This window comes from Micrococcus sp. EYE_212 (assembly GCF_023147585.1).
In the GTDB taxonomy this organism is placed as follows: domain Bacteria; phylum Actinomycetota; class Actinomycetes; order Actinomycetales; family Micrococcaceae; genus Micrococcus.
Genome location: NZ_JAHXOZ010000001.1, coordinates 1 through 113,507, shown reverse-complemented (window position 1 = coordinate 113,507; position 113,507 = coordinate 1). Strand labels below are relative to the sequence as shown.

103 protein-coding genes, 6 tRNA genes, 1 other RNA gene and 2 pseudogenes (1 of these 112 running past the window's edge) are annotated in these 113,507 nt (G+C 73.3%); 74 read left to right on the top strand and 38 right to left on the bottom strand.

Annotated features, from left to right (window positions below):
• Positions 1–1,395 carry the 3' portion of a glycosyltransferase family 4 protein gene (locus tag KZX60_RS00560; RefSeq protein ID WP_248115081.1) on the top strand. Its footprint begins 198 nt before the window's first position, so the window shows 1,395 of its 1,593 coding nt (coding positions 199–1,593); its start codon lies beyond the left edge, outside the window; the stop codon is at positions 1,393–1,395.
• The gene (locus KZX60_RS00555; RefSeq protein ID WP_248115080.1) at positions 1,392–3,524 is read left to right on the top strand and encodes a hypothetical protein; all 2,133 of its coding nucleotides are present in this window, start codon (positions 1,392–1,394) and stop codon (positions 3,522–3,524) included. The genes KZX60_RS00560 and KZX60_RS00555 overlap by 4 nt, the downstream gene beginning before the upstream one ends.
• Positions 3,525–3,535: 11 nt before the next feature.
• Here KZX60_RS00555 and KZX60_RS00550 read toward each other — a convergent pair whose 3' ends face one another.
• From KZX60_RS00550 to KZX60_RS00535, 4 genes are read right to left on the bottom strand one after another with little or no spacing between them, the layout of a single operon-like run.
• Positions 3,536–6,094: a glycosyltransferase gene (locus KZX60_RS00550; RefSeq protein ID WP_248115079.1), complete on the bottom strand. Its 2,559-nt coding sequence runs from the start codon at positions 6,092–6,094 to the stop codon at positions 3,536–3,538.
• Positions 6,095–6,112: 18 nt separating this feature from the next.
• Positions 6,113–8,002: a hypothetical protein gene (locus KZX60_RS00545; RefSeq protein WP_248115078.1), complete on the bottom strand. Its 1,890-nt coding sequence runs from the start codon at positions 8,000–8,002 to the stop codon at positions 6,113–6,115.
• A complete protein-coding gene (locus tag KZX60_RS00540; protein ID WP_248115077.1) occupies positions 7,999–8,877 on the bottom strand; it encodes an ABC transporter ATP-binding protein in 879 nt (292 codons plus the stop codon). Before KZX60_RS00540 ends, KZX60_RS00545 begins: the two co-directional genes overlap by 4 nt.
• Positions 8,874–9,758: an ABC transporter permease gene (locus KZX60_RS00535; RefSeq protein ID WP_248115076.1), complete on the bottom strand. Its 885-nt coding sequence runs from the start codon at positions 9,756–9,758 to the stop codon at positions 8,874–8,876. The genes KZX60_RS00540 and KZX60_RS00535 overlap by 4 nt, the downstream gene beginning before the upstream one ends.
• A 191-nt stretch (positions 9,759–9,949) precedes the next feature.
• Between KZX60_RS00535 and wecB the strand changes: the two genes are divergently transcribed.
• Positions 9,950–11,095 carry a UDP-N-acetylglucosamine 2-epimerase (non-hydrolyzing) gene (gene wecB, locus KZX60_RS00530; RefSeq protein ID WP_248115075.1) on the top strand — a complete coding sequence of 382 codons (1,146 nt, stop codon included), beginning with the start codon at positions 9,950–9,952 and terminating at the stop codon, positions 11,093–11,095.
• Positions 11,096–11,137: 42 nt separating this feature from the next.
• Here the strand turns inward: wecB and KZX60_RS00525 are convergent, their stop codons facing one another.
• Positions 11,138–12,445 carry an MFS transporter gene (locus tag KZX60_RS00525; RefSeq protein WP_248115074.1) on the bottom strand — a complete coding sequence of 436 codons (1,308 nt, stop codon included), beginning with the start codon at positions 12,443–12,445 and terminating at the stop codon, positions 11,138–11,140.
• 39 nt (positions 12,446–12,484) lie between these two features.
• On the opposite strand from KZX60_RS00525, the gene ftsY reads away from it, so the two are divergent.
• From ftsY to KZX60_RS00500, 5 genes are all read left to right on the top strand, one after another.
• Positions 12,485–13,723, top strand: a complete 1,239-nt coding sequence (ftsY, locus tag KZX60_RS00520; RefSeq protein ID WP_248115072.1) for a signal recognition particle-docking protein FtsY — start codon at positions 12,485–12,487, stop codon at positions 13,721–13,723.
• A gap of 235 nt (positions 13,724–13,958) precedes the next feature.
• Complete coding sequence (locus KZX60_RS00515) at positions 13,959–15,248, top strand: ammonium transporter (protein WP_248115071.1); 1,290 nt, start codon at positions 13,959–13,961, stop codon at positions 15,246–15,248.
• A 107-nt stretch (positions 15,249–15,355) separates the two neighbouring features.
• Positions 15,356–16,942 carry a signal recognition particle protein gene (gene ffh, locus KZX60_RS00510; protein ID WP_248115070.1) on the top strand — a complete coding sequence of 529 codons (1,587 nt, stop codon included), beginning with the start codon at positions 15,356–15,358 and terminating at the stop codon, positions 16,940–16,942.
• A 229-nt stretch (positions 16,943–17,171) separates the two neighbouring features.
• The gene (rpsP, locus tag KZX60_RS00505; RefSeq protein WP_248115069.1) at positions 17,172–17,615 is read left to right on the top strand and encodes a 30S ribosomal protein S16; all 444 of its coding nucleotides are present in this window, start codon (positions 17,172–17,174) and stop codon (positions 17,613–17,615) included.
• A 2-nt stretch (positions 17,616–17,617) separates the two neighbouring features.
• Positions 17,618–17,857 carry an RNA-binding protein gene (locus KZX60_RS00500; protein WP_248115313.1) on the top strand — a complete coding sequence of 80 codons (240 nt, stop codon included), beginning with the start codon at positions 17,618–17,620 and terminating at the stop codon, positions 17,855–17,857.
• 88 nt (positions 17,858–17,945) lie between these two features.
• Here the strand turns inward: KZX60_RS00500 and KZX60_RS00495 are convergent, their stop codons facing one another.
• Together KZX60_RS00495 and KZX60_RS00490 are read right to left on the bottom strand one after the other, a co-directional pair.
• Entirely contained in the window at positions 17,946–18,632 is a 687-nt protein-coding gene (locus KZX60_RS00495; RefSeq protein ID WP_248115067.1) for a response regulator transcription factor, read from the bottom strand.
• Positions 18,629–19,360, bottom strand: a complete 732-nt coding sequence (locus KZX60_RS00490; protein ID WP_248115066.1) for a HAMP domain-containing sensor histidine kinase — start codon at positions 19,358–19,360, stop codon at positions 18,629–18,631. The genes KZX60_RS00495 and KZX60_RS00490 overlap by 4 nt, the downstream gene beginning before the upstream one ends.
• A gap of 12 nt (positions 19,361–19,372) precedes the next feature.
• On the opposite strand from KZX60_RS00490, the gene KZX60_RS00485 reads away from it, so the two are divergent.
• The 15 genes from KZX60_RS00485 to KZX60_RS00415 all read left to right on the top strand — a co-directional run bounded on the left by KZX60_RS00485 (position 19,373) and on the right by KZX60_RS00415 (position 31,752).
• The gene (locus KZX60_RS00485; RefSeq protein ID WP_248115064.1) at positions 19,373–20,284 is read left to right on the top strand and encodes a HAMP domain-containing sensor histidine kinase; all 912 of its coding nucleotides are present in this window, start codon (positions 19,373–19,375) and stop codon (positions 20,282–20,284) included.
• A gap of 92 nt (positions 20,285–20,376) precedes the next feature.
• Entirely contained in the window at positions 20,377–21,039 is a 663-nt protein-coding gene (locus KZX60_RS00480) for a hypothetical protein (RefSeq protein ID WP_248115063.1), read from the top strand.
• Complete coding sequence (locus KZX60_RS00475; RefSeq protein WP_248115062.1) at positions 21,036–21,929, top strand: hypothetical protein; 894 nt, start codon at positions 21,036–21,038, stop codon at positions 21,927–21,929. Before KZX60_RS00480 ends, KZX60_RS00475 begins: the two co-directional genes overlap by 4 nt.
• 34 nt (positions 21,930–21,963) lie before the next feature.
• Positions 21,964–22,548, top strand: coding sequence for a ribosome maturation factor RimM (gene rimM, locus KZX60_RS00470; protein ID WP_248115060.1), 585 nt, complete (start codon positions 21,964–21,966; stop codon positions 22,546–22,548).
• A 7-nt stretch (positions 22,549–22,555) separates the two neighbouring features.
• Positions 22,556–23,293: a tRNA (guanosine(37)-N1)-methyltransferase TrmD gene (gene trmD, locus KZX60_RS00465; protein WP_248115059.1), complete on the top strand. Its 738-nt coding sequence runs from the start codon at positions 22,556–22,558 to the stop codon at positions 23,291–23,293.
• Between the two features lie 209 nt (positions 23,294–23,502).
• Complete coding sequence (rplS, locus tag KZX60_RS00460; protein WP_248115058.1) at positions 23,503–23,856, top strand: 50S ribosomal protein L19; 354 nt, start codon at positions 23,503–23,505, stop codon at positions 23,854–23,856.
• A 37-nt stretch (positions 23,857–23,893) separates the two neighbouring features.
• Positions 23,894–24,655 carry a signal peptidase I gene (gene lepB / locus KZX60_RS00455; protein WP_248115057.1) on the top strand — a complete coding sequence of 254 codons (762 nt, stop codon included), beginning with the start codon at positions 23,894–23,896 and terminating at the stop codon, positions 24,653–24,655.
• Positions 24,648–25,421 (top strand): signal peptidase I, encoded by a 774-nt coding sequence (lepB, locus tag KZX60_RS00450; RefSeq protein WP_248115056.1) that lies wholly within the window; start codon positions 24,648–24,650, stop codon positions 25,419–25,421. The genes lepB (KZX60_RS00455) and lepB (KZX60_RS00450) overlap by 8 nt, the downstream gene beginning before the upstream one ends.
• A complete protein-coding gene (locus KZX60_RS00445) occupies positions 25,418–26,176 on the top strand; it encodes a ribonuclease HII (RefSeq protein WP_248115055.1) in 759 nt (252 codons plus the stop codon). The genes lepB (KZX60_RS00450) and KZX60_RS00445 overlap by 4 nt, the downstream gene beginning before the upstream one ends.
• A 129-nt stretch (positions 26,177–26,305) precedes the next feature.
• Positions 26,306–26,629: a DUF2469 domain-containing protein gene (locus KZX60_RS00440; RefSeq protein ID WP_248115054.1), complete on the top strand. Its 324-nt coding sequence runs from the start codon at positions 26,306–26,308 to the stop codon at positions 26,627–26,629.
• Positions 26,630–26,747: 118 nt separating this feature from the next.
• Entirely contained in the window at positions 26,748–27,167 is a 420-nt protein-coding gene (locus tag KZX60_RS00435) for a YraN family protein (RefSeq protein WP_248115053.1), read from the top strand.
• Positions 27,164–28,780, top strand: a complete 1,617-nt coding sequence (locus KZX60_RS00430) for an ATP-binding protein (RefSeq protein ID WP_248115052.1) — start codon at positions 27,164–27,166, stop codon at positions 28,778–28,780. Before KZX60_RS00435 ends, KZX60_RS00430 begins: the two co-directional genes overlap by 4 nt.
• The gene (locus tag KZX60_RS00425) at positions 28,777–30,132 is read left to right on the top strand and encodes a DNA-processing protein DprA (protein WP_248115051.1); all 1,356 of its coding nucleotides are present in this window, start codon (positions 28,777–28,779) and stop codon (positions 30,130–30,132) included. Before KZX60_RS00430 ends, KZX60_RS00425 begins: the two co-directional genes overlap by 4 nt.
• Complete coding sequence (locus KZX60_RS00420) at positions 30,129–31,121, top strand: tyrosine recombinase XerC (protein WP_248115050.1); 993 nt, start codon at positions 30,129–30,131, stop codon at positions 31,119–31,121. Before KZX60_RS00425 ends, KZX60_RS00420 begins: the two co-directional genes overlap by 4 nt.
• 127 nt (positions 31,122–31,248) lie before the next feature.
• Positions 31,249–31,752: a DUF3145 domain-containing protein gene (locus tag KZX60_RS00415; RefSeq protein WP_248115049.1), complete on the top strand. Its 504-nt coding sequence runs from the start codon at positions 31,249–31,251 to the stop codon at positions 31,750–31,752.
• 79 nt (positions 31,753–31,831) lie between these two features.
• On the opposite strand, the gene fabF is transcribed toward KZX60_RS00415, so the two are convergent.
• The 6 genes from fabF to aceE all read right to left on the bottom strand — a co-directional run bounded on the left by fabF (position 31,832) and on the right by aceE (position 39,709).
• On the bottom strand, positions 31,832–33,076 hold the full coding sequence (fabF, locus tag KZX60_RS00410; protein ID WP_248115048.1) for a beta-ketoacyl-ACP synthase II: 1,245 nt from the start codon (positions 33,074–33,076) through the stop codon (positions 31,832–31,834).
• Between the two features lie 143 nt (positions 33,077–33,219).
• Positions 33,220–33,465 (bottom strand): acyl carrier protein, encoded by a 246-nt coding sequence (locus tag KZX60_RS00405; protein ID WP_248115047.1) that lies wholly within the window; start codon positions 33,463–33,465, stop codon positions 33,220–33,222.
• A 61-nt stretch (positions 33,466–33,526) separates the two neighbouring features.
• On the bottom strand, positions 33,527–34,579 hold the full coding sequence (locus tag KZX60_RS00400; protein ID WP_248115046.1) for a beta-ketoacyl-ACP synthase III: 1,053 nt from the start codon (positions 34,577–34,579) through the stop codon (positions 33,527–33,529).
• A 52-nt stretch (positions 34,580–34,631) separates the two neighbouring features.
• On the bottom strand, positions 34,632–35,549 hold the full coding sequence (locus KZX60_RS00395; RefSeq protein ID WP_248115045.1) for an ACP S-malonyltransferase: 918 nt from the start codon (positions 35,547–35,549) through the stop codon (positions 34,632–34,634).
• Between the two features lie 79 nt (positions 35,550–35,628).
• Positions 35,629–36,819 (bottom strand): helix-turn-helix domain-containing protein, encoded by a 1,191-nt coding sequence (locus KZX60_RS00390; RefSeq protein ID WP_248115044.1) that lies wholly within the window; start codon positions 36,817–36,819, stop codon positions 35,629–35,631.
• A gap of 139 nt (positions 36,820–36,958) precedes the next feature.
• Positions 36,959–39,709 carry a pyruvate dehydrogenase (acetyl-transferring), homodimeric type gene (gene aceE / locus KZX60_RS00385; protein ID WP_248115043.1) on the bottom strand — a complete coding sequence of 917 codons (2,751 nt, stop codon included), beginning with the start codon at positions 39,707–39,709 and terminating at the stop codon, positions 36,959–36,961.
• Positions 39,710–39,977: 268 nt separating this feature from the next.
• On the opposite strand from aceE, the gene KZX60_RS00380 reads away from it, so the two are divergent.
• From KZX60_RS00380 to KZX60_RS00370, 3 genes are all read left to right on the top strand, one after another.
• Positions 39,978–40,409 (top strand): DUF3052 domain-containing protein, encoded by a 432-nt coding sequence (locus tag KZX60_RS00380; protein ID WP_248115042.1) that lies wholly within the window; start codon positions 39,978–39,980, stop codon positions 40,407–40,409.
• Positions 40,402–40,971 (top strand): redoxin domain-containing protein, encoded by a 570-nt coding sequence (locus KZX60_RS00375; RefSeq protein ID WP_248115041.1) that lies wholly within the window; start codon positions 40,402–40,404, stop codon positions 40,969–40,971. The genes KZX60_RS00380 and KZX60_RS00375 overlap by 8 nt, the downstream gene beginning before the upstream one ends.
• A tRNA-Val gene (locus tag KZX60_RS00370) sits at positions 40,962–41,035 on the top strand. Before KZX60_RS00375 ends, KZX60_RS00370 begins: the two co-directional genes overlap by 10 nt.
• 69 nt (positions 41,036–41,104) lie before the next feature.
• On the opposite strand, the gene KZX60_RS12050 is transcribed toward KZX60_RS00370, so the two are convergent.
• On the bottom strand, positions 41,105–42,229 hold the full coding sequence (locus tag KZX60_RS12050) for a C40 family peptidase (protein ID WP_248115040.1): 1,125 nt from the start codon (positions 42,227–42,229) through the stop codon (positions 41,105–41,107).
• A gap of 280 nt (positions 42,230–42,509) precedes the next feature.
• On the opposite strand from KZX60_RS12050, the gene KZX60_RS00360 reads away from it, so the two are divergent.
• The gene (locus tag KZX60_RS00360) at positions 42,510–43,343 is read left to right on the top strand and encodes an AzlC family ABC transporter permease (protein WP_248115039.1); all 834 of its coding nucleotides are present in this window, start codon (positions 42,510–42,512) and stop codon (positions 43,341–43,343) included.
• Positions 43,340–43,699: an AzlD domain-containing protein gene (locus tag KZX60_RS00355; protein ID WP_248115038.1), complete on the top strand. Its 360-nt coding sequence runs from the start codon at positions 43,340–43,342 to the stop codon at positions 43,697–43,699. Before KZX60_RS00360 ends, KZX60_RS00355 begins: the two co-directional genes overlap by 4 nt.
• Before the next feature lie 91 nt (positions 43,700–43,790).
• Here the strand turns inward: KZX60_RS00355 and KZX60_RS00350 are convergent, their stop codons facing one another.
• Positions 43,791–45,179 (bottom strand): YncE family protein, encoded by a 1,389-nt coding sequence (locus KZX60_RS00350; RefSeq protein WP_248115037.1) that lies wholly within the window; start codon positions 45,177–45,179, stop codon positions 43,791–43,793.
• Positions 45,180–45,466: 287 nt separating this feature from the next.
• Between KZX60_RS00350 and KZX60_RS00345 the strand changes: the two genes are divergently transcribed.
• The 3 genes from KZX60_RS00345 to gndA all read left to right on the top strand — a co-directional run bounded on the left by KZX60_RS00345 (position 45,467) and on the right by gndA (position 48,725).
• Entirely contained in the window at positions 45,467–45,970 is a 504-nt protein-coding gene (locus KZX60_RS00345) for a hypothetical protein (RefSeq protein ID WP_248115036.1), read from the top strand.
• Positions 45,971–46,173: 203 nt separating this feature from the next.
• Positions 46,174–47,088 (top strand): polyphosphate kinase 2, encoded by a 915-nt coding sequence (gene ppk2 / locus KZX60_RS00340; protein ID WP_248115035.1) that lies wholly within the window; start codon positions 46,174–46,176, stop codon positions 47,086–47,088.
• A gap of 80 nt (positions 47,089–47,168) precedes the next feature.
• Positions 47,169–48,725, top strand: coding sequence for an NADP-dependent phosphogluconate dehydrogenase (gene gndA, locus KZX60_RS00335; protein WP_248115034.1), 1,557 nt, complete (start codon positions 47,169–47,171; stop codon positions 48,723–48,725).
• A 72-nt stretch (positions 48,726–48,797) separates the two neighbouring features.
• Here gndA and epsC read toward each other — a convergent pair whose 3' ends face one another.
• The 3 genes from epsC to msrA form a co-directional block, all read right to left on the bottom strand.
• Positions 48,798–49,385, bottom strand: a complete 588-nt coding sequence (epsC, locus tag KZX60_RS00330) for a serine O-acetyltransferase EpsC (RefSeq protein ID WP_248115032.1) — start codon at positions 49,383–49,385, stop codon at positions 48,798–48,800.
• Between the two features lie 61 nt (positions 49,386–49,446).
• Complete coding sequence (cysK, locus tag KZX60_RS00325; protein WP_248115030.1) at positions 49,447–50,382, bottom strand: cysteine synthase A; 936 nt, start codon at positions 50,380–50,382, stop codon at positions 49,447–49,449.
• A gap of 79 nt (positions 50,383–50,461) precedes the next feature.
• The gene (msrA, locus tag KZX60_RS00320; RefSeq protein WP_248115028.1) at positions 50,462–51,040 is read right to left on the bottom strand and encodes a peptide-methionine (S)-S-oxide reductase MsrA; all 579 of its coding nucleotides are present in this window, start codon (positions 51,038–51,040) and stop codon (positions 50,462–50,464) included.
• 103 nt (positions 51,041–51,143) lie between these two features.
• Between msrA and KZX60_RS00315 the strand changes: the two genes are divergently transcribed.
• The 3 genes from KZX60_RS00315 to KZX60_RS00305 all read left to right on the top strand — a co-directional run bounded on the left by KZX60_RS00315 (position 51,144) and on the right by KZX60_RS00305 (position 53,891).
• Complete coding sequence (locus KZX60_RS00315; RefSeq protein WP_248115026.1) at positions 51,144–52,085, top strand: Nif3-like dinuclear metal center hexameric protein; 942 nt, start codon at positions 51,144–51,146, stop codon at positions 52,083–52,085.
• Positions 52,082–52,816 (top strand): DNA-binding protein, encoded by a 735-nt coding sequence (locus KZX60_RS00310; protein ID WP_248115024.1) that lies wholly within the window; start codon positions 52,082–52,084, stop codon positions 52,814–52,816. The genes KZX60_RS00315 and KZX60_RS00310 overlap by 4 nt, the downstream gene beginning before the upstream one ends.
• Positions 52,817–52,943: 127 nt before the next feature.
• Positions 52,944–53,891: a reverse transcriptase-like protein gene (locus KZX60_RS00305; RefSeq protein WP_248115021.1), complete on the top strand. Its 948-nt coding sequence runs from the start codon at positions 52,944–52,946 to the stop codon at positions 53,889–53,891.
• A gap of 7 nt (positions 53,892–53,898) precedes the next feature.
• On the opposite strand, the gene KZX60_RS00300 is transcribed toward KZX60_RS00305, so the two are convergent.
• Positions 53,899–54,705, bottom strand: coding sequence for a peroxide stress protein YaaA (locus tag KZX60_RS00300; protein WP_248115019.1), 807 nt, complete (start codon positions 54,703–54,705; stop codon positions 53,899–53,901).
• Positions 54,706–54,857: 152 nt separating this feature from the next.
• Here KZX60_RS00300 and KZX60_RS00295 point away from each other — a divergent pair, with 152 nt between their 5' ends.
• Positions 54,858–55,172, top strand: a complete 315-nt coding sequence (locus KZX60_RS00295) for a hypothetical protein (RefSeq protein ID WP_248115017.1) — start codon at positions 54,858–54,860, stop codon at positions 55,170–55,172.
• A gap of 162 nt (positions 55,173–55,334) precedes the next feature.
• On the opposite strand, the gene rnpB is transcribed toward KZX60_RS00295, so the two are convergent.
• An RNA gene (gene rnpB / locus KZX60_RS00290) (RNase P RNA component class A) lies at positions 55,335–55,718 on the bottom strand.
• A gap of 144 nt (positions 55,719–55,862) precedes the next feature.
• On the opposite strand from rnpB, the gene KZX60_RS00285 reads away from it, so the two are divergent.
• Positions 55,863–57,308, top strand: coding sequence for a glyceraldehyde-3-phosphate dehydrogenase (locus KZX60_RS00285; RefSeq protein ID WP_248115015.1), 1,446 nt, complete (start codon positions 55,863–55,865; stop codon positions 57,306–57,308).
• Between the two features lie 90 nt (positions 57,309–57,398).
• On the opposite strand, the gene def is transcribed toward KZX60_RS00285, so the two are convergent.
• Both def and KZX60_RS00275 read right to left on the bottom strand, forming a co-directional pair.
• A complete protein-coding gene (gene def / locus KZX60_RS00280) occupies positions 57,399–58,034 on the bottom strand; it encodes a peptide deformylase (RefSeq protein ID WP_248115012.1) in 636 nt (211 codons plus the stop codon).
• A gap of 93 nt (positions 58,035–58,127) precedes the next feature.
• On the bottom strand, positions 58,128–58,829 hold the full coding sequence (locus KZX60_RS00275) for a Crp/Fnr family transcriptional regulator (protein WP_248115010.1): 702 nt from the start codon (positions 58,827–58,829) through the stop codon (positions 58,128–58,130).
• Positions 58,830–58,992: 163 nt separating this feature from the next.
• Between KZX60_RS00275 and KZX60_RS00270 the strand changes: the two genes are divergently transcribed.
• Both KZX60_RS00270 and KZX60_RS00265 read left to right on the top strand, forming a co-directional pair.
• On the top strand, positions 58,993–59,220 hold the full coding sequence (locus KZX60_RS00270) for a heavy metal-associated domain-containing protein (RefSeq protein ID WP_248115007.1): 228 nt from the start codon (positions 58,993–58,995) through the stop codon (positions 59,218–59,220).
• 107 nt (positions 59,221–59,327) lie between these two features.
• On the top strand, positions 59,328–61,247 hold the full coding sequence (locus tag KZX60_RS00265; protein ID WP_248115312.1) for a cation-translocating P-type ATPase: 1,920 nt from the start codon (positions 59,328–59,330) through the stop codon (positions 61,245–61,247).
• Here KZX60_RS00265 and KZX60_RS00260 read toward each other — a convergent pair.
• From KZX60_RS00260 to orn, 3 genes are all read right to left on the bottom strand, one after another.
• Positions 61,163–61,468 carry an antibiotic biosynthesis monooxygenase gene (locus tag KZX60_RS00260; RefSeq protein WP_126860527.1) on the bottom strand — a complete coding sequence of 102 codons (306 nt, stop codon included), beginning with the start codon at positions 61,466–61,468 and terminating at the stop codon, positions 61,163–61,165. The genes KZX60_RS00265 and KZX60_RS00260 overlap by 85 nt on opposite strands.
• A gap of 141 nt (positions 61,469–61,609) precedes the next feature.
• Positions 61,610–61,685 (bottom strand) — tRNA-His (locus KZX60_RS00255).
• 44 nt (positions 61,686–61,729) lie between these two features.
• Positions 61,730–62,377: an oligoribonuclease gene (orn, locus tag KZX60_RS00250; RefSeq protein ID WP_248115005.1), complete on the bottom strand. Its 648-nt coding sequence runs from the start codon at positions 62,375–62,377 to the stop codon at positions 61,730–61,732.
• A 90-nt stretch (positions 62,378–62,467) separates the two neighbouring features.
• On the opposite strand from orn, the gene mptB (KZX60_RS00245) reads away from it, so the two are divergent.
• From mptB (KZX60_RS00245) to KZX60_RS00235, 3 genes are read left to right on the top strand one after another with little or no spacing between them, the layout of a single operon-like run.
• Entirely contained in the window at positions 62,468–64,111 is a 1,644-nt protein-coding gene (gene mptB / locus KZX60_RS00245) for a polyprenol phosphomannose-dependent alpha 1,6 mannosyltransferase MptB (RefSeq protein WP_248115003.1), read from the top strand.
• On the top strand, positions 64,108–65,691 hold the full coding sequence (mptB, locus tag KZX60_RS00240; protein ID WP_248115001.1) for a polyprenol phosphomannose-dependent alpha 1,6 mannosyltransferase MptB: 1,584 nt from the start codon (positions 64,108–64,110) through the stop codon (positions 65,689–65,691). Before mptB (KZX60_RS00245) ends, mptB (KZX60_RS00240) begins: the two co-directional genes overlap by 4 nt.
• Positions 65,688–67,037 carry a glycosyltransferase 87 family protein gene (locus tag KZX60_RS00235; RefSeq protein WP_248115000.1) on the top strand — a complete coding sequence of 450 codons (1,350 nt, stop codon included), beginning with the start codon at positions 65,688–65,690 and terminating at the stop codon, positions 67,035–67,037. Before mptB (KZX60_RS00240) ends, KZX60_RS00235 begins: the two co-directional genes overlap by 4 nt.
• Here KZX60_RS00235 and KZX60_RS00230 read toward each other — a convergent pair.
• The gene (locus KZX60_RS00230; protein WP_248114998.1) at positions 67,019–68,500 is read right to left on the bottom strand and encodes a DUF2079 domain-containing protein; all 1,482 of its coding nucleotides are present in this window, start codon (positions 68,498–68,500) and stop codon (positions 67,019–67,021) included. The genes KZX60_RS00235 and KZX60_RS00230 overlap by 19 nt on opposite strands.
• 64 nt (positions 68,501–68,564) lie before the next feature.
• Positions 68,565–68,638 (bottom strand) — tRNA-Arg (locus KZX60_RS00225).
• Between the two features lie 194 nt (positions 68,639–68,832).
• Here KZX60_RS00225 and KZX60_RS00220 point away from each other — a divergent pair.
• Both KZX60_RS00220 and ettA read left to right on the top strand, forming a co-directional pair.
• Positions 68,833–69,390, top strand: coding sequence for a single-stranded DNA-binding protein (locus KZX60_RS00220; RefSeq protein WP_248114996.1), 558 nt, complete (start codon positions 68,833–68,835; stop codon positions 69,388–69,390).
• Between the two features lie 60 nt (positions 69,391–69,450).
• Positions 69,451–71,133 (top strand): energy-dependent translational throttle protein EttA, encoded by a 1,683-nt coding sequence (ettA, locus tag KZX60_RS00215; RefSeq protein WP_248114994.1) that lies wholly within the window; start codon positions 69,451–69,453, stop codon positions 71,131–71,133.
• 90 nt (positions 71,134–71,223) lie between these two features.
• On the opposite strand, the gene KZX60_RS00210 is transcribed toward ettA, so the two are convergent.
• Positions 71,224–72,216 (bottom strand): acyl-CoA thioesterase II, encoded by a 993-nt coding sequence (locus tag KZX60_RS00210; protein ID WP_248114992.1) that lies wholly within the window; start codon positions 72,214–72,216, stop codon positions 71,224–71,226.
• A gap of 96 nt (positions 72,217–72,312) precedes the next feature.
• On the opposite strand from KZX60_RS00210, the gene KZX60_RS00205 reads away from it, so the two are divergent.
• Positions 72,313–73,050 carry a hypothetical protein gene (locus tag KZX60_RS00205; RefSeq protein ID WP_248114990.1) on the top strand — a complete coding sequence of 246 codons (738 nt, stop codon included), beginning with the start codon at positions 72,313–72,315 and terminating at the stop codon, positions 73,048–73,050.
• A 5-nt stretch (positions 73,051–73,055) separates the two neighbouring features.
• Here KZX60_RS00205 and KZX60_RS00200 read toward each other — a convergent pair whose 3' ends face one another.
• The 3 genes and pseudogenes from KZX60_RS00200 to pepN all read right to left on the bottom strand — a co-directional run bounded on the left by KZX60_RS00200 (position 73,056) and on the right by pepN (position 76,851).
• Complete coding sequence (locus tag KZX60_RS00200; RefSeq protein ID WP_248115311.1) at positions 73,056–73,427, bottom strand: globin; 372 nt, start codon at positions 73,425–73,427, stop codon at positions 73,056–73,058.
• 270 nt (positions 73,428–73,697) lie between these two features.
• Positions 73,698–74,129: pseudogene (locus KZX60_RS00195) on the bottom strand (OsmC family protein); the annotation flags it as partial.
• An 82-nt stretch (positions 74,130–74,211) separates the two neighbouring features.
• Entirely contained in the window at positions 74,212–76,851 is a 2,640-nt protein-coding gene (gene pepN, locus KZX60_RS00190) for an aminopeptidase N (RefSeq protein WP_248114989.1), read from the bottom strand.
• Positions 76,852–77,059: 208 nt separating this feature from the next.
• On the opposite strand from pepN, the gene KZX60_RS00185 reads away from it, so the two are divergent.
• Positions 77,060–77,533 carry a ribose-5-phosphate isomerase gene (locus KZX60_RS00185; RefSeq protein ID WP_248114986.1) on the top strand — a complete coding sequence of 158 codons (474 nt, stop codon included), beginning with the start codon at positions 77,060–77,062 and terminating at the stop codon, positions 77,531–77,533.
• A complete protein-coding gene (locus KZX60_RS00180) occupies positions 77,534–78,439 on the top strand; it encodes a DNA glycosylase (protein WP_248114983.1) in 906 nt (301 codons plus the stop codon). It abuts the gene before it with no gap.
• A gap of 54 nt (positions 78,440–78,493) precedes the next feature.
• On the opposite strand, the gene KZX60_RS00175 is transcribed toward KZX60_RS00180, so the two are convergent.
• Positions 78,494–79,825 (bottom strand): alkaline phosphatase D family protein, encoded by a 1,332-nt coding sequence (locus KZX60_RS00175; protein ID WP_248114981.1) that lies wholly within the window; start codon positions 79,823–79,825, stop codon positions 78,494–78,496.
• A 225-nt stretch (positions 79,826–80,050) separates the two neighbouring features.
• Here KZX60_RS00175 and KZX60_RS00170 point away from each other — a divergent pair, with 225 nt between their 5' ends.
• Complete coding sequence (locus KZX60_RS00170) at positions 80,051–80,659, top strand: hypothetical protein (RefSeq protein ID WP_248114979.1); 609 nt, start codon at positions 80,051–80,053, stop codon at positions 80,657–80,659.
• A 115-nt stretch (positions 80,660–80,774) separates the two neighbouring features.
• On the opposite strand, the gene KZX60_RS00165 is transcribed toward KZX60_RS00170, so the two are convergent.
• Together KZX60_RS00165 and KZX60_RS00160 are read right to left on the bottom strand one after the other, a co-directional pair.
• A complete protein-coding gene (locus KZX60_RS00165) occupies positions 80,775–81,986 on the bottom strand; it encodes a glycosyltransferase 87 family protein (RefSeq protein ID WP_248114977.1) in 1,212 nt (403 codons plus the stop codon).
• Between the two features lie 106 nt (positions 81,987–82,092).
• Positions 82,093–82,163 (bottom strand) — tRNA-Gly (locus KZX60_RS00160).
• 54 nt (positions 82,164–82,217) lie between these two features.
• On the opposite strand from KZX60_RS00160, the gene KZX60_RS00155 reads away from it, so the two are divergent.
• The 7 genes from KZX60_RS00155 to KZX60_RS00125 all read left to right on the top strand — a co-directional run bounded on the left by KZX60_RS00155 (position 82,218) and on the right by KZX60_RS00125 (position 88,521).
• Positions 82,218–83,135 (top strand): SDR family oxidoreductase, encoded by a 918-nt coding sequence (locus KZX60_RS00155; protein WP_248114975.1) that lies wholly within the window; start codon positions 82,218–82,220, stop codon positions 83,133–83,135.
• 83 nt (positions 83,136–83,218) lie between these two features.
• A tRNA-Pro gene (locus tag KZX60_RS00150) sits at positions 83,219–83,292 on the top strand.
• A gap of 46 nt (positions 83,293–83,338) precedes the next feature.
• Positions 83,339–84,808, top strand: coding sequence for a trigger factor (gene tig, locus KZX60_RS00145; protein WP_248114973.1), 1,470 nt, complete (start codon positions 83,339–83,341; stop codon positions 84,806–84,808).
• 260 nt (positions 84,809–85,068) lie between these two features.
• Positions 85,069–85,662, top strand: a complete 594-nt coding sequence (locus tag KZX60_RS00140; protein ID WP_248115310.1) for an ATP-dependent Clp protease proteolytic subunit — start codon at positions 85,069–85,071, stop codon at positions 85,660–85,662.
• A gap of 47 nt (positions 85,663–85,709) precedes the next feature.
• Entirely contained in the window at positions 85,710–86,375 is a 666-nt protein-coding gene (locus KZX60_RS00135) for an ATP-dependent Clp protease proteolytic subunit (protein ID WP_248114972.1), read from the top strand.
• Between the two features lie 171 nt (positions 86,376–86,546).
• Entirely contained in the window at positions 86,547–87,845 is a 1,299-nt protein-coding gene (gene clpX / locus KZX60_RS00130) for an ATP-dependent Clp protease ATP-binding subunit ClpX (protein ID WP_248114971.1), read from the top strand.
• 58 nt (positions 87,846–87,903) lie between these two features.
• The gene (locus KZX60_RS00125) at positions 87,904–88,521 is read left to right on the top strand and encodes a DsbA family protein (RefSeq protein ID WP_248114970.1); all 618 of its coding nucleotides are present in this window, start codon (positions 87,904–87,906) and stop codon (positions 88,519–88,521) included.
• 94 nt (positions 88,522–88,615) lie between these two features.
• On the opposite strand, the gene KZX60_RS00120 is transcribed toward KZX60_RS00125, so the two are convergent.
• The 3 genes from KZX60_RS00120 to valS form a co-directional block, all read right to left on the bottom strand.
• On the bottom strand, positions 88,616–88,933 hold the full coding sequence (locus KZX60_RS00120) for a hypothetical protein (protein ID WP_248115309.1): 318 nt from the start codon (positions 88,931–88,933) through the stop codon (positions 88,616–88,618).
• A 140-nt stretch (positions 88,934–89,073) separates the two neighbouring features.
• Positions 89,074–89,541, bottom strand: a complete 468-nt coding sequence (locus KZX60_RS00115; RefSeq protein ID WP_248114969.1) for a DUF2231 domain-containing protein — start codon at positions 89,539–89,541, stop codon at positions 89,074–89,076.
• A gap of 165 nt (positions 89,542–89,706) precedes the next feature.
• Positions 89,707–92,376, bottom strand: coding sequence for a valine--tRNA ligase (valS, locus tag KZX60_RS00110; protein ID WP_248114968.1), 2,670 nt, complete (start codon positions 92,374–92,376; stop codon positions 89,707–89,709).
• A 177-nt stretch (positions 92,377–92,553) separates the two neighbouring features.
• Here valS and KZX60_RS00105 point away from each other — a divergent pair, with 177 nt between their 5' ends.
• From KZX60_RS00105 to ndk, 7 genes are all read left to right on the top strand, one after another.
• A complete protein-coding gene (locus KZX60_RS00105; protein WP_248115308.1) occupies positions 92,554–93,336 on the top strand; it encodes an SDR family oxidoreductase in 783 nt (260 codons plus the stop codon).
• Positions 93,333–93,863, top strand: a complete 531-nt coding sequence (locus tag KZX60_RS00100) for a hypothetical protein (RefSeq protein ID WP_248114967.1) — start codon at positions 93,333–93,335, stop codon at positions 93,861–93,863. Before KZX60_RS00105 ends, KZX60_RS00100 begins: the two co-directional genes overlap by 4 nt.
• 10 nt (positions 93,864–93,873) lie before the next feature.
• Positions 93,874–94,506, top strand: coding sequence for a TIGR03085 family metal-binding protein (locus KZX60_RS00095; RefSeq protein ID WP_248114965.1), 633 nt, complete (start codon positions 93,874–93,876; stop codon positions 94,504–94,506).
• A gap of 297 nt (positions 94,507–94,803) precedes the next feature.
• Complete coding sequence (ileS, locus tag KZX60_RS00090) at positions 94,804–98,220, top strand: isoleucine--tRNA ligase (protein WP_248114963.1); 3,417 nt, start codon at positions 94,804–94,806, stop codon at positions 98,218–98,220.
• A complete protein-coding gene (locus KZX60_RS00085; RefSeq protein ID WP_248114961.1) occupies positions 98,217–99,755 on the top strand; it encodes a Mur ligase family protein in 1,539 nt (512 codons plus the stop codon). Before ileS ends, KZX60_RS00085 begins: the two co-directional genes overlap by 4 nt.
• Positions 99,752–100,276: a DUF4233 domain-containing protein gene (locus KZX60_RS00080; RefSeq protein ID WP_248114959.1), complete on the top strand. Its 525-nt coding sequence runs from the start codon at positions 99,752–99,754 to the stop codon at positions 100,274–100,276. Before KZX60_RS00085 ends, KZX60_RS00080 begins: the two co-directional genes overlap by 4 nt.
• Before the next feature lie 60 nt (positions 100,277–100,336).
• A complete protein-coding gene (gene ndk, locus KZX60_RS00075) occupies positions 100,337–100,759 on the top strand; it encodes a nucleoside-diphosphate kinase (protein WP_248114957.1) in 423 nt (140 codons plus the stop codon).
• 223 nt (positions 100,760–100,982) lie between these two features.
• On the opposite strand, the gene KZX60_RS00070 is transcribed toward ndk, so the two are convergent.
• Positions 100,983–101,651: a vitamin K epoxide reductase family protein gene (locus KZX60_RS00070; protein ID WP_248114956.1), complete on the bottom strand. Its 669-nt coding sequence runs from the start codon at positions 101,649–101,651 to the stop codon at positions 100,983–100,985.
• 398 nt (positions 101,652–102,049) lie between these two features.
• Here KZX60_RS00070 and KZX60_RS00065 point away from each other — a divergent pair, with 398 nt between their 5' ends.
• The 13 genes and pseudogenes from KZX60_RS00065 to KZX60_RS00005 all read left to right on the top strand — a co-directional run.
• On the top strand, positions 102,050–105,106 hold the full coding sequence (locus KZX60_RS00065) for an Rne/Rng family ribonuclease (RefSeq protein ID WP_348983726.1): 3,057 nt from the start codon (positions 102,050–102,052) through the stop codon (positions 105,104–105,106).
• Positions 105,107–105,333: 227 nt separating this feature from the next.
• On the top strand, positions 105,334–105,639 hold the full coding sequence (gene rplU, locus KZX60_RS00060) for a 50S ribosomal protein L21 (protein WP_248114951.1): 306 nt from the start codon (positions 105,334–105,336) through the stop codon (positions 105,637–105,639).
• Between the two features lie 51 nt (positions 105,640–105,690).
• Entirely contained in the window at positions 105,691–105,948 is a 258-nt protein-coding gene (rpmA, locus tag KZX60_RS00055) for a 50S ribosomal protein L27 (protein ID WP_248114948.1), read from the top strand.
• A 149-nt stretch (positions 105,949–106,097) separates the two neighbouring features.
• A complete protein-coding gene (gene obgE / locus KZX60_RS00050; RefSeq protein WP_248114947.1) occupies positions 106,098–107,657 on the top strand; it encodes a GTPase ObgE in 1,560 nt (519 codons plus the stop codon).
• A gap of 3 nt (positions 107,658–107,660) precedes the next feature.
• Entirely contained in the window at positions 107,661–108,875 is a 1,215-nt protein-coding gene (gene proB, locus KZX60_RS00045; protein WP_248114946.1) for a glutamate 5-kinase, read from the top strand.
• Positions 108,876–108,926: 51 nt separating this feature from the next.
• Complete coding sequence (locus tag KZX60_RS00040; RefSeq protein WP_248114944.1) at positions 108,927–110,246, top strand: glutamate-5-semialdehyde dehydrogenase; 1,320 nt, start codon at positions 108,927–108,929, stop codon at positions 110,244–110,246.
• Positions 110,247–110,324: 78 nt separating this feature from the next.
• A complete protein-coding gene (locus KZX60_RS00035; RefSeq protein ID WP_248114942.1) occupies positions 110,325–110,552 on the top strand; it encodes a hypothetical protein in 228 nt (75 codons plus the stop codon).
• Positions 110,553–110,554: 2 nt separating this feature from the next.
• On the top strand, positions 110,555–111,208 hold the full coding sequence (gene nadD, locus KZX60_RS00030; RefSeq protein WP_298713443.1) for a nicotinate-nucleotide adenylyltransferase: 654 nt from the start codon (positions 110,555–110,557) through the stop codon (positions 111,206–111,208).
• A complete protein-coding gene (gene rsfS, locus KZX60_RS00025) occupies positions 111,205–111,624 on the top strand; it encodes a ribosome silencing factor (protein ID WP_248114941.1) in 420 nt (139 codons plus the stop codon). Before nadD ends, rsfS begins: the two co-directional genes overlap by 4 nt.
• A 7-nt stretch (positions 111,625–111,631) precedes the next feature.
• Positions 111,632–112,357 (top strand): histidine phosphatase family protein, encoded by a 726-nt coding sequence (locus KZX60_RS00020; RefSeq protein ID WP_248114940.1) that lies wholly within the window; start codon positions 111,632–111,634, stop codon positions 112,355–112,357.
• Between the two features lie 120 nt (positions 112,358–112,477).
• A tRNA-Ala gene (locus KZX60_RS00015) sits at positions 112,478–112,553 on the top strand.
• A gap of 223 nt (positions 112,554–112,776) precedes the next feature.
• Complete coding sequence (locus KZX60_RS00010; protein ID WP_248114939.1) at positions 112,777–113,241, top strand: hypothetical protein; 465 nt, start codon at positions 112,777–112,779, stop codon at positions 113,239–113,241.
• Between the two features lie 111 nt (positions 113,242–113,352).
• Positions 113,353–113,507: pseudogene (locus tag KZX60_RS00005) on the top strand (IS3 family transposase); the annotation flags it as partial.

The window sequence follows — 113,507 nt, the reverse complement described above, 5'->3', positions numbered from 1 at the left end:
CCGTCCCATGGCTACGGGGGGTTCCTTCACCTCGCGGACGCCGGCGACACCTACACGCCGCAGGAGGCGGCCACGTTCCTCCAGCTCGAGAACGCCGTCCTCAAGCGCCGCCTGTTCGCCGAACCGCTTCCGCCGCTGCCGCCGACCGGGTACGAGGATGAGGACCGCGCGGCAGCACCGGCTCGCGTCGCCGAGTACCTCGATCTCGCCGGGCACGGCTCCGATCGGGACGCGCCGCTCCACCTCATCCTCCTGGCGGTCTATCCCACGGAGGAGAACCGCTACGGCAACGGCTTCGTGCACCGCCGCGTGAAGTACTTCCAGTCTGCCGGCGTCCGCGTCCACATCGCCGTCATCGACCGGGCCTCCGAGCCGCATGCGTACGAGTACGACGGCGTGCCCGTGATCGTCGGGCGCGGCGAGGAGGCGGCCGAGCTGCTGCGCACGCGGCCGTATGACTCCGTGGCCGCCCACTTCCTCGGCCGCGCCCTGTGGGAGCCGGTCAAGGATGCCCTCGCCGGGCACCGCTTCTTCGCGTTCATGCACGGCTTCGAGTCCCGACGCTGGATCCGCACGGTGCGGAACCACCGCACCCAGGAGCAGCTCGACGGCGCCATCCAGGACACCCTCGAGCGTCAACGATTCTGGCGCGAGGTGCTGGCCCATCCGAACGGCCCCGAGCGCTTCGTGTTCGTCTCCCGCTGGTGGCGCCGCGCCGCGCAGGAGGACATGGAGCTCGTGTTCCCGGGCCAGCGATCGGCGATCGTGCACAACGTGATCGACACCGACCTCTACCGCTACGTCCCGAAGGACCCCGAGCAGCGCTTCCGTGTCCTGTGGGTGCGCTCGGCGGCGAATCTCAACTATGGTCCGGACCTCGCCGTGCGCGCGCTCGAGCGGCTGCGAGAGACCCCTCTGTGGGGGAAGGTCTCCGTGCGCGTCATCGGTGACGGCAAGCACTTCGGCCTGTTCGAGGAGGCCTTCGCGGACGACGAGAACGTCGTCGTGGAGCGCCGCTTCGCAGGCCAGGAGGAGATTGCCGTGCTGCACCGGGAGCACGGGATCTTCCTCGTGCCCTCGCGTGCGGACTCCCAGGGGGTCTCCCGTGACGAGGCCATGTCCTCCGGCCTCGTGCCGGTGACCAACGACGCCGGCGCGATCACCGAGTTCGTCGACGAGACCTGCGCGGTGGTCGCCGGCTTCGAGGACGTCGACGGGCTCGCCGCCGGTCTGCGCCGTCTCATGGAGGACCCGGACCTCTTCCTGCGGATGTCGGCGGCCGCGGCGCGCCGCGTACGCGCGCAGACCTCCCCGGAGCACACCGTGGAACGGGAGATGACCCTGATGGGCCTGCGCCCCGGAGCGCAGCACCAGACCCGGGAGGCGGGAGCATGAGGGCACTGATCCTGAGCACCGGAGTCGGACCCGCCGAAGGGCTGGTGGTCCTCAACGCGACCGCGGCCGGCCACGAGGTCGACGTCCTCGACGTCGCCGCACACTCGTGGCTCCGGCGGACCCGCAGGAACCTCCCGAGGCTCTTCCCCTGGACGGGAACCTGGGCGCTCCGCGAGTCCGGGTCCCAGATCGCGCGCAGCATGCGCGCGATCATCGCGACGGGCGACTACGACATGGTCGTGACGTCCGGCCTCGGCGCAGGGGCGTTCGCATCCCGCCACGTGGAGGAGGAGTTCGTCCCGCTGCTGTGGCGCGGCGACCTGGACTTCTCAGCCGCGCGCAAGCACGCCGCCGAGGACACCGCGCGCCTCACGACGGCCGTGGACCGCCTGTTCCTCGAGGACGAGTGGGAGTTCGACAAGGCGTTGTCCAAGGGCTCACGCAGCGCCCACCTGCGACACCTGATCCCGGCCGTGCCGGCCACGGCGCTCGCCCCGCTCGAGTCCGCGCCGGTGCCCCCGCACGTCGTCGCGCTGCACCCCGAGCGCAAGGACGACGAACGCCTCGAGAACCAGCTCGCGGCGCTCGGTTCAGCCATCGCCGAGGTCCCCGGGTCGAGCCTGAGGCCCCTGTCGGCGTCGGCCCTCTATCGCCGCCGGGACATGGAGCGGAATCGGGGGTTCGACGCCGTGACGCGGGCCCGCCTCGACGGCGCGACCCACGTCGTCCTCGTCGGCTCCTCGCGTGACCACGCCGCGGTCGGTGACCTGCTGCTCGCCACGGGATTCCGAGGACGCCTCCTCGTGGAGGACACGATCGGCACGGGCGCGTGGGCCGAGAGTCGGGGCGGCGTGCGATCCGGTCGCGGGCTGCGCCTGGTCGCGGAGCTGTCCGCCATGCTCGAGGCGCCGGAGGCGCAGGAGAGTGCGTCGGAGACCCGTGGCGTCCCGGTGCGGCACGAGGATCTGCTGGCGGCGTACCGCGCGGCCATGGCGGGCCGCGTCGACCGCGACTTCGAGGACCTCGAGGCCCTGCGGCACGCCGGGCCGCTGGACGTCTTCTTCTCCACGTCGCCCCTCGAGGACCGGACCGACGGTGCCCGCCCCCAGCGGGTGCGGAACATGGCGGACGCACTCGACGACGGCGGCGCGGCGGTGCGGATGTCCTCCGTGCCCGGCGTCTTCGACCGACGGGTGCGTGCGGTGCGTGCCGCGATCACGGCCGGCCGCCCCCTCGGACTCTTCTACGGGGAGAACTCGACCTCGCCCATCCCCGTTCCCCGCGTCACCGAGGAGCTCGCCGACGTCATGCGCGAGTTCTCGCGCGCGGGCGGCCAGACTGTGTGGTTCGTGCGCGACCTCCACTGGCTGGACGACATCGAGGGCTACCTCGAGGACGCCGACGCCCGACGGGACACGCAGGCGCGGGGGCTCCTGGAGCTCGAGACGCTCGCGGCCGCGGCGGACCGCCTGGCGGCGCCGTCGATCGAGTCGGGCCGCGGGTTCGACGCCCTGCTCGCCCGGCACGGTCGCGCCGGTCACGACTGGGTGCCGCTGCCGCCGGCCGTGGCGCCGGCGAACACCGTGCCCCCAGGGCTCCGTGCGCCGGGGGACGAGGGGCTCACGCTGCTCTACGCGGGCGGCGTGAGCGGGATCTACGGCCTCGGCCAGTACCTCGACGCCGCCGCGCGGCTGGACGAGGCGATCCGACTGGACTTCGTCGTCCGGCCCGGTGAGAGGGACGCCCTCGACGCTCTCCTCGAGGACCACGGGCTGGCGGACCGGCCCGGGGTCCGCGTCACCACCGTGCCCTTCGAGTGGTACGTCCCCGGGACGGCGGACGTGGTGGGTGTGGTCCTCCTCGGCGGGGAGTACGCGCGCTTCAGCTTCCCGTACAAGACGATGAGCCTGGTCGAGCGCGGCTACCCCATCCTTTGCTTCGCGGACATGGCCATCGCCGCCTTCCTCGAGGAGAACCGGCTGGGCCTCGGCGTGGACCGCGACGCGGACGCGATCCGCGCGGGCCTCGAACGGCTCGCCGAGCTGGGGGCTCCGGGCGTAGGCGAGGCGCAGCGCTCCCAGACCTGGGGGGCCCGGCTGAACGCGGCGAGGGCCGCGTCTGTCCGCTGACGTGGACCCCGTCAGCGGTCGAATGACGCCGCAAGCAGCCGTTCGAGCCGCTCGCTGACGGCAGCGGGGGAATGGACGCGGGTGTGGTATCCGCGTCCCGCCTCCGCCCGATGCGCCCGGGCCGAGGCATCTTCCCCGAGGAGCCTCAGCACCGTGCCCACCAGGGTGGCATCGTCGGCCTTCTCGCAGGGTGGTGCCTCGGTGCCGTCCGGCACCTGGACGGGACCCGTGACCACCGACGACCCAAGGGCCAGTGCCCGTGCCACCGGAGCGCCGTCCTCGCCCGTGTGCAGGGGTGCGAGGACCACCTGGCCCAGGAACGCGCTCGGCCGGCGCCGGTAGCGCGCCGCGGACGGCGACTCGACGGCCACGCCGCGCTCCTCGAGGACTCGGACGAGCTCTGCGACCGCGGCCGCCTCCGCAGCCGTCCGATCGCCCGGCAGGACGAGCACCGAGGGCGCGGCCTGCTCCGGCCCAGGAACGGCGCCGGGCTCGACGGCGACGGGCTCTGGGAGCCACGAGACCCCCGGGAGGAGGGCGGCCTCCACGCGGCGGTGGCTGAAGACGGGCAGACCAGCGTCCACGGCCTCGGCGAACGGCTTCGCCGCGCGACGGATCCGGCGCTCCAGCCGGGCGCGCAGATCCCCGACGACTTCCATCCACGGATGGCCGGGCACGGTGGTGGCGATCTCGTCGGGTTCGAGCAGAGCCAGGTCCCCGGCGAGGAAAGCGACACGGTGTCCACGGTCCCGCAGCGCGAGCAGCTCCGCCGCCGCGGTTCCCCCGGCGCGCCCGTACAGCGGGCCCTCGCCCGTGGAGACGACGGCGCCGTACCGTCGATCCTCCCGGACTGAGCGGGAGAGCATCTCCCACGAAGCCGCGGGACCGTCCGCGACCAGCCCCGGGCCGTCACCGGCCGGTTGAGGATCCCGGCGCCGTGCCGGTCCGCGTTCCGCCGGCCATGCGTCGGCGAGCGCGAGGGCGGTGGGGCCGGTGCCGACCACGAGCAGGCCGGTCTCAGGTGCCCGCTCCCCGGGGTCTGGGGCCGTCTCCACGGGCAGCGCCTCGTCCGAGCCAGGGAGCAGGGATCGCCAGACCGCGTGGAGCTGCCGCTCCGCGCCCTCCCATTGGTGGGCGTCCTGCACCTCGGCCGACGCGACCACGTCCCGGTAGCGCTCGAGGTCGGCGAGCAGCTCCTTCACGGCCCGCGCCAGGTCGCGACCGTCGCCAGGCGCCGCCACGGTGCCGACCCCCTGCTCCCGGACGAACCGTGCCTGCTCCCGGAGGTCGGAGACCACGAGCGGCAGACCGGCCTGCAGGTACTCGCGCAGCTTCGTGGCCACCGCGCTCTCATGGGCGGGTGTGGGGAGCAGGGGGCTGAGTCCGGCCGTGGCCGAGGACACGTACCACGTGACGGACGCCGACGGGACGTAGTCGACGATATGGACCCGCCCTGCCACATCGAGCGCGGCGGCCCGATCGCGCAGCGCCTCCCGCGGGCTGACATCGGCGGAGCCGACGAAGGCGAGGTGGACGCCCGGCAGGTGCGGCAGCGCATCCACGGCCGTCAGGATGCCGCGCACTTCGGCGAGCTTCCCCATGTACACGAGCAACGGCACGTCGGGGCCAAGTCCGCACTCCTCTCGGAGAGGTCGACGGTCCAGGGGATCCATGGGCGCGCGGGTGCTCCACGGCGCGTTGACCACCGTCCCCGGCAGGCTGGGCAGCCGGTGGTAGGCCTGCATCCGCGTGGCAAGCTCGTCCGAGACGGTCATCACGGCATCGGCGGCGTGGATCAGCTCGGCCTCCGCCGCCTTCCAGCCGATCCGCTGGTCCACCGGGCCCGGCATCATCTGCCCCGGGAGCCACTCATGGGCGTCGTACACCCAGGGGGCGTGGGGCAGGCCGCGGGCCGCCCGAAGGCGGGAGTAGGCCGCCGCTGCCGGGAGGGGATGGCGGTCGTGCACATGAATGATGTCCGGCTCGAGGTCGATCAGGACCCGGAGGAAGCCCTCCTCGTAGTCGGACGTCAGGGGCCAGACGTGGCGCCAGCCGCCGGCCAGCCCGGCACGGGCCGTGGTCGCCGCGCGGCGCGCCCGCGCCGCCCAGGGCGCGGACGCGTCCGGCGTCACCCGGGCGAGGATGTCGGCGTCGACGCGCCGTGCGAGCGCGCCGACGCGTCCGCGGACGCCGTCCGGCAGGGCGTGGGGGGCGAGTCCGCGCGCCGCGGCCTGGGCGAGGCCGGGGTCACGCCGGGCGTCGGCGCGGACCATGGCGGTGGCCTCGTCCGGCGCGAGGACCGCGGCCCAGTCGGTGGCATCGTGCGGACCCGCGTGGAGGGTCACCCATGCGGCGTGGCGGCGGAAGGGGACGGGCACACGCAGGATCGGCACCGAGCCGTAGCGGTCGAGGGCGTGGCGTGTGCGGTGGCGGACGCCGATCACCACGACCTCGTAGCCGGCCCGCACCGCCGAGGCGGCGGACTTCTCGACCCTGGAGTCTCCGGACACGTGGTTGCCCACGAGCATGGCCATGCGGAGACGGTCGGAGGTGGAGCGGGGGAGTGGCATGATCTCCTCGGGCCGAGGTCAGGTGGTCCGTCCGCCGACCACCTCTCTCGTGAGCGCCGTGACGACGGTCTCCTCAGCATACGCACAGGCCACGAAGCCGTGGGCGTCCTCCCGGGCCGAGCGCCAGGCCTCCGGCGTCGCCGTCGCCGCGCGGATCGATGCGGAGAGGGAGGCCTCGTCGGGGCACAGCCACGAGCCCGGGTAGAGGGCGTCTGCCCCGGCCCACGCGAGGGAGCGTGGCACGCACCCCTGCGCCGCGCCGTCCGGCAGGGTGAAGTGGAACGACTCGAAGTCGGAGGTGGACAGGGCCACTCCCACTGAGCCGTACCACGCAGGCATGTCCGGTCCGTGAGGGTCCCAGTTCACCGCGCCCGTCAGCCGCGGGTCTTCGGCGATGCGGCGCAGCTGGCGATCGTAGTAGCCGTGCTCGTCCGCGCGCGCGGTCATCCAGGCGACATCCCGCGGATGGTGTCCGCGCACGCGCAGCCGGTAGCGGGGGTCGTCCGCACGCAGGTCGGCGAGCACGTCCAGGGCGCGGTGCAGGCCCTTGCGGCGTGGCAGCACGCCCACGAGCCCGAGGACGAAGCGCCGCTCGTTCTCGGCCGCTCTGGCGGCCGGGTCCACGGCGTCCGGGATCCGGACGGCGTTCGGGATCCAGGGCGCGCGCCGAGCTGGGAAGCCCGTGTCCCTCAGCACCTGGGACCGCACGTGCGGCGCGACGAACACCCAGGAGTCCAGAGCGTCGTGGGCGACGCGGCGGGGGAAGTCAGTGGCCGCCTCCTGGAGGTGGAGGCGGCTGGTCAGGCGCACCCCCTTCGGCAGGTGCCGCGAGTACCACGCCAGGTTGCCGAGGCTCCACTCGCAGTGCACGACATCGGCCCACGCGGCGAGACTCCGGCTCTTCTCGACGTCGTGGCGTGCGTGCCCGGTCCACTGGTCGATGCGCACCTCGTGCCCGTCCGCGCGGAGGCGGTCGACCAGAGGATCGGCGAACTTCAGGTCGTGCCCGGCCACCACGACGCGCCGGGGTTCGCGCCCGACGTCGGCGCGTGGCGCGGCATCGCCGCGCGAGACGAGGGCGCCGTCGCGTTCCACCCGCCACGCGCCCGGGCGGGCCCCCTCGGATGTCCGGGACATCGCCCATGCGCACCGCGCGGCACGTCCGAGATCCACAAGCGGCTCCCACGTGGAGCCTGCCAGCTCGGGGCCGACGAGGGCGCGGCCTCGCGCGGCGGCCGCGTCCAGCAGAGAGGCGCACGCTCGTGCCGGGTCGGGCACGAGGACGGCGTCCACGAGCCCGAGGGCCGCGGCAAGAAGATCGCCCGCGTCGCCGGGACCGGCCTCGGTGACGAGGACCGCCCGACGCTCCCGGGCGGTCAGGGAGTGTACGACGTCGCCGCGTCGGCCGGGGGCGGTCACCACCACCGTGTGAGGAGTGGCTGCGCGCGGGGCGGAGCCGGAGGGGGTGGCTGCCCCGAGGAGGGCGGCCCGGGTCCGGAGGAGCTCCAGCACCGCCCCGGTGTCGGGCGACCCCGGGTCTCCGAGGCCCACGGGCACGAGCAGCCGGCCGGCCTCGCCTGGCTCGCGGGGACCGAGCGGAGCGTAGGCGTCGAGGGAGGGCTTGCGGGCCGGGGTCAGCGCCCGCACCAGGGAGCGTGCAGCGGGCAGCGGGAACGGACCGTCTTGCAGGCTCTCCGCGGACGCGTCCGCGAGGGGGTCGGAGGCGTTGCGCCACGCCACGCGCGGGACGTCGTTGCCCACGACACGGCGGGCCTGACTCAACGCCCTCCGTCCGGCGTCGTCCAACCCGTCCAGCGTGCGGCGGGCGAGGACCTCGCCCCGCGTCCGCCACCGGTCTGCCCAGCGGTGGGCTCGGACGGCGGCGTCCTCCACCGCGGTCCGGCTCACGCCGCCGTCGTCCCGGAGGGCGGCTCGCCGCCGACCCAGGTGATCTGCGGTTGCCGGACGATCTCCCGTTCGGCGTCCAGGATCCTCCGCGCTTCGGCGGGGTCGCGCATGAGCGTCTTCACATAGCGGGCGTAAGCGCGGGCCACGAGGCGGGGCTCGCTGTCCATGGTGAGGACGCCCTTCTCGATCCAGATGGTGCGGGTGCACATCTCCTGGATGGTGCCGAGGGAGTGGCTCACCAGGAACACGCAGCCGGCCTGCTCCCGGAGGCGGTCGAGGCGCACGCGGGTGCGGTCCCGGAACTGCGCGTCTCCTGTGTTGAGCGCCTCGTCGATGACGAGGATGTCGGGGTCGACGGAGGTCGCGATCGCGAACTGGAGCCGGGCGGACATGCCCGAGGAGTAGGCCTTGAGCGGCAGCTGCAGCGTTGCCTCGTCCAGTCCTGACAGTTCCACGACGGCGGCGCGCTTCTCCCGGGCCTCGTCCCGGCTCATCCCCATGGCAAGGCAGCCGAGGAGGATGTTGTCCGAGCCGGACACCTGACTGACGAGGGCGGCGTTGACGCCGAGCATCACGGGGGTGCTGGTCGCGTAGATGCGGCCCGTGGTGGGGCGCATCTGTCCCGTGATGAGCTTCATGAGCGTCGACTTGCCGGAGCCGTTGGTGCCGATCACACCCACGGACTCACCGCGCTCCACGATGAGCGAGAGCGGCTTCAGTGCCTCGACGCTGCTGGTGCGGACGCCGCGCGTCCCCTTCAGCCGGGAGAGCAAGCCCGCCTCCCTGTGCACGGCGTCGGCGGAGCGCACGGTGTAGGTCATCCCCGCCTGGTCGACGACCACGGACGGGGTGACGGTCTCTGCGGTCTCGGTCATCGGTCCTCTCCGTACTGCTCCTCGGCGTTCCAGAACACGACGAGGCCGACGAGGAGGACCACCGCCGTCCAGGCGCCCAGGACGATCCACCGCAGGGGGTCGGCGTCCCGGGCGTAGATGAGGCTGTCGCGGGCGATGTCCAGGACGCAGAACATGGGGTTCAGGTGCATGACGGCCGCCAGGGGAGGGGCGTTCTCGAACCGGCTGGCGCTGAAGAAGACCGCCGAGAAGTACAGCCAGATGCGCGTGCCGAAGGCGATCAGGTTGGCGAAGTCCGCCCAGCGGGCGACGACTCGCGCGAACAGGAGCGAGACGCCCACGTTGAAGAGCGTCTGCAGGGCCAGGAGGGGGATGAGCAGGAGCCACCGCCACGTGATCTCCTCTGCCGGTGGGATGAGAAGGATCAGGACGATCATGACGATCAGCGTCGGCAGGAACAGGAGAAGTTCACGAAGGTTCGTCGCGATCGTCAATGTCGCCCGGGGGAACTGGAACGCACGCACGATCGAGAGGTTGCCGGAGATCGACCGTGAGCCCGCCGTGATGGCCTGGGACGTGTACCGGAACATGAACACGCCGATGATCAGGTATCCGATGAAGTTCGGAATGCTCCGGCCCGTCCCCAGGAGGACGCCGAAGATCACGAAGTAGGCGGCCCCATCGAGGATGGGGTTCAGCACCATCCACAGTCGGCCGAGGGCGTTGACCGACGCGGCGCCTGCGATGCGGGACCGTGAGTCGAACAGGATGAAGGATCGGTAGTCCCACAGCGAGGCGATGTAGCGCGCCAGCCCTGGCCGGGCGCCCACCCTGCGGAGTTCGGACGCGTCCACGTTCACGGTGGCGATGCCTCCGTCACGGTGTCCACCGGGTGCGGCCATGCCGGGGCGTCCTCTCTGCCTGAGTGCGGGGCAGGGCCCCACGTGGGCCCGCTGCATCCGTCGGATCCTACCAAGGCGGACCAGGGCGCGAGCCGTCAGTAGACTCGTAGCTCTGGACCCTTGCCACCCGTGGGCTGCCGCCTGTGCGGCCCGCCGCGGCGCTCCGCTCCCACGCAACCAGAGGATCCCCCGTGCCCATCGTCATGCCCATCTACGGAACCCGACCGGAGGCCATCAAGGTGGCGCCCATCGTGAAGGCGCTCCAGGCGGACGACCGCTTCGACTGCGTCGTCACGGTCACGGGACAGCACCGCGAGATGCTGGACCAGGTCAATGAGCTCTTCGGGATCGTCCCCGACCATGACCTCAACATCATCCAGCCGCGCCAGACCCTCAACGGCGTCTTCGCCCGCACCCTCGCCGGCCTCGACGCCGTGCTGGAGGAGGTCGGCCCTGACGCCGTCCTCGTGCAGGGGGACACCACCACCTCGACGGCGGCCGCCGTCGCCGCGTTCAACCGCCAGATCCCCGTGGTCCACGCCGAGGCGGGCCTGCGAAGCTTCGACATCATGTCCCCGTTCCCGGAGGAGGCGAACCGGAAGATCACCAGCCAGATCGCCGCGCTGCACCTGCCGCCCACCTCGGTCAGTCGGGACAACCTGCTGCGCGAGGCTGTCGCGGAGGAGGACGTCTACGTCACCGGGAACACCGTGATCGACGCCCTCCTGGAGGCCGTGCGGGCCCAGGTGCCGTTCGAGGACGAGCGCCTCGCCGCCCTCGAGTCGTCCGGGCGCCGCATCGTGCTCGTCACCACGCACCGCCGCGAGAACCAGGGTGATGCGATGCGCGGGGTCGGTCGAGCACTGGCCCGGCTCGCGGCCCGCTTCCCGGACGTGTCGTTCGTCCTGCCGGCGCACCGCAACCCCGTGGTGCGCGAGGCGATCCTGCCCCACCTCGAGGGCCTGGAGAACGTGCTCGTCACCGAGCCGCTGGCGTACGGCGAGTTCACCCACCTGCTCTCGGCGGCCACCGTGGTGCTCACCGACTCGGGCGGGGTGCAGGAGGAGGCGCCCTCGCTGGGCAAGCCCGTCCTCGTGATGCGGGAGAACACCGAACGCCCCGAGGCCGTGAGCGCCGGGACCGTCCGGCTGATCGGCACGGACGAGGAGCTCGTGGTCTCCGAGGTCTCCCGCCTCCTCGAGGACCCCCAGGCCTACACCGCCATGAGCACGGCGGTGAATCCCTACGGCGACGGCCGCGCGGCCGAGAGGACGGTGTCCGGGATCGCGCAGCTGCTGGGTGTGGGGGAGCGGCTGCCCGCCTTCGACGGCGCCTGAGCCCCGGCGGTCTGCCGCCCGACGCCGACGGCGTCTGGGCGGTCAGACGTGGTCGCGCGGCGCCGGAGTCACGTCCGGCGGGATGATCGTGGGCAGCGAGCCCGTGCGCGGTCCGCCCGGGGCGACCGGCACGTTGGTCTCGGGGGCGCGGGTCCAGGCCAGCGCACCGAGCAGGATCACACCGCCGGTGAGCACGAACGCCCAGCCGTAGCCGGCGTGGTCCACCACGAGGCCGGCCAGCAGTGGACCGGCGATCGCACCGAGGTCCGCGGACATCTGCGCCGCGGACATCACCGGCCCGGCCTTGCGGCCCTGGCCCACCATGTCCGCGATGGCGGCCTGCTGCGGGGCGTTGAGCACGCCGGTGCCGGCTCCGGAGAGCAGGCACGCGACCAGGAACAGCAGGGGCGACTGCATCCACCCGATCACGCCGGTGGTGGCGGCCATGGTGAGCAGGCCGGTGAGGATCAGCGGCTTGCGGCCGTGCACGTCGGAGAGTCGAGAGGAGAAGGTCACGGCGACCACGTTGCCCAGCGCGAACACGGAGAGGGCGAGGCCGGCCATGAAGGCCCCGTCCACCGGCCACCCCAGCAGCGCCGTGCCCGCGAACGCGGTGCCGGCGAACAGCGGCATCACCGAGTTGCGCACGCCGAACGTGGCCCAGCCGTTCGCGAAGAACGAGGCGAGCGCCGCGCGGTAGGACGGCAGGCCGAACGCCTCCTTCAGGGGCATCGTCGGGCGGGGATCGCCGGTGCCGCGGTCCGCGCGCCGCGTGTCCCGCAGCAGGACGAACACCATCCCCGCGGCGATCACCAGAGACGTGCCGTAGATCAGGAACGGCGCACGGAAGCCGAAGACCGCCAGGGCGGAGCCCACGATCGGCCCCACGATGTTGCCGATCAGGAAGGCGGAGGCGTACGCACCGGAGACGCGCCCGCGCATCGTCGGCGGTGACTTCGCCGCCAGGAACGCCATGGCGGACACCGTGAACAGCGTGGAGCCGACGCCGCCGAGGGCGCGGAAGAGCAGCAGCTGCTCGAACGTCTGCGCGAAGGCGATGAGGAACATGGACGCGGCCACGATCAGCACACCGGTCATGTACACGGGCGTCTCGCCGAGGCGGTTCGTCAGGCGCCCGGAGAGCGGGGCGAACAGGAGCCGCGTCAGCCCGAACGCGGAGACGACGGCGGCCACGGCCGTCGCGGACGCGTTGAAGGAGCTCGCGTACTGCGGCAGGAGCGGGGCGATGATGCCGAACCCGATGGCGATCACGAACGCCGCCGCGACCAGCACCTTGACGTCCCGGGGGAGCGGTGGTCGGGACGGTCGGCGGTCACGGGAGGGCGGCATGCCCGTCATCATCCCACGCCGCTGTGACAGACTGGCCTCGTGGAAATCGCCCTCATCATCTCAGTCGTGATCGCCCTGCTGGTGGGCACCGTCCTCGTCGGATTCCTCGATCGTCGCCCCGCGCCGCCGAAGGGCGCCTACCCGGGCCTGCGTGATGCGGACGACCCCGCGCCGGGAGTCCAGGCCTCGGGGTCCACCGCCGTGCTCGATGCCCCCGTGGCGGAGCCGGAGCTCGCCGAGCCCGGGGTCCAGGCCCCGAGGCACGCCGCGCCTCCGGTCGTCGAGGCCGCCCCGGTTGAGACCGCGCCGGTCGAGGTCGAGCCGGAGACCACGCGCCAGCTCGAGCGCCCCGAGGCCGCCGGCACGCGCCTGGCCCGCCTGCGGGCGCGCCTGCTGAAGTCCAACAACGTCTTCGGCAAGTCCCTCCTCGCCCTGCTGTCCCAGGACCGCATCGACGACGACGTGTGGGACGAGATCGAGGAGACGCTGCTCATGGCGGACCTCGGCACGGACGCCACCATGGAGCTCGTGGACCGTCTCAAGGCCCGCGTGACCGTGGCCGGCACCCGTGACCCGCAGGAGCTGCGCGGCCTGCTGCGCGAGGAGCTCGTGGCCATGCTCGATCCCTCGCTGGACCGCCGCATCGCCGCCACCCGCAAGAACGACCTCCCGGCCGTGACCATGGTCGTGGGCGTCAACGGTGTCGGCAAGACCACCACCGTGGGCAAGCTGGCCCGCGTGCTCGTGGCCGAGGACCGCACCGTGGTGCTCGGCGCGGCCGACACCTTCCGCGCCGCCGCCGCCGAGCAGCTCGCCACGTGGGGCGCCCGCGTGGGCGTGGAGACCGTCAAGTCCGACGTCGAGGGCGCGGACCCCGCCTCCGTCGCCTTCGAGGCCGTGAAGACGGGCATCGAGCAGGAGGTGGACTGCGTCCTGGTGGACACCGCGGGCCGCCTGCAGAACAAGGCCAACCTCATGGACGAGCTCGGCAAGATCAAGCGCGTCATCGAGAAGCAGGCCGCCGTGGACGAGGTCCTCCTCGTCCTGGACGCCACCACGGGCCAGAACGGCCTCACCCAGGCGAAGGTGTTCGCCGAGGTCGTGGACGTCACCGGCATCGTGCTCACCAAGCTGGACGGCACCGCCAAGGGCGGCATCGTCGTGGCGATCCAGCGCACGCTCGGCGTGCCGGTCAAGCTCATCGGCCTGGGTGAGGGCGCGGACGACCTCGCGCCCTTCACCGCCGAAGGCTTCGTGGACGCGCTGCTCGCCGACTGAGCAGCGCCGCCCGAGGACGGGGCCCGGACCGCACGCGCGGTCCGGGCCCCGTCGCCGTTCGGCCGGGCATGCGTGGCGTCACAGAGGCGTGTGTGGCGTCACAAAACGGCAGGGTCGGGCAGTGCGCCGCCCCTGCGCCTAGGATCACGGCATCGGCCCGACAGGGCCGGGCGACGACGCCTCCGGGCATCGGTCGCCGCACTGCCGTCCGGGGGCCCGACCGGAAGGTGCAGCGATGAACGACCCGACCACCCTGGATGCCGGAACGGTATGGACCGTCACGAGCGCGGGCCTCGTCCTCTTGATGACGCCGGGTCTGGCGCTCTTCTACGGCGGCATGACGCGCGCGAAGTCCGCCCTCAACATGATGATGATGTCCTTCGTCTCGATGGGGCTCATCGGCGTCGTCTGGGTCCTGTGGGGCTACGGCATGACCCATGAGCCGGGCTGGCTGGGACTCGTGGGCAACCCCCTCTCCGACCTCGGCCTGAGCGATGCGATGGCCGAGGGGAACCTGATCCCCGCGGCCTACGCGGCCACCTTCGCCGTCATCGCGGTGGCCCTCATCTCCGGCGCCGTGGCCGACCGGGCGCGCTTCGCCACGTGGTGCGTGTTCGTGCCCGTGTGGGTCAGCCTCGTCTATGCGCCGCTCGCCTACATGGTGTGGGGCGGCGGGCTGCTCTCCGAGGAGGGCGCGATCGGCTCTCGCCTCGGGGAGGCCCTCGACTTCGCCGGTGGCCTCGTGGTGCACATCAGCGCCGGCGTGGCCGCGCTCGTGCTGGCGCTGTTCATGGGCAAGCGGAAGGGCTTCGGCGTGGACCCGGCGCACCGCCCGCACAACGTGCCCTTCGTGATGCTGGGCGCCGCAATCCTGTGGTTCGGCTGGTTCGGCTTCAACGGCGGCGCCGCCCAGGGCGAGCACCAGCTCGGGCTCGTGTGGATCACCACCCTGGCCGCCGGCTCGGCCGGCATGCTCGGGTGGATCGTCGTCGAGTGGCTGCGCCGCGGCCGCCCGACCTCGATCGGCACGGCCTCCGGCATCGTGTCCGGGCTCGTGGCCATCACCCCGGCCTGCGCGTACGTGAGCCCCGTCGGCGCGATCGTGATCGGCCTCGTCTCCGGCGCGGCGTCCGCGCTCGCCGTCAACCTCAAGTACCGGCTCGGCTTCGACGACTCGCTCGACGTGGTCGGCGTCCACCTCACCGCGGGCATCCTCGGCACCGTGCTGATCGGCTTCTTCGCCCTGCCCTCCGAAGGACCCGCGGGCCTTTTCTACGGGGGTGACGCGTCCCTGCTGCTCACCCAGGCGGTCGCCGTCGTGGTGGCCGTGGTGTTCACGGCGGTCGTGACCGCCGTGATCGCCCTCGCGCTGCGGGCCACCCTCGGCCTGCGCGTGAGCGCCGAGGACGAGGAGCGGGGCGTGGACGTCACGCTGCACTCCGAGACCGCCTACGACGTGGGCTTCGGCGCCGTGCCCGTCCCGGCCGACGCGCTCGCCCACGCCGGGGAGCGGTCAGCGGGCTGAGCGGCCACGGTTGCTAGGCTTGCCGGGCGACGTCGTCGGATGACGGCGTCGCCCGGCGGTCTTCACGACGCCGACACCCCTGACGCCTGCGAAGGATCCCACCCGCCGTGTTCACCTCCCTGTCCGACCGCCTCTCCGCCACGTTCCGCAACCTCAAGGGCAAGGGGCGGCTGACCGAGGCGGACATCGACGCCACCGCGCGCGAGATCCGGCGCGCCCTCCTGGACGCCGACGTCGCCGTCCCCGTGGTGCGCCAGTTCATCTCCCAGGTGAAGGAGCGCGCCCTCGGCTCCGAGGTGGCCCAGGCGCTGAACCCGGGCCAGCAGATCGTGAAGATCGTCAACGAGGAGCTCGTGACCATCCTGGGCGGGGAGACCCGCCGCATCCGGCACGCCAAGACCGGCACCACCGTGATCATGCTCGTGGGCCTGCAGGGCGCCGGCAAGACCACCCTCGCGGGCAAGCTCGCGCATCTGCTCAAGTCCCAGGGCCACACCCCGCTCCTCGTGGCGTGCGACCTGCAGCGCCCCAACGCGGTGAAGCAGCTCCAGGTGGGCGGCCAGCGCGCCGGCGTGCCCGTGTACGCCCCGCACCCGGGCGTCTCCTCCGAGTTCGAGGCCGCCACGGGCGACCCCGTGCAGGTGGCCCGGGAGGGCGTGGCCGAGGCCAACGCCAAGTACCACGACGTGGTCATCATCGACACCGCCGGCCGCCTCGGCGTGGACGCCGAGCTCATGCGCCAGGCCGCGGACATCCGCGCCGCCGTGCAGCCGGACGAGGTCCTCTTCGTCATCGACGCGATGATCGGCCAGGACGCCGTGGCCACCGCACAGGCCTTCAACGAGGGCGTCGGCTTCACCGGCGTGGTCCTCACCAAGCTCGACGGCGATGCCCGCGGCGGCGCCGCGCTGTCGGTCCGCCAGGTGACCGGTCAGCCCATCATGTTCGCCTCCACGGGCGAGGGGCTGAAGGACTTCGAGGTCTTCCACCCGGACCGCATGGCCTCCCGCATCCTCGACATGGGCGACGTCATGTCGCTCATCGAGCAGGCCGAGCAGAACTGGGACCGCGCCGAGGCCGAGAAGATGGCCAAGAAGTTCGCGGACCAGGAGGACTTCACCCTCGACGACTTCCTGCAGCAGATGCAGCAGCTCAAGAAGATGGGCTCGCTGAAGAAGATGCTCATGATGATGCCGGGTGCCCAGGGCATGCGGCAGCAGCTCGAGCAGTTCGACGAGTCCTCCATCGGCCGCGTGGAGGCGATCATCCACTCGATGACCCCGCACGAGCGCGTGGCCCCGAAGATCATCAACGGCTCGCGCCGCGCGCGCATCGCCCGCGGCTCCGGATCCCAGGTCTCCGAGGTGAACGCCCTCCTGGAGCGCTTCGCCGAGGCGCAGAAGATGATGAAGAAGATGGCCTCGGGCGGCGGCCTGCCGGGCATGCCCGGCATGGGCCACGGCGGCACCTCTCGGAAGGCCAAGGGCAAGAACGCCAAGAACAGGGTGAAGTCCGGCAACCCGGCCAAGGCCGCGGCCGAGCGCAAGGCCCTCGAGGAGCGCCAGGCGCGTTCCGCGCAGGCCGGCGCGGGCTCCATGTTCGGCCAGGGCGCCGGCGGCATGGACCTCGAGAACTTCGACCCGTCGAGCCTGAACCTGCCCGCCGGCTTCGAGAAGTACCTCAAGGACCGCTGAGCCCCGGGTCGACGACGACGGCGCCCGGCGCGGCCGTCGTCGTCTTCCTCGCGCGTCGAGGTGCGCGAGCCGGGGGAGTCTGGCAGAATGGCCCGGTACTGAGCGTGAGCCCGGACGACCCTCTATCCTCCGCGCGCTCCGTTCCGTTTAGCCCGGTCGCATGCCCCGCTGCCCCCACGCGGAGAACCGATCGCGGCCCCCTGATCTCTACCAAGGAGTGACCACACACGTGGCTGTCAAGATTCGTCTGAAGCGGTTCGGCAAGATCCGCGCCCCGTACTATCGCATCGTCGTCGCCGACTCCCGCACCCGCCGTGACGGCCGTGCGATCGAGGAGATCGGCAAGTACCACCCCACCGAGGAGCCCTCGTTCATCGAGGTCGACTCGGAGCGCGCGCAGTACTGGCTCTCCGTGGGCGCACAGCCCACCGAGCAGGTCGCCGCCCTCCTGAAGATCACCGGTGACTGGCAGAAGTTCAAGGGCGAGGCCGGCGCCGAGGGCACCCTGCGGACCAAGGCTGAGAAGGAGGCCTTCGTGGCCCCCTCCAAGGGCTCGGTCATCATCCCCGAGGAGCCCAAGAAGGAGGAGGCCCCGGCCGAGGCTGAGACCCCGGCCGAGGCTCCTGCCGCGGAGGCCGAGGCCCCGGCCGAGGACGCCGAGAAGTCCGAGTGACCATGCTGACCGAGGCCCTCGAACACCTGGTGCGAGGCATCGTGGACACGCCGGACGCCGTCCGGGTGGACGCGCGTGCCCAGCGCCGCGGTGACATGCTGGAGGTCCGTGTGGCCCCGGAGGACCTCGGTCGCGTGATCGGCCGTCAGGGCCGCACCGCCACCGCGCTGCGCACCGTGCTGGATGGCCTGGCCGGACACCCGGTCCGGGTGGACGTCGTGGAGACGGACCGCGCCCGCTGACCACTCCGCCGGGTCCACCCGGCACCACGATCCCCGCAGACCCTGACGTGCAGGAGCTGCGGGGATCGTCGCGTCCGGGGCCGTCGTGTCAGCCGGCTGACTCCTGCACGGTGGCGAGGCGGTAGCCGAGGCCGCGCACCGTGAGGATCCGGGACGCCCCGATCTTGGTCCGCAGGTACCGCACGTACACGTCCACGACGTTCGATCCGGACTCGAAGTCAGCTCCCCACACGCCGTCGAGGAGCTGCTCCCGGCTGAGCACCTGGCCCGGATGGCGCAGGAACTCCTCGGCCAGGGCGAACTCCCGGGCCGAGAGGTTCACCGGCTCCCCGCTCAGGGTGAGCAGGTGGGCGGCCGGGTCCAGCTCCAGGTCGCCGTGCCGGAGCACGGCGTCCACGGGCGCGGGAGCGGGAGTGCCGGGACGCAGGCGCAGGCGCACGCGGGCGAGGAGCTCGGCGAACCGGAAGGGCTTGGGCATGTAGTCGTCCGCCCCGGAGCTGAGTCCCTCCACGGTGTCCTCCGCCGAGGAGCGCGCCGTGAGGATGATGACCGGCAGCTCCCCGTCCTGGGCGCGGATCCGGGACAGGACCTCGAAGCCGTCGACGTCGGGGAGCCCCAGGTCGAGGATCACGAGGTCGAACGCGCCCGTCATGGCCAGGGCGATGCCCTCGGCGCCGGTGCCCGCCGTCGTCACGGCGTACCCCTCCGCGGCGAAGCCCTTGGTGACGAAGCCGGCGATCCGCTCCTCGTCCTCGATCAGCAGCAGGGGGATCATGGGCGGTCCTCTCGGTCGTCGATGCCGCCCGCCGGTCTCGGCGGGGGCGTGCCCTCCAGGGGCAGGCTCATGGTGAAGACGGACCCCCGGCGGGGCGCGGGGTCCACGGTGATCCGGCCGCCGTGGCCCTCCACGATCGTGCGGACGATCGCGAGGCCCAGGCCGGATCCCTCCGTCCGCCGGCCGTGGGCGCCGCGGCCGAATCGCTCGAAGATCACGTCGCGGTCCTCGGGGCGCACGCCCACGCCCGCGTCCTGCACCCACAGCCGCAGCATGCCTGCCCGCACCGCGGAGCCGATGCCCACGGGCGTCCCTGGCTCCGAGTAGCGCACGGCGTTCGCGGCCAGCTGCAGCCACGCCTGCGTCAGACGCTGTCCGTCCACCTGCGCGCTCACGGGGGCGGCGGCGTCCAGGCTCCACTGCCGGTCACCGAGGGCGCGGGCCCGTTCGAGCACCGCCTCGGTCAGCTCGGCCACGTCCGTGGGCGCGGGACGCAGGAAGCCCGGGCGCTCCGCCTTGGCGAGGGTGAGCAGGTCGTCGACGAGCCGGCCCATGAGCGCGAGCTCGTCCAGAGTCAGGCGCGTGCTCTCCCGTACGTCGTCGGGGTCCACGGGGTCCATGACCTCGAGGTGGCCCTGCACGATGGTGAGCGGTGTGCGCATCTCGTGCCCGACGTCGTCGAGGAGGCGCCGCTGGGACGCGAAGGAGTCTTCGAGACGGTCCAGCATCGCGTTGAAGCTGTGTCCCAGGTCCGCCACGTCGTCGTGGCCGAGCACCGTGACCCGGCGGTGCGCCGTGCGGCACGGGGACGCGGGGTGCCCCGCCTCCCGGAGGAGGGCTCGGACGAGTACGCGGCGCTGGCGAAGGGCGCCAACCGGCTGCTGCGCCGGGCCGATCGCGCCCTCGCGCGGGAACGCTCCTTCGCGCAGGACATCACCCTGACACTGCGGACCTCCTCCGCGATGCTCGAGGCGGGCCTGCGCAGTCCCGGGGGCACCGCGGCGCAGTGGCGGACGACGGCGGACGAGCTGGCGGCCGAGGCCACACGGGCCCGGGAGCTGCTCGACGACCTCGCTCTGCTCACGCGCCTCGGCAGTGCCGACCTGGCCGTCGACCCCGTGGCCGTGGATCCCGCCGACATCGTCGCGGTCGCCGCCCGAGGCTGGCGGGAGGGCGCGGACCAGGACGGCAGCGGCGTCGAGGTGCGCGTGGAGGCCGACCCCTCCGTGCCGGCCGCACGGGCCGAGCCGGCACGCCTGGTGCAGGTCCTCCAGGAGGTCCTCGACAACGCCCGCGACGCAGTGCTCTTCCCGGCGGATGGGCCGGGCGGCGTCGACGTCTCCTCCCTCCACCCCACGGATCGGACGATCCTCGTGCGGGTCCACGCCCTCGCCACGCAGGAGGGCGAGCGGGTGGCGATCGACGTCACGGACCGGGGGCGGGGCGTGCCCGAGGAGGAGCGCGCCGGCCTGACGGCGCGCCTCGCGGTCGCCTCGAACGACCCCGCGCCGGGCAACGGCCTGGGGCTCGCCGTCGCGCTCGGGCTCATGGGCGCCATGGGCGGGGAGCTGCGCATCCTCGGGGGGGACGAGGTGGAGGCGGAGGGCACGACCGTGCGCCTGCTGCTGGAGCCGGCCCCGGCCTCATCCTGATCTCATCGCGCTCGCCCACGCTGGAGGTGCGGGCCGGCCGCCCCGACCCGCCCGCACCGAGCAGCACCGCCCGCATCGACAGGAGCCACCCCGTGTCCCGACCGCATCCCTTCGCCCCCGCCGCCCGGCCGCCTCTGCGCGTGCGCGAGCCGGCCCCCGCCCCGACGGCCCGGGACGCCTGGGGGATCGCGGCGGGGGCGGCCGGCGTCGCGGTGCTCCTGTGGCCCCTGCGCGCCTACGCGGGGCCGCAGGTCTCCGGCAACGACGCGCCGAAGTTCCGCCTGGACTCCTTCCCGCTCTCCACCTACCCGATGTTCTCCGAGCACCGCGGCCGCTCCACCTACGTGCCGCACGTGATCGGCCTCACCGAGGGGGGCGAGCGCGTCATCCCGGGCACGCGCCACTTCGGCGGCGGCGGGCTGAACCAGGTCCGCAAGCAGGTCTCCCGGGCCATCCGGCGCGGCGACGCGGCGCTGGTGGCGCAGACGTACGCCGACTCCCTCGCGGAGCAGCGGGCCGCCCTCGGAGACCGGCTTCCGAGCGGCAGCGGTCAGGGGGCAGCGCGGCGCCGCCGTGAGGCGGCCGTCCAGCGGGTGGAGGTGGTGCGCTCGCGCTTCCGATTCGACGACTACTACAGCGGGCACCGCCTCCCGCATCGGGAGACGGTGCTGGCCCGCTGTGAGCTGGGCGGGACCGCCGTCGCGGTGCGCGAGGAGCGCACGGCGGACGAGATCGCGAACGGGGTGGCCCGGTGAACGGCGCGCGGATCCGGCAGTGGGCGGTGGACACGCTGCGTCCCGCGGCCACCCCGGCGCGCCCCGCGGTGCTGCGGATCGGCGTGGGCCTGTTCGCGGCACGCCACCACGCGCGCCGCCGCGCCCTCCTGCGCGGCGTGCACGCCCAGGATCCCCGACGCTTCGCGCCCGTCGGCGTGGTCCGCGTCCTGCGGCGTCCGCTGCGCCCGGAGGTGGCCGACCGGATCCACGACGCCGCGCAGGCCGTCAACGTGCTGGCCACGCTGGGGGTCGCCCACCGCGTCACCGGGCCGCTCAACGCGGCCCTGCAGCTGTGGACCCTCACCTACCGCAACTCGTGGGGCATGATCTACCACAACGACAACATGCTCGTGCTCCACCAGATGGTGCTGGGCACGAGCCCGAGCGCGGACGCCCTCAGCGTGGACGCCCTCGTGATGCGGCGGCGCCTGGCGCCCGCGGTCTTCGAGCGCCGCTACGGCGCGGTGCCCGTGATGCTCAACGCGGTCACCAGCGCGGTGTACTTCATCTCCGGCGTGGCCAAGGTGCGCAGCACGGTGGGATTCGGCTGGGCCTCCGGGGACGTCCTGCGCGGGCAGATCGCGATCGACGGCCTGCGCAAGGACCTGTTCGGCTCGCAGAAGCCCGCTGCGGGCACGGCGCTGTACCACCGGGAACGGCTGTTCACCCTGACGGCGGTCGTCTCCCTCGCGGTGGAGCTGGGCGCGCCGCTGAGCCTGGTGGACCGACGGCTCGGCCTGGCCTTCGCCGCGGCCGCCTGGGGCATGCACACCGGCATCCGTGAAATCATGGGGATCTCGTTCCCGTACAACATCAGCGGCGTCAGCTACCTGGCCCACCTCCCGGTGGGCCCACAGCTGCCTCGCTGAGCGGCCGACGCCGCGCCACCGCGAAGGACACCGCATGAGCCCCACCCCCGTCACGCCCGCCGAGGACGCCCTGGTCCGCGTCGCCCGGATCGGCAAGCCCCACGGCATCCGCGGCGAGGTGACGGTCCAGGTCTTCACGGACGACCCGGACGCCCGCTTCGCCCCCGGCGAGGTCCTCGAGGTGCGCGGCGCCGGCGCCGGCATGCCCGCGCATCTCACGGTGGTCAGGGCCCGGTGGAACAAGCAGATCCTCGTCGTCGCCTTCGAGGAGTGCCCGGACCGGAACACGGCCGAGGCGTGGCGCGGCCTCCAGCTCTTCGCCGCGCCCCTGGAGGCCGAGCGGTCGGACGAGTGGTACGAGGACGACCTCGTGGACCTCGCCGTGCTCGTGGACGGCGCCCGCGTGGGCGTGGTGACGGGACTGATCACCGGAGACGCGCAGGACCTGCTCCAGGTGGCCCTTGACGACGCGGACGCCGAGGCGCTCGTGCCCTTCGTCGAGGAGATCGTCCCCGAGGTCGACCTCGAGGCCGGCACCCTCACGCTCACCCCGCCGCCCGGGCTCCTCGAGCTCGCGCTGGGCGACGATGCCGCGGCCGCCGCGGACGAGGAGCGCTGAGCCGCCCGTGCGCTTCGACGTCGTCACGATCTTCCCCGAGTACCTGGCCGTCCTGGACGTCTCCCTCCTGGGGAAGGCGCGCCGCGAGGGCCTCGTGGACGTGCACGTCCACCACCTGCGCGACTTCACGTTCGACCGGCACCGCACGGTGGACGACACCCCCTACGGAGGCGGTGCCGGCATGGTGATGAAGGCCGAGCCGTGGGCGCTGGCCCTCGAGCACGTGGCCGCGGCGAGCCCCGCACCCGCGGTGGGGGAGCGGCCCGTCCTCGTCGTCCCCACCCCGTCCGGCCGCCCGTTCACGCAGGCCACCGCCCGCGAGCTCGCCCGGCGGGAGCACGTGTCCTTCGCGTGCGGGCGCTACGAGGGCATCGACGAGCGGGTGTTCGGCTGGGCCGAGGAGCGCTTCGAGGTCCGCCTGGTCTCTCTGGGCGACTACGTCCTCAACGGCGGAGAGGTGGCCGCGCTGGCCATGATCGAGGCCATCGGGCGGCTCGTGCCGGGCGTGGTGGGCAACCCGGAGTCCCTCGTCGAGGAGTCCCATGAGGACGGGCTGCTCGAGTATCCCGTGTACACGAAGCCCTCGGTGTGGCGGGACCGTGAGGTGCCCCCCGTGCTGCTCTCGGGCGACCACGGCAAGGTGGCCGCGTGGCGCCGCTCCCAGCAGGAGGAGCGGACGCGGGACCGCCGCCCGGACCTGTGGGGCGCGTTCACGGCGCCGGGCCCGGACGGTTCCGAGCGCTGAGCCCGGCTGTGGCATAATCGACTGTCGGTCCACCGGACGCCCGACCTGCCACAGGGGGCGGACGTCGACGGCAGGACCACCGGGAGCCCAACAGGCGCGCCCGGACCAGGCTCACGGGATCCGGCATCCCGACCGCGCGACGCGCGGCGGACAGCCGCAGACCCGAGTACCACGTGGATGACCTGTGGCGTCCACCAGGAGAGATGAACATGCACATCCTTGATTCCTTCGACAAGTCCACGCTGCGCACCGACATCCCGGAGTTCGGCCCCGGCGACACCGTCAAGGTCCACGTCAACATCATCGAGGGCAAGACCGCCCGCGTGCAGGTCTTCCAGGGCTACGTCATGGGCCGCCAGGGCGACGGCGTCCGCGAGACCTTCCGCGTCCGCAAGGTGACCTTCGGCGTCGGCGTGGAGCGCGTCTTCCCGGTGCACTCCCCGGTCATCGACAAGATCGAGCTCGTCACCAAGGGCGACGTGCGCCGCGCGAAGCTCTACTACATGCGCGACCGCCACGGCAAGGCCGCCCGCATCCGCGAGAAGCGCGCCGACGTCAAGTGATCCGCTTCGGCCGCGTTCGCGCGGCCTGAGCACACCCATGTCGCATCCGGAGCCCCGTGACCCGTCTCGGTCGCGGGGCTCCCGCGCGTCCGGATCCGGCGCGCCGGCCGCCCGGGATGCCCGGTCCGCGGACGCCGCCGGGGCGGCCGGCTGGTGGCCCTGGGTCGCGCTCACCGTGGTGGCCGGGGTCGTGCTGGCCGCCGTGCTGCGCGCCGTGACCGGTGCCGTGCTGCTCATTCCGTCCGCCTCGATGGAGCCGTCCCTGCTGCCGGGCGACCGGGTGCGGATCGACGCGTCCGCGGCCGGCGGGGCGGGCCTGGAGCGCGGGGACGTGGTGGTGTTCGACGGCGGCGGCAGCCTGGCGCCGTACCGCTCCCGCGGCTCGCTCGAGGCCGGCCTCGAGGACGTGGCCCAGTGGTGGGGCACGGCCGCGAGGGAGGACGTGTTCGTCAAGCGCGTCGCCGGCCTGCCCGGGGACACGGTGCAGTGCTGCGCCGCCGACGGCCGCCTCACGGTGAACGGCACTCCGCTCGACGAGCCCTACCTCGGGCGTGCCGTCACCGCCGCCGAGCCGGCCTCGGAGCGTCCGTGGCGCTTCGAGGTGCCGGCGGGCCGGATGGTCGTGCTCGGCGACAACCGCGCGGACTCCCGCGACTCCCGTGCGCTCCTCGGCGCCCCCGGCGGGGGGCTCATCCCCCTCGACTCGGTGCTCGGCACGGCCGAGGAGGTCGTGTGGCCGCTGGACCGCCGCGGCCCCGTGGACGGCGCCGCTGCTCCGGGGGAGGCCGCGCATGGGTGAGCCCGTCCCGCCGCGTGCCGATCCGGCCGCGCCCGAGCCCGTCCCGGCCGTGCCCTCCGGCGCGGGCGCGCATCGCGCCGAGCCCCGCCCCTCCGGGCGCCCGCGGTGGGGCCCCCTGGCGCGTCGGGTGCTCCTCGTCGTGCTCCTGACCCTGGGCGCGCTCCTGCTGGTCAAGACGTTCGTGCTGCGCATGTTCTTCATCCCCTCGGGCTCGATGGCGCCCACGCTCGAGCAGGGGGACCGCGTGGCCGTGGACCTGCGCGTGCCTGACGCGTCCCCCCTGGAGCGCGGCGACGTCGTCGTGTTCCGCGACACGAAGGGCTGGCTGCCCCCGGCCGCCGGCCCGGGCGACCCGCTGGGCGAGGCGGCACGCTTCGTGGGGCTCGCCCCTGAGGACGCCCGGTCGCACGTGGCCAAGCGCGTGGTGGGCCTGCCGGGGGACACGGTCGCCTGGCAGCCCGGGGACGAGCACGTCAGCGTCAACGGGGAGCCCGTGGAGGAGCCCTACCTGGCGCCGGGCGTGGCGGCCTCCGAGGTCCCGTTCGAGGTCACCGTGCCCGCCGGGCAGCTGTGGGTGCTCGGGGACAACCGGCAGGCCTCTGCCGACTCGCGCTACCACCGGGACGGCCCGGGCGGAGGGTTCGTGGCCGCGGACGACGTCGTGGGGCGCGCCGTCGCGATCGTGTGGCCCCTCGAGCGGATCGGCCCGGCGGGCTCGGACCCGGCGCCGTTCGCGGACGTCCCCGAGCCGGGACGGCACGCATGAGCCCCGCCGCACAGCGTGCGGGGAGCTCGCCGCGCACGGCGGTGCGCGCCGGGCTGCACCTCGAGGTCGCGCTGGCGGCCGAGGTCGCCGGGGACGGGTCCACCTCCGCCCCCGCAGGCCCCTGGCTCGTGGCCGGCATGGACGAGGTGGGCCGGGGCGCGCTGGCCGGGCCCGTCGTCGTCGGGGCGTGCGCCGCGTGGGCCCCGGCCTCCGGGACGATCCCCGCGGTGCGGGACTCCAAGGCACTGAGCGATCGGCGGCGCCGCGCGCTCGTCCCCGAGATCACCGCGTGGGCCGCGGGCGTGAGCCTCGGCGAGGCGAGCCCCGCCGAGATCGACGCCCTGGGGCTCAGCGCGGCCCTCAGCCTCGCCGGGCACCGGGCGTGGGCCGGGCTGTGCTCCGCGCTCGACGCCGAGCCGGTCGCCCTGATCCTGGACGGCCGGGACGACTGGCTCACGCGCGGTGCCCCCGCCGACGCACCCGCCCCGGTGCCGCCCGTGCCCCGCATGGTGGTCCGCGCGGAGGACCAGTCCGCCACCGTGGCGGCGGCCTCGATCGCGGCCAAGGTCGGCCGCGACGACACCATGATCATGCTCCACGCCGAGCACCCCGCCTACGGCTGGTCGGGCAACAAGGGCTACGGCGCGGCCGCCCACCGCGCCGCGCTGCAGCGGCTCGGCGCCACCACGCACCACCGGCGCTCGTGGAACCTCGGCCTGCCCGACGGCGACCCCGCCCCCACGCTGTTCGACTGAGCCCGCGGGCGTCGACCGGGCTCGCCGCGTTCGACGCGAGTCCCGGCGCGAGGCAGGATGGACGGGTCTGCATCCGTCCGGCCCGCCCGGCCGCCCGGATGCCCTGCCGAGCATTGAGGAGGTCCTGCCATGAGCGCGGACGATGTGGAGGACTTCGAGGCCGAGGCGGAGCTTACGCTCTACCGCGAGTACCGGGACGTCGTGGGCCTCTTCCGCTACGTGGTGGAGACGGAGCGCCGCTTCTACCTCGCCAACGGCGTCACCCTCACGCCGCACCAGGCCGACGGCGACGTGTTCTTCGAGCTGGTCCTCGAGGACGCCTGGGTCTGGGACGTGTACCGCAGCGCGCGGTTCATCAAGCGTGTGCGGGTGCTCACCTTCAAGGACGTGAACATCGAGGAGCTGCCCGCCGCGGACCTCCAGGTCCCGCAGGACGGCCGGCTGCCGGGCTGAGTCGCGGGGCCCGGCGCGGGCCCACCGCTCCTGCACAGGCGTCCCCTCCCTCACAGCAAGCCCGCGGCCCGGCACGGGCCCCTCCGCCTCCCGCACCCTGGTGGCGGAGGTGGTCACCATGACGAGGACCGGGGAGACGGCGCCGCCGGGCGGCGGCGCGCAGGGGCGGGGCAGCAGCGCGCACACGGCGCTGGGCCGCTTCGGGGAGGACGCGGCCGCGCGCTGGCTCACGGAGCGCGGCTATGTCATCGCCGAGCGGAACTGGCGCGGCGAGGCGGGCGAGCTGGACATCGTGGCCCACCACGCCGGCTGGTGGGTGGGCGTGGAGGTGAAGACCCGCTCGGGGCTGGCTTTCGGCGATCCCCTCGAGGCCATCACCCGGCGCAAGCTGCTGCGCCTGCACCGCCTCATGGCCGAGTGGGTGCGGACCCACAGCGAGGGGCGGCATCCGGCCCCGTGGCGCGTGGATGCCGTCGCCGTCCTCGTGCCCCGCACCGGGGGCGTCCGCTTCGACCTCGTCACGGACGTGCGGCCGTGAGCCGTATCGGTCGCACGCGGTCGATCTCCCTGGCCGGGCTGCGCGGCGACGTGGTGGACGTGGAGGCCGACATCGCCCAGTCCCTTCCCGGCTTCACCCTGCTGGGACTGCCGGACCAGGCCCTGCAGGAGAGCCGTGACCGCATCCGCTCCGCCGCCCGCAACGCCGGCCTGCCGCTGACCCGCCGGCACCTGACCGTGAACCTGCTCCCGGCCGGCGTGCAGAAGCGCGGCGCGTGCCACGACCTCGCCATCGTGCTCGCCGCCTACGCCGCGGACGGGCGGGTGCGCGGTGTGGACGGGCCCGTGTTCCTGGCGGAGCTCGGCTTGGACGGAACGCTGCACCGGGCCCCGGAGACCGTGGCCATGGTGCTCGCCGCGGTGGACGCCGGCCATCGGGACATCGTGGTGGCGCAGGAGGCGGTCGCCGACGCCGAGCTCGTCCCCGGTGCCCGCGTCCGGGGCTACGCCCACCTGCACCACGTGATCCGAGCCTTCGGCGGCTCGCCCGAGGGGACTGCCCCGCCCGAGCCGGACGGGCACGTGCTCGGCGCCGGCCGCGCCGGATCCGGCGGAGAGGAGGGCTCCACCTCCCCGGAGGTCCGCGGGCCCGGGTGCACTCCGGCGCCCGACCTCGCGGAGGTGGCCGGTCAGGGCGAGGCGCGGTTCGCCCTCGAGGTGGCCGCCGCGGGTGGACACCACCTGCTCCTCATGGGCCCGCCCGGCGCGGGCAAGACGATGCTCGCCGAGCGGCTGCCCGGCATCCTCCCGCCCATGGACGACCGCACGGCGCTCGAGACCGCGGCCCTGCGCTCCCTGCGCGCCATCGGCGCCCACGCGGGCGGTCTCGACCGCCGCCCGCCGTTCGAGGCCCCGCACCACTCGGCCTCGGCCGCCTCCCTCGTGGGAGGCGGCGCCGGGCTGGCCCGGCCCGGCGCCGTGTCCCTGGCCCACGGCGGCGTGCTCTTCCTCGACGAGGCCCCCGAGTTCGACCGCCGGACGCTCGAGTCCCTGCGCCAGCCCCTCGAGTCGGGGGAGGTGGTGATCCACCGCTCCCGCGGCACGGTCGCCTACCCCGCCCGCTTCCAGCTCGTCCTCGCCGCGAACCCGTGCCCCTGCGGCTTCGGCGGCGGCAACGGCAGCCGCTGCCGGTGCTCCGTGCTCCAGCGCCGGCGCTACGCCGACCGGCTCTCCGGTCCGCTGCTGGACCGCGTGGACCTGCAGGTGACGGTCCGCCCCGTGAGCGCGCACCAGCTCACCGGAGCCCCTGCCGCGGAGGACTCCGCCACCGTGGCCGCCAGGGTGCACGCCGCCGTGGAGCGCCAGGACGCCCGCTGGAGGGAGGCCGGCGCGCGCGGCCTCGTGGCCTCCCACGTGCGCCGCAACGCCCGCGTGCCCGCGCCCGTGCTGCGACACGGACCGTTCGCGGTGCCCGCCGCCGCCCGGGAGCCGGCCGACGCGGCCGTGGACCGGGGCGAGCTCAGCGCTCGCGGCCACGCCCGGGTGCTTCGCCTCGCGTGGACCCTCGCGGACCTGCGCGGCCGCGAGCGGCCCGCCCCGGAGGACACGGACGTGGCCCTGAACCTGCGCAGCCGAGACGAGGAACAGCCGTGAATCCCTCCCACCCCACCCCCACCTCCGCCTCCGCCCGCCCCGACGGCGCCCGCGTGGCCCGCGCCGCGCTCACCCGGCTCGTGGAGCCCGGGGACGAGCTTCCGGCGCACGCCGTGGCAGCGTTCGGCCCCGAGCGGGCCCTCGCGCTCCTCACCGGCCGCGCGGCGCTGCACCCCGCCGAGCGGGACCTCCTGGCGGAGCACACCGGCGCGCCGGACGGCCTGGCGCGCCGGTGGTCCGCCGGGCTGCAGCGATGGGCGCCCCGCGCCGCCCATCTGGACCCCGAGCGCGACCTCGTCGCCCTGCACCGTCTGGGCGGCGGCCTGCTCATCCCGGAGGACGACGCCTGGCCGGCCGCACTGGAGGACCTCGGCGAGAGCGCCCCGCTGGGGTTGTGGTTCCGCGGGACGGGCGCGCTGCCCGCTGCCGGCCGCACCCTCGCCGTGGTGGGCAGCCGCGAGGCCACCGCGTACGGCCGCGCGGTGACGCGCCAGTTCGTGGGCCACGCTGTCCGAGCCGGCCTGTGCGTCGTCTCGGGCGGGGCATACGGGATCGACGGCGCCGCGCACCGCGCAGCCCTCGACGCGGCCCAGGAGCGGGGCGGGGCCGGGGGAGCGGAGGCGTCCGCCCCGACCATGGCCGTGCTGGCCGGCGGCCTCGACCGCTTCTATCCGGCAGGCCACGAGGAGCTGCTCCGAGACGTCATGGAGGCCGGGCTGCTCCTCTCGGAGATGCCGCCCGGAGCGAGTCCGACGCGCCACCGCTTCCTCCAGCGCAACCGGCTGATCGCCGCGCTCTCCGGCGCCGTGCTCGTGGTCGAGGCGCGCTGGCGCTCCGGGGCGCAGAACACCGCCGGCCACGCGATGGGCCTCGGCCGGGAGCTCGGCGTCGTCCCGGGGCCCGTCACCTCGCCCAGCTCCGCCGGCTGCCATCGCCTGCTGAAGGAGACCCCGGCGCGGCTCGTGATGGACGAGGACGACGCCCTCGCCCTGCTGGACGGCGTACGCCGGCCCGCTGGGAGGGGCGCCTCTGGCGGGACGGCCGCGGACACGGGCACGTCCCGGGCGCCCGAACCATCCGTGGCGCCCACGTCGGCGCCGGGGACGAGGGGGGAGCGCCGGCAGCGGCACGCCGAGCGGCCCACGGACGCCCTCACCGTGGAGGAGCTGCTCGTCGTCGACGCCCTCCCGCTGCGCAGCGCCGTGCCCGTGGACCGCCTCACCGTCACCGCGGGCCTGGCCCTGCCCACCGTGCTCGCCGTCCTCTCCCGCCTGCAGCGGGCCGGGCTGGCCGAGCGCGTGGAGGACCGCTGGCGGCGCGCACCGGGCGGGGGTGGCACAGTGGAGGGATGAGCACCCGTCCTCGCGCCACAGGCCCGGCGGCCGAGCCGTCCGCGGCCGTGCCCGCGCCCTCGCCCCGGGACGCGGCGTGGCTTGAGGCGTACGCGGAGCACCTGACCCACGAGCGCAATCGCAGCCCCCGGACCGTGTCCGCCTACCGTGCGGACCTGCGCCACCTGGCCGCGCACGTGGGCCCCGGTCAGGATGTCTTCGCGGAGGTGGACGTGGAGGACCTGCGCGGCTGGCTCGCCGCCATGGCCCACGCCGGCCTGGCCCGCACGACGCTGGCCCGCCGCGTGGCCGCCGTGCGCACGTTCATGGCGTGGCTGCGCCGCGAGGGCCTGCGCCACGACGATCCGGCGCTGCGCCTGCGCTCTCCCCGGCCGGACTCCTCCCTGCCGCACGTGCTGCAGGACCTGCAGACACGCCGCCTGCTGGACTGGGCCGAGGCTCGCGTCGCCGAAGCGGAGGAGGGCGACGACGCCGTCGCCCGCGCTGTCGCCCTGCGCGATGCGGCCGTGCTCGAGCTCCTCTACGCGACGGGAGCCCGCGTCGCCGAGGTCGTGGCCCTCGACCGGGACTACGTGGACCTGGAGCGCCGCGTGGCCACCCTCACCGGCAAGGGCGACCGGCAGCGCACCGTCCCGTTCGGCGGTCCCGCCGCGCGGGCGGTCCACCTCTGGTCCTCCGCCGGACGCCCCGCCCTGCTCACGGGGGAGTCCGGCCCCGCCCTCTTCCTCGGCGCGCGCGGCGGGCGGCTCGGCGTGCGGCAGGTGCGGGCCGTCGTCGACCGCGGGCTCGAGGCGCTCGGCGACACGGCGGCCCGCGGCCCGCACACCCTGCGCCACACCGCCGCCACCCACCTGCTCGACGGCGGTGCCGACCTCCGCACCGTCCAGGAGCTGCTCGGCCACTCGTCCCTGCGGACCACGCAGGTGTACACCCACGTGTCCATCGACCGCCTGCGGGAGGGCTACCGCCAGGCGCACCCCCGCGCCTGAGCGCGACACGCCCTCAAGCCGGGACCATTGCCCGCCCCCGGGCCCTCCGGCACAATGGCCACAGGAGTTCCGTCGTCCGCGGCGTGGTCGTAGGGGAAGACGCACCGCATCGCTCCCGGAGGAACCCATGGACACCATCACCACCCGCGGCGTGGTCCACATCCTCTCCGCACCCACCGCGCTGTGCCCCCACGTCGAGTGGGCCCTGAGCTCCGTGCTCGGCGGCCACACCGAGGTCGAGTGGCAGGCGCAGCCGGCCGCGCCCGAGCAGCACCGCACGGAGCTGCACTGGCGGGCCCCGCAGGGCACCGGAGCGTCGCTGGCCTCGGCGCTGCGTGGCTGGCCGCACCTGCGCTTCGAGATCACCGAGGAGCCCTCCGCCGGCGCGGACGGGTCCCGGTGGTCCCACACCCCGGACCTGGGCATCTTCCACGCGGCCACCGACGTCTCGGGCAACATCATGGTCTCCGAGGACCGGATCCGCTTCGCCTATGAGCAGGGCGCGGGCGACCCCACGGTCGTGTTCCACGAGCTCTCACTCGCCCTGGGCGAGGCCTGGGACGAGGAGCTGGAGCCCTTCCGCCTCGCCGCCGCCGGTGCGCCGGTGCGCTGGCTGCACCGCGCGGGCTGACACCGCCCCCCCTCGCCCGCACCCCCTCACGACGACGGCGCCCGTCCCTCGTGGGGACGGGCGCCGTCGGGCGTGCGGGTCAGACCGCGCGGAACACGGCCACGGCGTTGTGGCCGCCGAAGCCGAAGGAGTTGTTCACCGCCACGCGGTCCCCCGCGGGCAGGCGGCCCGGCTCGCCGGTCACGACGTTGAGCGGGATCTCGGGGTCCTGGTGCTCCAGGTTGATGGTCACGGGAGCGGTGCCGTGGTGTACGGCGAGCACGGTGAGGATCGACTCGATCGCGCCGGACGCCCCCAGCAGGTGGCCGGTCTGGGACTTCGTGGCCGAGACCAGGACGTCGTCGAGGTGGTCTCCGAGGACTGCCTTCAGCGCGAGGTACTCGGGGGCGTCTCCCTTGGGGGTCGAGGTGGCGTGCGCGTTCACGTGGCTCACCTGGGAGGGGTCCACGCCGGCACCGCGGAGGGCGGAGCGCAGGGCCCGGGTGGCGCCGAGGCCCTCGGGCTCCGGGGCGGTGATGTGATGCGCGTCGGAGGAGACGGCGGCGCCGATCAGCTCGGCGTACACGCGGGCGCCGCGGGCCTTCGCGTGCTCCTCGGACTCCACCACCATGACGCCGGCACCCTCGCCGAGGACGAAGCCGTCGCGGTCCACGTCGTAGGGGCGGGAGGCGGCCTGCGGGTCGTCGTTGCGCTTGGACAGCGCCTGCATCGCGGCGAACGCGGCCATCGGCAGCGGGTGCACGGCGGCCTCGGCGGCCCCGCACAGCACGACGTCGGCCTGGCCGGAGCGGATGAGCAGCAGTGCGGTCTCGAGGGCCTCGGTGCCCGCGGCGCAGGCGGAGACCACGGTGCGGGCCCCGGCGCGGGCGCCGAACTCGAGGGAGAGGGCCCCGGCCGCGCCGTTGGGCATGAGCATGGGGACGGTCATGGGCAGCACACGGCGCGGCCCGCGCTCGCGCAGGGTGTCCCAGCCGTCGAGGAGGGTCCACACGCCGCCGATGCCCGTGCCGAAGGCGACGGCCAGGCGGTCGTGGTCGATCTCGGCGCCCTCGAGCCCGGCGTCCTTCCAGGCCTCGCGGGCGGCCACGGTGGCCATCTGCGTGCCGGGGTCCTGGCGCTTGGCCTCGACCCGGCTGAGCACCTCGGCGGTGGGCACCGCGAGCTCCGCGGCGAAGGTGACGGGCAGGTCGTACTGCTCCACCCAGTCGTGCTCCATGGTGGCGGCGCCCGAGACGCCCTTCAGCGCGTTGGCCCAGAACGTGGGCACGTCGCCGCCGATGGGGGTGGTGGCGCCGAGGCCGGTGATCACTGCGGTGCGGGTCATGGGTCTGCTGCCTTCGTCTCTCGGGGGCCGGGGTGCGGGTGCCCCGGGCGAGCGGGGGCCGGAGGCGCCCGGATCAGGCGCCTCCGGCACGGTCCTGCGAGGCACGGCGAGCCGGGAGGCCCTCCGCACGGGGTGGGCCAGGATCAGGCCTGGGCGCCGTCGATGAAGTCCACGGCGTCCTGGACGGTCTTGAGGTTCTTGACCTCCTCGTCCGGGATCTTCACCCCGAACCTGTCCTCGGCGTTGACCACGATGGTCATCATGGAGATCGAGTCGATGTCGAGGTCGTCGGTGAACGACTTCTCCGGCTGCACGTCGGCCGTGTCGAGGCCGGTCTCCTCGTTCACGATCTCGGCGAGGCCGGCGAGGATCTCTTCCTTGGAAGCCATGGGGCGTCTCCTTCAGGTAGGTGTTTCGGTGTACTGGGTCAGTGAATCAGATGCGCACGCCTCAGGGGAGGCGCACCACCTGGGCTCCGTAGACGAGGCCGGCGCCGAAGCCGATCTGGAGGGCGAGGCCGCCCGAGAGCTCGGGGTGCTCGGCGAGCAGGCGGTGCATGGCCAGCGGGATGGAGGCGGCGGAGGTGTTGCCCGCGTCGGCGATGTCCCGGGCCACCACCACGGACTCCGGCAGCGCCAGTTGCTTGGCGAACTCGTCGATGATGCGCATGTTGGCCTGGTGCGGGATGAAGGCGGCCAGGTCGCCCGGCTCGACGCCGGCGCGGTCCAGCGCCTCGCGGGCCACCTTCGCCATGGACCACACGGCCCAGCGGAACACGGAGGGCCCGTCCTGGCGCAGGGTCGGCCAGAGCATCTCCTCGGCGCCGGTGATCGCGGAGGCGTCGCCGGTGGTGCGGGCGTGCTCGACGGCGTCGCGCACGTCCAGCTGTGAGCGGGTCATGGAGATGGTCTCCCAGCGCTCGCCGTCCGAGCCCCACACCGAGGGGGAGATGCCGGGCTCGTCCGAGGCGGAGACGATCACCGCGCCCGCGCCGTCGCCCAGCAGGAAGGAGATGGAGCGGTCCGTGGGGTCGATGACGTCGGAGAGGCGCTCCACGCCCACCACGAGCACGTGCTTCGCGGTGCCGGCCCGCACCAGCGCGTCGGCCTGGGCCACCCCGTAGCAGTAGCCCGCGCACGCGGCGGAGACGTCGTAGGCGGGGGCGGGGGTCGCGCCGATCTCGTGGGCCACCAGGGCTGCGGCCGAGGGGGTGGCGTGGGGGAAGGTCACCGTGGAGACGATGACGGCGTCGAGGTCCGAGCCCTCCAGTCCGGCGGAGGCGAGGGCCTCCCGGGCCGCGTCGACGGACATCGAGACCACGGTCTGGTCCGCGGTCGCGCGCTGGCGCGTGACGATGCCCGTGCGCTGCCGGATCCACTCGTCGGAGGAGTTGATGGGCCCCACGAGGTCCTCGTTCGGCACGAGGTTCGCGGGACGGCAGGCGCCGACGGCGACGATGCGGCTCGCCGCGGGGCGGTCCAGCTGCTTCAGGGTGACGGTCATGATGCTCTTCTCTGCGTCTGTTCGTCTCTGCGCGGGAGGGGGGCGGCGGTGCTCAGGCTGAGTGCTCGGCGAGGAACGCGCGGGCCGCGTCCAGGTCCTCGGGGCTCTTCAGCGCCAGCGTGGCGGTGCCCTTCAGGCCGCGCTTGGCCAGTCCCGTCAGCGTACCGCCGGGCAGGAGCTCGAGGACACCGGTGACGCCGCGTTCGGCGAGGGCATCCATGCACCGGTCCCACCGCACCGGGCGCGTCACCTGGTCCACGATCCGCTCCAGGACCTCGGCGCCCGAGGCGACGACGGCGCCGTCCCGGTTGGAGAGCAGGGGAAGCCGCGGATCGGCCGGGGAGAGCGTGCGCACGTGGGCCGCCAGGGCGTCCACGGCGGGGGACATGTGCTCGGTGTGGAACGCGCCGGCCACCTTCAGGGGGATCACGCGCGCCCGGGCCGGGGCGCTCAGGTCGGCGAGCGCCTCGAGGGTGCCCGCCGCCACCACCTGGCCGGCGCCATTGACGTTGGCCGGGGTGAGGCCGGCGGCCTCGATGGCGGCCAGCACCTCCTCCTGGTCCCCGCCCACGACGGCGGCCATGCCGGTGGGCGTGGCGGCGGCGGCCTCGGCCATGCCCGTGGCGCGGACGCGGACGAGCGCGAGCGACTCCGCGGGGGAGAGGACGCCCGCCAGGCCGGCGGCGGTGATCTCGCCGACGGAGTGGCCGGCGAGGACGGTGGTGGCGGGGTCGGAGGCGTCCGCCTCGAGGATGGATCCGGCGACGAGCCCCGCCGCGACGATGAGCGGCTGGGCGACCGCGGTGTCCTTGATGGTCTCCTCGTCCGAGACCGTGCCGTGGCGGACCAGGTCCACGCCGGCGGCGTCGGAGAGCTCCTCCAGGAGCTCACGGGTCCCGTCCATCTCGAGCCAGGGGGCGAGGAAGCCGGGGGTCTGGGAGCCCTGTCCGGGGCACACGATCGCGAGCATGCCCTCCATCGTGTCAGGCGGGCGCGCCTCCCGCCTCCCGCTGCAGGCACGAACCCGCACGGAGACGTTTGGAGGGTTCCTACAAGAGTGGGCGGCCCTCGGCGAGGCGGGACACGGCGATCGCGGTCTGGAGCACGTAGGCGTCGCGCGGCACGAGCGGGTCCCACCCGGTCAGCTCGCTGACCCGCCGGAGCCGGTAGCGGACGGTGTTCGCGTGCACGTAGAGCTCGCGGGCGGTGGCCTCGAGGGACCGGCCGAGGGCCAGGTAGGTGTCCACGGTTTCGAGGAGCGAGGAGCCGGCGTCGGCGAGGGGTGCCCAGACACCGTCCACGAGCGCCTCGCGAGCGGAGGGGTCGCCCATCAGCACGCGCTCCGGCAGGAGGTCTCCGGACGGCGTCGGGCGGGGGGCGCGCGGGTGCGCCGCCGCGGCGCCGAGCCCGGCGAGCGTGTGGTGGGCGGAGACGTGCGCCTCCACGAGCGAGTCCACCACGGGGCCCGCGATCACGGGTCCGGCGGCGAACCACGGGGTGAGCGCCTCGGCGGCGGCCCGGGGGTCGGTGACCGAGCCGAGGACGAGGACGAGACGCTCGGCCTGCACGCCCACCAGGAGGTCGCAGTCGAGGCGGGCCGCCGCGCGGCGCAGCCCGGGCACGTAGGCGGGCTGGTCCTCGCCCGGGGCGGAGCCGGCCATGACCATCACGCAGTGGTCGTCGTGCCAGCCGAGCGCAGTGGCGCGGTGGCGGATCTCGTCCGGGTCCTGGCCGCGCAGCACGGCGTCGAGCAGGACCGCCTCGAGCCGGGAGTCCATGGCCCCGCGCATCTCCGCGGCCCGCGCGTAGACGTCCGCGAGGGCGAAGGCGATCTCCCGCGAGTAGTGCAGGATGTGCTCGCGCATCGCGGCCTGGTCCCGCTCCGCGACGAGGTCCGGGACGGTGGACTCGACGACCTCCACCATGGTGCGGATGAGTTGGAGGGCACGCTGGAGGGACACGGCGCGGCTGAGGTCGGTGGGGGCGGGCCCGAAGACGTCCTGGAGGACGGTGTCCGCGCCGGCCGTCAACCGTTCGCACCACACCACGAGGCCCTGCAGGGCCCGCTGGGCCACGAGTCCGAGCGCGCTGCGCTCGTCCGGGGTGAGCTCGCGGTACCAGGGCAGGGTCGCGTCGAGGCGCTGCAGGACGGTGGTGTTGAGGGCCCCCAGGTGGCGGCGCAGCCGGTCGACACCCTCGGCGCTGACGGGGCGGGGCGCGGCGGCGCGGGGTTCGGGCATGCACAGCATCCTAGGGGCCCGGGACGCGACCGGTTGTGGGGTTCCTACAGCGGGGACGACGACGGCCGGCCGACCTCCCCGCGTGGGGAGGACGGCCGGCCGTCGGGGCGGGCCGACGCACGGGCGCCGGCCGGGGACGTCAGGCGTCGCCGCCGGCGTTGCCGGTGGTGCCCGCGTTGACGTCGCTGAGCCGGTACATCGAGTGCGCCTTCGCCGCGGTGCCCTCCTCGAGCGTGCCCTCCTGCTCGAGGAGCTGCAGGGCGCGCACCACCATGGAGTGCGTGTCGATGTGGAAGTAGCGGCGCGCCGCCGAGCGGGTGTCGGCGAAGCCGAACTCGTCGGCGCCCAGCGCGCTGAAGCGCTGGGTCACGAACGGCCGGATCTGGTTGGCCCAGGACGTGGTGTAGTCCGAGGTGGCCACCACGGGGCCCTCGGCGCCCGCGAGCTTCTCCGTCACGAACGGGGTCCGCACCGGGGCGCTGGGGTCCTTGAGGGCGTCCTTCTCGGCCGCGACGGCGTCGCGGTAGAGCTCGTTGTACGAGGTCACGGACCACACGTCGGCGCTCACGCCCCAGTCCTCGGCGAGGATGCGCTGCGCGTCGACCGCCCACGGCAGGGCCACGCCGGAGCCCAGGAGCTGGACCTTCGGCCCGTCGCCCTGGCCCTCGGAGAGGCGGTAGATGCCCTTGAGCAGGCCCTCCACGTCCAGGTCCTCCGGCTCGTCGATGTGAACGATCGGCTCGTTGTACACCGTGAGGTAGTAGATGACATTGCGCACCGCGTCGCCGCGGTCGTGGTCGCCGTACATGTCCTCGAGGCCCTGGCGCACGATGTGCGCGATCTCATACGAGTACGCCGGGTCGTAGTGCTTCACGGCCGGGTTGGTGCCCGCCAGGACCGGCGAGTGGCCGTCCATGTGCTGGGTGCCCTCGCCCGCGAGCGTGGTGCGACCCGCGGTGGCGCCGATCATGAAGCCGCGAGCGAGCTGGTCGGCCGCCGCCCAGATGCTGTCCGCCGTCCGCTGGAACCCGAACATCGAGTAGAAGATGTAGATCGGGATCATGGGCTCGCCGTGCGTCGAGTACGCCGTGCCGAGGGCGTTGAAGGCCGCAGTGGCGCCGGCCTCGTTGATGCCCACGTGGTAGAGCTTGCCCTGCGGCGACTCCTTGTAGGAGAGGAACAGGTCGCGGTCCACGGACAGGTAGTTCTGGCCCTTGGGGTTGTAGATCTTCGCCGTCGGGAAGAACGAGTCCATGCCGAAGGTGCGGGCCTCGTCCGGGATGATCGGCACGAAGCGCGAGCCCAGGTTCTTGTCCCGCATCAGGTCCTTCAGCAGGCGCACGAAGGCCATGGTGGTGGCGGCCTGCTGCTTGCCCGAGCCCTTGCGGGCCTGCTTGTAGGCCGACTCCGGGGGCAGCGGGATGCGGTGGTAGTCCGCGCGGCGCTCGGGGACGAACCCTCCGAGCTCCTTGCGGCGCTCCATGAGGTACTTCATCTCCGGGGAGTCCGCGTCGGGCTTGTAGTACGGGATCTCGTACGGGTTCTTGTCGATGACCTCGTCGGAGACCGGGATGCGGTGACGGTCGCGGAAGACCTTGATGTCGTCCGCCGTCATCTTCTTCATCTGGTGGGTGGAGTTGCGGCCCTCGAAGGACTTGCCGAGGCCGTAGCCCTTGATGGTGTGGGCCAGGATGACGGTGGGCTGGCCCTTGTGCTCCATCGCGGCCTTGTAGGCGGCGTACACCTTCTTGTAGTCGTGGCCGCCCCGCTTGAGGCCCCAGATCTCGTCGTCGCTCATGTCCGCCACCAGCTCCTTGGTGGTGGAGGAGCGGCCGAAGAAGTGCTCGCGCACGAAGGCGCCGGACTCGGCCTTGTAGGTCTGGAAGTCGCCGTCGAGCGTCTCGTTCATGATGCGCACGAGCTCGCCCTCGTCGTCGGCCTCGAGCAGCGGATCCCACTCGCGGCCCCAGAGGACCTTGATGACGTTCCAGCCCGCGCCGCGGAAGTAGGACTCCAGCTCCTGGACGATCTTCCCGTTGCCGCGCACGGGCCCGTCGAGGCGCTGAAGGTTGCAGTTGACCACGAAGGTGAGGTTGTCCAGCTTGTCGTTGGCGGCGATGTGCAGCTGGCCGCGCGACTCCGGCTCGTCCATCTCGCCGTCGCCGAGGAACGCCCACACGTGCTGCTCGGACGTGTCCTTGATGCCGTGGTGGTGGAGGTAGCGGTTGGTCTGCGCCTGGAAGATGGCGTTCATCGGGCCGAGGCCCATGGAGACCGTCGGGAACTGCCAGAAGTCCGGCTTCATGCGCGGGTGCGGGTAGGAGGGGAGCGCGTGGCCCTCCTTGGACTTCTCCTGACGGAAGCCGTCCAGGTCCTCCTCGGTGAGGCGGCCCTCGAGGAAGGCGCGCGCGTAGTTGCCCGGGGAGGAGTGCCCCTGGAAGAAGATGTGGTCGCCGCCGCCGGGGTGGTCCTGCCCGCGGAAGAAGTGGTTCAGGCCCACCTCGTACAGGGTGGCCTGGCCGGCGTAGGAGGAGATGTGGCCGCCCACGCCGATGCCCTCGCGCTGCGCGCGCTGCACGATCGCCGCGGCGTTCCAGCGCAGGTAGTTGCGGTAGCGGCGCTCCAGCTCCTCGTCGCCCGGGTACTCGGGCTCCTGGTCGGCCGGGATGGTGTTCACGTAGTCCGTGGTGGTCACGTGGGGCAGGGCGACCGACTGGGCGCCGGCGCGCTGCATGAGGGTGCGCATGATGTACTGCGCGCGCTCCGTCCCGCGCTCCTCCACGAGCCCGTCGAAGGACTCGATCCACTCCGCGGTCTCCTGCGGGTCCTTGTCCGGGAGCTGGTTGGTCAGACCGCTCAGGATCTGGGAGCTCTCTTCGGCTGCGCTCACGGTGCCTCCTGGTGTTCGTGCGGAGGGATGCTCCGCGTCGGTGCTGGTGCACTGGCGGGATACGCCCGCACTGCCGCGCCGCGCCCCCGGACTCGCTCCGGCGGACGGGCGCCTGTCGCGCCCAGCCTAGCGCCGTCCGTGGGCTGCGCGCGTGGTCTGGGACCCGGAGGCCCCGGGCGCACGGGCGTAGGGTGGGCCGTGTCACGCACACGCACGGCGCGCGCCCCGCACGGGGCGCATGTCCCGTCCCGGAGGAGGACCGCACACGATGGAGGCAGGGCCGCAGGAGACCCCGGCTGCTCAGGCACGGCTCGAGGAGCTCGGCCTGGCGCCGGGCGACCTGGTGCAGGAGTGGGGGTTCGACGACGACGTCGACCATGGCTTCCGCGCCGCCCTCGAGGCGGCGCTCGGGGAGGAGCTGCTGACCGAGGAGGACCAGGAGCCCGCGGACGCCGTCCTCTTCTGGTGGCGCTCGGATGAGGGGGACGTCACAGACCTCGCCGACGCCCTGGTGGACGCCCAGCGCTCCCTCGACGCCGGCCCCCTCTGGATCATGACGCCCCGCACGGGCCGCCCGGGCCACGTGCCGCCGGCGGACGTGCAGGAGGCGGCCTCCACGGCCGGGCTGCACCCCACCACGGGCTCCGGCGTGAGCGCCGACTGGGCCGCCCAGAGGCTCGTGCAGAAGCGCGGTGGCTGAGCTGCGCAGAAGCGCGGTGGCTGAGCTGCGCAGAAGCGCGGGGGCTGAGGCCCCGGCGCTGCGGGACGACCACGGACAGTCCTGGTCGTTCCCCCCGCTCGCCACACCGGACGGCGTGCCGCATCCGGACGACGGAGTCGGCCGGCCCCGGGCGACCTGGCTGGCGTTCCTCCCCGGGGCGTTCACCCCGGTGTGCACCGGCGAGCTCGCCTGGCTCGCGGACCTCGCGCAGGAGCTCGCCGCGGTGGACGTCGCGGTGCGGGTGATCGCGTGCGACGCCGCTCCGGTGCTGCGCCGCGTGCGCGAGGACCTGGGCCTGGGGGAGCGGCTCACGCTGCTCTCCGACTTCTGGCCCCACGGGGCCGCGGCCGCTGCGTGCGATGCGTTCGACCCGGAGACGGGGCGGGCGCGACGGGTCTCCGTGCTGCTGGACGCGACCGGCGTCGAGGTTGCCAGGGTGGCCGCCGAGCCGGGCCGGGCGCGCTCGCGGAGCGCGCACGAGGCGGCGACGCGGGAGCACCTGCGCCGCACCGGTACCCTGGAGCGCAGCGCGGACCTATAGCTCAGTCGGCTAGAGCAGCTCGTTTACACCGAGCAGGTCGGGGGTTCGAGTCCCTCTGGGTCCACTCGTGTCGATGCCCCGGGACCATGCGCCTGGTCCCGGGGCCGTCGTCGTCGGCCGCGCGGGCCCGCCGTCAGGCCTCGGCGTACCGGGGACGCACCGCGCCGGCGTAGTCGCGCTTGATGTTGATCTCCTGCAGTGTCTCGATGCAGACCGGTCGCCCCACGAAGGGGGCGTGGATGCCGTGTCCCTTGCCGAGGTACAGGGCGACGTGGCGGATCTTCTCGCCGCCGGGCACGAGTGAGTAGAACAGCAGGTCGCCGGGGGTGAGGTCGTCGGCGGAGACCTTCGGCAGGCCCGAGTGGTTCAGCTGGGGGCCGGCGTCGCGGGGCAGCAGGATGCCGTGCGAGCGCAGCACCGTGTAGGTGAAGCCGGAGCAGTCGATGCCGAACGGGCTGATGCCGCCCCACAGATACGGCGTCCCCTCGAAGGAACGCGCGGTCTCGAAGACCTGCTCGACCGTGCCGAGGGCGGGCTCGCCCACCGCCACGTCTGCGCTGGCGATCCAGCCCTCGCGCTCGTTCGGCAGCAGGATCTTCGAGGCCTTCTCGCCCTGCTCCAGCAGCGGCAGGCGGGTGCCGAAGGGCACGACCACGAGGGTCTGCTCCATGCCCTCGCCGTCGAACACGCCGGTGCTGTCGGCGGTCACGCGCACCACCTGGGCGCCGTCGGCCGTCTGGGCGGAGAGGAAGCCGAGATCACGCACGACGTGGGCGCGCGGCACCCAGCTGGTCTGATGGCCGTCGTCGTTCGGCGCGGCCTGGTCCAGGAAGCTCACCTTCACCCAGTCCCCGGAGAGCTCTTGGACGGTGACGCGGGAGCCGAGGGCGGCCTGGGTGTCGGTGCGGCCGAGCAGCCCTCGCTGCTGGGCCACGTCCATGCGGGAGAGCCACTGGTCAGGCCGGGCGTCGGCCTTGATGACGGGCTCGTCCGTCCAGCCGCGGTCCTGGCCGGGCTTGAGCCAGGCGGTCGTCATGGAGGTGCGCACCACGGCGTCCTCGCCCACGGCGAGGTCCTTGATCCCCGTTTCCGCGACGGGGGACGTGGACGACGCCGCGGCCGACGAGGCAGTCTGCTGGGGGGAGGTCGTCGGCGCGGTGGCGCAACCCGTCAGCCCCAGGGCGCCGACGGCTCCGGCGCCGGCGAGCCCCCGTAGCGTGCGGCGGCGGGTGAGCGGGCGTTCTGAGATGGCTTCCACGCGGTGGTTCTCCTCGTCTGTGGGCCGCCTCCGGACGTGACAGGACCCCTCGGCGTTCGGCTCGCGAGAGGTCCAGGGTGGTGCGGCACGTCCGGTGGTGGAGGTCCGGCGGCGCGTTGCGCGGGCGGCCGGGTGTCATCAGCAACCGTAGCGGGTGGTCCGCCCCGCCGCGCATTCCTCGGGAGGTGGCCCTGCGGGGCATCACCCGCGCCGCGCCGTCTCGTCACCGTGCGTCGTCGCGGCGGAGGGAGCGCACGGGCTGTGGCACGCTGGGCCGACCATGAGTGAGGTCACACCGTCATCGCGCGCGGCGTCCGGCGCGCCGGACGCTCCGCTTTCCCGCCGCGCCGAGGTGGCCGAGGGGATCCGCCTGTCCGGGCCGGCGGGGCTGGGACTGGTGCCGCTGGGCGTGGCCTTCGGGATGCTCGTCGTGCAGGCCGGCCTGCCTGGGTGGACGGCCCCGCTGCTGTCCCTGGTGGTGTTCGCCGGCTCGGTGGAGCTGCTCATGGTGAGCCTGCTCGTCGCCGGGACGTCCCTGGTGGGGATCGCCGTGACCGTGTTCCTGCTCAACTTCCGGCACGTGTTCTATGCGTTCAGCTTCCCGCTGCGTGTGGTGCGGAACCCGTTGGCGCGGCTGTACTCGATGGGCGGGCTCATCGACGAGGCCTACGCCATCACCGCCGCCCATCCCCGCGGCTGGACGGCCCCGCGCCTGCTCGCCACCCAGATCAGCCTCCACCTGTACTGGGTGGCCGGCGGTCTGGTGGGCGTCGTGGCGGCGGGGCTGCTGCCGGCGCCGGTGGAGGGCCTCGAGTTCGCGCTCACCGCGCTGTTCATCGTCCTCGCCCTCGACGCCGCCCGCACCCGCCGCCACGTCCCGCTCGTGCTCGCTGCGGCGGCCGCCGTCGGGGTGGGGCTCGTCGTCGCGCCGGGCGCGCTGCTGGTCGCCTCGTTCCTCGGGTTCGCGGCGGCGCTGGCGGCGGCGCACGTCGCCGCCGAGAGCGGCGTGGCCCTGCCTCTGCCGGCGGTCGATGCGCCCGGCGCCTCGGCTCCCCGGGCCGCGGGCGGGGAGCCGGGCGGGCCCACAAGGGCGGACGGGGAGGGGGGACGATGATCGACGGGGCCGTGCACCCCGGGTACATCGTGGCGGCGGCCCTGGTGTCCGGCGGCGTGACCTTCCTGCTGCGAGCCCTGCCGTTCGCCCTGCTGCGCCCGCTTCGCGAGTCCGGACTCGTGGCGCGCCTGGCCGTGTGGATGCCCGCCGGGATCCTGACGATCCTCGCGGTCGTGATGATCCTCGACTCCGCCGCCCTCGCCCCCGGCGACCCGGTCGACTGGCCGCGCATCCGCTGCGCGCTCGCGGCGAGCGCCGTGACCGTGCTCGTCCACCTGCTCGGCGGGCGGCGCACCCTGCTGTCCATCGGGGCGGGGACGCTGGCCTACGTGCTGCTCGTGAACCTGGCCCTCTGAGACGCCCGCCGAACGGGACGCCGCCGACGTCGCCTGGCGAAGGAGGCCTCTGCCCGGCCGGTCCTCTCCGGTGTGACCGGCCGGGTCGCGGTCAGTTCCCTGCGGTGTCGGTCGAGGGCTGCGCGGAGCCGCCGGCACCCGGGCCGACGCCGTCGGTGTCGTCGTAGACGTCGAGGGTGCCGCCGTAGTTGGCCACCCAGACCTGGCCGGTGGGCTCGTCGTAGGTGACGCCGACGGTGTTCTCGCCGGCCGGCTTCGTGTCGAGGATCTCGAGGGTCTCGGCATCGATCTTGGTCACCGTGGAGGCCTCGTAGTTGACGACGTACAGCGCCGTGCCGTCCGCGGAGATGTCCATGGAGCGCGGCTCATCCCCGGCCGACGCCGTGGCGAGGACCTTGCCGGTCGCTGCGTCCAGCTTCACGATCTGGTCGGCGCCGGCGACCGTCATGTAGAGGGTCTTCCCGTCCGGGGACAGGGTGAGGTGGCGCGGCTGGGGGCCGGTGTGCAGGACCACCTCGGCGGTGCCGGCCTCCAGGTCCACGCGGAAGAGCTTGTCCGCCCACATCGCGGTGACGTAGGCGGTCTTGTTGTCCGGCAGCACGACGGTGCCGCGAGGCATGGTGTCCAGGGGGATGGTGTGCTCGGTCTCCCCGGACCCGGTGTTGAGGACGGACAGGGTCGCGTCGCACCAGTTGGCGACCAGCAGGCGGGAATCGTCGGGGGACAGAGCCACGTACTTGGGCACCCGGCCCACCCGGTAGGCGGCGTCCCACTTCTTGTCCTTCACCGAGTACCGGTACACCAGGGAGGGGGCGATCGCCGAGCCGGCGGTGCAGTTGTCATCCGGCTTGGTGCCCGTGCCCACCCCGCCGGTCAGCTGGTAGTTGGTGACATAGGCGTACTGGCCGTCCTGGGTCCACGCTGCCTCCACCGGGGAGCCGCTGACCACGCCGGACAGACCGTCGATGCCCATCGCATCCGTGTCCACGGTGTCCTCGAGGGTCTGGACCACCTCGCGGCTCCGGGTGTCGACGAGCATGACGTTGTGCCGGTACATCATGTTGTTGGCGATCACGAGCCCGTGCTGGTTGGAGACCACCGACTTCGACGACAGGCCGGGGTCCTTGATGGTCTCCACGTGCGTCAGCGTGGTGGTGTTGGACGCCGGGAAGTCGGCCGGATCTTCGGAGGCCGACTCCTCGGCCTGGCCCTGCGCCTCACTGGCCTGGCCACGGGTGGAGGCAGCTGCGCCGGCGTCACCCTTCCCGGAGCCGCCGTCCTGGGTGGCGGAGGCGCTGGCTCCCTGCCCGTTCTCCGTCTGCCCGCCGTCCGTGCCGGCGCAGCCGGTGAGCAGCAGGCCCACGGTGAGCAGCGCGGCGGCGGGCCGCAGCGCTCGGGGGCGGGCGGCGTCGACGCCGCGCGGCGCACGAGCGTCGGCGGCGATGTCGGCAGTCTCGTGGGCGCGGTGCAGTCGAGGCATGGGGGATCTCCAAGGGCGAGGTGGTCGATCGGCACGTCCGACGGCGTCGCCGAACACAGCGCAATCATAGCGCGACGGCGGGGGCGAAGTGCCCTGGGTCTCGGTCCGAGCCACGTCCTCCAGGAGGGTCGGACCATGCCCCAGGAGGACAGTCCCGAGCTCCAGGCCCACGCGGGTGCGGACGATGCGCCAGGCGATGGCGGCGGCCGCCGGGGCGCCCGCCGGGGCGCCGTCGTCCGCGTAGGGTGGGAGGCTCCACCCCGCACGTCCCCCTGAAGAGGTGCCCCATGTCCGCCACGCCCCTCGGTTTCTGGAAGTTGCCCGCCGACGCCCAGGGCCGCGCGCGCCATCTCGCCATCGTGAGCGCACCGGAGGCCGCGCAGACGCTCCTGCTCCTCAACGACGACGGCGGCTGGCGCCGCCTGGCCGTCTTCCAGGACGAGCTCGCCGGGCGGGCCGCCGCGCGCACGGTGGACGCCCTGCTGCAGTCGGTCACCTACCTGCGGATGGGCGGGACGGACGTGCTCGACGGCGCCGACACCGCCCGGCCCGGCGTCGAGTGGGCCGGCTATGAGAAGGACTTCGAGGAGGATGACCTCGCGCAGGGCCGCGAGGTGGACGCGCGGGCCCGGCTCTGGATCCTCCCCGCCGTGGACGGTGCGAGCGTCGGCCTCAAGCTCCCCGGTCACGCACGCTACGACGATGCGGTGGCCGAGTTCGCGGACGTCGACGCGGCTCGGGCCGCCGTGGCGGCCGTGGACGAGCTCGTCGGAGCCGTGCGCCGGCGCTGACCCTGCCCGGGCCGGACGCTGCCGCCCTTCGACGGAGCGGCAGGGTTCACCGGCTGTTCATCTCGCGGGACGACCCACTCCACGGCCGTGTCCGGGCCCCGGACCATAATGGGAGCCAGAACGGTCCGCGCGAACCCCGCGCCGGAGCCCCGGAGCGGCGGCGCCGCCGCTCCGCGACCTCACCCCACCGAAGGAGAAGGCCCATGGAGCTGCTGCAGCCCGACGCCCCCCGCGAGAACCTCCGTGAGTTCATCGACAAGCTGCGGGACGGCGGCTACACGGTCACCGACGGTCACACCAACGACCCGGACCTGATCGACCCCCAGGGCCGCGCCGTGGAGACGTGGAAGGAGGACTACCCGTACGAGGAGCGGATGTCCCGCGAGGAGTACGAGCTGGAGAAGTACCGCCTCCAGATCGAGCTGCTGAAGCTGCAGTACTGGTCCGAGGACACGGGCCAGCGCCACATCCTCGTGTTCGAGGGCCGGGACGCCGCCGGCAAGGGCGGCACCATCAAGCGCTTCACGGAGCACCTCAACCCCCGCATGGCCCGGGTCGTCGCGCTCAACAAGCCCTCGGACCGCGAGCAGGGCCAGTGGTACTTCCAGCGCTACATCCAGCACTTCCCCACGGTGGGCGAGATGGTGCTCTTCGACCGCTCCTGGTACAACCGGGCCGGCGTCGAGCGCGTCATGGGCTTCTCCACGGACGAGCAGTACCGCCGCTTCATGAACCAGGTGCCCCTGTTCGAGAAGATGCTGGTCGACGACGGCATCCACCTCACGAAGTTCTGGTTCTCCGTGACCCAGACCGAGCAGCGCACCCGCTTCGCGATCCGGCAGATCGACCCCGTCCGCCAGTGGAAGCTCTCGCCCATGGACCTCGAGTCCCTGGACCGCTGGGAGGCCTACACGGACGCCAAGGAGGCGATGTTCCTGCACACGGACACGGACCACGCCCCGTGGATCTCCATCCGCTCGAACGACAAGAAGCGCGCCCGGCTCAACGCCATGCGCTACTTCCTCACGCAGTTCGAGTACGAGGGCAAGGACCACGAGGTCGTGGGTGAGCCGGACCCGCTGATCATCCGCCGCGGCCGCGACGCCGTCGGGGACTGACCCTCGGCCGCTAGGCTGGCGGGGGCGGGCGGGACTCCGCCCCCGCACGCATCCACCCCCGCACAGGAGGCTCCTCAGGCATGACCGAGCAGACGACCACCGCCCTCGCCGGCACCGCGGACATCGGCGTCACCGGGCTCGCGGTGATGGGGGCCAACCTGGCCCGCAACTTCGCGCGCAACGGCTACACCGTGGCCCTCCACAACCGCAGCCGCGGCCGGACGGACCAGCTCGTGGCCGAGCACGGCCACGAGGGCGAGTTCGTGGCCACGGGCTCGCTCGAAGAGCTCGTCGCCTCCCTCGCCGTGCCGCGCCGCGTGCTGATCATGGTCAAGGCCGGCGCCCCCGTCGACGCGGTCATCGACCAGCTCGTGCCCCTCCTGGAGGAGGGCGACATCGTCATCGACGCCGGCAACTCCCATTACGAGGACACGCGCCGCCGTGAGGCCGCGCTCGCCGCGCAGGGGCTGCACTTCGTCGGCGTCGGGGTCTCCGGCGGCGAGGAGGGCGCGCTGAACGGGCCTGCCATCATGCCGGGCGGCCCGAAGGAGTCCTACGCCGCGGTCGGCCCCATGCTGGAGCGGATCGCCGCCCAGTACGACGGCGAGCCCTGCTGCGCCTGGGTCGGCACGGACGGCGCCGGCCACTACGTGAAGATGGTCCACAACGGCATCGAGTACGCGGACATGCAGGTCATCGGCGAGGCCCACGACCTGCTGCGCCGCGTGGCCGGCATCGAGCCCGCCGCGCAGGCCGCCGTGTTCGACGCGTGGAACCGCACCGAGCTGTCCTCCTACCTCATCGAGATCACGGCCGAGGTGCTGCGCCAGACCGACGCCGCCACGGGCCGCCCGCTGATCGATGTGATCGTGGACGAGGCCGGCCAGAAGGGCACCGGCCGCTGGACCGCCATCTCGGGCCTCGACGTCGGCGCGCCCGTCGCGGCGATCGCCGAGTCGGTCTTCGCCCGCTCGCTCTCCTCGCAGCGAGAGGTCCGGGAGATCGCCCGCGAGACCCTCGTGGCGGGCGTCGACGGCGCGGGCGTGGCCGACGCCGACCGCGAGCAGTTCGTGGAGGACGTGCGCCAGGCGCTCTTCGCCTCCAAGCTCGTGGCCTACGCGCAGGGCCTGGACATGCTCTCCGCCGCCGCGGCCGAGTACGGCTGGTCGCTGGACCTCGGCACCATCGCCTCCCTGTGGCGCGACGGCTGCATCATCCGCGCCGACCTGCTGGACGTCATCATGACGGCGTTCGGCGGCCGGGACACCGACCGCCACCCCGAGCCGGGCACCCGCGCGGAGGGCCAGCCGCTGAACCTGCTGTTCGCCCCCGAGTTCACCCGCGCGATCGCCGACGCGCTGCCCGCGTGGCGCCGCGTGGTGGGCGCCGCGATCTCCGCCGGCGTGCCCGTGCCGGTCTTCTCCTCCGCCCTCGCGTACTACGACGGCCTGCGCGCCGACCGCCTGCCCGCCGCCCTCATCCAGGGCCAGCGCGACTTCTTCGGCGCCCACACCTACCGCCGCACGGACCGAGAGGGCTCGTTCCACACCCTGTGGTCCGGGGACCGCACGGAGGTGGACGGCGACGGCGTGCCCGTCGTCATGCCGCAGCCCGCCGAGGGCGACCCCACGGCCTGACGAGTCACGCCGCGGAATCGGCCGCGCCCTGCACCCCCGAGCCGGGGGTGCAGGGCGCCGTCATGAGCGGGCTCAGATGTAGAGGGCCGGCTCCACGAACTCGGCCGGGTCCACGAGGGGCACCGTCTCCTCCTTGCACGAGCGCAGCCGGTACGTGGCCGGGATGCCCGTGGCGATGGCGTCCGCCGGGGTGTCCTTCACGACGACGGCGTTCGCGCCCACCGCGGTGCCCTCGCCGATCTCCACGGGGCCGAGGATCTTCGCCCCCGCGCCGACCACCACGCCGTCGCGCAGGGTGGGGTGGCGCTTCACCCTCTCGAGCGAGCGGCCGCCGAGGGTGACGCCGTGGTAGAGCATCACGTCGTCGCCCACCTCGGCGGTCTCCCCGATGACCACGCCCATGCCGTGGTCGACGAAGAAGCGTCGTCCGATGGTCGCACCCGGGTGGATCTCGATCCCCGTCAGGGCGCGCGTCGCCTGGGAGAGCACGCGAGCCGGCGTCTTGAGGCGGTCGTGGCGCCACATCCGGTGGGCCACGCGGTGCGACCACACGGCGTGCAGCCCCGAGTACACGAGGGCCACCTCGAGATCGCCGCGCGCGGCCGGGTCGTGGCTGCGGACGGTGGCGATGTCTTCCTTCAAGCGGGAGATGAAGCCCAAGGGGTCAGGCCCTTTCGGTGACGGGGGAGCGGGGTGCGTGCGCAGAGGAGGGCGGCGGCGGTCAGCCGCGGATGTCCTCGAACAGGGGCGTGGAGATGTAGCGCTCGCCGAAGTCGCACACGACCGCGACGATCAGCTTGCCCTCGCTCTGCGGCTTGGCGGCCTCCTTCAGCGCGGCGGAGACGATCGCGCCGGTGGAGATGCCCCCGAGGATGCCCTCCTTGCGGCCCAGCTCGCGCGCGACCTCGAGGGACTCCTCGAAGGAGGCGGCGTACACCTCGTCGTACAGCTCGGTGTCCAGGATCTCCGGGACGAAGTTGGCGCCGATGCCCTGGATCTTGTGGGGGCCGGCCTTGCCGCCGGAGAGGATGGGCGAGTCGGCCGGCTCGACCGCGATGAGCTTCACGTCCGACTTCTGCTCGCGCAGGTAGCGGCCGGCGCCGGTGATGGTGCCGCCCGTGCCCACGCCGGCGACGAACACGTCCACCGCGCCCTCCGAGGCGTCCCAGATCTCCGGGCCGGTGCCGGTGTAGTGCGCCTGCACGTTGGCCTCGTTGGCGAACTGCTGGGCCCAGATGGAGTTCGGGGTGGTGCGGACGATCTCCTGCGCGCGCTCGAGGGCGCCGCGCATCCCCTCGGCGCCGGGGGTGAGCACGATCTCCGCGCCGAAGGCCTTGAGCATCACGCGTCGCTCCGTGGACATCGTCTCGGGCATCGTGAGGATCACACGGTAGCCGCGGGCGGCTCCCACCATGGCCAGGGCGATGCCGGTGTTGCCGGAGGTGCCCTCCACGATGGTCCCCCCGGGCGCCAGCGCGCCGGACGCCTCGGCGGCGTCCACGATGGCGGTGCCGATGCGGTCCTTGACCGAGTTGGCCGGGTTGTAGAACTCCACCTTGACGGCCACGTCGCCGGGCAGGCCCTCCGTCAGCCGGTTGAGACGGACGAGCGGCGTGCTGCCGACCGCCTGGGTGATGTCGTCGAGGATGCGGGCCATGGGGGACCTCCTGAGTGGGTGGAACGGGGTGGAACGGGGTGGGACGGGTCGGGACCAGGCTATGCCGGGGGAGCGGGACTCAGCCCTCGGTGAGCCACGCGGCGTAGCGTCGGCGGACGCGCGCGAGCTTCGGGTCGATGACCACCTGGCAGTAGCCGTTGCCGGGGCGACGGGTGTAGAAGTCCTGGTGGACGTCCTCGGCGGGGAACCACGGACCCGCGGGCTCGACGGTGGTGACGATCGGGCGATCGTAGTTCTCCTGCGCGCGGGCGACCTCGCGCTCGTAGAAGCGGGCCTCCTCCTCGTCGCGGGCGAACACCGCGGAGCGGTACTGCGTGCCGACGTCGTGGCCCTGGCGGTTCAGCGAGGTCGGGTCATGGCCCGTGAAGAAGAGGTCCATGATCACCTCGGCGGGCACGACGGCGGCGTCGAACCGCACGCGCACGGCCTCGGCATGGCCGGTGGTCCCGGTGCACACGGCCGCGTAGTCCGGCGCGGGAACGCGGCCTCCCGTGTACCCGGACTCGACCTCCAGGACGCCCCGCACGCGGCGGTACACGGCGTCGAGGCACCAGAAGCACCCTCCGGCCAGCGTGAGCTCGCGGGGGTCGGCGGGCGCGGCGGTGGGCTCGGGCGAGGGCGATTCGAACGCGGTCATGTCCGGAGACAGCAACCCCGCTTCCGGGTTCATTCCCGCGCCCGCCGACTCGAGCGGGCGGGAGGGAGTGCGGGAGGGGGCGGCGGTGGTCCATCATGACCCCATGACCGGTCAGCGCACAGCTTCCCACAGCCCCCTCTTCGGCGAGCGGCGCGGACCCGACCGGCGGGCCGCGGACGACGCGGCGCCCACGCTCGCGGAGGTGCTCGAGCACGTCGAGCGGCTCTGGCCCCGTTCCCTCGCCGAATCCTGGGACGCCGTGGGGCCGGTGGCCGGCCGACCCGAGGCGCCTGTGCGGCGCATCCTGTGGGCCGTGGACCCCGTGCGCACGGTGGTGGACGAGGCTGTGGAGGCCGGTGCCGACCTCGTCATCACGCACCACCCCCTCCTGCTGCGCGGGGTGACCAGCGTGGCCGCCACGGGGCATGGTGCGGCGTACAAGGGAGAGCTCCTCCACACCCTGATCGAGCACGGCATCGGGCTCGTGGCCGCCCACACCAACGCGGACTCGGCCGTGGGCGGAGTCTCCGACGTGCTCGCCCAGGCGATCGGCCTTGAGGACCTGCGGCCGCTCCAGCCGTCCGGGGCCGGCACGGACGCGGAGGGCATCGGCCGCGTCGGCGTGCTGCCCGCCCCCGTGAGCCTCGCGGAGCTGGCGGGCCGTGTGCACCGGGTGCTGCCCGGCGTCGCCGGCGGGGTGCGCGCAGCCGGGGACGCCGAGGGCGAGGTCCGCACCGTGGCGGTGTGCGGCGGTGCGGGGGACAGTCTGTTCGACGCCGTGCGCGCGAGCGGGGCAGACGCGTACGTGACCGCCGACCTGCGCCACCACCCGGCCTCCGAGGCGCGCGAGGCCGCCCGTCTCACGGGCGGCCGCCCGTTCCTGGTGGACGTCTCCCACTGGGCGAGCGAGTGGCTGTGGCTGCCCGTGGGCGCCCGCGCCCTCGAGGAGGCCCTGCACGCGGCGGGCCGCACCGTCGAGTCGATCGTGTCCACCCGGGTGACCGACCCGTGGGACTACGTCATCACCGAGAGGAACGCACCGTGACCGCTCTGACAGCGCCCCCCGCCGTCCAGGCAAGGCTCCTGGAGCTGCAGGACCTGGACACCCGGATCCTCCAGGCCAGGACCGCGCTTGCGCGCCTGCGCACCGACGCCGAGCACGCAGAGCGCCAGGAGGCGGCCCGCGCCGCCGAGGAGGCGCTCGCGGACGCCACCGCCGCGTCCGAGGAGGCCGACCGGCAGGCGGCCTCCGCCTCGGAGAAGGCCGCGGCAACGCGCGCCCGCCGTGACCGCACCCGGGAGCGGCTCGCCGCATCCGGCACCTCCTCCCGCGACCTCGAGGGCCTGGCCCATGAGGAGCAGACGCTCGAGGCCCTCCTGGCGGAGCACGAGGAGGCCGCCCTCGTGGCGATGCAGTCCGCGGACGCCGCCGAGCAGGCCGTCCGCGCGGCGCAGGCGAGCCTGGCGGAGGCGCGTCACGCCGTCGGCGAGCGGGTGGCCCACCTGCGCGCCACGGGCCAGCAGGTCACCCTCGAGGGGCGCGAGCTCACGGCCCACCGTGCCGCCCTCGCGGGCCTGCTCCCCGCCCCGCTCCTCGCCCTCTACGAGAAGGCCCGCGAGGCCAACGGGGGCATCGGGGCCGCGCGCCTCATGGGACGCTGCTCCAGCGCGACCGGCATGGAGCTCTCCCCGGCCGACATCGCCCGGATCACGGCGCTGCCGCCCGAGGCCGTGGCGCGCTGCCCGGAGTCGGGCGCGATCCTCGTGCGCGGCTGAGCTCGCCGACGTCGGCGGGGTTCTGCAGGGTGCGGCGCAGCGCTGCCCGGCGCGTGCCGACGCGCCCATCAGTACAGTGGAGGGTCGGCGCGCCGCCCGGCGCGCCCGGTGAGACGAGGAGGCCGTGGTGGCGGAACGAGTCCTGCAGGTGGAGGCCGACGGCGGCTCCCGCGGCAACCCCGGCGTGGCCGGCTACGGCGCGCTCGTGCGCGACCCCGCCACCGGCGAGGTCCTCATGACGGACGCGGCGCCGCTCGGCAGGGCCTCCAACAACGTGGCCGAGTACTCGGGCCTCGTGGCCGGTCTGCGGATGGCGGCGATGATCGACCCCACCGCGCGCGTGCACGTGCTCATGGACTCCAAGCTCGTGGTCGAGCAGATGTCCGGGCGCTGGAAGATCAAGCACGAGGACATGCGCCGCCTCGCCGCCGACGCCCGGGCGATCGCCCCGGCGGGCCGCGTGACGTACGAGTGGATCCCGCGGGCCAAGAACAAGGACGCCGACCAGCTCTCGAACGAGGCCATGGACGCGGGCGCGCGCGGCGGGTCCTGGGACGCCGGCGCCTCGAAGATCGCGGTCGCCGCGCCGCGGGCCGACGCCGACGAGCGCGCCGCCGCCCCGGAGGCCGCCGCGGACGAGCGTGCCGACGCCGCTCCCGCGACGGAATCGGGACCGCGTCCGACCGGCTCGCTGCACCACGTGGAGGTCTGGGTGGCGGACCTGGACGCCGCGACCCGGACCCTCGGCTGGCTGTTCACCCAGCTCGGCTACGTCCCGCACGGCGGCTGGGACGAGGGTCAGACCTACCAGGGCGCGGGCCACTACCTCGTGCTCGAGGCCGGGCCGGACGTGAGCGGCGGGGCGCACGAGCGCACCCGCCCGGGGCTGAACCACCTCGCCTTCCAGGCCGGTTCCCGCGCCCGCGTCGACGAGCTCACCGCCGCTGCGCGGGAACGGGGCTTCCGTCTCCTGTTCGCGGACCGCCACCCCCATGCCGGCGGGCCCGACCACTACGCCGCCTACCTCGAGACGGCCGACGGCTTCGAGGTGGAGCTCGTGGCCACGGGGGACTGAGCCGGCGTCAGGACTCGGGCAGCACCACGCGCAGGGAGCCGGCCCTCGCGTCCGTCGGGGCGTCGAGCTCCACCTCCCACTGCGGTCCGCCGTCGCCCGCCCCGGCCGCGGCCACCACGTCCGCCGCGCGCTCCGGCGTGGACGCGGCGCGGGGTCCCGCCTCGAGCAGCGCGCGGGCCACGAGGCCGCGGGTGTGCTTGGCGAAGTGGGAGACCACGGTGCGCCGACCCTCGCGCAGCTGCAGCACGTCCACGCCCACGGTCCGCGCGGCCGGGGCCTTCCAGAGGGCGGCGTAGCCCCCCGAGCGGCAGTCGACCACGGGGCCGCCGGCGCAGTCGGCCAGGGTGTCCAGGGCGGGCGTCAGCCGGGGCCGCCACCACGCGGCCAGACCGGGCATCTCCGGCAGCCGCGCCCCGGCCGACAGGCGGTGGGCGGGGATGCGGTCCGCGAGGGCGGTGGCGCCGAAGAGCGCCGAGAACACCAGGACGTCCGTGCGGGCCCGCCGCTTGGCGGCGGGGGAGAGCGAGGCGTGGTCGAGGGCGTCGAAGAGCACGCCCGTGTACACGCGGTGCCCCGGCGCCGCGGGTGCGTCCCGCAAGGTGCGGTTCGCGGCCACCTCCGCCGCGAGCGACGCCCCGACACCGAGCAGCTCCAGTGCGTCCGGACGCACGGACGCCGCGGCGACGCGGTCCAGCAGCTCCTCGCGTGCGCCCGAGACGTCCGGCGAATCGGCGAGCGCGAGGGAGGCGAGGTCCAGGGGCGCCCCCGAGCGGGGCGGGGTCTTGCCCTCGGAGGGCGGCAGCAGGATCAGCACCGGTCCAGCCTAGTCAGCAGGACCCGTCGCCGGCCCGTCCGCCCACGGCGATTCCCGCCCACCCGGGTGGGCTCCGTCGTCGCGGACTGGCAGAGTGGGGGCCAACGGTCCGCAGACGGCGGGCCGGCGCCGCGACGAGCCCGGGAGGCCCCATGGAGACGATGGCCGTCTATGCGTGGGTCTTCCCCGCCGCCCTGCTGGCCATGGCCGCCGCGATCGCCGTCGGCGTGCGCTCGAGCGGACGCACGCGCACCCGCTCTTCGGAGGTGGAGACCCGCCTGCGGGAGCGCACCTTCACGGGCGCGGACCGGGTGAGCCTGGAGTGGCCGCGGGACCGCCGTCGGCCCACGCTGGCCACGGTCGTCTCCCTGGGCGAGATGTACGGGTACGGACTCGTGGACCGCATCGAGCGCGAGCACGTCATCGAGCTCCGCTTCGAACGTCTCCGCGACGACGACGCCCTCTGAACCGCCGCCCCGTTCCCCGATTCCAGGAGCCCCCGTGGAGATCCTCATCGCCCTCGTCGGCGGACTGCTCGTACTGTTCTTCCTCGCCGTCACGGTGTTCGGCGTGGCCAAGGCGCTGCAGCGTCGGAACCGGGCGCGCGCGGCGCGCCGGGGGATGGATGAGGGGACGGACCGGCGGTAAGCCGGGTTCTGTGTCCCCGCGCGGGTTGCCCCCCGCGGGGTGACGGCCATCCATCTGGGCCCGCCATTGCTGACGGGCTCGAGCGGCCAACCCGGACGCTGGGGCGAGCAGCCCTCGTGACGCGCCCTGTTCGGCCTTGCACCGGATGGGGTTTACCTAGCCGACCCCGTCACCGGGGCCGCTGGTGGTCTCTTACACCACCCTTTCACCCTCACCGCCGCGCCGAGGCGCGGAGGCGGTCTTCTCTCTGTGGCACTGGCCCGCGGGTCTCCCCGGGTGGGCGTTGCCCACCATCCTGCTCTGCGGTGCCCGGACTTTCCTCGCGCCCGCTCATGGAGCGGGCACGCGGCCGTCTGCCGATCCGTCCCGGCCTGCCACTCTACCCGCCCGGACGCCCCGGGCCCGTGCGCGCGGGCCGCTCCGCATAGAATGGGCGGTGTCCGCGGACGACGAGGTCCCGGAGGGTCCGTGCCCGCACGTGCCCGCACAGGCTTGAAGGAAGGACTCCCGTGGCAGACACCGCCTCGACCCAGACCCCCGAGTGGAACACGCAGCAGGAGCTCGCCGAGAAGATGGTGCCGCTGCTGGGCAGCCTCTACCGCGAGCACAACGTGGTCACCAGCATCCACGGGCGCACCCTCGTGAACCGCGGCGTGATCGACATCATCAAGGCGCACCGCTTCGCCCGTCGCATCGACGAGACCGTGCTCCCCGTGGAGGAGACGTACGCGCTGGTCCAGGGCCTGTCCTCCATGGACCTCGGTGCCGCCTCCGTGGACCTGGCCAAGCTGGCCGCCAAGTTCAAGAAGCAGGGCGGTGACCTCCAGGCCTTCCTCGACGCCGAGTTCGCGGACGTCAAGGGCAAGGGGGGCGAGGGCCTCGGCCGCGCGCAGGACGTCGTGCTCTACGGCTTCGGCCGCATCGGGCGCCTGCTGGCCCGCATCATCCTCGGCCAGGCCGGGGGCGGCTCCGCGCTGCGCCTGCGCGCCGTGGTGGTCCGCAAGAACTCGGACGACGACCTGATCAAGCGCGCCTCCCTGCTGCGCCGCGACTCCATCCACGGCGCCTTCGAGGGCACCATCACCGTGGACGAGGCCCGCAACGTCATCACCGCCAACGGCACCGAGATCCAGGTCATCTACTCGAACGACCCGACCACCGTGGACTACACGTCCTACGGCATCGAGGACGCGATCGTGGTGGACAACACCGGCCGCTGGCGCGACGACGAGGGGCTGTCCCAGCACCTCCAGGCCAAGGGCGTCAAGAAGGTCCTGCTCACCGCCCCGGGCAAGGGTGAGATGAAGAACATCGTCTACGGCGTGAACTCGGAGGACATCCTCCCCGAGGACACCATCATCTCGGCGGCCTCCTGCACCACCAACGGCATCACCCCGGTGCTCAAGGTCATCCAGGACGAGTACGGCATCGACCACGGCCACGTGGAGACCGTGCACGCCTTCACCAACGACCAGAACCTGACGGACAACTTCCACAAGGGCTCTCGCCGCGGCCGCGCCGCCGGCCTGAACATGGTCATCACCGAGACGGGCGCCGCCAAGGCCGTGGCCAAGGCGCTGCCCGAGCTCAAGGGCAAGCTCTCCGGCAACGCCATCCGCGTCCCCACCCCGGACGTGTCCATGGCCATCCTGAACCTCGAGCTGAAGACGCCCACCTCGGTGGACGAGCTGAACGACCGCCTGCGTCAGGAGTCCCTGACCGGCGAGCTGCACAGCCAGATCGACTACATCGACTCCCCGGAGGTCGTCTCCACGGACTTCGTGGGCTCCAACCGCGCCGGCATCGTGGACGGCCTCGCGACCCTCGTGAACAACGCGGGCAAGAACGCGATCCTCTACGTCTGGTACGACAACGAGTACGGCTACTCGCACCAGGTGGTGCGCTGCGTGAAGAAGATGGCGGGCCAGGACCTGCCGGTCTTCCCGCGGGCCTGACCGGCCCGGCCTGAGTCCTCAGGCCACCACGACGACGGCGCCGCCGCCTCCCGCTGGGAGGCGGCGGCGCCGCGGTCGTTCCGGAGGAGCTCAGTCCTGGGCGTGCTCGTGGGCGCAGTCAGGACCGTCGCACTCGTGGTCGACCTCGCCGTGGCCGAACGGGTCCGGATCCGTGCCAGGGAGCCACGTCACGCCGGGACGGTTCATGCGCTCGGCGCGCTGCGCGCGCTTCCAGCGCCGCGCCCACTTCCCCTCGAGGCGGTTCACGTAGAGGGTGCCGTTGAGATGGTCGTACTCGTGCTGCATCACGCGGGCGAACCAGCCCTCGGCCTCGAACTCGAACAGCTCGCCGTCCACGCGCTGGCCTGCCAGGCGCACGCGGGAGGAGCGCTGCAGCGGGTAGCCGTGGCCGGGCACGGACAGGCAGCCCTCGGTGTGCTCGTCCTCGTCGGGGGCCTCCTGGGGGGCCTTGTCCAGGTAGGTCAGGACGGGGTTGATCACGTGCCCCACGTTCGGCGCGTCGCCCGTGTCCGGGAACGTCCACGTGAAGATGCGCAGGCCCACACCCACCTGCGGGGCCGCCAGGCCCACGCCGTTGGCGACGTCCTGCGTGAGGTACATGTCCTCGACCAGCTGGCGGATGCCGTCGTCGATCACCTCGACCTCCGCCGCGCGGGTGTGCAGCACGGGCTCGCCGTAGACGGTGATGGGACGGATGGAGGCCATGGCGCTGCGCTTCCCGGCCCGGGCTGCGGGCCTGCGTGGGTAGGGGACGGGGGAGTGTCCAGCCTACCGCCGGGGACACCACGACGACGGCGCTCACTCCGCGGCAAGCGCCTCCAGCGCATCCGGGTCCAGCAGCGTCACCCGCGGGCCCTCGATGGCGATCAGGCCGTCATCGGCGAGGCGGCGCAGCCCGCGGCTGAACGCCTCGGGGGTGGTGCCCAGCAGTGAGGCGACGTCCTTCTTCGGCGCGGCCAGCACCACAACGAGGTCGGCCTCGTCCCGGACGGCCGGCAGGCCGAGCAGATGTCCGGCGATCCGCGCGGTGACAGGCTGACGCTCCCAGGCCAGCCGTTGTTCAGCCTCGGCCAGGCGGACGGCCAGCGTCCGCATCACGCGTCCCCCGATGCCCGGATGCTCGGCCAGGAGTCGGGCGACCGCGGCATGGGAGAAGGTGCACAGGCGGGTCGCGACCACGGCGCGCGCCCCGTGCCGGGCCGGCTCGCCCGTGAGGAACTCGTGCTCGCCCACGGAGTCGCCGGGCTCGACCATCCGCACCACGCGTTCCCGGCCGGTCGCTGAGCCGAGCGTCAGCGCCAGGCGGCCGGTGTGCACGACACACAGGCGGTCCGTGCGGTCGCCTGCCAGATGCAGGGCATCGCCGGCCTCGAGCACGATCGGCCGCGCCAGGGCGGAGACCCGGCGCAGCTGTTCCAGGCCCAGCCCGGTGAACAGCGGGACCCGGGCCGCGCACGGCTCTGGTTCATCCACGGGGATGAGGGGCAGGTCGATACGCACGCCATCAGCCTCCCACACGGCGGCTTGACCGCGGTCAAGGCGTACCTGCCTTCCCCTTCGTAGCGTCAGTGACATCCCCGGAGGACGGGGATCGGACCGGGCGCCCGCCCCGTCCGCTCAGCCTCACCGGCGGCCGCGCCGGTGACGACCGACTGGAGTGACCATGACCCCCACCACGCACACCCTGCTCCGCGCCGAGGGCTTCAGCTGCCCCTCGTGCGTCCGGAAGATCGAGAAGGCCCTCGACGCCCTGCCCGGCGTGTCCGGCGCGCAGGTCCACTTCGAGACCCAGCGCATCGAGGTCGACCACGACCCGCAGACCACCACCGCCCAGGACCTCGTCGAGGCCGTCGCCGAGGTCGGCTACACCGCCCGGCCGTCGGCCTTCTGACACCGCCCCGCCCCCGACGAACGGAGCCCGCCATGTCCACCCCCGCTGTCACACACCCGGGCCGCACCCGTGCCCGGTTCGCGTTGTCCCGCCGCTGGCGGCGTCCCGTGGTGGCCGGCCTGCTGATCGCCGTCTCACTCGTGCTGGCGCCCGAGCAGCTGGCCCACGGGACCGGACACCTCGTGGCGGCGGGCCTGATGCTCGCCGCCGCCGTCGTGGCCGGCCTGCCGATCGCGCGCGACGCGATCGCCGCCCTGCGGGTGAAGACCGTCGGCATCGACCTGCTCGTCGCCACCGCCGCGATCGGCGCGTCCCTGCTCGGCAATTTCTGGGAGGCCGCCGCCGTGACCTTCCTCTTCGCCCTCGGCCACGGCCTCGAGGACGCGACCCTGTCTCAGACTCGCTCGGCGCTCGCGGACCTCGTGTCCACGGCGCCCGAGACCGCCGTCGTCGTCGACGCAGACGGGACGCAGCGCACCGTGCCCGCCCACGAGGTGGCCCCCGGCGCGACCGTCCTCGTCAAGGCCGGCGCCCGAGTGCCGGTGGACGGCGTGGTGCTCACCGGGGTCGGCGCCGTGGACGAAGCATCCATCACGGGCGAGTCCATCCCGGCGGAGAAGACCGACGGCGACGCCATGTACGCGGGCACCGTCGCCACGGCAGGCCTGCTGCAGGTGCAGGCCCGGGGCGTGGGCGCCGACACCACGCTGGCGCGCATCATCCACCGCGTCGAGGCGGCGCAGGAGGCCCGTGCGCGGACCCAGCAGTTCATGGACCGCTTCTCCCGCTGGTACACCCCGGCGATCATGGTGCTGGCCTTCGCGACCGGCCTGATCACGCGGGACATCCCCCTGGCCCTGACCCTGCTGGTCATCGGCTGCCCGGGCGCCCTCGTGATCTCCATCCCGGTCGCGATCGTGGCGGGGATCGGCCGCGGCGCCAAGGACGGCGTGCTCATCAAGGGAGGGGAGTTCCTTGAGCGCTCCGCGAAGGTCGACGCCGTCGCCGTCGACAAGACCGGCACCCTCACGTCGGGCACCCCCGAGCTGACAGACGTCGTCGCGTTCGAGCCCGGGGCCGAGGACGAGGTGCTGCGCTGGGCCGCACGGCTCGAGGCGGCCTCGGACCACCCGCTGGCCGCGCCGGTCGTCGCGGCGGGCGGGGAGCGCGGCCTGCTGGACGGCCCGCTGGCCACCGATGTGGACGTCGTCCTCGGCCGCGGGCTCACCGGAGAGGTGGACGGCCGTGTCGTCGCCGTGGGCAACGTGGCGCTGCTGCGCGAGCGCGGCGTGGAGCCGGCCGCGACCGACCGGGTCGAGACCGTCGCGACCGAGCTTGCGGAGGCGGGCCGGACCCCGGTGGCGGTCGTCGTCGACGGCATCCCGCTCGGCGTCCTCGCCATCGCAGACACCCTCCGGCCCGAGGCCGCGGGCATGATCCGGGCGCTGCACGGGATCGGCGTCCGCGAGGTCGTGATGCTGACCGGCGACCAGCCCGGCGTCGCGCAGGCCGTGGCCCGGCAAGTGGGCGTCGACGACGTGCGGGCAGGCCTGCTGCCCCAGGACAAGCTCGAGGCGATCGAGGCCCTGCAGGCCGAGGGCCGCGTCGTCGCGATGGTCGGTGACGGCGTCAACGACGCCCCGGCCTTGGCGACGGCGGACATCGGCGTGGCCATGGGCGCGGCCGGCTCCGGCGTGGCCATCGAGACCGCGGACATCGCCCTGATGGGCGACCGGCTCGAGCGGCTGCCGCAGGCGCTCGAGCTGGCCCGGCGCACGGTGCGGGTGATGCGGCAGAACATCGCGATCTCCCTCGTGACCGTCGTGGCCCTGCTGGCCGGCGTCTTCATCGGCGGCGTCACGATGGCCGTCGGCATGCTCGTGCACGAGGCGTCCGTGCTGCTGGTCATCGTGAACGCGATGCGCCTGCTGCGGCGCCCGGGTCAGCCCAGGTCCACGACCTCGAACTCGAGCAGGTCGGCGCCCGTGGCCACGGGGGCCGGGCGGCCGCCCTGCTCGGCGGCGTGAGCGGCGGGCATGCGCCCGTCCCGCCAGCGCTGGAAGTCCTCCTCCGAGGCCCACGTCGTGACCACGAAGTAGCGGTCCTCGCCCGCCGTGGGCCGCAGCAGCTGGAACCCCTCGAAGCCCGGCTCCTGGTCCACCGCGTGCTTGCGGGCAGCGAACCGCTTCTCAAGTTCCGGGCCGGCGCCCTCGGGGACGGTGATGGCGTTGATCTTCACGACGGACACGGTGGCCTCCTGGAGACGGGACGGTGGGGGAGGGCGGGTGCCCTCCTGCCCTGCCAGGGTAGACCCCCGCCCGGCACTACCAGGAGCGCAACCACGGACACGACAAGGCCCCCGGAATCTGCATGATTCCGGGGGCCTCGGTGGGGTGAGCGACGGGGATTGAACCCGCGACCTTCTGGACCACAACCAGACGCTCTGCCGACTGAGCTACGCCCACCATGCATGCTCCCGATGGGGGTGACCCGTGCGGAGCAGCGGGTACTACTGTACACGATCCTGAGGTTCGCCCGCGCCAGCGGTGATCCGGGCCGAGATCGAGCGGGCCTCGTCCGACGTCGGGCCGGGGGCCGGGAGCATGACGGCCTCGCGGTAGTAGCGCAGCTCGGTGATCGAGTCCCGGATGTCGCCGAGGGCGCGGTGGCCGCCCGTCTTCGCCGGCGCCTGGTAGTAGGCGCGCGGGTACCAGCGGCGCGCGAGCTCCTTGAGCGTGGAGACGTCCACGATCCGGTAGTGCAGGTGCTCCACGACGCGCGGCATGTACCGGGACAGGAACAGCTTGTCCTGGCCCACGGAGTTGCCGGCCAGCAGGGCCCTGCCCGCGGGCACGCGCTCGGCGATGTAGGCCAGCACCCGCTCGGCGGCCTCCTCGAGGGGGAGCCCGGACTCGAGCTCCTCGATCAGTCCGGACGTGGTGTGCATGTCCCGGACGAACGGGTCCATCTGGGCGAGGGCGGCCGCGGTCGGGCGGATCACGAGGTCCACCCCCTCGTCGAGGAGCTCGAGCTCGGAGTCCGTGATGAGCACGGCCACCTCCACCAGCACGTCGACGTCCGGGTCCAGGCCGGTCATCTCGCAGTCGATCCAGACCAGCGGGGCGCGCTCCGGCGCGGGGGTGTTCGTGTCGCTCATGGAATCCAGGCTACTCGTGGTCCACGATGATAGATTCGCCGTCAGTCCCACCCCGGGTTCCGACCCGGCCCGCACGGAAGGACACGCCCCATGAGCGCGCCCACCCCGCCGCCGTCGTCCCCGTCGGGGGAGCGGCCGGCGCCCGGCGGCGCGAGCGCAGCTCCGCGGCCGCTCGGCCCGGGCGGCTCGCCGCGCGTCCCGCTCCTCGTCGGGCTCCTGGGGTCCCTCCTGGTGGTGGCGGGCTCCTACAGCGTGGGCTGGCTCGCGTCCGTCTCCCCCCTGAACCGCTGGCAGTGGCTCATCCCGTGGCGCACGGACGAGGCGGGCGTCCTCACCGGCATCACGCTCCTCACCCTCGGCTTCTGGCTCCTGTTCTGGGCCTGGATCCGTCTCGGCCAGACCGTGGACCCGCGCGGCGGCGGGACGGTGGGCACCATGACCTGGGCGTCGGCCCTGTGGAGCGCCCCCCTGCTGGTGGCGCTGCCCATCCTGAGCCGGGACATGTACGCGTACGTGGCCCAGGGGCGCATGATGGCGGCCGGGAAGAACCCCTACGAGGACAGCATCTCCGACGTCTCGAACTGGCTCCAGCTCGGTGCGGACTCCATGTGGGCCTACGACGGCACCCCCTACGGGCCCGTCTTCCTGTGGGTGGAGCAGGCGATGGTGAACGCCAGCGGGGGAGAGAACCCGGACCTGGCCATCGTGCTCTTCCGCCTCGTGGCGGTGCTCGGCGTGGTCCTCACCGCGGTCTTCGTGCCCCTGCTCGCACGCCGCACGGGGACGCCGCCCGGCTGGGCGCAGTGGCTCACCACCGCCAACCCGCTCGTCATCATCCACTTCGTCGCCTCCGGCCACAACGACGCCCTCATGGTGGGCCTGGCGCTCGCCGGCACGTGGTGCGCCCTGCGCGCCGGGCGCCCGGAGCGGCCCCAGTCAGCGCTCGCCTCGGCCGGGTGGGGCCTGGCCGGCGTCCTCCTCGTGACCCTCTCGCTCGGCGTCAAGCCCATCACCGTGGTGCTCCTGCCGTTCATCGGCCTGCTGTGGGCGGGCCCCCGAGCCGGGTGGCCCCGTCGCTTCGCCTCCTGGGCGGCGACGGCGGTGACCTCCGCCCTCATCATGCTCGCGGTGGGGCACGCCAACGGCTACGGCTTCGGCTGGGTGTCCGTCATGGCGAGCACGGGCACGGGCACGTCCCCGTGGGCGCCCATCGGCATGCTCTCCAGCGTGACCATCGGGGTCCTGGAGGCGCTCGGGAACGATGTGGACCGCAGCGGCATCGAGGGCCTCTACAAGACGGCCGGGCGCCTCCTCTCGGTGCTCGTGGTGGCCGTGCTCATGTTCCGGGGCCGCCAGGACCGGATCCTGCCTCGGATGACGTGGGCGTTCACTGCACTGGTGGTGCTCTCCCCGGTGATCCACCCGTGGTACCTGCTGTGGCTGCTGCCCTTCTTCGCCGTGATCGGCATCCCGGACGACTGGCGGCTGACGTGGGTGTTCTTCACCGTGTGCTTCTTCCTCACCTACGGCGCCCAGGACCAGCTGTTCACGTGGCCGTTCCTGGAGATCGCGGGCGAGGTGAAGGTCGTCTCGCTGGCGGTCTCGGCCCTGTGCCTCGTGTGGATCCTGCTCCTGGACCCGCACACGCGGCACGTCCTGCGCGGCAGGATGCCCGGCCGTCACGAGCTCTGGACGGTCGCCCGCAGCGTGAGGCGTCGGCCGGAGGTCCGGTGAAGCACGGCGCCGAGGCGCCGGATCCCCGTGCGGCCGTGCGGGAGGGGACCGTCGCCGCCGTGCTCATCATGGTCGCCTCGTGGGGCGTGGGGTGGCTGCCGATGACCACGGACACCGTCTTCGCCGGCACGCGGCTGCTCAACCCGCTGCGCGCCAACCTCGTGGGCGTGATCGGGTGCGCGGTCCTGCTGGCGGTCGGCTGCCTGCTGCTGGCCCGCGCGTGGCTGCGGCTCGGGCGCGCCCTGCGGGGCCGCTGGGACTCCCAGGGCTCAGCGGTGACGCGCGCGGCGTGGCAGTGGTCCCTCCCGATGCTGGGCGCCTTCCCCATCTTCTCCCGGGACGTCTACTCGTACCTCCAGCAGGGGCGGGTGGTGGCGCTCGGGCTGGACCCCTACCGGGAGGGCGTCTCCCGGCTGCCCGGGTGGTTCATGCAGGGGGCGGACTCCATCTGGGCCGAGTCCCCGTCTCCGTACGGCCCGCTGTTCCTGCTCTTCGCGGAGGGGGCGTGGCGGTTCTCCGGAGGGAACATCGAGCTCGGGGTGCTGTGCTTCCGGCTCCTCGCCCTGGCCGGGATGGCCCTGTGCCTGTGGGCCGTGCGCCGCCTCGCGGACGCGGCGGGCCGCGGTGGCCGCTGGGCCGCGTGGCTGTGCGTGGCGAACCCGCTGTTCCTGCTCTACATGGTGGCCGGCGCCCACAATGACGCCCTCATGAGCGGCCTCATGCTGGCCGGTCTCCTGCTGCTGGTGCGCCTTCCGCGCCGTCGCATCCACGGACTGTGGGGCCTCGTGCTCATCTCGCTCTCGGTGGCCATCAAGCCGCTGACCGCGCTGGCCCTGCCGTTCGCCGCCCTCCTGCTGCCCGCCGGCTGGGCGCCCTTCCGCGCCGGCGGGCGGCCGCCTCGGCGCCGCGAGCGCCTCGGCTCCTGGATCACGACGGCGGCGGTCGCCCTGGCCGTCCTGACGATCCTGGGAGCGGGCACGGGGCTGTGGTTCGGGTGGGCGGCCGCCATGCTCACGAGCGGCGACGCCGCCTTCCCCTATGCGCCGGTGGGACTGGTGGGGCTCGGCCTCGGCTGGCTCATGGACGCGGTGAGCCCCGTGCCCGCCCGGTCGGCCGCGAACGCGTTCTACACGCTGATGACGCTGGCCGCGCTGGTCTTCACCGCCTGGATGGCGCTGCGCCGCCGCCCCGTGGACCCGGTGCTCTCCTCCGCCGCCGTGCTCGTCGTGGCCGTGCTCACGGCGCCCATCATCCAGCCGTGGTATCTGCTCTGGGTGCTGCCGCTGTTCGCGTGCGCCCTCCCCGGCACGCCCCGCGGACCGCTCCACCCGCGCTGGCTGGGCTGGGTGACGGCGTTGGCCGTCCTGCTGCTCATCGGCGTCGGCGTGGTGGACCAGATCTCCGTGGCCCAGTGGATGCCGCTCGCGGCCGTGCGCGGGGCGACGGCGCTCGCCGCCCTCGTCGGCATCCTCCTGATCGCGTTCCGCGACCCGTCCACCGCCGTGCTGTTCCCCGGCCGCGGCCGTGCCCCGCTCGAGACGATCGAGCCCCGCCCCGCCATCCCCCGGGAGGGACCATGAGCGACCGTGACCGCCCCGCCTCCGGCCCTGCTTCTCGCCGGGTCGCCGTCCTCCTCGGCGCGACGGCGCTGGCCGCCGGCCTCGGCCTGCTGAGCAAGCAGTGGTGCCGCGTACACGGCTGGGCCGCCCCGGGCGTGCACGTCCACCTGTGCTATTCGGACTTCGCGCAGCTGTTCCCCACGCGGGGCCTGGCCGACGGGCACTTCCCCTTCTCCGCGTCGCTGCCGACGGAGCAGTGGATGGAGTACCCGGCACTGCTGGCCGTCGTCGCGGGGGTCACCTCCTGGCTCGTGCCCGCCGGCGGGTCCCTGCACGAGCGCACCGTGGCCTACTTCGACGTGAACGCGGCGGGCGTGGTGCTCTGCTGGATGGTCACGGTGGTGGCGACGGCGTCCACGGCGCGCGGCCGGTCGCGGGACGCGCTCCTGGTGGCCCTCGCGCCGGGGGTCGTCCTGACCTCGATGCTCAACTGGGACCTGTGGGCGGTCATGCTCGCCGCCCTGGCCCTGTGGGCGTGGTCCGCGGACCACCCCACGCTCTCGGGCGCGCTCCTCGGCCTGGGCGCCGCCGCGAAGCTCTACCCCCTGTTCTTCTTCGGCGCCCTCCTGGTCCTCGCGCTGCGCACGGGCCGGTGGGCGGGATTCGGGAGGGCGCTCGCGGCGGGGACGGCGGCGTGGCTGGCCGTGAACCTCCCGTTCATGCTGACGGCGTTCGACCAGTGGGCGCGCTTCTACGCCTTCTCGGGCGAGCGTGCGGTCTCCTTCTCCTCGGTGTGGCTCGCGTTCGTCTGGACCGGATGGTCCGGGGAGACGTTCTCGCTGGTGTCGAACGGGCTGTTCGCGGTGTGCTGCGCGGGGATCGCGTGGCTGGGGCTGGCGGCCCCGGTGCGCCCTCGCCTGGCCCAGCTCTGCCTGCTGATCGTGGCGGCGTTCCTGCTCCTGGGGAAGGTGTACTCGCCGCAGTTCGTGATGTGGCTGATCCCGCTCGTCGTCCTCGCGACGCCGCGGCGCCGGATGTTCTGGGCCTGGCAGGTCGTGGAGGTCTACCACTGGGCCGGAGTCTGGATGGAGTCCGCGCGCATCACGTCCGGCGGGACGTTCGGCGGGGCCTGGGCCACCCTCTGGTACGGCTCGGGAGTGGTGCTGCACGTGGCCGCCGTCGCCTGGATCTGCGTCACCGTCATTCGTGACGTCCTCGACCCGGCGCGGGACCCGGTGCGACGCACCGCCCTCGAGCGGGGCACGCCGTGCGTCGCCCCGGGCATCGCGGAGGACCCGAACGCGGGCCCGTTCTGGGGCGCGCCGGACGGCCCGCTGGCCGCCGCCGTTCAGCGGTGGCGGAGGTAGTCCGAGCACGTCGGGTCCACCGCGCGCCCCGGGTGGTGGAGCACGATCACCCCGTCCTCGGACCACACCCGTTGGAAGCCGAGGGCGCGGGCGCGTTCCAGGACCTGCCCGGGTGTCAGCGGGTCCCACCCGCCGGGCTCCTCCTCCTGCAGGTCCACGATGGTCCAGGTGGCCAGCTCGTCGCCGATGTCCCCGGCGAGGCCCACGTACGTCCGCGTGGTCAGGTGGGGGATGACGTGGTCCGGGGCCTCGACGCACACGCCGTCCGGGATGAGGGAGACCGCGCGGTCGAGGCTGCGCGCGTGCGCCGTGACCGCCATGTCCCCCGTGAGGGTGCGGTGGAACGGGAAGACGAGCGGGAACACGGCCGTGCCGAGCAGCGAGACGCCCAGGGCCGCGGCGACGAGCACCGTGGGCAGCCGCCGCAGCTCCTCCCGCCGGGCCGCCAGCCGGTGCGCCGCCTCGAGCGCGGCCATCAGGAGGATGGGCGCCAGGATGGCGTCGTACTGGAAGACGGGGCTCCACACGGTGAGCCGGTCGTTGAAGAGGCGAGAGAGCAGGACGGGCATCGCCAGCAGCGTCAACGGGCTGAGGAGCGGCAGGAGCAGCAGGGGCACGAGGTGCAGGAGCAGCAGGGCGATCTTCAACGGGTGGTCCACCAGCACCCCGACGGCGGAGAGCGGCCGCGTGAGGATGAACAGGAGGGAGGAGGGAAGGTCCGGGCCGAGCGCCGTGAACTGCCAGTAGCCGAAGCTCCCCGTGGGGGAGAAGCGGGGGATGGCGACGGACGTGGCGAACCAGTAGCCGGCCACGCCCAGGACCGCGGTGACGGCGGCCTGCACCCGGTGGCCGCGGATCGCGAGCACCAGCGCCACCGCCACGAGCGTGACGCCCATGTCCTCGCGCACCGTGAGGAGGCTCGCGGCGAGCGCCGTGACGGTCCACGGGCGGCCCCCGTCCAGGGCCCAGACCAGCCACGCCATGAGGGGCACGCCCAGGGTGATCTCGTGGAAGTCCCAGTTGACCATGGCCTGGAAGGGCCAGGAGAGCAGCAGCGCCGCGGCCGCGCCCAGGGCGAGGCCGTGGCCCGACCGGCGGCGGGCGAACAGGTACACCGGCACCGCGGCCAGCGCGAGGGCCAGCGCCATGACGATCCCGAGCACGCGGGGGTCGTCCCAGATCCAGTAGGCGGGCGCCAGCAGGGCGAGGACCGGGTGGAAGTGGTCGCCCAGGAGGTGGAAGCCCACCCCCTTGACCGGCACGATCGGTGGCTTGAAGAGGGCGTACTGCCGGATCGCCTGGTCGAAGATCCCCAGGTCGTAGCCCTTCGACTCGTAGGCCCGGTGGCGCAGGAACGAATGGGTCACGGCCAGGGCCGTGAACGCGGCCAGCAGCAGCGCGAGGTGCCATCGCTCCCGCGGAGCGGGCCACGCGCGCCGGCGATCCAGGGGGGGCCTCCTCATGCTCGGGCCTCCTGACGCTCGGGACGACGACGACGGTGCACGGCGGCAGGGCGCGGCACGGCGGTGCCCCAGGAGGGATTCGAACCCCCGACCGGCGGATTAGAAGGCCGCTGCTCTGTCCAGCTGAGCTACTGGGGCTGGGCCGTGCCATTCTATCGGCCGGGCTCGGCGTCGTTCCTGCACAGGCGACGTCCGCGCCCGGCGGGTCCCCAGCGCGGCGGACGCGCCGGACGCCGGCCGCTCCGGGGGCGTCTGATGGGGGTGGCGGATCGACCGATGCGCCGCAGACCCGCTCCGGGCCGGGCCCGGGGCCGCGCAGAGAAGGACCCATCATGCAGGACACCATCACCATTCGCGGCTTCGTCGCCACCGACCCCGCCGTCCGCCACACCGCCTCCGGCACCACGGTGGCGGGCTTCCGCCTGGCCACCACGGAGCGGCGCTTCGACCGGGACGCCGGCACGTGGGTGGACGCCCACACCAACTGGTACAGCGTCTCCGCGTTCGGTCAGCTCGGCTCGAACACCGCGCAGTCGATCAAGAAGGGCAACCCCGTGATCGTCACCGGCCGCCTGCGGGTGCGGGACTGGTCCACGGAGGAGCGCTCGGGGACGTCCGTGGACGTCGTGGCGGACGCCGTCGGCCTGGACCTGGGCTACGGCTCGGGGGCCTTCGTGCGGAACCAGCGCGCCTCGGCGCCGCGGGAGGAGCCGCTCGAGGAGCGGGCCGCCGGCGCCGAGCCGGCCGAGGACTTCGGGGGTCCGGCCCATGACGCCTTCGCGCCGGCCCGCGCGGACCGCCCGGCCGACGACGGCGGCGAGGAGCAGGAGGGCGACGAGCGCGTGGGGGAGGAGGCGGCGCGCACCCCGGGCGTGCTCACGGCGGCCTGAGGCGAGCGGGGCGGCCGTCGGATGAGAGGAATCCGGCGGCCACCCACTAGCCTGGGACGCATGGCGGAATTCATCTACACGATGGTCAAGGCACGGAAGAAGGTCGGCGACAAGCTGATCCTGGACGATGTGACGATGTCGTTCTATCCGGGCGCGAAGATCGGCATGGTCGGCCCCAACGGCGCCGGCAAGTCCACGATCCTGAAGATCATGGCGGGGCTCGACGAGCCCTCGAACGGCGACGCCCGGCTCTCGCCCGGGTACTCCGTCGGCATCCTCATGCAGGAGCCGAAGCTGGACGAGTCCAAGACCGTCCTGGAGAACGTCCAGGAGGGCGTGGGCGAGATCTACGGCAAGATCCAGCGCTACAACCAGATCTCCGAGGAGATGGCGAATCCGGACGCGGACTTCGACGCCCTGATGGAGGAGATGGGCTCGCTGCAGACGGACATCGACGCCGCCGACGCGTGGGACATCGACTCCCAGCTCGAGCAGGCCATGGACGCCCTTCGCACGCCCCCGGCCGACGAGCCCGTGACCAAGCTCTCCGGCGGTGAGCGCCGCCGCGTGGCCCTGTGCAAGCTCCTGCTCCAGAAGCCGGACCTGCTGCTCCTCGACGAGCCCACCAACCACCTGGACGCGGAGTCCGTGCTGTGGCTCGAGCAGCACCTGGCCGCCTACCCCGGCGCCGTCGTCGCCGTGACCCACGACCGCTACTTCCTGGACCACGTGGCCCAGTGGATCTGCGAGGTCGACCGCGGCCGCCTCTACCCCTACGAGGGCAACTACTCCACGTACCTGGAGACCAAGCGCGCGCGCCTCGAGGTGCAGGGCAAGAAGGACGCCAAGCTCGCCAAGCGCCTCGCCGAGGAGCTCGACTGGGTGCGCTCCAACTCGAAGGGCCGCCAGGCCAAGTCGAAGGCCCGCCTGGCCCGCTACGAGGAGATGGCAGCCGAGGCCGAGAAGACCCGGAAGCTCGACTTCGAGGAGATCCAGATCCCGCCGGGCCCGCGCCTGGGCAACACCGTCATCGAGGCCACGGACCTGAAGAAGGGCTTCGGGGACCGCGTGCTCATCGACGGCCTGTCCTTCTCCCTGCCGCGCAACGGCATCGTGGGCGTCATCGGCCCCAACGGCGTCGGCAAGACCACGCTGTTCAAGACCATCGTGGGGCTCGAGCCCCTCGACGGCGGCGACCTCAAGGTCGGCGAGACCGTGAAGATCTCCTACGTGGACCAGTCCCGCGCGAACATCGACCCCGAGAAGTCGCTGTGGGAGGTCGTCTCGGACGGCCTGGACTACATCAAGGTCGGCAACGTGGAGATGCCCTCCCGCGCCTACGTCTCCGCGTTCGGCTTCAAGGGCCCGGACCAGCAGAAGAAGGCCGGTGTGCTCTCCGGCGGTGAGCGCAACCGCCTCAACCTGGCGCTGACGCTCAAGGAGGGCGGCAACCTGCTGCTCCTCGACGAGCCCACCAACGACCTGGACGTCGAGACGCTGACCTCGCTCGAGAACGCGCTGCTCGAGTTCCCGGGGTGCGCCGTCGTGGTCTCGCACGACCGCTGGTTCCTCGACCGCGTGGCCACGCACATGCTCGCGTACGAGGGCACCGCCGAGGACCCGGCGAACTGGTACTGGTATGAGGGCAACTTCGAGTCCTATGAGGCGAACAAGGTGGACCGCCTCGGCCCGGACGCCGCGCGCCCGCACCGCGTGACCCACCGCAAGCTCACGCGCGACTGACCGTCCCGCCGGGACGACGACGGCCCGCCTCGGACGCCCGAGGCGGGCCGTCGTCGTCTGCGCCCGAGGGCCTGGATGACGGGGGGTGTCTCAGCGGCGCCAGCTGCGGCGCAGCAGGGTCCGCATGGTCAGGCGCTGGGCGGCGTCCTGGACCCTCGCACGGGTCGCCGCATGGCCCTGCGGCAGGCGCACCATCCCCTCCTGGGCCACGGTGGCCACCAGCTCGCCCTCGCGGGTGAAGACCGAGCCCTGGCCGAGCCCGCGCGCGCCCTGGGCGCTGGGGGAGTGCTGGACGTAGAGCAGCCACTCGTCGACGCGGGCCGCACGGTGGAACCACATCGCGTGGTCCAGCGACGCGACGGACATGCCCGGCTGCACCCAGGCCACCCCGTGCTGGCGCAGGATCGGCTCGAGCAGCGTGTAGTCGGACGCGTACGTCAGGGCGGCCAGGTGCAGGCGCGGGTCGTCGGCCAGCGGCGTGAACGTCTTCATCCACACCATGTTCGTGTTCTGGGCCCGGGCCGCGCGGTCCACGTAGATGGGGGACTGGACGTGGCGGATGTCGAAGGGGCGGGACCAGGACCACTCCTGCGCCACGGGGTGGCGGATGTTGCCCAGGACGTCGGCGGTGGTGGGCAGCTCCTCCGGGGCCGGGACGTCCTCGGGCATGGCCACCTGGTGGTCCACTCCCTCGGCCGGCTCCTGGAAGGAGCACGTCAGGGCGAGGATGGCCTTCTCGTTCTGGGACGCGAGCACGCGCCGCACGGAGAAGGAGCGGCCGTCGCGGAGCGTCTCCACGGTGAAGGTGATCGGCTGCAGCGCGTCCCCGGGGCGGATGAAGTACCCGTGGATCGAGTGCGCGGGCCGGGTGCCCGCCACGGTCCGCGCGGCCGCGGCCAGCGCCTGGGCGAGCACCTGACCGCCGAAGACGCGGCCGTGCGCCTGCCGCGGCGTGGTGCCGGTGAACCGCGGCTCGCCGGTGACGGGGTCCGGGCCGGCGTCTGCCAGGTCGAGGATGCCACGCAGCAGGTCGGTGGGGTCCTTCGGCGCGGAGGCGGGGCGCTTCGGGGTGCGCGGCGTCATGGGGTGCTCCCTTTCCTGGAGTGGTCCGTGCGGCGCCCGGGCCGATTCCGGGCACGGGGCGGGTCCGGGCGGGGCCGAACCTGGGACAATGCTGTCATGAGCCAGCAGCCCCCCTCCACCGGCACCCCCCGCGACCGGGACGGCGTCCCCGTCCTGACCTTCGCCGACGAGCGCGCCGTCCGCGACCTCGAGCAGTTCGCCACGCGCGCCCGCCGCGTGGCCGACACGGGGATGCGCCTGGACGTCGTCGCGGAGGCGGGGTCCTCCCGCACGCCGATGCTCGCGCAGTGGGTCTCCGTGCTGCAGCCGCAGGGTCTCGGCGACCAGGTCCCCGTGGTCCTCGGCCTGCGCACCGTTCCGCTCGCGACGGCGGACGGGGTCGCCGGACTCGACGTCGTCGTCCCGCTCGGGGCCGTGACGGAGCGCACCGCCCGCATGCGCGGGCAGGACCCGGTGGACCTCGCGTTCCCCGTCCCGCCGACCCGTGAGCAGGTCTCCTGGACCGCGTTGACGCCGCCGCGCTCCGGCTGGACCCCGGCCGCCGAGGTGGCGGACGAGGAGCTGATCGAGGTGGCCTCCCGCGGCGTGGAGGCCGTGCGGGCGGCTCTGCCCGAGAACCCCGGCGAGGCCGTGGTGCGCCAGGTCCGTGCCCGCATGTGGGGCCCCACCCTCGGCGGGGACGCCCTCCAGTTCCCCGCGGGCATGGCGTTCGGGGCGCACGCGCTGGGCTTCCTGCTCCCGGGCAGCCACGCCCGCCTGAGCACCGCCGGCCCGTGGACCCGGCTCGACACCCCGGGTGGCTTCGTCCTGGGGAGGGCCGCCGTCGCGGTCTGAGAGAGTCAGGCGGAGTTCTGCAGCGAGTGCGCCGCCCGCTCGAGGTAGTCCCACAGTTCGGCCTCGTGCAGCGGGGACAGGTCCAGGGTGTCCAGGGCGGCACGCATGTTCCGCAGCCAGGCGTCGCGGGCGGCAGGGTCGACCTTGTAGGGCGCGTGGCGCATGCGCAGGCGGGGGTGGCCCCGCTGCTCGGAGTACGTCCTCGGCCCGCCCCAGTACTGCTCGAGGAACAGGCGCAGGCGCACCTCGGCGCCGGCGAAGTCCTCCTGCGGGTACATGGGCGCGAGCAGCTCGTCCTCGCGGACGCGCGAGTAGAACTCGTGCACGAGCTTCGAGAACGTCGCGTGCCCGCCGACCGCGTCGTAGAAGCTGGTCATCCGGTCGGGCGCGGTGGGCCCCGCCGTCGTCGGGCCCCTCTGCGCGTCGCGCGCGCGGACCTGGTCAACGGGCGCGGGGGCGCCGTCCTTCGTGATCGGCTCCACCTCGGTGGGCCGGTTCTCCATGCCGGTCACGGCGCTCGGCCGGTTCGCGCCGCGCGGGCGCAGCACCGCGAGCGGAGCGCCCAGGCGGGAGGACAGGTCGGGGAGCCCGGACGACGTCGCGGGCCCGCTGCCCGGGCCGGGGCCGGCGACCGGCTCCACCGTCACCGGCGCGGAGAGTGAATTCGCGATGAAGCAGAGCCGGTGCGCCTCGGCGTGCAGGGCGTCGGCCTCGCCGCGGTGGGACTCGTCGGCCAGGCGCACCTCGGGGCGCAGGGTGATCGAGGCGAAGCGCCCCGCGCCGTCGCCGTCCACCTCGATCTCGCCGGACGCCGTGCAGGCCATGCCGGTCACCACGAGTCCCGAGGTCGCGGCGGCGTGCAGGTAGGAGAGCGTGTGGCACTCGGCGAGCGCGCCGAGCAGGAGGGTCTCCGGATTCCACTTCGAGTCGTCTCCGCGGAAGGGCCGGGCCGCCGACGCGTGGATCTCCCCGACGCCGGCGTCCTGGATGACCACGGAGCGGTCGTAGTCGCGGACGCCGGACGTGCCGGTCCCGCGGTCGCCGGTCCACTCGGTGCGCAGCGTGAAGGTGTGCTTCATCCTCCCAGCCTAGTGCCGCGCCAGGACGCGCCACGGGGCCGAACCCGTCGAGGGTCCGGCCCCGTGCCGGGGAGGGGCCGCGTCAGCCCGCGGCGGACACCTCGTGCACGTTCTCCTCCGCATGCGCGCGAGCGGCGAGGGCGCGGACCATCTCGTCGCGGCCCTCGGCCACCACGCGGGACAGGCCCGCGCGGGAGCCCTTCACCCGCTCGGAGAGCTCGGTCGCCCGGTCCGCCACCTCCTGGCCCACCTGCGCCGCCGGGAACCCGAGGGTCGCCGCGGTCTCGGCCATCTCGTGCGAGCGCGAGTCCCACACCTGCTCGATGCGGGAGAAGTACTCCTCGGCGTAGGGGGCGATCAGGGAGCGGTCGTGCACCCGGCCGAAGCCGATGAGCGCCTGGCGCTGCTCCGTGTTGGACAGCTCGCCGGCCACCACCCGGAGCCACGCCTCCTGCTTGGCCTCGGCGGTGGGCACGGCGGCGCGGGCCTGCAGCGCCGCGAGCGCGCCGGTGGCGGTGGCGTCGGCCTGCGCGGCCGCCGCGATCTGCTCCTCGCCCGCGCGGCCCGCGGCCACGAGCGCGGTCAGCAGCTCCCACTTCAGGTCCGTCGTGAGGTCCAGACCGGGCAGCACGCTGCGCTCGTTCACGACGGCGTCGAGCGCGTCGAGCTGCGCGCCCGTCCGCGCGTGCAGGGCGAAGGCCTTGACGAACTGCAGCTGGTTGTCCGACCCGGCCTCGGCCTGCTCCGTCAGGGCCCACAGCCGGTCCGCCACGCGCTCGCGCGCCGAGCGGGACTGCGCCTCGGGCAGGTACTGGGACAGCGACGTCGCCAGCTGGCGCAGCAGGGTCTGCACCACGGTGGAGTCCCGCTCCTCGCCGATGTTCGCCAGGATGAGCTCGGCGAACCACGCGGCCGAGGCCTCGCCGTCGCGCACGGTGTCCCATGCGGCGCCCCACAGCAGGGTGCGCGGCAGGGAGCCGTCCACGTCCTTCAGGCGGGTGGACGCGGCCTCCCACGAGGCGTCGTCGAGGCGGATCTTGGCGTAGGCGAGGTCGTCGTCGTTGGGCAGGATCAGCGCGGGGCGACGGCGGCCCGCGGCCTCCGCCACCTCGGTCAGCTCGCCCGCCACGTCCAGCTCGAAGCGGTCGGTGCGGGTCAGGCGGCCGGTCGCCTCGTCGACGTCGTAGAAGCCGACCGCGAGGCGGTGCGGGCGCAGGATGTCGTCCCCGGGCGCGGTGGGGGAGCCGTCCGGCGCGGTCTGGCGCACGCGCAGGGAGGCGATCGTGCCGCTCGCGTCCGTGTCCACCTCCACATGGAGGGTGTTCACGCCGGAGGTCTCGAGCCACTGGCGGGTCCACTCGGAGAGGTCCCGGCCGGAGGAGGCCTCGAGCTCCGTCATGAGGTCCGGCAGCTCGGTGTTGGACCACGCGTGCTTGGCGATGTACTCGCGCACGCCGGCCATGAAGTTCTCCTGACCCACCCACGCGACGAGCTGACGAAGCACCGAGGCCCCCTTGGCGTAGGTGATGCCGTCGAAGTTCACGAGCACGTCGTCGAGGTCGCGGATCTGCGCCGTGATCGGGTGCGTGGAGGAGAGCTGGTCCTGGCGGTACGCCCAGTTCTTCTCCATCGAGGAGAACGTGGTCCACGCGCCGGTGTACTCCGTGTTCTCGGCCGCGGCGAGCGTGGACATGAACTCGGCGAAGGACTCGTTGAGCCACAGGTCGTTCCACCAGCGCATGGTCACGAGGTCGCCGAACCACATGTGGGCGAGCTCATGCAGGATGGTGATGGCGCGGCGTTCGACGACGGCCTCCGTGACCGTGCCGCGGAAGACGTAGCTCTCGAGGAACGTCACGCAGCCGGCGTTCTCCATGGCGCCCGCGTTGAACTCCGGCACGAAGAGCTGGTCGTACTTCTCGAACGGGTAGGGGTGGCCGTACTGCGCCTCGAAGAACTCGAAGCCGCGACGGGTGAGGTCGAAGACGGCGTCCGCGTCGAGGTGCTCGAAGAGGGAGGCGCGGCAGTACACGCCGAGGGGGATGGTGCGGCCGTCCGCGCTGCTCAGCTCGGAGTGCGTGGACCTGTACGGGCCGGCCACGAGGGCGGTGATGTAGGAGGAGATGCGCGGGGTGGGGGCGAACTCCCACACGGCGGCGTCCACGCCGCCGAGGTTGCCCTCGTTCTCGACGCGGCCCAGCGGGCGGCGGGACGTCTCCGGCTGGTTGGAGACGACGGCCCAGTGCGCCGGCGCCGTGACCCTGAACGCGAAGGACGCCTTCAGGTCCGGCTGCTCGAACACGGGGAACATGCGGCGGGAGTCCGGCACCTCGAACTGGGTGTAGAGGTACACCTCCTGGTCCACCGGGTCCACGAAGCGGTGCAGGCCCTCACCGGTGGTCGAGTAGTCGCCCTCGGCCTCCACCACGAGCGTGTTCTGCGCGGCCAGCGGGCCGACGGCCACGCGGGCGCCGTCGAAGTCCGCGACGTCCAGGCGTTCGCCGTTGAGCGTGACCGCGCGGGGCGCCGTCGTCGCCACCCAGTCGATCCAGGTGCTCGAGCCCACCGCGTCCTCGCTCGCCGCGAAGGTGACGGTGCTCGTCACGGCGAAGCGCTCGGCGCCGCGGGCGAGGTCCAGGCTCACCTCGTAGGCGTCCACGGTCAGGGCGGCGGCGCGCTGCGCGGCCTCCTCGCGGGTGATGTTCAGGCGTGCGGAGCTCACGGAACCTCCAGGGGTAGGGAAGGGACGACGACGGCCGGTGCGGGATGTGCCCCGGCTCACTGACCGCCATTGTGTCACCTGCGCCGGACACCCCGCCCGGCGGCCGCGCTCCGGCTGTGGTGTGGATCGCCTCCCCCCGGTCACCCGGGCCGACGTCTCCGCTCGGTAGGCTGGTCGCCGACCCTCCGCCTACCCTCCGGGAGCCCCCATGCGCGTCCACATCGCCACCGACCACGCCGGCATGGAGCTGTCCGCCCACCTGGTGGAGCACCTCACCGCCGCCGGCTACGAGATGGTGGACCACGGACCCACCGAGTACGACGCGCAGGACGACTACCCGGGCTTCTGCATCAACGCCGCCCGCGCCGTCGTCGCCGACCGCGAGCAGGGAGTGGACTCCCTCGGCATCGTCCTCGGCGGCTCCGGCAACGGTGAGCAGATCGCCGCGAACAAGGTGCAGGGCGTCCGCGCCGCGCTGGCCTGGAACCTCAGCACCGCGAAGCTCGCCCGCGAGCACAACGACGCGAACGTCGTCGCCGTGGGCGGCCGGCAGCACAGCCTCGAGGAGGCCACCGCGATCATCGAGGCGTTCCTCGCCGAGCCCTTCAGCGAGGACGAGCGCCACGTGCGCCGCATCGGCAAGATCGCGCGCTACGAGGTGACCGGCGAGGTGGTGATGTGAGTGCCTGAGGGGCACTCCATCCACCGTCTCGCGCGGCAGTTCACCGACGTCTTCGGCGGCGAGATCCTGGGCGCCTCGAGCCCGCAGGGGCGGTTCACCGAGGGCGCGGCGCTGATCGACGGGCGCGTCCTCGAGCGCGCGTGGGCGCACGGCAAGCACTTCTTCGCCGACGTCGAGGACGGTCTGTCGCTCAACGTCCACCTCGGCATGTACGGGGCATGGACCTTCGGCGGGGACGAGACGTTCGCCGCAGCCTCGTCCATCGGCGCGCCGCGGCGCATCGGGGAGCGGGAGGTGCAGGGCGGCCCGGCCACATCCGGCCTCGCCCACGACGACGGCTGGGTCGTCCCGCCGCCACCGGCCCCCACGGTGCGCTTGCGCCTGCGCTCCGCGCACGGCTGGGCGGACCTGATCGGGGCCGCGCAGTGCCGGCTGCTCACCGCCGACGAGGTGGAGCAGGTGACCGCGACGCTCGGTCCCGACCCCCTCAACGGTGACGACCCCACCCCCTTCCTGCGGCTCGCCGCCCGCACGAGGCGGCCGATCGGCGTCGTGCTCATGGACCAGTCGGCCGCGAGCGGGATCGGCAACATCTTCCGTGCCGAGGCCCTGTTCCGCGCCCGGATCGACCCGTGGAGACCCGCGAGGGACGTGGGGGAGGAGGCGCTGTGCGCCCTGTGGGACGACAACGCCGCGCTCATGCGCGAGGGCGTGCGTCTCGGACGCATCGTGACGACGCGCCCCGAGCACCGGCCCGGCGTTCCCGCCGAGGAGGCGTGGCCCGAGCATGCGACCTACGTCTACCACCGCCACGGCCGGCCGTGCCTGGTGTGCGGGCGGGATGCGATCGTGGTGGAGGAGATGGCCGCGCGGAAGCTGTACCGCTGCACCGTGTGCCAGACGTGACCGTGCCGAGGCCGACCGTCGTCCGTCCTGTGGGGCGGCGGTCGGCCCGCTCCGTCAGCGGGGCGTGTCGGCGCGCCGGCCGACCGGTCCGGCGGCCGCCCGCAGGGTGCGCTCCCCGCGGCGGGTGACGTAGGAGAACGCGTGCACCGGCTCGATGCCGCGCACGACGCGCGGATCGGGCACGGCCGCCGTCGGCAGCGGGGCCGGGTGCCAGTCGGCCTGCACGCGTTCCGGCGTGACGTCCACGCAGACCCAGCCGTGTCCGATCCCGTCCAGGTGCTTCACGTGGGGGTTCATGGCCTGGAGGGCGCCGGTGAGCTGACGGGTGCGTGTCACGCCGCCCACCGGGTCGGCCGTGCCGCCGCTGAACTCGAAGAAGCCGTCGCTGGAGACGGAGGGGCAGACGAACTCGACGCCGGTCGAGCGCTCGCCAGGGTCGGCGACCAGCTCGTTCGCCCGCGAGGAGTGGGTGTCGCCCGTGAGGACCACGGCGTCGGCACGCGCCTGGCACAGGGAGTCGACCATGTCCCGCTGCGCCGGTCGATAGCCGTCCCACTGGTCGGCGTTGACGATCGTCGCGCCTGACGCCCCGAGCGCGGCCCCGGGCCACAGCACCCGCGTCATCACGATCTGCTGGCCGATCGGGTGCCACAGCTCCGCGGCGCGGCGCACGCCGTCCTGCAGCCACCGGGTCCGGGCGGGCTCGGTGAGCACGCGGGCCGGATCCTCCATGACCGCGTCGGTCACCGGATTCCCCAGGGGCAGGAAGCCGCAGGCCCGGCGGGACCGGTTCTGGCGGGTGTCGGCGATGCTGAGCTGGGCGAGGTCGCCGAAGGGGAACCGGCGGAAGCAGCGGGTCCCCTCGTGCGGCACCGACTGGTCGGGCAGCCGCACCGGCGTCCACTCGAGGTAGGCCTGGAGCGCGGACGCCCTACGGGCCGCGTCGTCGCCCTCGCCCAGCTGGTGGTTCTGGGCGCCGTCGGCCCACGCGTCGCTCGTGATCTCGTGGTCGTCGACGATCGTGATCCAGGGAAGCGCCCGGTGCGCGGCCTGCTGGTCCGGGTCGGACTTCTGGAGGGCGTGGCGACGTCGGGGGCCGTCTGGGTGCGGCCGACCGGGCTGTGCTCGCCCCGCGCGCTGAACCGGTACCAGTAGCGCGTGCAGGGGCCCAGGCCGTCGACGTCGACCTTGACGGTGTGGTCGGAGGCGGCGCTCGTCTTGACGTGGCCGCGGCGCACTGGAGGAGACCGCGGCGGGAGACGGCGGAGACGAAGGAGAAGTCCATGGCGGCCGTTCTACGCGCGGGGTGCGATGACGGGGCGACCACGGCGTGAATGCCGAGGTCCCGCCAGGCGAACGGGGGGGCGCCGCGCGACGCTGGGGCACCGTCGCGTTGATGTGAGGCAGAACACCATTGTCAGCGACCGGTGATGTGGAGTCTGTGGCGTGACGCGAAAATCCCCAGGTCAGCGGCGTATTCTTGGACGTTGTGTTCTCGAACTGGTTGTGCGGGGCTGTGCCTATACTGTTCTCGGCGTTGTCGGGAGGGCGGATCGGCTCTCAGTGAAGCGCTGACCCATCACCTCCCGTACACCAGCAGAGGACCCCCCCATGTCGCACCCCACCACTCCTGTCTCGCGCTCCTCCGTCGTCCGCGGCCTGGCCTGGAGCGTCCCCGCCGTCGCCGCCGTGGCCGTGGCGCCGTTCGCCGCCGCGTCGCCGAGCGTCGCCTACACGGTGGCCTTCGCGACCTCGGGCGTCGGCACCGCCACCCCCGTCGCGACCAACCCCCCGGTCACGCCCGCTCCGCCCACGCTGGAGGTCGGCGTCGCGGCATCGGGCGGGGGCACCATTCGCGGTTCCGGCGCCGCCCTGACGATTACGGGTTCAACGACGGTGACCTTCACCTTCGACCGTGCGGTCACCAATCTCACGTTCACCCTCTCCGGCTTGAACGCCCGGCTGAACAGCGGCGCCAAGGGATTCCAGGATCAGGTCGTGCTCACTCCGGCGCCCACGAACGGCATCCCGGCCAACGGCGCTTCGGGTGCCGGCACCGCCACCTCGCCGTACACGGTCACTGCCGAGGGCGTGAACGGCACGGTGGCCGTGACCTACGCCGGGCCGATCACCACGTTCAGTCTCAGGCTCTCCTCGGCCCGTGGCTCCGCGGTGCCCAGCATCGACGTGATCAACATGCGCTTCACTGCCGCGGTCTGACCTTCGCGAACCGCTGGCGACCGTCAGTCCAGCTCCCTCACACCGGCGCTGACTTTGACGAAGGGCCCGGCACACCGTGCCGGGCCCTTCTCCATGCCACGGGGCGGGGCCGCACTCAGCGCCCGGAGCGCACCTCCGGTGTCGTGCCGTCCGCGCTCCGGTGCGTCAGGCTCGCGGCGAGCGTGAACCCGAGCAGCAGCACCATGCCCAGGGGGATTGCGGCGCCCGTGGCGGCGTTGATCCATCCGTCCCCGAAGGCGTTCGCCAGGTGCTTGGGCGTGTACGCGAGGGCGGCCAGCGTGAGGCCGGCGACCGTCACCGCTGCGATCCGCAGCGCGCGGCTGCGGGCCCCGGACGTCACCGCGAGCACCGCGTAGAGGAACACGGGCCACCACACGAAGTGGTGCACCCAGCTGATGGGCGAGATCAGCAGGGGGACGGCGCTGGTCAGGCCCAGGAGGACGATCCGGTCCCGCCCGCGCTCCCGCCGGATCAGCACGGCCACGAGACCGATCACCGCGGCGACGCCGAGCAGCCACGGGAGCGTCTCGTGCTCCGTGAAGCGCGCGAGCATCCCGCGCACGGACGCGTTGTCGATGTAGTCGATCCCGCCCACGCGGGAGGGGTCCCGCAGCACCGAGGTCCAGAACCGCCAGGTGGGCTCCGGGGCCGCGAGGAAGCCGATGGCCTGCGTGGCCAGGAAGGCGCCTCCGGCCAGCAGGATGGTGCGGAACCGGCCCAGCATGAGGGGCAGCAGGAGGAGGGCCAGCGGGGTCAGCTTGATGCCGGCGGTCACGCCCACGGCGACGGCGAACCACGCCCACGGATGCCGGCGCGAGGCGAGCGCGAGGTAGACCGAGGCCATGAGCACCACGTTGATCTGGCCATAGGTGAGCGTCTCACGGCCGGGCATGGCGAGGAGCGCCACGACGGTGAGCACCCAGGCGGGCACCCGCCACCGGGGCAGGGCCGCGCGCAGGCGTCCGGTCAGGTCGCGGCTGACCAGGTGCATCAGCACGGCGGTGAGCACCGTCAGCACTCCGAGGGAGACGGGCAGCGGGACCAGGGTCAGCGGGGTGAACAGCAGGGCCGCGAAGGTGGGGTACGTGAACGGCAGCCCCGGATCGCCCACCGGGCCCAGGATCGGGGCGTAGAGGTCCGCCTCCGGGTCCAGCAGGGCCAGGCCGCCCTCGCGGTACACGGCGAGGTCGAGCCCGCTCCCCGGCGTGAGGAGGACGATGAGCAGGGCGGCGGCGATGGGGATCGCCCAGGCCGCGGCACGGGCGGCCGGGGAGGACGGCGCGGGGGCGGTGTGCCGGTGGGACACGATCGGGTGCTCCTTCGCTCGGATCGGCTCACGACCTGGGCGGAGGACGCCGACATGAAGAAGTCCCGGTCGCCGCCGTGGAGACGACGGCGGGCCGGGACGGACGAGGGGATGACGGGAATCGAACCCGCGTAGCCAGTTTGGAAGACTGGGGCTCTACCATTGAGCTACATCCCCGGGCCATCCGCGAGGATCGCGGACCAGCGCCAGCCAGACTAGCACGGAGGCGCCATGCCGCTTCGTCCCCCCTCACTCGGTGCCGCCGCCCGCGGCCTCCGCTCCGTCGTCCCCGTCCGGCGCCGCCTGCCGCTCGCCGGTCGCATCGTGCTCGTCACCGGTGCCGGCTCCGGGATCGGCCGCCTCATGGCCCTCGGTGCGGCGGAGCGGGGCGCGGCCCGCGTGCTCGTGTGGGATCGGGACGAGGCGGCCGCGCTCGCCGTCGCGCAGGAGGCCACGTCCCGGGGCGCCCAGGGCGTCGCCGAGCGGATCGACGTCACGGACGCCGCCGCCGTCGCCGCGGCCGCCGAGCGCGCGGGCGAGGTGGACGTGGCCGTCAACAACGCGGGCGTCGTGACCGGCGCGCGCCTCGAGGACGCCACGGAGGAGGGGATCCGCCGCACCTTCGCGGTGAACGCGCTGGCTCCCTATTGGCTCACCCGCGCGGTGCTCCCCGGGATGCGGGCGCGGGGGCGCGGGGCGATCGTCACGGTGGCCTCGGCCGCCGGGCTCGTGGGCGTCGCCCGGCAGACCGACTACTCGGCCTCCAAGCACGCCGCCGTCGGCTTCGCCGAGTCGCTGGGCGCCGAGCTGCGCAAGGAGGGCAGCCCCGTCACCTCGCTCGTCGTGTGCCCGTACTACGTCAGCACCGGCATGTTCGACGGCGTCCGCACCCGCATCCCCGCGCTCCTGCCGATCCTGCGGCCGGAGGCGGTGGCCGACGCGGTGCTGGACGCGGTGGAGGCGGGCCGCCGTCGGCTCCTCCTGCCCCGGGCCGTGGGGCTCATCGCCCCCCTGCGCGCCCTGCCCGGCGGCGCCTTCGACGCCGCCATGGACGTCCTCGGCGTCAATGCCACCATGGACGCGTTCACGGGCCGGTCGACGCCGACGGCTCCGCCCCCGGTTTTCGCCCCGGACCGCGCGGCGCGCTAGGATTCCACAGTCTGCCCTGCAGGCAGCGTCTCGGGTGCCCGGCGTGCGATCGCGTGAGCCCGACCGGCGTCATCTCCAGACGACGGGGTGTAGCTCAGCTTGGTAGAGCGCGCGCTTTGGGAGCGTGAGGCCGCAGGTTCAAATCCTGTCACCCCGACACTGTCGTCACATCCATCCGTCATCCAGTGCAACAGGAGCCATCCGTGGTCAAGTCCACCGCAGAGAACCTCAGCCCGACCCGCGTCAAGCTGACCGTCGAGGTGCCGTTCGAGGAGGTGAAGCCCGCGCTGGACAAGGCGTTCAAGGACATCGCCCAGCAGGTCCAGATCCCCGGCTTCCGTGCCGGCAAGGTCCCCGCGCGCATGATCGAGCAGCGCTTCGGACTCGAGGCCGTGGTGGACCAGGCCGTCAACGAGGGCCTGAACACGTGGTTCACGCAGGCCGTCTCGGAGGCCGAGGTCACCCCGATCTCCCGCCCCGAGGTGGACGTGACCGCCTCCCCGGACTCCGCGAACCGCGAGGCCCCGGTGGCCTTCACCGCCGAGTTCGACGTGCGCCCCACCATCGAGCTGCCCGACTACAAGGGCCTCAAGGTCACCGTGGAGCCCGCCGCCGCCTCGGAGGAGGACGAGCAGAGGGCCCTCGACGCCCTGCGAGCCCGCTTCGGCACCCTCAAGGACGTGGACCGTCCCGCGGGCAAGGACGACTTCGTCACCGTCTCGCTGACCGCCACCGTGGACGGCGAGCAGGTCGACCAGGCTGAGGGCCTCTCCTACCAGGTGGGCGCCGGCACCATGCTCGACGGCATCGACGAGGCCCTCGACGGCCTGTCCGCCGGCGAGGACGCCACCTTCGAGACCACCCTCAACGGCGGCGAGCACGACGGCCGCACCGCCACCGTGAAGGTGCAGCTCACCGCCGTGAAGGACCGCGAGCTGCCCGAGGCCGACGACGACTTCGCCCAGCTGGCCTCCGAGTTCGACACGATCGAGGAGCTGAAGGCCGACCTCAAGAAGAAGGCCGCCGAGGACGCCGTGACCCGTCAGGGCGTCGAGGCGCGCGACAAGGTCCTCGAGGAGCTGGGCAAGCTCGTCGAGGTGCCCGTGCCGGACGGCGTGATCGCAGAGCAGCTCGAGCAGCACTTCTCCGCGGGCGGCCACGAGTCCGGTGACGACCACGACACCCCGGAGCACCGCGCCGAGCTGGAGAAGAACACCCGCGAGGCGTTCGCCAACGAGGTCCTCCTCGACGAGGTCGCCGAGGCAGAGTCCGTGACCGTGGACCAGGGCGAGCTGATCGAGTACATCATCGCCACGTCCTCCGAGTACGGCATGGACCCGAACCAGTTCGCCATGATGCTCGACCAGGCTGGCCAGATCCCGATGATCATGGGCGAGGTCCGCCGCCGCAAGGCGCTGGCCGAGGTGCTCAAGCACGCCGAGGTCACCGACACCGAGGGCAACGCCGTGGACCTCACGGCGTTCGTGACCCCGGGCGGCGCCGACGCCGTGGAGGCCCCGGTGGAGGACGCCCCCGCCGAGGAGCAGCCGGCCGAGAAGCCCGCGAAGAAGGCCCCGGCCAAGAAGGCGGCCGCCAAGAAGGCCGCGGCGAAGAAGGACGAGGCGAAGAAGGACGAGGCCGCGGCCGAGTCCGAGGAGCCCACCGAGGCCTGATCCTCCTGCGGGCCCGTGCCCGCCGTGCACCGGCGCCCCCGTCCCCTGTGGACGGGGGCGCCGGTGCGTCCGCCGCCGGGCGGCGTCGTCGACCTGCGCCAACAGCGAAACGCCCCCGGCACGTCCTCGCGCGGCGAGGGCGCCCGGATAGTGTCGACCTCGATCAGGGACCCGTCTCCGCGCCCGAAGCGGCGCACGGACGGGGGCCAGCGAAGCATCTCGACAGGAAGGCAGCAGTGATGACTGACATCACCCCCCGCATGACCTCGGTGGATCCCGAGCAGCGCGAGGACTACCTCTACAAGCGGCTGCTGCAGGAGCGCATCGTCTGGCTCGGTTCGGACGTGCGCGACGACAACGCGAACGCGATCTGCTCCCAGCTGCTCCTGCTCTCCGCGGAGGACCCGGAGAAGGACATCTACCTGTACATCAACTCGCCGGGCGGCTCCGTCACGGCGGGCATGGCGATCTACGACACCATGCAGTACATCCCGAACGACGTCGTGACCGTGGCCACCGGCCTCGCGGCGTCGATGGGCCAGTTCCTGCTCGCCTCGGGCGCGAAGGGCAAGCGCTACGCGACCCCTCATGCCCGCATCCTCATGCACCAGCCCTCGGGCGGCATCGGCGGCACGGAGTCGGACATCCGCATCCAGGCACAGCTCATCCTGCACATGAAGCGGGTCATGGCCGAGCTCACCGCGGAGCAGACCGGCCAGTCCGTCGAGACCATCCTCGAGGACAACGCGCGTGACAAGTGGTTCACCGCCGCGGAGGCCCGGGAGTACGGCTTCATCGACCACATCGCCGAGCGGGCGTCGTCCGTGTCCGGCGGCGGCGGCGTCCAGGGCTGACTCCTTCCGCTCCCGGCCCCATCCAGACCCTCTCGAGGAGACCTTCCATGACCCCGTTCCCCGCCGGGCTCCCCACCGGGACGCCCTCCGCCACCGCTCCCAGCGCCCGCTACATCCTGCCGCAGTTCGAGGAGCGCACTCCCTACGGCTTCAAGCGCCAGGACCCCTACGCCAAGCTCTTCGAGGACCGCATCGTCTTCCTGGGCTCGCAGGTGGACGACGCGTCGGCCGACGACGTGATGGCGCAGCTGCTCGTCCTCGAGGCGATGGACTCCGAGCGTGACATCACGCTCTACATCAACTCCCCGGGCGGCTCGTTCACGGCCATGACGGCGATCTACGACACCATGCAGTTCATCCGGCCCGAGGTGCAGACCGTGTGCCTCGGCCAGGCTGCCTCCGCCGCGGCGGTGCTGCTGGCCGCCGGCGCCCCCGGCAAGCGCCTCGCGCTGCCCAACGCCCGCGTGCTGATCCACCAGCCGGCGATGCAGGGCGACCAGGGCACGGCCACGGACCTGGAGATCCACGCGCAGGAGATCAACCGCATGCGCGTCTGGATGGAGCAGACCCTGGCCTCGCTCACCAACCGGACCCCGGAGGAGGTCTCCCGGGACATCGACCGGGACAAGTTCCTCTCGGCCGACCAGGCCCTCGAGTACGGCCTGGTCGACGAGGTGCTCCCCTCCCGCAAGATCACCCGTCCGTCCGCCTGAGCCGACCGTCACGAGGGTCCGCCGCCGCATCGCGGGCGGGCCCTCGCGGCGTCCCGGGTGTCCGCCCCTTAACGCGTCCGGGTCCCCGCGTATCCTGGAGCGAGTCCGACAACGGAGTCGTCCGCCACGGGACACGACGCCGTCCATCCCGCCCATCTCGAGGAGACCACCATGGCGCGTATCGGAGAGAGCGCGGATCTGCTGAAGTGCTCGTTCTGCGGCAAGAGCCAGAAGCAGGTCCGCAAGCTCATCGCCGGCCCGGGGGTCTACATCTGCGACGAGTGCATCGAGCTCTGCAACGAGATCATCGAGGAGGAGCTGGGGGAGGCCGCCGAGTCGGACGAGCTGGTGCTCCCCACGCCGCAGGAGATCTTCGACCACCTGGAGCAGTTCGTGGTGGGTCAGGAGGCGGCCAAGCGCTCCCTCGCGGTGGCCGTCTACAACCACTACAAGCGCGTGCGCAGCCCGCAGGACCGCGGGGCGGACCTCGCGGAGCGGCTGTCGGGGCATGACGACCTGGCGGACGTGGAGATCGGCAAGTCCAACATCCTCATGGTCGGGCCCACGGGCTCCGGCAAGACCTACCTGGCCCAGACCCTCGCGCGGAAGCTGAACGTGCCCTTCGCCGTCGCGGACGCCACGAGCCTCACCGAGGCCGGCTACGTGGGCGAGGACGTGGAGAACATCCTCCTCAAGCTCATCCAGGCTGCGGATCACGACGTGAAGCGCGCCGAGCAGGGGATCATCTACATCGACGAGATCGACAAGATCTCCCGCAAGTCCGAGAACCCCTCCATCACCCGGGACGTCTCGGGCGAGGGCGTGCAGCAGGCGCTCCTGAAGATCCTCGAGGGCACGGTGGCCTCCGTGCCGCCGCAGGGCGGTCGCAAGCACCCGCACCAGGAGTTCCTGCAGATCGACACGTCCAACGTCCTGTTCATCGTCGCCGGCGCCTTCGCCGGGCTGGACGAGATCATCGGCTCCCGGGCCGGCCGCAAGGGGATCGGGTTCGGCGCGCCGCTGAACCACCTGGGGGCGGGGGAGACCTCCTACGCGGACGTCCGCCCGGAGGACCTCCTCAAGTTCGGCCTCATCCCGGAGTTCATCGGCCGCCTGCCCGTCATCACCACGGTGGAGGACCTCACGCGGGAGCAGCTCGTCCGCGTCCTCACCGAGCCGAAGAACGCCCTGCTGAAGCAGTACCGGAAGATGTTCCTCATGGACGGCGTCGAGCTGGAGTTCGAGCCGGACGCGCTCGAGGTCGTCGTCGAGCTGGCCGAGGCCCGCGGCACCGGCGCACGAGGGCTGCGCTCCATCATGGAGAACGTCCTCAAGCCCGTGATGTTCGAGCTGCCCTCCCGCACGGACGTCGGGACCGTGGTGGTCACCGGGGACGCCGTTCGCGGAGACGCCGAGCCCCTGCTCATCCCGGCCGAGGTGGAGCGCCGCCGCCGCGGCCGCAGCGCCTGACGGCACCGCCCGACCCACCGCGTCCGCACCGCAGCACCGTCACCGAGAGAGGCCCCTCATGACCGAGACCCCGCAGACCCCCGTCGTCGACTTCTACTTCGACCCCACGTGCCCGTTCGCCTGGATCACCTCCCGCTGGATGCTCGAGGTCGAGCAGGTCCGGGACGTCGAGGTGCGCTTTCACCAGATGTCCCTCTACATGCTCAACGAGGGCCGCGAGCTGGACCCGGACTACCGCCGCCACACGGACGAGGGGCTCATCCCCGGCCGCGCCACCCTGCACGTGGGCACCGAGCGCCCCGAGCTGCTCGCCGACTGGTACACGGCGCTGGGCACCCGCATCCACGAGCAGGGGAACAAGGACTACGAGGCGGTCATCGCCGAGGCCGCCGAGGAGCTCGGCCTGGACGCCACCGCCGTCCTGGAGTCCACCCGCACCGACGCTGCCGACGATCACCTCCGCGAGGCGCAGCGCAAGGCCGAGGAGCTGGTGGGGAACGACGTCGGCACCCCGGTCGTGGCCCTTGAGGGGACCGCGTTCTTCGGCCCCGTGATGACCCGCATCGCGCGCGGCGAGCAGGCCGGCCGCATCTTCGACGGCGCCGTGGCGCTGGCCGAGTTCCCGTACTTCTACGAGCTCAAGCGCGCCCGCACGACGAGCCCCGAGTTCGACTGATCCTGGGGCTCCTGCCACGGAGCACCGCAGGCCCGGCAGCTGCTCCCTCGAGCAGAGGCCGGGCCTGCGGCGTGTGCGGGGGTCCTCGCGGGTCTCAGAGCGCCCGGGCGACCCGTCCCGCCGAGTGGATCATCGGGATCTGCAGGGGCAGGCGGCCGAAGGCCATGGCGCGGACGGGGGCCGAGGCGTGCCGGGCGCGCCAGGCCATCCACATGTTGCCCGGCCACACGGCCACGAACAGCGCCTGGGCGGCGCGCGCCCCCACCCTCCGCGTCCTGGGGGCGGCGAGCAGACCGGCCACCGCCAGCTCGGCCACACCCGAGCCGAGGGTCCACGCCCGCGCGGAGCCGGGCAGGGCCGGCGGGATGAGGCCGTCGAACGGCTCGGGCTTCACGAAGTGCAGCACGCCCATGCCGGCGAGCACGCCGGCGGTGCGGCGGGCGGTGCGGTGCGCGCCGGCGGACCCGCGGCGCGGATCCGGCGGCGGGGTGGCGGTGGGGCGGGGGAGGAGTCGCATGCGGCCAGTCTCCCGCATCAGACCGCCCCGGCCGCTCACGCCGCCCCGAGCCACAAGAGCTGCGCCCCGGCGTGGCCTGCCTGGATCGCGACGACCACGCCCGCGAGAGCGGCCACGAGGGTGAGCACGGCCAGCACGGTGTGGACGACGGGTCGATTCTCACCGAACGCCCGCGTCGCCACGGGGGAGCGGTGCCAGAAGAGAGCCACGTGGACCGCGAGGAGCATGAGGGTGAGGACGGTCAGGTTGCGCGTCATCTCCCCGAGCTGGGCATGCTGCTCCAGCAGCGCCGAGCTCTCGCCGAGCCGTGCCTCCAGGTCCTCCCCTGACCACGTGGCGAACCACGAGCCGAGTGCGGCCAGCAGGGCCAGGCCGAGGGTGAAGGGGGCGGACCACTGGAACCAGCGGCGCGAGACCAGGGTCGGGACCGTCAGGAGTGCGACGAGGGGGATCAGCACGACGGGCAGGTGGACGAGGAGCGGGTGCAGGAGGAGGCCGTTCATGCGGGCGACGATATGCAAGGTCCGCGTCCGTTCCGGAGGAGGTGATCCTGCCCTCACCTGGCGTGACTGGTCCTCACCCGGCCGGCCCGACGGCGCCCTGCCGGCGGTTGCCGCGGGCCCGGCACCCCGCCCCGGGTGGGACGGCGCGCCGGGCCCGTGGACGGGTCAGGCCTGCTCGGCCGGGGCCAGCTCCACATCGGTGACCTCGAGGTCGCCCTCGCCCTCGGCCTCGACGAGCACGACGTCGGCCACGTTGCCGGCCGCCTTCAGGTCGGCCAGCCCGCCGCGCAGCGCGTCGAGCTGCGCCGCGCCGGCCCGCACGGTCGCCGTGCGGACCTCGGTGCGCTGCTTGACCTTCGCCTCCGACTTCGACTTGCGGACGCCGCCGAGCACCTGCGCCACGACGGCGAGGACCCGCGGGTCGCCGCCCTCGGCCGCCGCGCGCAGCCCGCTGAGCTCGGCCTCGAGGCCGGGCCACGGGGCGCGGTGCACGGAGCCGGTGCGCCACCAGCTCCACACCTCCTCGGTCGCGAACGGCTGGAACGGGGCCAGGAGGCGCAGGAGCGCGTCCAGGGTGGTGGCGAGCGTCGCCACCACGGAGGCCTGCTCGGCCTCGCCGTGGCCGCCGTACGCGCGGTCCTTGACGAGCTCCACGTAGTCGTCCGTGAACTGCCAGAAGAACTGCTCGGTCACGTTCAGCGCCCGGGCGTAGTCGTACCCGGCGAACGCGGCGGTGGCCTGCTCGACGGTCTGGGCCAGGCGGGCCAGCAGCGCGGCGTCCAGGGCGTTGGTCACGACGGCTGAGTCGGCCTCCGAGCGCACCACGGCGTCGGAGGTGGCGCCCAGGTTGAGCACGAACTTCGCCGCGTTGAGCAGCTTGATCGCCAGTCGGCGGCCGATCTTCATCTGCGCCACCTCGTAGGCGGTGTCCGCGCCGAGGCGGGCCGAGGAGGCCCAGTAGCGCACCGCATCCGCGCCGAACTCCTCGAGGATGTCGGTGGGGACCACCACGTTGCCCTTGGACTTGGACATCTTCTTGCGGTCCGGGTCCAGGATCCACCCGGAGAGGGCGGTGTCCGTCCACGGGACGGAGCCGTTGAGGGCGTCCGCGCGCACCACGGTGGAGAACAGCCACGTGCGGATGATGTCGTGGCCCTGCGGGCGCAGGTCGAACGGGAAGACGTTCTCGAAGAACGCGTCGTCGCGGCTCCAGCGGCCCACGATCTGCGGGGTCAGCGAGGAGGTCGCCCACGTGTCGAGCACGTCGGGGTCACCCGTGAAGCCGCCGGGGACGTCGCGCTGGTCCTCGGTGAAGCCCGGCGCGGGCTCGGCCACGGGGTCCACCGGCAGGGCGGAGTCCTCGGGGACGATCGGCGCGTCGTAGACCGGCTCGCCGTCCTCGTCGAGGCGGTACCAGACCGGGATCGGCACGCCGAAGAAGCGCTGGCGGCTGACGAGCCAGTCGCCGTTGAGCCCGTCCACCCAGTTCTCGTAGCGGTGGCGCATGTGCTCGGGGTGCCACGTCAGCTCGCGGCCGCGCTCGATGAGGGCGGCGCGGCGGTCGGCGTCGCGGCCGCCGTTGCGGACGTACCACTGGCGCGAGGTCACGACCTCGAGGGGCTTGTCGCCCTTCTCGTAGAAGTTCACGGCGTGCATGATCTTCTTCGGCTCGCCGTCCATGAGGCCGGCCTCGGTGAGGGCGTTCACCACGCCCTCCTTCGCGGAGAACACGGTCTTGCCGGCCACGGTCTCGGCGTAGGCGGCGCGGCCGGCCTCCGTGGTGATCCACTCGGGGGTGTCGGCGGCGAAGCGGCCGTCGCGCCCGATCAGCGTCCGGGTGGGCAGCTGCAGCTCGCGCCACCACGTGACGTCGGTCAGGTCGCCGAAGGTGCAGACCATCGCGATGCCCGAGCCCTTGTCCGGCTTGGCCAGCTCGTGGGCCTTGACCTCCACCTCGACGTCGAAGAGGGGCGAGCGCACCGTGGTGCCGAACAGCGGCTGGTACCGCTCGTCGTCGGGGTGGGCCACGAGGGCGGAGCACGAGGCGAGCAGCTCGGGGCGGGTGGTCTCGATGAAGACCTGCTCGCCGTCGGCCGTGAAGAACGGGTAGCGATGGTAGGCGCCGGCGACCTCGCGGTCCTCGAGCTCGGCCTGGGCCACGGCGGTGCGGAAGGTGACGTCCCACATGGTGGGGGCCTCGGAGAGGTAGGCGTCGCCCGCGGCGATGTTGCGCAGGAAGGCACGCTGGGAGACGGCGCGGGAGACGTCGTCGATGGTGCGGTAGGTCATGGACCAGTCCACGGAGAGGCCGAGGCGGGTGAAGAGGTCCTCGAAGACCTTCTCGTCCTGCACGGCGAGCTCCTCGCAGAGCTCGATGAAGTTCTTGCGGGAGACGACGTCCCAGTCGCGCTGGTTCTTCGCCGGCGTCTCCGGCGGGCGGTAGCCCTCGATGGAGGGCTTCGTGGGGTCGCAGCGCACGCCGTAGTAGTTCTGCACGCGACGCTCGGTGGGCAGGCCGTTGTCGTCCCAGCCCATGGGGTAGAACACGTTCTTGCCGGTCATGCGCTGGTAGCGGGCCAGCACGTCGGTCTGCGTGTAGGAGAACACGTGGCCCACGTGCAGGGAGCCGGAGGCGGTGGGCGGCGGCGTGTCGATCGAGTAGACCTGCTCGCGCGTGGTGTCCGGGTCGAAGGCGTAGGTGCCTTCCTCGGCCCAGCGGGCGGTCAGCTTGTCCTCGAGTCCCTCGAGGGCGGGGCGGTCCGGGACCGCCACGGCGGTCGTCGGAGCGGGGGATGCGTCGGTGGGCGTGTCTGTGCCCTGCGTGTTCTCAGCCATGCCGGCCATTCTCCCACGGCCGCACGGTGGGGCCGTGAGCACGCACGACCACCCCCGCCCCTCCCGCACGGTCCGCGTGCGACGCGCCGACGAGGCCCGCGACGGCCCTGTCCCCGTCGGCTCCGTGCCTACAGTGGACGCGTGACCGAGACCTCGCAGACCCCCGCCCCGTCCACCGTGGCCGACTCCTCGACGCCGCCCCGCACCGCCGTCGTGACCGGCGCGACCTCCGGCATCGGCCGCGCCACCGCCCTCGAGCTGGCCCGCCGCGGCTGGCGGGTGTACGCCGCCGGCCGCCGCGCCGAGCGCCTCGAGCAGCTCGCCGCGCAGGTGCGCGCCGAGGGCCTCATGGGGGAGGTCCGGCCCGCGCCCCTCGACGTGACGGACGCGGCGGCCGTCGGCGCGCTGGCCGACCGGGTGGCCGCGGAGGGCGGCGCGGACACGCTGCTCAACATCGCGGGCGGCGCGCAGGGCGTGGACGCCGTGGCCGACGGCGACCCGGCCGGCTGGGAGTGGATGTACCGCGTCAACGTGCTCGGCACCCTGAACGCGTGCCGCGCCTTCCTTCCCCTGCTGCGCGCGCACGGGGAGGGCACCGTCCTGAACCTCACGTCGACGGCGGCGATCGTCGCCTATGAGGGAGGTGCGGGGTACAACGCGGCCAAGATGGGCGCCCACGGGCTGACCGGGGCCCTGCGCCTCGAGGAGGCCGAGCACAACGTGCGCGTGGTCGAGGTGCTGCCGGGCATGGTGCACACCGAGGAGTTCTCGAAGAACCGCCTCGGGGGAGACCAGTCGGCGGCCGACGCGGTCTACGCCGGCGTGGAGAAGCCCCTCACGGCGGAGGACGTCGCCGAGGTGTGCGTGCACGCCGTGGAGCTGCCGCACCACGTGAACCTGGACCAGATCGTGATGCGGCCCGTCGCGCAGGCCGCCCAGCACAAGGTGATCCGCCGATGACCGGGTTCGCGCAGGACATGCCCTTCACAGAGCGGGCGCGCTTCGAGCGGGAGGTGCGCCGGGCGGAGCGGGCGATCCCCGATGCGCGGCTGCGGCTGGCCGCGGCCGCCGCCGCGGGCCTCGGCAGCGGAGCGGCCTCCCTGATCCCGCTGGGGCGGCTGCCGCACGTCCGGACCGCGGCGGCGTTCGGCGGCGCCGTGGCCCTGCTCATCCCGAGCGGTGCCTGGGCGGCCTCCGTCCGCGGGGGCGGCAGCGCGTCCTCGGCCGGCCCCGTCGTGGACGGCCCGCGTCAGGCGGTGGCGCTGGCGGCGGGGAGCGTCGGGATCGGGACGGTCCTGGGCGTGAGCCTGTGGCTCTCCCTGAAGGCGGACGCGGGCCTCGAGCGCCTGGCCGTCCGCCGCGGTGCGCGGCACCCGCGCCGGTGGATGGGCGTGGCCGGCGGCGTGCTCGGCGGACTCGTCGAGTTCGCAGAGCGCACCCCGCCCTCGGCCCCGCACTCCTCGCCGTCGCGGGTGTCCGCTCGCTAGCCTGGCGACCATGACCTTCGCCTCTGCCGAACGTGCCCGCCTGTCCGACCTCCTCCTCGAGAACGGCCCCGACGCCCCGACCCTCTGCGAGGGGTGGACCACCCGCGACATGGCCACGCACCTGTGGGTCCGCGAGAACCGCCCCGACGCCGCCGCCGGCATGATGGTCGGCCCCCTCAAGGCCCACCTGGGCAAGGTCTCGGACCAGGCCAAGTCGCGCGACTACCGCGAGCTGGTCCAGTCCTGGGCCAAGGGCCCCGGCACCCTGAACCCCATGCGCCTCGCCGACCAGCACGTGAACGCCGCCGAGCACTTCATCCACCTCGAGGACGTGCGTCGGGGCGAGGTCGCCCGCGGCGGAGAGCTCCCCGCGCCCCGCGCCTTCTCCGAGCGGGACACGGACGCGCTCTACCGCTCCCTGCGCCGTATGGCCCCGATGCTCCTGCGCTCCTCGACGGTCCCCGTCGTCCTGCAGGCCCCCGGCCGCGCGCCCGTGACGGTGGCCCGCGAGTCGGTGGCCGTCCACACCCCGGTCACCGTGTCGGGCGAGGTCGGCGAGCTGCTCCTCTGGGCCCACGGCCGCGACGCCGTGCACGTCACCGTGGACGGAGACCTCGCCGCGGTGAAGCGCGCCAGACTCTGACGTGCACCCCCTCACGCCTGTGCCTGCCGGTCCACTACACTGGCGGGCACAGGCGTCGATCCGGCCATCACCGGTGAGCCTCCGGAAGAACGGGCGTCCGCCGCAGGCGGCGCCTCAGTAGAACCGGACGGGCAGGCCCGTCACAGCCGTCACGAAGCGGTCGGTCCGCGCACCGCCCTCGCCTCCGCGCGCGGGCAGCAGGGACCGGCAAGCAAGGTGGTACCGCGCCGCCGTCGGCCCCACGGCCCCGGTGTGCGTCCTTGCACGGAACACCTCCCCGGACCGCAAAGGACCACCGTGTACCCCCTCGCCTCCTCTGACCCGAACGGCACCACGCCCGCCTCGCCGCGCCTGCCGGAGATCGAGCGCCGCATCCTGCAGTACTGGGACGAGGACGGCACGTTCCAGGCCTCCATCGACCAGCGCCCGCCGCTCACCGAGGATGGCGCGCAGAACGAGTTCGTCTTCTACGACGGCCCGCCCTTCGCGAACGGCCTGCCGCACTACGGCCACCTCCTCACGGGCTACGTGAAGGACCTCGTGGCCCGCTACCAGACGCAGCAGGGCCGCCGCGTGGAGCGCCGCTTCGGCTGGGACACCCACGGTCTGCCCGCCGAGCTCGAGGCGATGAAGCAGCTCGGCATGACGGACAAGGCCGAGATCGAGGCCATGGGCATCGACCGGTTCAACGACGCGTGCCGCGCCTCCGTGCTCAAGTACACGGACCAGTGGCAGGAGTACGTCACCCGCCAGGCACGCTGGGTGGACTTCGAGAACGACTACAAGACCCTCACCCCGGACTTCATGGAGTCCGTGATCTGGGCGTTCTCCCAGCTGCATGAGAAGGGGCTCACCTACCGCGGGTTCCGCGTGCTGCCCTACTGCTGGAACGACGAGACCCCGCTCTCCAACCACGAGCTGCGCATGGACGACGACGTCTACCAGATGCGCCAGGACCCCTCCGTCACCGTCTCCTTCCCCGTCACGGGCCTGCCGGAGGACGCCGCGCTCATCCCCGACGGCGGCGCCGACGCCGACCTGGCCGAGCGTCTCCTCGGCGTGCACGTCCTCGCGTGGACCACCACGCCCTGGACCCTGCCGACCAACGCGGCCCTCGCCGTCGGGCCGGAGATCGCCTACGCCGTGGTGCCCGCCGGCCCCGAGGGCGCCTCCGTGGACGCGGAGCGCTTCCTCCTCGCCCTGGACCGCGTGCCCGCCCACGCCAAGGAGCTCGGCTACGCGGACGCGGAGGCCGCGCGCGCCGCCGTCGTGGAGACCATCCCCGGCGCCCGCCTGGGCGGGCTGCGCTACGCGCCCCTGTTCACGGACGTGTTCGACGCCCACCGCGGCGAGACGTTCACCGCGAACGGCCGCGAGCTCACCCTGGACGCCGCCCACCGCATCCTCGTGGACGACTACGTCTCCACCGACGACGGCACGGGCGTGGTCCACCAGGCCCCCGCCTACGGCGAGGACGACCAGCGGGTGTGCGAGGCGAACGGCATCCCCGTGCTGCTCTCCGTGGACTCGGGCGCGAAGTTCCTCCCGCTGTTCGCCCGCGAGGACACCGGACGCGGCGACATCGACGAGATCGCCGGCGTGCAGGTCTTCGAGGCCAACCGGACGATCGTGCGCGCGCTGCGTGACCTGGGCCGCGTGGCCCGCGAGGCCTCCTACGAGCACTCCTACCCGCACTGCTGGCGCTGCCGGACGCCGCTGATCTACCGCGCGGTGACCTCCTGGTACGTGGCGGTCACGCAGGTCAAGGAGCGCATGCTCGAGCTGAACGAGGAGATCACCTGGATCCCCGGCAACGTGAAGCACGGGCAGTTCGGCACGTGGGTGGCCAACGCCCGCGACTGGTCGATCTCCCGCAACCGCTACTGGGGCTCGCCCATCCCGGTGTGGGAGTCCGACCACCCGGACTACCCGCGCCAGGAGGTCTACGGCTCGCTCGCCGACATCGAGGAGGCCTTCGGGCGCCTGCCGCGCAACGCCGAGGGCGAGGTCGACCTGCACCGTCCGTGGATCGACGACCTCACCCGCCCGCACCCGGACCCCGAGGCCGCCGCGGCCGGGGCCGTGATGCGCCGCGTCGAGGACGTCCTGGACGTCTGGTTCGACTCCGGCTCCATGCCGTACGCGCAGGTGCACTACCCGTTCGAGCGGGCCGAGTGGTTCCCCACGCACAACCCGGCCGACTTCATCGTGGAGTACATCGGCCAGACCCGCGGCTGGTTCTACACGATGCACATCCTCGCCACCGCGCTGTTCGACCGCCCCGCGTTCTCGAACGTGATCTCGCACGGCATCGTGCTCGGCTCGGACGGCCAGAAGATGTCCAAGTCGCTGCGCAACTACCCGGACGTCAACGAGGTCCTGGACCGCGACGGCTCGGACGCCATGCGCTGGTTCCTCATGGCCAGCCCCATCCTGCGCGGCGGCAACCTGATCGTCACGGAGGAGGGCATCCGCGAGGCCACCCGCCAGGTGATCCTCCCGGCGTGGAACGCGTGGCACTTCTTCTCGCTCTACGCCAACACGGCCCACGACGGCGGCGCCCGCCCCGAGGGCTACCGCGCGAGCGAGTGCCACACCTCCGAGGACCCCCTGGACCAGTACGTCCTGGCCGCCACGGGGCAGATGCTGCGCGAGGTCAAGGCGGCGCTGGACTCCTATGAGGTCTCCGACGCCACGGAGGCGCTGCGCACCTTCATGGACACGCTGACCAACTGGTACATCCGGCGCTCCCGCGAGCGGTTCTTCGCCGAGGACACCGTGGCCATGGACGTCCTGTACACCGTGCTCGAGGCGTTCACGCGCGCCGCCGCGCCGCTGCTGCCCCTCGTGGCGGAGGAGATCTGGCGCGGCCTCACCGGCGGCCGCTCGGTGCACCTGACCGACTACCCGGATGCGGACCTGTTCCCGCACGGCCCTGAGGCGGAGACGCTCGTGGCCCGCATGGACGCCGTGCGCCGCATCAGCTCCGCCGGCTCAGCGCTGCGCAAGGGCGCCAAGCGCCGCGTGCGCCTGCCGCTCGCGCGCCTGTCCGTCGTCGTGCCGGACGCCGCCGGCCTCGAGGGCACCTACGCGCGGATCGTCGCGGACGAGCTCAACCTCAAGGAGGTGGCGCTCACCGAGCTCTCGGACGAGGCCATCGCCGAGTACGGGATCGGCACGAAGCTGACCCTGAACTTCCGCGAGCTCGGCAAGGCGTTCGGCAAGCAGGTCCCGGCCGTGAAGAAGGCCGTCGATGACGGCGCGTACGCGGAGACCGCCGACGGGCTGGCGGTGGCCCTGGCCGACGGCGAGACCGTGACGCTGGCCCCCGAGCTCTACGAGCTGCGCACGGTGTCCACGGGCGCGCCCGCCGGCACCGCCGTCGGCGTGCTCTCCGGAGCGGCGGGCTTCCTCGTCCTCGAGACCGAGGTGAGCGCGGAGCTTGCCGCCGAGGGCGTGGCCCGCGACGTGATCCGCGCCGTCCAGGCGGCCCGCAAGGAGGCCGGCCTCGAGGTCTCCGACCGGGTGCGCTCCCGGATCGAAGGCCCGGCGGCCGTGCTCGCGGCGCTCGAGTCGCACCGCGAGCTGATCGCGGGGGAGACGCTCTCGGCGGAGCTGGACCTCGTGGACTCCGGCGCGGAGGACACGCGCCAGGACCCGGCCGACGACGCCATGAAGGCCGTGGCCGTGACCGTGGAGAAGGTGGGCGCATGAGTGCGGATCAGAGGCCCGGCACGGTCGAGGCCGTCTACCGTGACCTGCTGGCCCGCGCGCCGGAGAACCGCATGGAGCCGCGGCTGGACCCCGTGCGTCGGGTGCTGGCCCTCCTGGGGGACCCGCAGGACGCCGCTCCCGTCATCCACCTGACCGGGACGAACGGCAAGACGTCCACGGCGCGCATGATCGAGGCCGTGCTGCGCGCCTACGGGCTGCGCACGGGCCGCTACACGTCGCCGCACCTGCAGAAGGTCACCGAGCGCATCAGCATCGACGGCGAACCGGTGTCCGACGAGACGTTCGTGCGCGTGTGGGGCGAGATCCTGCCGATCGTGCAGACCGTCGACGCCGAGCTGGAGGCCGCGGGCGAGCCGCGCCTGACGTACTTCGAGGCCGTCACCGTGCTCGGGTTCGCCGTCTTCGCGGACGAGCCCGTCGAGGTCGTCGTGCTCGAGGTGGGCCTGGGCGGCGTCACGGACGCGACCAACGTCGCCGACGGCGTCGTCTCCGTGGTCACCCCCATCTCCCTGGACCACACCGACCTGCTGGGGGACAGCGAGGCGGAGATCGCCGAGGAGAAGGCGGGGATCGTCAAGCCGGGCGGGTTCCTGGTGTCCGCGGTGCAGGAGCGCGACGCTGCCCAGGTGCTCCTGGAGGCCGCGCAGTCCGCGGGCGTGCCGTTCCGCTTCGAGGGCGTCGAGTTCGGCGTCGTTGAGCGTGCGCTCGCGGTCGGCGGGCAGCAGGTCGCGGTGCGCGGCCTGGCCGGCGAGTACCCCGACCTCTTCCTGCCCCTGCTCGGCGAGCACCAGGCCCAGAATCTGGCCCTGGCCGTCGCCGCGCTCGAGGCGTTCCTCGGCGGGGGAGAGCGTCCCCTGGACGAGGAGCTGCTGCGGGAGGGCCTCGCGCAGGTCACCTCCCCGGGCCGCCTCGAGGTGCTGCGCACCGCCCCCACGGTGATCGTGGACGCCGCCCACAATCCCGACGGTGTGCGGGCCACCGTGCGCGCCGTGCAGGAGTCGTTCGGCTTCACGCGTCTCGTGCTCGTGGTGGGGGTGCTGCAGGAGAAGGACGCCCCCGCCATGCTGGAGGCGCTGCACCGCGCGTTCGGCGACGACGTCGCGGACCTGGCGCTCACCCAGTCGACGTCGCCGCGGGCCATCCCCGCGGCCGAGCTCGCGCGGATCGCCCTGGACGCCGGCTGGCCCGAGGACGACCTGTTCGCCACCGAGTCCGTGCCGGACGCGCTCGAGTGGGCCGTGGGCCGTGCCGAGGCGCTCGAGTCGAGCGCCGACGAGCTGGCCTCCGGCACAGGCGGTGGTGTGCTCGTCCTCGGGTCCATCACCCTCGCGGCCGAGGTCCGTGCGCTGCTCGGCGAGCCCCGCCGCGCCGGACCGGTGACGGTGGCCGCCCGCGGCCTCGACCCGGCCGATCTGCTGGACGCCGTGGGCCTGGCCGACGAGGACGAGGACGCCCTCGATCCCGAGATCCTCGAGCTGCTGGACGACGCCGACGAGACGGAGGACCACCGATGAGCCACGCGACGCCCCACCCGGCCGAGCCGGCCGAGACGTCCGGGACCGCCGCGACCGAGGGCGAGCACTTCGGTGCCGAGGCGTGGCGCCCCGAGCGTGAGACCAAGGCCCAGCGGTCCTGGACGCCCGGTCAACGCCGCCGTCGCCGTTCCACGCGCGCCATGTTCACGTCCGTGGTGCTGACCCTCGAGTCGGTCGTGATCTTCTTCCTGGGGATGACCCTGTTCGGGCTGAACCGCGGGGAGGAGCACGCCCTGTGGTTCGCGATCGGCTTCTCCGTCCTGGCTGTCGTCGCACTGCTGACGTGCGCGCTCGTGCAGAGGCCCGTGGGCATCTGGATCGGGTGGGCCATCCAGCTCGTGCTGATCGTGTCCGGGTTCTGGGAGTACTCGATGTTCGTGATCGGCCCGCTCTTCGCGCTCACGTGGTGGTACGCCGTGACCAAGGGCCGGGAGCTCGACCTCGAGAACGCCCGGCGTGACCGCCTCGAGGAGGAGTGGGCGGCGGAGCACGGGTCTTGAGGCGCGCCGCCCACTAGGGTGAGAGGAGACCGAGCTCGTCCACCCCTGAAGGAGCCGACCATGACCCATCACCCCGAAGAGACCCTCGTGCTCGTCAAGCCCGATGGCGTGCAGCGCAACCTCGTGGGCGAGATCATCGCCCGGATCGAGCGCAAGGGCTACACGATCGTGGACCTGAAGATGGTCACGGCCACCCGCGGCATGCTGGAGAAGCACTACGAGGAGCATGAGGGCAAGCCGTTCTTCGAGCCGCTCGTCGAGTTCATGGGCTCCGGGCCGGTCGTGGCGATCCGCCTCGGCGGCGACCGCGTGATCGAGGGCTTCCGCGCTCTGGCCGGCAAGACCGACCCCACGGTGGCCGCACCCGGCACCATCCGCGGCGACCTCGGCCGCGACTGGGGCGCGGGCGTGCAGAAGAACCTCGTGCACGGCTCGGACTCCACGCTCTCCGCGGAGCGCGAGCTGGCCATCTGGTTCGGCTGATCCCACAGCCCGGCCGATCGTCGGAAGCACACGAGCCCAGAAGCACAGCCCCACGGCAGCGACGGGAGCCAGGACTCACGGCGAGGCAGCCCGACTCGTCCCCGGGCGCGATCGAGGAGACCGCCGGTCCTCCCGGCTCCCTCACGCCTCCTGCACACGCGACGGCGCCGCACCCTCCAGTGGAGGGTGCGGCGCCGTCGCATGTGCAGGGGGTGCCGGGCCCTCAGCCGATGCCGAGGACTCCCAGGCCCATCTCCAGCAGGATGGACACCGCGACGCCGAGGAGGACGAGCACGATGAACGGCCACGTGAGGTCCCGGGCGAGGGCCGCGGCGCGCGGCGAGCCGCTCCCGAGGGCGCCCGTCTGGATGGTGCGCGACGTGATCAGCCCGAGCTGGATGGTCACCATGGTCCAGACCACCATGCAGTAGAGGCAGAGGGTCCCGATGTCGTACACGGCCGAGTGCCAGAGCCACACGCAGAAGGCGAAGCCGGCCAGGATGCACGCGTTCATCAGCAGCCAGTACCAGCGCGCGAAGCGCGCGCCGGCGAACAGCGACATGGCGACGGTGATGAGCACGGAGAAGGCCACGACGCCGATGAACGTGTTGGGGAAGCCGAACGTCTGCGCCTGCCAGGACTGCATGACCTGCCCGCACGAGACCCACGGGTTCAGGTCGCAGCTCGTGCGGTGGGTCGGGTCCGCGGCCAGGATGGAGCGCTCGATGATGATGACGACGGTCGCCGCCATCGCGATGAGCGACGTGACCAGCAGCATCCACGCGGTTCCCCGGGTGCGGGCGTACCAGGGTAGGGCGAGGTCGAGGTCGGCGTGGGGGGAGGCGGACGCGGTGGGGGCGTCGAGGGCGCCGCGGGTGGAGGAACCAGGCATGTCCCGAGTCTAGTTCCGCGCCGGTGTGAGAGAATCGGCTCGGCCGTCCCGTGCCCACACCACGGGCCGTCCCGCTGTGCGCCCGACGACGGGCCGCCGCCGTCGCGTCGGCCGCGGGGAGTGTCCCCGTGCCGAGGTCGGCTCGGTCGATCCGATGCCGCCCCTGCGCCGATCGGCGAACCAGCCATCGAGCAGGCCCGGTTCGGCGCACACAGCGGTTCAGGCCCAGGACCCCTCCCGGGGCCCCGGACCCGTTCACCAGACGACTTCTCTCGGTGACCGCCTCCCGGCGCACCCCGGGCGCGCGAGCGCCCGCGGGGCAACGCGGCCGGGGCGCGGTCCGTGACACGCCGTGCCGGCGGTGCGTGTGGCGCCGACGGGCGGCGGGAGGTGCTGCCATGGCGGCCAATGAGAACCAGACCCCCGCGGACGAACGCTCCGCATCCCAGCCCGTGTCGGGCGAGCCCGTCCTGTTCGATCCCCGTGACCCCTTCGCGGTCCCCGAGAACGTGATGGAGGTGCTGCGGACGCGTCCCGCGCGTCCGCAGCACGCGGCGGACGACGACGGGGACCGCGGCCACGAGGACCACGACCAGGACGACCGTGACGAGTCCGAGGATCGCGGGGACCGCCCGGCCGTCTCCCGCCGCCGTCGCAAGCGCCGCCGCGGCGCCGTCGACATGGAGCTGGACGGCGGTGAGGACGGCGACCCGGAGCACACCGTGACCCGGGTGCGCGCCCCCCGCGCCGCCGCGGCCGAGGCCACGCGCTCGGACACCGTCCAGGGCGTCAAGGGCTCGACCCGCCTGGAGGCCAAGCGCCTGCGCCGCCGGGACTCCCGCTCGGGCGGCCGCCGCCGCACCGTGATCACCGAGGCCGAGTTCCTGGCCCGCCGCGAGTCCGTGGACCGCAAGATGCTCGTGCGCCAGCGGGACAGCCGCATCCAGATCGCCGTGCTCGAGGACGGCGTGCTCGCGGAGCACTTCGTCTCCAACACGACCCAGGACTCGATGATCGGCAACGTGTACCTCGGCAAGGTGCAGAACGTGCTGCCCTCGATGGAGGCCGCGTTCGTGGACATCGGCCGCGGCCGCAATGCCGTGCTGTATGCGGGCGAGGTCAACTGGGACGCCGCGCAGCTGGACGGCAGGCCGAAGAAGATCGAGAACGCGCTCAAGTCCGGGGACACCGTCCTGGTGCAGGTCACCAAGGACCCGGTGGGGCACAAGGGCGCCCGCCTGACGAGTCAGGTCTCCCTGCCCGGCCGCTACCTCGTGTACGTGCCCGGCGGCTCCATGACCGGCATCTCCCGCAAGCTCCCCGACGTGGAGCGCGCCCGCCTGAAGAAGATCCTCAAGGACCACCTCCCGCAGGACGCGGGCGTGATCGTGCGCACGGCCGCGGAGGGCACCTCCGAGGAGGAGCTGCAGAACGACATCAACCGCCTCCGCGCGCAGTGGGAGGGTATCGAGGGCCGGGCCTCCGCCGGCAAGGTGCTGGCGCCCGAGCTGCTGTACGCCGAGCCGGACCTGACCATCAAGACCGTCCGCGACGTCTTCAACGAGGACTTCTCGGCGATGATCGTCCAGGGCGAACAGACCTGGGACAACATCGAGGCCTACGTGACCTACGTGGCCCCGCACCTGCTGGACCGCCTCCACCACTGGGTCCCCGAGGACCTCGAGGGCGAGGACCTGTACGCCACGCACCGCGTGGACGAGCAGCTCCACAAGGCCCTGGACCGCAAGGTCTACCTGCCCTCCGGCGGCTCGCTCGTGATCGACCGCACCGAGGCCATGACGGTGGTGGACGTCAACACCGGGAAGTTCACGGGCTCGGGCGGCAACCTCGAGGAGACCGTCACCAAGAACAACCTCGAGGCGGCCGAGGAGATCGTCCGCCAGCTGCGTCTGCGGGACATCGGCGGCATCATCGTCATCGACTTCATCGACATGGTGCTCGAGGGCAACCGGGACCTGGTCCTGCGCCGCCTCGTCGAGTGCCTCGGCCGTGACCGCACCAAGCACCAGGTGGCCGAGGTCACCTCGCTCGGCCTCGTGCAGATGACGCGCAAGCGCATGGGCACCGGCCTCGTCGAGGTGTTCTCCGAGACCTGTGAGCACTGCGCCGGCCGCGGCATCCTCATCCACGACGCGCCGGTCGAGAAGGGCCGCGTCCAGGCGGAGCCGCGCTCCGAGGGCGAGGGCCGACGGCGCAAGCGCCGTCGCGGCTCCGACGTGGACGCGCCGCACGACGAGTCGACCACGGGCGAGCCCGATGAGGAGGCCTCGGACGAGGCCCGTCAGCGCCGCGAGCGGGCGGCCGCCGCCCGCGCGGCCCTCCACTCCATCGCCAAGGCGTCCGGCAAGATCGAGGAGGCCCCCGTCGAGGCCGCCTCCGATGCCGCCCCGGCCTCCGACGACCAGCGAGGGCAGGAGCCGGAGGACGAGGAGTCCGCGCCGGTCGAGGCGGACCGCGTCACCCGGCCCGAGCGCGACAGCGCCGACGCCGAGACCGAGGGCGACGAGGAGAACGGCGGCCGCCGCCGTCGGCGCCGTGGACGCCGCCGCGGCCGCGGGGGCGACGACGGCTCCCGCCCGTCCGGCGACGAGCGCACCGACTCCGGCCGGGACGCCCGCGAGGCCGCCCCGGATCAGGAGTCCGCGACGACGGCGGACCTCCAGCCGGCCGGCGGCGTGCCCGCCCAGGCCGAGCCCGTCGAGTCGGAGCCTGCCGCAGAGCCCCTCCAGGCGGAGGCCCCGGAGGCCCCCGCCGCCGAGGAGGAGGGCGAGGGCCGTTCCGGAGGCCGCCGTCGTCGTGGCGGGCGTGGGCGTTCGCGCCGCGCGGACGCCGACCGCTCCGCCCCGGAGGCGCCGCGGGCTCCCCAGGATCCCGAGCGGACCGAGGCCGAGGCCTCGGCGGTCACGGACACCCCGGAGGAGCCGGAGACGGCTGCCCCGGCTCCGGCCGCACCGGCCACCGACGCCCCCTCCGAGGCCGATCGTGAGGTCTCCGGGGTCATCACGTTCGACGGCGAGGACGTCCCCGTGCCGCGTCGTCGGCGGTCCCGCCGGGCCTCGAGTGACGGTGCCGTGCGTCCCGCCGCGGAGCTGAAGAGCCTGGAGGAGGCCCTCGAGCGCCGCGGCGCGGAGGCGCCCGAGCCGGTCGCCGAGCAGGCACCCGCCCAGGCGCCCGAGCCGGTCGCCGAGCCGGCCGTCGTGCCCGAGCCCGAGCCCGCTGCGCCCGCCGCCGAGCGTCCGGCCCGCCGTCGTTCGCGGCGTGCCGTCTCCTCGGACGGCGTCCAGGTGGAGGTGCAGGACGCCTCGGCCGCCGCCACCGGGAGCCGCTTCACCGCCTCGGCCGCCGCTGCGCCGACCGAGCGCACCGCCGCGGAGGCCCCGGCCCCGGTCATGCTGGGCGTGGGCGTGAAGGCCGCGGACCTGGCCCGACGCTGACGGGCCGCCGCTCGGCGCGTCGCCCCTCTCGGGGGCGCGACGCGCCGAGCGTGTCGCGATTGGTGCGGGTGCGGGGGACGCAGTATGATGAACAATCGGTGTTCACCGCCCGCACGCTCCTGCATGTCCCGGTGAGGGACCGTCGTACCCGGGCGCACGCTGCGGTCGAGGTACGGGTGTGAGAACACAGCCGAATCCATTGAAACGTCGAGAGAAGTGAGTCCCAAGTGGTGTACGCGATTGTCCGCGCTGGCGGCCGCCAGGAGAAGGTTTCCGTCGGAGACCTCGTTACCCTTGACCGCGTCCCCGCTGAGACCGGTGGCTCCGTCGAGCTGCCCGCTCTGATGCTGGTGGACGGGGAGAAGGTCACGGCAGGCGCCGACGCCGCCGGTGTGAAGGTGACCGCCGAGGTGGTCTCCCACTCCCGCGGCAAGAAGATCGTCATCCAGAAGTACAAGAACAAGACCGGCTACAAGAAGCGCCAGGGCCACCGCTCTGAGCTGTCCACGGTCAAGATCACCGGGATCGCCTGAGCCGTCACCGGCTTCGCGCACCCCGAGCATCCGAGAGGTTAGGCAACAGCAATGGCACATAAGAAGGCCGGCAGTTCCTCCAAGAACGGCCGCGACTCGAATCCCCAGTACCTCGGCGTCAAGCGCTACGGCGGCGAGGACGTCAACGCCGGCGAGATCATCGTCCGCCAGCGCGGCACCAAGTTCCACCCGGGCCACAACGTGGGCCGCGGCAAGGACGACACGCTCTTCGCGCTGTCGGCCGGCTCCGTGTCCTTCGGTCAGCGCCGCGGCCGCAAGGTCGTGGACGTGGTCGCCGCCGCCGAGTGATCCCACTCGCGGCCTGAGCGCGGGCCACGCCTCCCACCCGGAGGCGGTCCGCGCGGCTTGACGCCCCGGCGGGGGCGGGTCACTGTTCTCAGGACCCGCTCCCGCCGTCGTCGTCTCACCCCTTCTCTCCCACCGTCAGGATCCTCCCCATGGCAGCCTTCGTGGACCGCGTCGTCCTCCACCTCACCGCCGGCAACGGCGGGCACGGGTGCGTGTCCGTGCACCGTGAGAAGTTCAAGCCCCTCGGCGGTCCCGACGGCGGCAAGGGCGGCGACGGCGGCGACATCACCCTCGTGGTGGACTCGCAGACCACCACCCTGCTCAACTACCACCACGCCCCGCACCGCTCCGCGGAGAACGGCCAGCCCGGCATGGGCGACCACCGGGCGGGCAAGGACGGCACGTCCCTCGTGCTGCCCGTGCCGGACGGCACCGTGGTGAAGGACGAGAACGGGAACATCGTGGCGGACCTCGTGGGGGAGGGTGCCACCTACGTGGCCGCGGCGGGCGGTCAGGGCGGGCTCGGCAACGCGGCGCTGGCCTCCGTCAAGCGCAAGGCCCCGGGCTTCGCGCTCCTCGGCCTGCCGGGGGAGAGCCGCGAGCTCTCGCTCGAGATCAAGACGGTCGCGGACATCGCCCTGGTCGGGTTCCCCTCCGCGGGCAAGTCCTCGCTCATCGCGGCGATCTCGGCGGCGCGCCCCAAGATCGCGGACTACCCCTTCACCACGCTCGTGCCGAACCTCGGCGTCGTGCAGGCCGGGGAGGTCCGCTACACCGTGGCGGACGTGCCGGGCCTCATCCCCGGAGCCTCCGAGGGCCGCGGCCTCGGCCTCGAGTTCCTGCGCCACGTGGAGCGATGCGCCGCGCTCGTGCACGTGCTGGACTGCGGCACGATCGAGCCGGACCGCGACCCGATCGCCGACTTCGAGGCCATCGAGGCCGAGCTCGAGGCGTACGCCGTGGAGCCCGTCTTCTCCCAGGGCGGCGACGGCGTGGTGCCGCTCAACGAGCGCCCCCGCCTCGTGGCGCTGAACAAGACCGACCTGCCGGACGGTGCCGAGATGGCGGACATGGTCCGCGCCGAGCTCGAGGGCCGCGGCCTCCGGGTCTTCGACATCTCCGCGCTGGCCCGCGAGGGCCTGGAGGCCCTCAAGTACGCCATGGCCGACCTGGTCACGCAGGCCCGCGAGCGGGTCCCCGAGCCGGAGGCGCCCGCGCCCGTCGAGGTGCCCCGCCGCTTCCACCGCAAGGGCGAGCGCGGGGAGTTCACCGTGGTCCGCGAGGAGCGCAACCTCAAGCCCCTGTTCCGCGTGCGCGGCGAGAAGCCGGAGAAGTGGGTCGCCCAGACCGACTTCGTCAACGACGAGGCCGTGGGCTACCTCGCGGACCGGCTGCAGCGCCTCGGCGTCGAGGACAGCCTGTTCAAGGCCGGCGCGACCCCGGGCGACGCCGTGGTGATCGGCGACGACGAGTCCGGTGTGCTCTTCGATTGGGAGCCCACCCTGTCCGCCGGCGCCGAGCTCCTCGCCGGCCCGCGCGGCACCGACCTCCGCCTCGACGAGCGCAGCCGCGCCACCCGCGCGGAGAAGCGTGCCGAGCAGGACCAGCGCCGGGCCGCCCGTGCCGCCACGCGGGCTGAGATGGAGGCGGAGCGGCGCACCGGCCTCTGGACCGTGGACGAGACCGAGGACCCCGACCGAGAGGACTGACCCATGTCTGCACGCCGCACCGTCGTCACCCGCTACGCCACGCCCGCCACGGGCGGGCCGGAGGACCCCAAGGCCAACCCCGTGACCACGCGGGAGACCCTGCCGGCCGCGCGGCGCGTGGTCATCAAGATCGGCTCGTCCTCCCTCACCACGCCGACCGGCCTGAACACCGAGGCGATCGATGCGCTCGTGGACGTGATCGCGGACCTGCGCTCCCGCGGCACGCAGGTGGTGCTGGTCTCCTCGGGCGCGATCGCGGCGGGCGTCCCGCAGCTGGGCCTCACCCGCCGCCCCAAGGACACGGCCACGCAGCAGGCGGCCGCCTCGGTGGGCCAGGGGAGCCTCATGGCCCACTACTCCCAGAGCTTCGCCCGGCACGCCACCACCGTGGGCCAGGTGCTGCTCACGGCGGAGGAGCTCATGCGCCGCGGCCAGTACATCAACGCGCACCGCTCGCTGGCCCGCCTGCTCACGATGGACGTCATGCCGATCGTCAACGAGAACGACGCGGTGGCCACCCGCGAGATCCGCTTCGGCGACAACGACCGCCTCGCCGCCCTCACCGCCAACCTCGTGAAGGCGGACCTGCTCGTCCTCCTCTCGGACGTGGACGCGCTGTACACGGGGCACCCGTCGCTGCCGGACTCGCGGCGGATCGCCACCGTCTCCTCGGACGAGGACCTCGCGGGCGTGGACGTGCGCACCCCGGGCTCCGCCGGCGTCGGCACGGGCGGCATGGTCACCAAGGTGGACGCCGCCGGCATCGCGGCCACCACGGGCATCCCCACGCTGCTGACCTCGGCGCCCAACGCCGCCGCCGCCTTCGCGGGGGAGGACGTGGGCACGTGGTTCGAGGTGGCCGGCCGGCGGCGCTCGGCCCGCGCCGCGTGGCTCGGCCTCACGGCCGAGGTCCGGGGCCGCCTCACCATCGACGACGGCGCGGTCGCCGGCGCGATCGACCGCGGGCGCTCGCTCCTGGCCGCCGGCATCACGGACGTCTCCGGGCAGTTCACGGCCGGCGACGTCGTCGAGATCGCGGATCAGGGCGGCCGGGTGCGGGCCCGCGGCCTCGTCCAGTACTCCGCGTCCCAGCTGCCGCGCATGCTCGGCCGCTCCACGGCCGTCCTGAAGGAGGAGCTCGGCGCGGGCTACGACGGCGTCGTGGTCCACGCGGACGACTGGGTCCGGCTCGCCCCCTCGCACGCGGCCTACAGCTGAGCGCGAGCCGCGCCCTGCGTGCCCGCCGCCCCGTTCGCTAGGGTGGCGGGCATGGACACGGAGCAGAACGCCCAGCAGCAGCCCGTCCCCGACGTCGTGGAGGCGATCCGCAGCCGGTCCGCGTGGGCGCGGGCCGCGTGCGGCGAGCTCGCCCGCGCCGGCCGTGTCCGCAAGGACGAGACGCTCCTGGCCCTCGCCTCCGCCCTGCGCGCGAACGGCCCCGCCATCCTGGCGGCCAACGCGGAGGACGTGGAGCGCGGGAAGGCCACCGGCACGACGGCGGCCCTCCTGGACCGCCTCATCCTCGACGACGACCGCCTGGAGGGCCTCGCCGTCGCTCTGGAGGATCTCGCCGCGCTGCCCGATCCCGTGGGCGTGGTCGTGCGCGGCCGCAGCCTGCCCAACAGCGTCCGCATGCAGCAGGTGCGCGTGCCCCTCGGCGTCGTGGGCGCCGTCTACGAGGCGCGTCCCAACGTCACCGTGGACATCGCCGGCATCGCGCTGAAGTCCGGCAACGCCGTGATCCTGCGGGGCGGCTCCGCCGCGGAGCGCACGAACACCGTCCTGGTCCAGGTCCTGCGGGAGGCGGTCGGCGCCCAGGGGTTCGACCCCAACCTCATCCAGGGGATCGACGACCTGGGCCGGCCCGGCGTCGCCGCCCTCATGGAGGCACACGGCTCCGTGGACGTGCTCATCCCGCGCGGCGGCCGGGAGCTGATCCAGCGCGTGGTCCGCGAGTCGCGCGTCCCCGTCATCGAGACCGGCGAGGGGAACGTGCACCTCTACATCGACGCCTCCGCGCCCGTCGAGATGGCGGCGGACATCGCCCTGAACGCCAAGACGCACCGCACCTCCGTGTGCAACGCGGCCGAGACCCTGCTGCTGCACCAGGACGCCGAGGCGGCGGGCCGCGAGGTGCTGCGCGCCCTCACGCGTGCCGGGGTGCTGCTGCACGTGGACGCCGGGGCCCGCGCCTGGCTGCCGGACGCCGCGGACGGCGGGCCGGCGGCGCGCACGGCCGTGGACGCCACCGAGGAGGACTGGGGCCGCGAGTACCTGGACATGGAGATGGCCGTGAGGACGGTGGGCTCCCTGGACGAGGCCATGGAGCACATCCGCCGCTGGTCCACGGGGCACACCGAGGCCATCGTCACCAACGACCTCGCGAACGCGGACCGCTTCGTGACGGAGATCGACGCGGCCGCCGTGATCGTCAACGCCTCCACCCGGTTCACCGACGGCGGCGAGCTCGGCCTCGGCGCGGAGGTCGGCATCTCCACGCAGAAGATGCACGCCCGCGGACCCATGGGCCTCGAGGAGCTGACCACCACCAAGTGGATCCTGCGCGGCGACGGCCAGATCCGGCGCTGACCGCCGCTAGGATGGACTGAGGCACACCCTGGCCGGGGCATGGACCCGGCCGTCGCACCCACGCACCGAGGAGCACCCATGCTGAACAGCGCACTGATCCTGGCCGCCGCGGAGGGCCACCACGTGGTCCACGAGCTGCCCATTCCCGCCATCTGGTACGGGATCATCATGTTCCTGCTGCTGATGGCCTCCCTGCTGGCCATCATGTCCATGCGGTCCGTGTCCCTGCGCCACCCGGAGCCCACCACCACGGTGCAGCGCCACGGCGGGCACGGCTCCACCGGCTCGCACGGCGCCGGCCACTGATCGTGTCCGCCGACGCCGGACGGCGTCCCCGCCTCGGCATCATGGGCGGCACCTTCGACCCGATCCACCACGGCCACCTCGTGGCGGCCAGCGAGGTGGCCGCGGAGTTCGACCTCGACGAGGTCGTCTTCGTGCCCACCGGCCAGCCGTGGCAGAAGTCGGACAAGAAGGTCTCCCCGGCCGAGGACCGCTACCTCATGACCGTGGTCGCCACGGCCTCCAACCCGCGGTTCACGGTGTCCCGCGTGGACATCGACCGCCCGGGCGACACCTACACCGCGGACACCCTGCGCGACCTGCGTCGTCTGAACCCGGACGCCGAGCTCTTCTTCATCACGGGCGCGGACGTGCTCGCCCAGATCCTCACGTGGAAGAACGTGGACGAGCTGTGGGACCTCGCGCACTTCGTGGGCGTCACCCGGCCCGGCCACGACCTCACGGACCCCGGCCTCAAGGACGACATCTCCCTCATGGAGATCCCGGCCATGGCCATCTCCTCCACGGACTGCCGCGCGCGCGTGGCCCGTGGTCGTCCCGTCTGGTACCTCGTGCCCGACGGCGTGGTGCAATACATCAACAAGTACGGGCTCTATCAGCCCGAGGACGACGCGCACCCCGCGTTCGCCATCGACCCCCAGGCTCAAGGAGCACCGTGACCGTTCCCCAGACCACCCTCGACGCCCTCACTGTGGCCGCCGCGGCCGCCGCGGAGAAGCTGGCCACGCACGTCGTGGCCGTGGACGTGGCCGAGCGCCTCGGCCTCACGGACGCGTTCCTCATCGCCTCGGGCGCCTCGGAGCGTCAGGTCAACGCCATCGTGGACGGCGTCGAGGAGGCCCTGCTGAAGGACGAGCAGCTCAAGCCGCTGCGCCGCGAGGGCCGTTCCGACGGGCACTGGGTGCTCCTCGACTACGGGCACTTCGTGGTGCACGTGCAGCACCGGGAGGACCGCGAGTTCTACGCGCTCGACCGCCTGTGGAAGGACAGCCCGGCCATCGACCTGGGCCTGCCCGAGGAGGCCACCCGGCCCGACGCCGCCGGTGAGGCCTCGGACGCCGCCCACCAGTACTGAGCCGCCCGTGCGCCTGATCCTTCTGCGTCACGGCGAGACCGACTGGAACGCCCTCGATCGGTACCAGGGCCGCACCGACGTCGACCTCAACGCCGTGGGCGAGCGGCAGGCCCGCTCGGCCGCCGCCGGAGCGGTGGGGGACCTCCTCCAGGACGCCGACGAGCTCATCGCGGTCTCCTCCCCGCTGTCCCGGGCGCAGCGGACCGCCCGCATCGTGCTCGAGGCCGCCGTCGGCGCGGTGGACCTGGCGCTGGATGCCGAGCTCATGGAGCTGCACGGGGGCGAGTGGGAGGGCCTCGAGCTCTCCGCGATCGCCGAGCGCTGGCCGGCGGAGCACGAAGCGTGGCGGCGCGTGCCGTCCCTCGACGCTGGGCCCGTGGGCGGCGAGGTGCTGCGCGACGGCGGCGCCCGGGTGCTCCGGGCCGTCGCCGCCCACGTGCCCGCCTCATGGACCACCGGCACCGCGGGCGGTCGCGGGGCCGGTCCCGCGGCCGGGCCGGCGGACGACCCGACGCGGACCGTCCTGGTGGTCGCCCACGGTGCGGTGCTCCGCTCCGCGGTGGGGCAGCTGCTCGGCCTGGAGGGGGATCGCTTCGCCGCGCTCGCCCGCCTCGAGAACGCGCGGGCGGCCGTCCTCGAGGGATCCTTCGACGGGGGAGGCGTGCACGATCCTGCGGGCACTGCCCGCACGACAGGCGACGGTGCGTGGGAGCTGCTCGGCTACAACGTGTGATCCAGGCCGGGGCCGGGGCCGATTTGTCCCGCCGTCCCGGCCGGTGTACAGTGGTCGAGTTGCCAGCGAGGCGAACGGAACGGAAACGATTCGTGAACGTCGCGGGGAACACCGGCTCTCGGGGGTATGGCGCAGTTGGTAGCGCGTCTGCATGGCATGCAGAAGGTCAGGGGTTCGAATCCCCTTACCTCCACCAGAAGGTCGTTGCTCAAACCAACGACATCACCGGTTTGAGTTCCGGACTCCGCCTTCCGTCCTTGGTGGCGGAGGGCGAGGGTCCGGACATCCGGGTTGAGGAACACGTTGAACGGCACCCCGGGCTCGCTGTGGATGGTGTCGTCGTCGGTGACGATGAGCTTGTCGAAGAAGGCTTGGTTGGCGATTCGGCGTAGTGAGTCGTCGATGTTCATGTAGATGGCGTGCATGTCGCCGGCGAGCGCGAGGCAGTCGTCCAGGTGCGCTTTGGCCTGCTCGTACTCGACGTCTCCGGCGTTGATCTGTGCGTCGAGGAACGCGAGCCGTCGCGCGATGCGGTCCTGCTCTGTGGCGAGGAGGTCGAGGGGGACGGCGCCGGCGTAGTGGGCCTGCATGAGCTTGGTCCGTTCGTCGCGGAGCGCGTCGCGTTCGGCCTTGTATCCCTGGCTCTCCTGCTTGGCGCCCTGGTGGAGTCGGTCGAACTCGCTGGTGACCAGCTCGCGGAGCGCAGGCAGGACGTGCTCGGGTATCTGCACGCGGCGGTAGTGGTCCTCGACGGCGGCTTCGATGTCGGGCACGAACATGGATTTGCGTTCGCAGTTGGTGCGCTTGGCGTGTCGGCCGGTGCACATGAAGTAGGGGTAGATGACGCCACGGCGGCTCTTGGCGTTGGTCAACGTCAAGCGTGATCCGCACTGGCCGCAGTACAGGCTGCCTTTGAGGTAGTGGTCATGGCTCTGGGTCTTTGAAGCGCCCTGGGTTTGTTGGAGACTCCTGACCTTGGAAACGAGGATGGAGTTATGCCGAAAGAGCAGACAGCGGGGAAGCCGACGACGCGTCGGTATTCGCCGGAGGAGAAGGCCGCGGCGGTCCGGATGGTGCGGACGCTGCGTGCCGAGCTGGGGACCGAGCATGGGACTGTGCAGCGGGTCGCGACGCAGCTCGGATACGGGGT

Bases quoted from the DNA above. Each gene is read 5' to 3' on its own strand.
- KZX60_RS00555 (WP_248115080.1), top strand. From the start codon at position 1,392: ATGAGGGCACTGATCCTGAGCACCGGAGTCGGACCCGCCGAAGGGCTG.
- KZX60_RS00550 (WP_248115079.1), bottom strand. From the start codon at position 6,094: ATGCCACTCCCCCGCTCCACCTCCGACCGTCTCCGCATGGCCATGCTC.
- KZX60_RS00540 (WP_248115077.1), bottom strand. From the start codon at position 8,877: ATGACCGAGACCGCAGAGACCGTCACCCCGTCCGTGGTCGTCGACCAG.
- KZX60_RS00535 (WP_248115076.1), bottom strand. From the start codon at position 9,758: ATGGCCGCACCCGGTGGACACCGTGACGGAGGCATCGCCACCGTGAAC.
- KZX60_RS00525 (WP_248115074.1), bottom strand. From the start codon at position 12,445: ATGCCGCCCTCCCGTGACCGCCGACCGTCCCGACCACCGCTCCCCCGG.
- KZX60_RS00515 (WP_248115071.1), top strand. From the start codon at position 13,959: ATGAACGACCCGACCACCCTGGATGCCGGAACGGTATGGACCGTCACG.
- KZX60_RS00500 (WP_248115313.1), top strand. From the start codon at position 17,618: ATGCTGACCGAGGCCCTCGAACACCTGGTGCGAGGCATCGTGGACACG.
- KZX60_RS00495 (WP_248115067.1), bottom strand. From the start codon at position 18,632: ATGATCCCCCTGCTGCTGATCGAGGACGAGGAGCGGATCGCCGGCTTC.
- KZX60_RS00490 (WP_248115066.1), bottom strand. From the start codon at position 19,360: ATGCTGGACCGTCTCGAAGACTCCTTCGCGTCCCAGCGGCGCCTCCTC.
- rimM (WP_248115060.1), top strand. From the start codon at position 21,964: ATGAGCCCCACCCCCGTCACGCCCGCCGAGGACGCCCTGGTCCGCGTC.
- rplS (WP_248115058.1), top strand. From the start codon at position 23,503: ATGCACATCCTTGATTCCTTCGACAAGTCCACGCTGCGCACCGACATC.
- lepB (WP_248115057.1), top strand. From the start codon at position 23,894: ATGTCGCATCCGGAGCCCCGTGACCCGTCTCGGTCGCGGGGCTCCCGC.
- lepB (WP_248115056.1), top strand. From the start codon at position 24,648: ATGGGTGAGCCCGTCCCGCCGCGTGCCGATCCGGCCGCGCCCGAGCCC.
- KZX60_RS00445 (WP_248115055.1), top strand. From the start codon at position 25,418: ATGAGCCCCGCCGCACAGCGTGCGGGGAGCTCGCCGCGCACGGCGGTG.
- KZX60_RS00440 (WP_248115054.1), top strand. From the start codon at position 26,306: ATGAGCGCGGACGATGTGGAGGACTTCGAGGCCGAGGCGGAGCTTACG.
- KZX60_RS00435 (WP_248115053.1), top strand. From the start codon at position 26,748: ATGACGAGGACCGGGGAGACGGCGCCGCCGGGCGGCGGCGCGCAGGGG.
- KZX60_RS00420 (WP_248115050.1), top strand. From the start codon at position 30,129: ATGAGCACCCGTCCTCGCGCCACAGGCCCGGCGGCCGAGCCGTCCGCG.
- KZX60_RS00415 (WP_248115049.1), top strand. From the start codon at position 31,249: ATGGACACCATCACCACCCGCGGCGTGGTCCACATCCTCTCCGCACCC.
- fabF (WP_248115048.1), bottom strand. From the start codon at position 33,076: ATGACCCGCACCGCAGTGATCACCGGCCTCGGCGCCACCACCCCCATC.
- KZX60_RS00405 (WP_248115047.1), bottom strand. From the start codon at position 33,465: ATGGCTTCCAAGGAAGAGATCCTCGCCGGCCTCGCCGAGATCGTGAAC.
- KZX60_RS00400 (WP_248115046.1), bottom strand. From the start codon at position 34,579: ATGACCGTCACCCTGAAGCAGCTGGACCGCCCCGCGGCGAGCCGCATC.
- KZX60_RS00395 (WP_248115045.1), bottom strand. From the start codon at position 35,549: ATGCTCGCGATCGTGTGCCCCGGACAGGGCTCCCAGACCCCCGGCTTC.
- KZX60_RS00390 (WP_248115044.1), bottom strand. From the start codon at position 36,819: ATGCCCGAACCCCGCGCCGCCGCGCCCCGCCCCGTCAGCGCCGAGGGT.
- KZX60_RS00380 (WP_248115042.1), top strand. From the start codon at position 39,978: ATGGAGGCAGGGCCGCAGGAGACCCCGGCTGCTCAGGCACGGCTCGAG.
- KZX60_RS00360 (WP_248115039.1), top strand. From the start codon at position 42,510: ATGAGTGAGGTCACACCGTCATCGCGCGCGGCGTCCGGCGCGCCGGAC.
- KZX60_RS00355 (WP_248115038.1), top strand. From the start codon at position 43,340: ATGATCGACGGGGCCGTGCACCCCGGGTACATCGTGGCGGCGGCCCTG.
- KZX60_RS00350 (WP_248115037.1), bottom strand. From the start codon at position 45,179: ATGCCTCGACTGCACCGCGCCCACGAGACTGCCGACATCGCCGCCGAC.
- KZX60_RS00345 (WP_248115036.1), top strand. From the start codon at position 45,467: ATGTCCGCCACGCCCCTCGGTTTCTGGAAGTTGCCCGCCGACGCCCAG.
- ppk2 (WP_248115035.1), top strand. From the start codon at position 46,174: ATGGAGCTGCTGCAGCCCGACGCCCCCCGCGAGAACCTCCGTGAGTTC.
- gndA (WP_248115034.1), top strand. From the start codon at position 47,169: ATGACCGAGCAGACGACCACCGCCCTCGCCGGCACCGCGGACATCGGC.
- cysK (WP_248115030.1), bottom strand. From the start codon at position 50,382: ATGGCCCGCATCCTCGACGACATCACCCAGGCGGTCGGCAGCACGCCG.
- msrA (WP_248115028.1), bottom strand. From the start codon at position 51,040: ATGACCGCGTTCGAATCGCCCTCGCCCGAGCCCACCGCCGCGCCCGCC.
- KZX60_RS00315 (WP_248115026.1), top strand. From the start codon at position 51,144: ATGACCGGTCAGCGCACAGCTTCCCACAGCCCCCTCTTCGGCGAGCGG.
- KZX60_RS00295 (WP_248115017.1), top strand. From the start codon at position 54,858: ATGGAGACGATGGCCGTCTATGCGTGGGTCTTCCCCGCCGCCCTGCTG.
- def (WP_248115012.1), bottom strand. From the start codon at position 58,034: ATGGCCTCCATCCGTCCCATCACCGTCTACGGCGAGCCCGTGCTGCAC.
- KZX60_RS00270 (WP_248115007.1), top strand. From the start codon at position 58,993: ATGACCCCCACCACGCACACCCTGCTCCGCGCCGAGGGCTTCAGCTGC.
- orn (WP_248115005.1), bottom strand. From the start codon at position 62,377: ATGAGCGACACGAACACCCCCGCGCCGGAGCGCGCCCCGCTGGTCTGG.
- mptB (WP_248115003.1), top strand. From the start codon at position 62,468: ATGAGCGCGCCCACCCCGCCGCCGTCGTCCCCGTCGGGGGAGCGGCCG.
- KZX60_RS00235 (WP_248115000.1), top strand. From the start codon at position 65,688: ATGAGCGACCGTGACCGCCCCGCCTCCGGCCCTGCTTCTCGCCGGGTC.
- KZX60_RS00230 (WP_248114998.1), bottom strand. From the start codon at position 68,500: ATGAGGAGGCCCCCCCTGGATCGCCGGCGCGCGTGGCCCGCTCCGCGG.
- KZX60_RS00220 (WP_248114996.1), top strand. From the start codon at position 68,833: ATGCAGGACACCATCACCATTCGCGGCTTCGTCGCCACCGACCCCGCC.
- ettA (WP_248114994.1), top strand. From the start codon at position 69,451: ATGGCGGAATTCATCTACACGATGGTCAAGGCACGGAAGAAGGTCGGC.
- KZX60_RS00210 (WP_248114992.1), bottom strand. From the start codon at position 72,216: ATGACGCCGCGCACCCCGAAGCGCCCCGCCTCCGCGCCGAAGGACCCC.
- KZX60_RS00205 (WP_248114990.1), top strand. From the start codon at position 72,313: ATGAGCCAGCAGCCCCCCTCCACCGGCACCCCCCGCGACCGGGACGGC.
- KZX60_RS00200 (WP_248115311.1), bottom strand. From the start codon at position 73,427: ATGACCAGCTTCTACGACGCGGTCGGCGGGCACGCGACGTTCTCGAAG.
- KZX60_RS00185 (WP_248114986.1), top strand. From the start codon at position 77,060: ATGCGCGTCCACATCGCCACCGACCACGCCGGCATGGAGCTGTCCGCC.
- KZX60_RS00170 (WP_248114979.1), top strand. From the start codon at position 80,051: ATGTCGCACCCCACCACTCCTGTCTCGCGCTCCTCCGTCGTCCGCGGC.
- KZX60_RS00155 (WP_248114975.1), top strand. From the start codon at position 82,218: ATGCCGCTTCGTCCCCCCTCACTCGGTGCCGCCGCCCGCGGCCTCCGC.
- KZX60_RS00140 (WP_248115310.1), top strand. From the start codon at position 85,069: ATGACCTCGGTGGATCCCGAGCAGCGCGAGGACTACCTCTACAAGCGG.
- KZX60_RS00135 (WP_248114972.1), top strand. From the start codon at position 85,710: ATGACCCCGTTCCCCGCCGGGCTCCCCACCGGGACGCCCTCCGCCACC.
- clpX (WP_248114971.1), top strand. From the start codon at position 86,547: ATGGCGCGTATCGGAGAGAGCGCGGATCTGCTGAAGTGCTCGTTCTGC.
- KZX60_RS00125 (WP_248114970.1), top strand. From the start codon at position 87,904: ATGACCGAGACCCCGCAGACCCCCGTCGTCGACTTCTACTTCGACCCC.
- KZX60_RS00120 (WP_248115309.1), bottom strand. From the start codon at position 88,933: ATGGGCGTGCTGCACTTCGTGAAGCCCGAGCCGTTCGACGGCCTCATC.
- KZX60_RS00115 (WP_248114969.1), bottom strand. From the start codon at position 89,541: ATGAACGGCCTCCTCCTGCACCCGCTCCTCGTCCACCTGCCCGTCGTG.
- valS (WP_248114968.1), bottom strand. From the start codon at position 92,376: ATGGCTGAGAACACGCAGGGCACAGACACGCCCACCGACGCATCCCCC.
- KZX60_RS00100 (WP_248114967.1), top strand. From the start codon at position 93,333: ATGACCGGGTTCGCGCAGGACATGCCCTTCACAGAGCGGGCGCGCTTC.
- KZX60_RS00095 (WP_248114965.1), top strand. From the start codon at position 93,874: ATGACCTTCGCCTCTGCCGAACGTGCCCGCCTGTCCGACCTCCTCCTC.
- KZX60_RS00085 (WP_248114961.1), top strand. From the start codon at position 98,217: ATGAGTGCGGATCAGAGGCCCGGCACGGTCGAGGCCGTCTACCGTGAC.
- KZX60_RS00080 (WP_248114959.1), top strand. From the start codon at position 99,752: ATGAGCCACGCGACGCCCCACCCGGCCGAGCCGGCCGAGACGTCCGGG.
- ndk (WP_248114957.1), top strand. From the start codon at position 100,337: ATGACCCATCACCCCGAAGAGACCCTCGTGCTCGTCAAGCCCGATGGC.
- KZX60_RS00070 (WP_248114956.1), bottom strand. From the start codon at position 101,651: ATGCCTGGTTCCTCCACCCGCGGCGCCCTCGACGCCCCCACCGCGTCC.
- KZX60_RS00065 (WP_348983726.1), top strand. From the start codon at position 102,050: ATGGCGGCCAATGAGAACCAGACCCCCGCGGACGAACGCTCCGCATCC.
- rpmA (WP_248114948.1), top strand. From the start codon at position 105,691: ATGGCACATAAGAAGGCCGGCAGTTCCTCCAAGAACGGCCGCGACTCG.
- obgE (WP_248114947.1), top strand. From the start codon at position 106,098: ATGGCAGCCTTCGTGGACCGCGTCGTCCTCCACCTCACCGCCGGCAAC.
- proB (WP_248114946.1), top strand. From the start codon at position 107,661: ATGTCTGCACGCCGCACCGTCGTCACCCGCTACGCCACGCCCGCCACG.
- KZX60_RS00040 (WP_248114944.1), top strand. From the start codon at position 108,927: ATGGACACGGAGCAGAACGCCCAGCAGCAGCCCGTCCCCGACGTCGTG.
- KZX60_RS00035 (WP_248114942.1), top strand. From the start codon at position 110,325: ATGCTGAACAGCGCACTGATCCTGGCCGCCGCGGAGGGCCACCACGTG.